Source organism: Desulfuromonas carbonis (assembly GCF_054658035.1).
This window is the reverse complement of sequence record NZ_BAAHXR010000001.1, coordinates 1-115343: the sequence shown is the minus strand read 5'-3', so window position 1 is coordinate 115343 and position 115343 is coordinate 1. Positions and strand designations below refer to the sequence as shown.

104 protein-coding genes, 1 tRNA gene and 6 pseudogenes (1 of these 111 running past the window's edge) are annotated in these 115343 nt (G+C 57.6%); 82 read left to right on the top strand and 29 right to left on the bottom strand.

From position 1 onward, the window contains the following. Nucleotides 1-1226, top strand: the 3' portion of a protein-coding gene (locus tag ACYQ8E_RS00555) for a TolC family protein (RefSeq protein WP_459859805.1). The gene continues 895 nt to the left of window position 1, outside the view; only the last 1226 of its 2121 coding nucleotides appear in the window; its start codon lies beyond the left edge, outside the window; the stop codon is at nt 1224-1226. Beyond that, nucleotides 1226-2047, top strand: a complete 822-nt coding sequence (locus tag ACYQ8E_RS00550) for a menaquinone biosynthetic enzyme MqnA/MqnD family protein (protein ID WP_066726340.1) — start codon at nt 1226-1228, stop codon at nt 2045-2047. The genes ACYQ8E_RS00555 and ACYQ8E_RS00550 overlap by 1 nt, the downstream gene beginning before the upstream one ends. A 1-nt stretch (nt 2048) precedes the next feature. Here the strand turns inward: ACYQ8E_RS00550 and ACYQ8E_RS00545 are convergent, their stop codons facing one another. After that, complete coding sequence (locus tag ACYQ8E_RS00545; protein ID WP_066726343.1) at nt 2049-2522, bottom strand: NUDIX domain-containing protein; 474 nt, start codon at nt 2520-2522, stop codon at nt 2049-2051. Between the two features lie 127 nt (nt 2523-2649). Between ACYQ8E_RS00545 and ACYQ8E_RS00540 the strand changes: the two genes are divergently transcribed. Together ACYQ8E_RS00540 and ACYQ8E_RS00535 are read left to right on the top strand one after the other, a co-directional pair. Further along, nucleotides 2650-2734 (top strand) — tRNA-Leu (locus tag ACYQ8E_RS00540). Nucleotides 2735-3158: 424 nt separating this feature from the next. Next, a complete protein-coding gene (locus tag ACYQ8E_RS00535) occupies nt 3159-3644 on the top strand; it encodes a GspH/FimT family pseudopilin (RefSeq protein ID WP_066726347.1) in 486 nt (161 codons plus the stop codon). Between the two features lie 501 nt (nt 3645-4145). On the opposite strand, the gene ACYQ8E_RS00530 is transcribed toward ACYQ8E_RS00535, so the two are convergent. From ACYQ8E_RS00530 to typA, 4 genes are all read right to left on the bottom strand, one after another. Next, complete coding sequence (locus tag ACYQ8E_RS00530) at nt 4146-5165, bottom strand: IS110 family RNA-guided transposase (protein ID WP_066722476.1); 1020 nt, start codon at nt 5163-5165, stop codon at nt 4146-4148. A gap of 88 nt (nt 5166-5253) precedes the next feature. Then, nucleotides 5254-5805 (bottom strand): AmmeMemoRadiSam system protein A, encoded by a 552-nt coding sequence (gene amrA, locus ACYQ8E_RS00525; RefSeq protein WP_157471821.1) that lies wholly within the window; start codon nt 5803-5805, stop codon nt 5254-5256. A 237-nt stretch (nt 5806-6042) separates the two neighbouring features. Continuing rightward, complete coding sequence (locus ACYQ8E_RS00520; protein WP_157471822.1) at nt 6043-6213, bottom strand: hypothetical protein; 171 nt, start codon at nt 6211-6213, stop codon at nt 6043-6045. Between the two features lie 389 nt (nt 6214-6602). After that, nucleotides 6603-8414: a translational GTPase TypA gene (gene typA / locus ACYQ8E_RS00515; RefSeq protein ID WP_066726351.1), complete on the bottom strand. Its 1812-nt coding sequence runs from the start codon at nt 8412-8414 to the stop codon at nt 6603-6605. 219 nt (nt 8415-8633) lie between these two features. Between typA and ACYQ8E_RS00510 the strand changes: the two genes are divergently transcribed. The 22 genes from ACYQ8E_RS00510 to ACYQ8E_RS00405 all read left to right on the top strand — a co-directional run bounded on the left by ACYQ8E_RS00510 (nt 8634) and on the right by ACYQ8E_RS00405 (nt 34699). Then, the gene (locus ACYQ8E_RS00510; RefSeq protein ID WP_066726354.1) at nt 8634-9932 is read left to right on the top strand and encodes a M48 family metallopeptidase; all 1299 of its coding nucleotides are present in this window, start codon (nt 8634-8636) and stop codon (nt 9930-9932) included. After that, nucleotides 9929-10459: a PH domain-containing protein gene (locus tag ACYQ8E_RS00505; protein ID WP_066726357.1), complete on the top strand. Its 531-nt coding sequence runs from the start codon at nt 9929-9931 to the stop codon at nt 10457-10459. The genes ACYQ8E_RS00510 and ACYQ8E_RS00505 overlap by 4 nt, the downstream gene beginning before the upstream one ends. 82 nt (nt 10460-10541) lie before the next feature. After that, complete coding sequence (gene miaB, locus ACYQ8E_RS00500) at nt 10542-11873, top strand: tRNA (N6-isopentenyl adenosine(37)-C2)-methylthiotransferase MiaB (protein WP_066729726.1); 1332 nt, start codon at nt 10542-10544, stop codon at nt 11871-11873. A gap of 58 nt (nt 11874-11931) precedes the next feature. Then, nucleotides 11932-13824 (top strand): response regulator, encoded by a 1893-nt coding sequence (locus ACYQ8E_RS00495; RefSeq protein WP_066726360.1) that lies wholly within the window; start codon nt 11932-11934, stop codon nt 13822-13824. After that, nucleotides 13824-15308, top strand: a complete 1485-nt coding sequence (locus ACYQ8E_RS00490; RefSeq protein ID WP_066726364.1) for a DUF4388 domain-containing protein — start codon at nt 13824-13826, stop codon at nt 15306-15308. Before ACYQ8E_RS00495 ends, ACYQ8E_RS00490 begins: the two co-directional genes overlap by 1 nt. Then, nucleotides 15305-15964, top strand: coding sequence for a histidinol phosphate phosphatase domain-containing protein (locus tag ACYQ8E_RS00485; RefSeq protein ID WP_066726367.1), 660 nt, complete (start codon nt 15305-15307; stop codon nt 15962-15964). The genes ACYQ8E_RS00490 and ACYQ8E_RS00485 overlap by 4 nt, the downstream gene beginning before the upstream one ends. A gap of 31 nt (nt 15965-15995) precedes the next feature. Further along, entirely contained in the window at nt 15996-17066 is a 1071-nt protein-coding gene (locus tag ACYQ8E_RS00480) for a M42 family metallopeptidase (protein WP_442856861.1), read from the top strand. A 92-nt stretch (nt 17067-17158) separates the two neighbouring features. Continuing rightward, nucleotides 17159-18631 (top strand): IMP dehydrogenase, encoded by a 1473-nt coding sequence (guaB, locus tag ACYQ8E_RS00475; RefSeq protein ID WP_066726376.1) that lies wholly within the window; start codon nt 17159-17161, stop codon nt 18629-18631. 101 nt (nt 18632-18732) lie between these two features. Beyond that, nucleotides 18733-20289: a glutamine-hydrolyzing GMP synthase gene (gene guaA / locus ACYQ8E_RS00470; protein WP_066726379.1), complete on the top strand. Its 1557-nt coding sequence runs from the start codon at nt 18733-18735 to the stop codon at nt 20287-20289. A 20-nt stretch (nt 20290-20309) separates the two neighbouring features. Then, a complete protein-coding gene (locus ACYQ8E_RS00465; protein ID WP_066726382.1) occupies nt 20310-21065 on the top strand; it encodes a phosphatase PAP2 family protein in 756 nt (251 codons plus the stop codon). Nucleotides 21066-21506: 441 nt separating this feature from the next. Beyond that, entirely contained in the window at nt 21507-24260 is a 2754-nt protein-coding gene (locus tag ACYQ8E_RS00460; RefSeq protein ID WP_459859801.1) for an SLBB domain-containing protein, read from the top strand. Between the two features lie 30 nt (nt 24261-24290). Further along, a complete protein-coding gene (locus ACYQ8E_RS00455; protein ID WP_066726388.1) occupies nt 24291-25247 on the top strand; it encodes a Wzz/FepE/Etk N-terminal domain-containing protein in 957 nt (318 codons plus the stop codon). Nucleotides 25248-25394: 147 nt separating this feature from the next. Then, on the top strand, nt 25395-26405 hold the full coding sequence (locus ACYQ8E_RS00450; protein WP_066726391.1) for an NAD-dependent 4,6-dehydratase LegB: 1011 nt from the start codon (nt 25395-25397) through the stop codon (nt 26403-26405). Beyond that, nucleotides 26402-27589 (top strand): LegC family aminotransferase, encoded by a 1188-nt coding sequence (locus tag ACYQ8E_RS00445; protein ID WP_066726398.1) that lies wholly within the window; start codon nt 26402-26404, stop codon nt 27587-27589. The genes ACYQ8E_RS00450 and ACYQ8E_RS00445 overlap by 4 nt, the downstream gene beginning before the upstream one ends. Further along, nucleotides 27582-28742: a UDP-N-acetylglucosamine 2-epimerase gene (gene neuC, locus ACYQ8E_RS00440; protein ID WP_459859799.1), complete on the top strand. Its 1161-nt coding sequence runs from the start codon at nt 27582-27584 to the stop codon at nt 28740-28742. The genes ACYQ8E_RS00445 and neuC overlap by 8 nt, the downstream gene beginning before the upstream one ends. Then, nucleotides 28739-29818, top strand: coding sequence for an N-acetylneuraminate synthase (gene neuB, locus ACYQ8E_RS00435; protein ID WP_066726404.1), 1080 nt, complete (start codon nt 28739-28741; stop codon nt 29816-29818). The genes neuC and neuB overlap by 4 nt, the downstream gene beginning before the upstream one ends. Next, the gene (locus ACYQ8E_RS00430) at nt 29815-30450 is read left to right on the top strand and encodes an acetyltransferase (protein WP_066726407.1); all 636 of its coding nucleotides are present in this window, start codon (nt 29815-29817) and stop codon (nt 30448-30450) included. The genes neuB and ACYQ8E_RS00430 overlap by 4 nt, the downstream gene beginning before the upstream one ends. Then, nucleotides 30447-31496: a nucleotidyltransferase family protein gene (locus ACYQ8E_RS00425; RefSeq protein ID WP_066726410.1), complete on the top strand. Its 1050-nt coding sequence runs from the start codon at nt 30447-30449 to the stop codon at nt 31494-31496. The genes ACYQ8E_RS00430 and ACYQ8E_RS00425 overlap by 4 nt, the downstream gene beginning before the upstream one ends. Next, entirely contained in the window at nt 31493-32188 is a 696-nt protein-coding gene (locus ACYQ8E_RS00420; protein WP_459859796.1) for an acylneuraminate cytidylyltransferase family protein, read from the top strand. Before ACYQ8E_RS00425 ends, ACYQ8E_RS00420 begins: the two co-directional genes overlap by 4 nt. Beyond that, nucleotides 32185-33174, top strand: coding sequence for a Gfo/Idh/MocA family oxidoreductase (locus ACYQ8E_RS00415; protein ID WP_459859794.1), 990 nt, complete (start codon nt 32185-32187; stop codon nt 33172-33174). The genes ACYQ8E_RS00420 and ACYQ8E_RS00415 overlap by 4 nt, the downstream gene beginning before the upstream one ends. Beyond that, the gene (locus ACYQ8E_RS00410) at nt 33171-34133 is read left to right on the top strand and encodes a Gfo/Idh/MocA family oxidoreductase (protein ID WP_459859792.1); all 963 of its coding nucleotides are present in this window, start codon (nt 33171-33173) and stop codon (nt 34131-34133) included. Before ACYQ8E_RS00415 ends, ACYQ8E_RS00410 begins: the two co-directional genes overlap by 4 nt. A gap of 32 nt (nt 34134-34165) precedes the next feature. Continuing rightward, entirely contained in the window at nt 34166-34699 is a 534-nt protein-coding gene (locus ACYQ8E_RS00405) for an acyltransferase (protein WP_066726420.1), read from the top strand. Nucleotides 34700-34725: 26 nt separating this feature from the next. On the opposite strand, the gene ACYQ8E_RS00400 is transcribed toward ACYQ8E_RS00405, so the two are convergent. Further along, complete coding sequence (locus ACYQ8E_RS00400; RefSeq protein ID WP_459859791.1) at nt 34726-35982, bottom strand: ISL3 family transposase; 1257 nt, start codon at nt 35980-35982, stop codon at nt 34726-34728. Between the two features lie 268 nt (nt 35983-36250). On the opposite strand from ACYQ8E_RS00400, the gene ACYQ8E_RS00395 reads away from it, so the two are divergent. Genes ACYQ8E_RS00395 through ACYQ8E_RS00385 form a run of 3 tightly spaced genes read left to right on the top strand, consistent with a single transcriptional unit; the run spans nt 36251 to nt 40138 of the window. Further along, nucleotides 36251-37507, top strand: coding sequence for a hypothetical protein (locus ACYQ8E_RS00395; RefSeq protein WP_157471825.1), 1257 nt, complete (start codon nt 36251-36253; stop codon nt 37505-37507). Beyond that, nucleotides 37504-38772, top strand: a complete 1269-nt coding sequence (locus ACYQ8E_RS00390) for a lipopolysaccharide biosynthesis protein (RefSeq protein WP_197463751.1) — start codon at nt 37504-37506, stop codon at nt 38770-38772. Before ACYQ8E_RS00395 ends, ACYQ8E_RS00390 begins: the two co-directional genes overlap by 4 nt. 28 nt (nt 38773-38800) lie before the next feature. Next, nucleotides 38801-40138 (top strand): UDP-glucose dehydrogenase family protein, encoded by a 1338-nt coding sequence (locus ACYQ8E_RS00385; RefSeq protein ID WP_459859790.1) that lies wholly within the window; start codon nt 38801-38803, stop codon nt 40136-40138. Between the two features lie 388 nt (nt 40139-40526). Here the strand turns inward: ACYQ8E_RS00385 and ACYQ8E_RS00380 are convergent, their stop codons facing one another. Next, nucleotides 40527-41870 carry an IS1380 family transposase gene (locus tag ACYQ8E_RS00380; RefSeq protein WP_066726426.1) on the bottom strand — a complete coding sequence of 448 codons (1344 nt, stop codon included), beginning with the start codon at nt 41868-41870 and terminating at the stop codon, nt 40527-40529. Between the two features lie 203 nt (nt 41871-42073). On the opposite strand from ACYQ8E_RS00380, the pseudogene ACYQ8E_RS00375 reads away from it, so the two are divergent. Together ACYQ8E_RS00375 and ACYQ8E_RS00370 are read left to right on the top strand one after the other, a co-directional pair. Further along, nucleotides 42074-42472 (top strand): annotated as a pseudogene (locus ACYQ8E_RS00375) (DUF4372 domain-containing protein); the annotation flags it as partial. A 2-nt stretch (nt 42473-42474) separates the two neighbouring features. Next, nucleotides 42475-43020: pseudogene (locus ACYQ8E_RS00370) on the top strand (IS3 family transposase); the annotation flags it as partial. A gap of 81 nt (nt 43021-43101) precedes the next feature. Here ACYQ8E_RS00370 and ACYQ8E_RS00365 read toward each other — a convergent pair. From ACYQ8E_RS00365 to ACYQ8E_RS00350, 4 genes and pseudogenes are all read right to left on the bottom strand, one after another. After that, nucleotides 43102-43329, bottom strand: a pseudogene (locus tag ACYQ8E_RS00365) (IS4 family transposase); the annotation flags it as partial. A gap of 78 nt (nt 43330-43407) precedes the next feature. Further along, nucleotides 43408-44277, bottom strand: coding sequence for an integrase core domain-containing protein (locus ACYQ8E_RS00360; RefSeq protein WP_066726432.1), 870 nt, complete (start codon nt 44275-44277; stop codon nt 43408-43410). Continuing rightward, entirely contained in the window at nt 44274-44615 is a 342-nt protein-coding gene (locus ACYQ8E_RS00355; RefSeq protein ID WP_066726434.1) for a hypothetical protein, read from the bottom strand. Before ACYQ8E_RS00355 ends, ACYQ8E_RS00360 begins: the two co-directional genes overlap by 4 nt. A gap of 141 nt (nt 44616-44756) precedes the next feature. Beyond that, a complete protein-coding gene (locus ACYQ8E_RS00350) occupies nt 44757-45383 on the bottom strand; it encodes a transposase (protein ID WP_157471831.1) in 627 nt (208 codons plus the stop codon). A gap of 135 nt (nt 45384-45518) precedes the next feature. Between ACYQ8E_RS00350 and tnpA the strand changes: the two genes are divergently transcribed. The 5 genes from tnpA (at nt 45519) to ACYQ8E_RS00325 (ending at nt 50961) form a co-directional block, all read left to right on the top strand. Further along, a complete protein-coding gene (gene tnpA, locus ACYQ8E_RS00345; RefSeq protein ID WP_082820217.1) occupies nt 45519-45974 on the top strand; it encodes an IS200/IS605 family transposase in 456 nt (151 codons plus the stop codon). 234 nt (nt 45975-46208) lie between these two features. Next, nucleotides 46209-47186, top strand: a complete 978-nt coding sequence (locus tag ACYQ8E_RS00340; protein ID WP_157471833.1) for a hypothetical protein — start codon at nt 46209-46211, stop codon at nt 47184-47186. Between the two features lie 80 nt (nt 47187-47266). Further along, nucleotides 47267-48442 (top strand): glycosyltransferase family 4 protein, encoded by a 1176-nt coding sequence (locus tag ACYQ8E_RS00335; RefSeq protein ID WP_082820472.1) that lies wholly within the window; start codon nt 47267-47269, stop codon nt 48440-48442. Between the two features lie 22 nt (nt 48443-48464). Next, the gene (locus ACYQ8E_RS00330; protein ID WP_066729728.1) at nt 48465-49490 is read left to right on the top strand and encodes a polysaccharide biosynthesis protein; all 1026 of its coding nucleotides are present in this window, start codon (nt 48465-48467) and stop codon (nt 49488-49490) included. 214 nt (nt 49491-49704) lie between these two features. Then, complete coding sequence (locus ACYQ8E_RS00325) at nt 49705-50961, top strand: ISL3 family transposase (RefSeq protein WP_066726437.1); 1257 nt, start codon at nt 49705-49707, stop codon at nt 50959-50961. A gap of 71 nt (nt 50962-51032) precedes the next feature. Here the strand turns inward: ACYQ8E_RS00325 and ACYQ8E_RS00320 are convergent, their stop codons facing one another. Then, nucleotides 51033-52247 carry an IS256 family transposase gene (locus tag ACYQ8E_RS00320; protein ID WP_459859787.1) on the bottom strand — a complete coding sequence of 405 codons (1215 nt, stop codon included), beginning with the start codon at nt 52245-52247 and terminating at the stop codon, nt 51033-51035. Between the two features lie 174 nt (nt 52248-52421). Between ACYQ8E_RS00320 and ACYQ8E_RS00315 the strand changes: the two genes are divergently transcribed. The 21 genes from ACYQ8E_RS00315 (at nt 52422) to ACYQ8E_RS00215 (ending at nt 72853) form a co-directional block, all read left to right on the top strand. Continuing rightward, nucleotides 52422-53534: a capsular polysaccharide biosynthesis protein CapF gene (locus ACYQ8E_RS00315; RefSeq protein ID WP_066726441.1), complete on the top strand. Its 1113-nt coding sequence runs from the start codon at nt 52422-52424 to the stop codon at nt 53532-53534. Nucleotides 53535-53633: 99 nt separating this feature from the next. Beyond that, complete coding sequence (locus ACYQ8E_RS00310) at nt 53634-53729, top strand: GxxExxY protein (RefSeq protein WP_082820473.1); 96 nt, start codon at nt 53634-53636, stop codon at nt 53727-53729. Nucleotides 53730-53821: 92 nt separating this feature from the next. Beyond that, entirely contained in the window at nt 53822-54778 is a 957-nt protein-coding gene (locus ACYQ8E_RS00305; RefSeq protein WP_066726446.1) for an IS1595-like element ISDesu2 family transposase, read from the top strand. A 15-nt stretch (nt 54779-54793) separates the two neighbouring features. Beyond that, nucleotides 54794-55003 (top strand): GxxExxY protein, encoded by a 210-nt coding sequence (locus ACYQ8E_RS00300; RefSeq protein WP_197463754.1) that lies wholly within the window; start codon nt 54794-54796, stop codon nt 55001-55003. 60 nt (nt 55004-55063) lie between these two features. Beyond that, nucleotides 55064-56194, top strand: a complete 1131-nt coding sequence (gene wecB, locus ACYQ8E_RS00295) for a non-hydrolyzing UDP-N-acetylglucosamine 2-epimerase (protein WP_066726452.1) — start codon at nt 55064-55066, stop codon at nt 56192-56194. A gap of 4 nt (nt 56195-56198) precedes the next feature. Beyond that, nucleotides 56199-57416: a glycosyltransferase family 4 protein gene (locus ACYQ8E_RS00290; protein WP_459859784.1), complete on the top strand. Its 1218-nt coding sequence runs from the start codon at nt 56199-56201 to the stop codon at nt 57414-57416. Nucleotides 57417-57430: 14 nt separating this feature from the next. Then, on the top strand, nt 57431-58039 hold the full coding sequence (locus ACYQ8E_RS00285) for a sugar transferase (RefSeq protein WP_459859782.1): 609 nt from the start codon (nt 57431-57433) through the stop codon (nt 58037-58039). Then, nucleotides 58036-58704, top strand: coding sequence for a NeuD/PglB/VioB family sugar acetyltransferase (locus tag ACYQ8E_RS00280; RefSeq protein WP_459859781.1), 669 nt, complete (start codon nt 58036-58038; stop codon nt 58702-58704). The genes ACYQ8E_RS00285 and ACYQ8E_RS00280 overlap by 4 nt, the downstream gene beginning before the upstream one ends. A 5-nt stretch (nt 58705-58709) precedes the next feature. Further along, nucleotides 58710-59138 (top strand): MaoC family dehydratase, encoded by a 429-nt coding sequence (locus tag ACYQ8E_RS00275; RefSeq protein WP_459859780.1) that lies wholly within the window; start codon nt 58710-58712, stop codon nt 59136-59138. Between the two features lie 8 nt (nt 59139-59146). After that, entirely contained in the window at nt 59147-60370 is a 1224-nt protein-coding gene (locus ACYQ8E_RS00270) for a DegT/DnrJ/EryC1/StrS family aminotransferase (RefSeq protein WP_459859778.1), read from the top strand. A 211-nt stretch (nt 60371-60581) separates the two neighbouring features. Beyond that, nucleotides 60582-62285: a polysaccharide biosynthesis protein gene (locus ACYQ8E_RS00265; protein WP_231875401.1), complete on the top strand. Its 1704-nt coding sequence runs from the start codon at nt 60582-60584 to the stop codon at nt 62283-62285. A gap of 109 nt (nt 62286-62394) precedes the next feature. After that, nucleotides 62395-62784: a nucleotide pyrophosphohydrolase gene (locus tag ACYQ8E_RS00260; RefSeq protein ID WP_066726472.1), complete on the top strand. Its 390-nt coding sequence runs from the start codon at nt 62395-62397 to the stop codon at nt 62782-62784. Between the two features lie 25 nt (nt 62785-62809). Further along, complete coding sequence (locus tag ACYQ8E_RS00255; protein ID WP_066726475.1) at nt 62810-63799, top strand: helix-turn-helix transcriptional regulator; 990 nt, start codon at nt 62810-62812, stop codon at nt 63797-63799. A gap of 110 nt (nt 63800-63909) precedes the next feature. Then, the gene (locus ACYQ8E_RS00250) at nt 63910-64350 is read left to right on the top strand and encodes a hypothetical protein (protein WP_066726477.1); all 441 of its coding nucleotides are present in this window, start codon (nt 63910-63912) and stop codon (nt 64348-64350) included. Nucleotides 64351-64428: 78 nt separating this feature from the next. Continuing rightward, nucleotides 64429-65010 (top strand): Maf family protein, encoded by a 582-nt coding sequence (locus ACYQ8E_RS00245; RefSeq protein ID WP_459859777.1) that lies wholly within the window; start codon nt 64429-64431, stop codon nt 65008-65010. A gap of 94 nt (nt 65011-65104) precedes the next feature. After that, the gene (gene dnaE / locus ACYQ8E_RS00240) at nt 65105-68578 is read left to right on the top strand and encodes a DNA polymerase III subunit alpha (protein WP_066726481.1); all 3474 of its coding nucleotides are present in this window, start codon (nt 65105-65107) and stop codon (nt 68576-68578) included. A gap of 95 nt (nt 68579-68673) precedes the next feature. Further along, a complete protein-coding gene (locus ACYQ8E_RS00235; RefSeq protein ID WP_066726483.1) occupies nt 68674-69627 on the top strand; it encodes an acetyl-CoA carboxylase carboxyltransferase subunit alpha in 954 nt (317 codons plus the stop codon). A gap of 243 nt (nt 69628-69870) precedes the next feature. Continuing rightward, nucleotides 69871-70782 carry a sugar kinase gene (locus ACYQ8E_RS00230; RefSeq protein WP_066726485.1) on the top strand — a complete coding sequence of 304 codons (912 nt, stop codon included), beginning with the start codon at nt 69871-69873 and terminating at the stop codon, nt 70780-70782. A gap of 15 nt (nt 70783-70797) precedes the next feature. After that, nucleotides 70798-71673, top strand: coding sequence for a hypothetical protein (locus ACYQ8E_RS00225; protein WP_066726489.1), 876 nt, complete (start codon nt 70798-70800; stop codon nt 71671-71673). Next, nucleotides 71670-72434, top strand: coding sequence for a septal ring lytic transglycosylase RlpA family protein (locus ACYQ8E_RS00220; RefSeq protein WP_066726493.1), 765 nt, complete (start codon nt 71670-71672; stop codon nt 72432-72434). Before ACYQ8E_RS00225 ends, ACYQ8E_RS00220 begins: the two co-directional genes overlap by 4 nt. Before the next feature lie 20 nt (nt 72435-72454). Next, nucleotides 72455-72853, top strand: a complete 399-nt coding sequence (locus tag ACYQ8E_RS00215) for a YkvA family protein (protein ID WP_231875402.1) — start codon at nt 72455-72457, stop codon at nt 72851-72853. A 290-nt stretch (nt 72854-73143) separates the two neighbouring features. Here ACYQ8E_RS00215 and istB read toward each other — a convergent pair whose 3' ends face one another. The 4 genes and pseudogenes from istB to ACYQ8E_RS00195 all read right to left on the bottom strand — a co-directional run bounded on the left by istB (nt 73144) and on the right by ACYQ8E_RS00195 (nt 78102). After that, nucleotides 73144-73899, bottom strand: coding sequence for an IS21-like element helper ATPase IstB (istB, locus tag ACYQ8E_RS00210; RefSeq protein WP_066723645.1), 756 nt, complete (start codon nt 73897-73899; stop codon nt 73144-73146). A 14-nt stretch (nt 73900-73913) separates the two neighbouring features. Beyond that, nucleotides 73914-75440, bottom strand: a complete 1527-nt coding sequence (istA, locus tag ACYQ8E_RS00205; RefSeq protein WP_066723643.1) for an IS21 family transposase — start codon at nt 75438-75440, stop codon at nt 73914-73916. A 400-nt stretch (nt 75441-75840) separates the two neighbouring features. Beyond that, a pseudogene (locus ACYQ8E_RS00200) lies at nt 75841-76848 on the bottom strand (IS256 family transposase); the annotation flags it as partial. A 39-nt stretch (nt 76849-76887) separates the two neighbouring features. Beyond that, nucleotides 76888-78102, bottom strand: coding sequence for an IS256 family transposase (locus tag ACYQ8E_RS00195; RefSeq protein WP_066722594.1), 1215 nt, complete (start codon nt 78100-78102; stop codon nt 76888-76890). A 258-nt stretch (nt 78103-78360) separates the two neighbouring features. Here ACYQ8E_RS00195 and ACYQ8E_RS00190 point away from each other — a divergent pair. Further along, a pseudogene (locus ACYQ8E_RS00190) lies at nt 78361-79461 on the top strand (IS4 family transposase); the annotation flags it as partial. Nucleotides 79462-79650: 189 nt separating this feature from the next. Next, entirely contained in the window at nt 79651-80055 is a 405-nt protein-coding gene (locus ACYQ8E_RS00185) for a hypothetical protein (RefSeq protein WP_066729732.1), read from the top strand. Nucleotides 80056-80575: 520 nt separating this feature from the next. Here the strand turns inward: ACYQ8E_RS00185 and ACYQ8E_RS00180 are convergent. Then, nucleotides 80576-81625: an IS110 family RNA-guided transposase gene (locus ACYQ8E_RS00180; protein ID WP_066723639.1), complete on the bottom strand. Its 1050-nt coding sequence runs from the start codon at nt 81623-81625 to the stop codon at nt 80576-80578. Nucleotides 81626-81755: 130 nt separating this feature from the next. Next, complete coding sequence (locus ACYQ8E_RS00175; RefSeq protein WP_066726432.1) at nt 81756-82625, bottom strand: integrase core domain-containing protein; 870 nt, start codon at nt 82623-82625, stop codon at nt 81756-81758. Between the two features lie 158 nt (nt 82626-82783). Between ACYQ8E_RS00175 and ACYQ8E_RS00170 the strand changes: the two genes are divergently transcribed. Further along, nucleotides 82784-83998, top strand: coding sequence for an IS256 family transposase (locus ACYQ8E_RS00170; RefSeq protein ID WP_066722594.1), 1215 nt, complete (start codon nt 82784-82786; stop codon nt 83996-83998). A gap of 41 nt (nt 83999-84039) precedes the next feature. On the opposite strand, the pseudogene ACYQ8E_RS00165 reads toward ACYQ8E_RS00170, so the two are convergent. Then, nucleotides 84040-84300, bottom strand: a pseudogene (locus ACYQ8E_RS00165) (hypothetical protein); the annotation flags it as partial. A 329-nt stretch (nt 84301-84629) separates the two neighbouring features. Between ACYQ8E_RS00165 and ACYQ8E_RS00160 the strand changes: the two are divergent. The 5 genes from ACYQ8E_RS00160 to ACYQ8E_RS00140 all read left to right on the top strand — a co-directional run bounded on the left by ACYQ8E_RS00160 (nt 84630) and on the right by ACYQ8E_RS00140 (nt 87474). Further along, entirely contained in the window at nt 84630-85148 is a 519-nt protein-coding gene (locus ACYQ8E_RS00160) for a cupin domain-containing protein (protein WP_066726497.1), read from the top strand. A gap of 43 nt (nt 85149-85191) precedes the next feature. Beyond that, nucleotides 85192-85707: a gamma-glutamylcyclotransferase family protein gene (locus ACYQ8E_RS00155; RefSeq protein WP_066726499.1), complete on the top strand. Its 516-nt coding sequence runs from the start codon at nt 85192-85194 to the stop codon at nt 85705-85707. Between the two features lie 85 nt (nt 85708-85792). Then, nucleotides 85793-86293 (top strand): cytochrome C, encoded by a 501-nt coding sequence (locus tag ACYQ8E_RS00150; RefSeq protein ID WP_066726501.1) that lies wholly within the window; start codon nt 85793-85795, stop codon nt 86291-86293. Nucleotides 86294-86698: 405 nt separating this feature from the next. Next, nucleotides 86699-87199, top strand: coding sequence for a hypothetical protein (locus ACYQ8E_RS00145; RefSeq protein WP_459859775.1), 501 nt, complete (start codon nt 86699-86701; stop codon nt 87197-87199). A 62-nt stretch (nt 87200-87261) separates the two neighbouring features. After that, nucleotides 87262-87474: a hypothetical protein gene (locus ACYQ8E_RS00140; protein ID WP_066726510.1), complete on the top strand. Its 213-nt coding sequence runs from the start codon at nt 87262-87264 to the stop codon at nt 87472-87474. A 495-nt stretch (nt 87475-87969) separates the two neighbouring features. On the opposite strand, the gene ACYQ8E_RS00135 is transcribed toward ACYQ8E_RS00140, so the two are convergent. From ACYQ8E_RS00135 to ACYQ8E_RS00095, 9 genes are all read right to left on the bottom strand, one after another. Then, complete coding sequence (locus ACYQ8E_RS00135) at nt 87970-88323, bottom strand: hypothetical protein (protein ID WP_459859774.1); 354 nt, start codon at nt 88321-88323, stop codon at nt 87970-87972. 114 nt (nt 88324-88437) lie between these two features. Continuing rightward, nucleotides 88438-88809: a hypothetical protein gene (locus ACYQ8E_RS00130; RefSeq protein ID WP_459859772.1), complete on the bottom strand. Its 372-nt coding sequence runs from the start codon at nt 88807-88809 to the stop codon at nt 88438-88440. Nucleotides 88810-89014: 205 nt separating this feature from the next. After that, a complete protein-coding gene (locus ACYQ8E_RS00125; RefSeq protein WP_459859770.1) occupies nt 89015-89515 on the bottom strand; it encodes a hypothetical protein in 501 nt (166 codons plus the stop codon). A 3-nt stretch (nt 89516-89518) separates the two neighbouring features. After that, nucleotides 89519-90454: a hypothetical protein gene (locus ACYQ8E_RS00120; RefSeq protein ID WP_459859769.1), complete on the bottom strand. Its 936-nt coding sequence runs from the start codon at nt 90452-90454 to the stop codon at nt 89519-89521. A 34-nt stretch (nt 90455-90488) separates the two neighbouring features. Beyond that, entirely contained in the window at nt 90489-91655 is a 1167-nt protein-coding gene (locus ACYQ8E_RS00115; RefSeq protein ID WP_459859768.1) for a restriction endonuclease subunit S, read from the bottom strand. Then, nucleotides 91652-93277: an HsdM family class I SAM-dependent methyltransferase gene (locus ACYQ8E_RS00110; protein ID WP_459859767.1), complete on the bottom strand. Its 1626-nt coding sequence runs from the start codon at nt 93275-93277 to the stop codon at nt 91652-91654. Before ACYQ8E_RS00110 ends, ACYQ8E_RS00115 begins: the two co-directional genes overlap by 4 nt. Nucleotides 93278-93289: 12 nt before the next feature. Continuing rightward, nucleotides 93290-95431 (bottom strand): DEAD/DEAH box helicase family protein, encoded by a 2142-nt coding sequence (locus tag ACYQ8E_RS00105; protein WP_459859766.1) that lies wholly within the window; start codon nt 95429-95431, stop codon nt 93290-93292. Nucleotides 95432-95640: 209 nt separating this feature from the next. Continuing rightward, nucleotides 95641-96174 (bottom strand): hypothetical protein, encoded by a 534-nt coding sequence (locus ACYQ8E_RS00100; protein ID WP_459859764.1) that lies wholly within the window; start codon nt 96172-96174, stop codon nt 95641-95643. Between the two features lie 69 nt (nt 96175-96243). Beyond that, nucleotides 96244-96498, bottom strand: a complete 255-nt coding sequence (locus tag ACYQ8E_RS00095) for a hypothetical protein (protein ID WP_459859763.1) — start codon at nt 96496-96498, stop codon at nt 96244-96246. A gap of 260 nt (nt 96499-96758) precedes the next feature. Between ACYQ8E_RS00095 and ACYQ8E_RS00090 the strand changes: the two genes are divergently transcribed. From ACYQ8E_RS00090 to ACYQ8E_RS00080, 3 genes are all read left to right on the top strand, one after another. Further along, nucleotides 96759-97049, top strand: coding sequence for a type II toxin-antitoxin system RelE/ParE family toxin (locus ACYQ8E_RS00090; protein ID WP_459859762.1), 291 nt, complete (start codon nt 96759-96761; stop codon nt 97047-97049). A 20-nt stretch (nt 97050-97069) separates the two neighbouring features. After that, the gene (locus tag ACYQ8E_RS00085) at nt 97070-97357 is read left to right on the top strand and encodes a HigA family addiction module antitoxin (RefSeq protein WP_066726512.1); all 288 of its coding nucleotides are present in this window, start codon (nt 97070-97072) and stop codon (nt 97355-97357) included. A 161-nt stretch (nt 97358-97518) separates the two neighbouring features. After that, nucleotides 97519-97728: a PspC domain-containing protein gene (locus ACYQ8E_RS00080; RefSeq protein WP_066726513.1), complete on the top strand. Its 210-nt coding sequence runs from the start codon at nt 97519-97521 to the stop codon at nt 97726-97728. 114 nt (nt 97729-97842) lie between these two features. Here ACYQ8E_RS00080 and ACYQ8E_RS00075 read toward each other — a convergent pair whose 3' ends face one another. Then, nucleotides 97843-98268: a hypothetical protein gene (locus ACYQ8E_RS00075; RefSeq protein ID WP_066726515.1), complete on the bottom strand. Its 426-nt coding sequence runs from the start codon at nt 98266-98268 to the stop codon at nt 97843-97845. A 192-nt stretch (nt 98269-98460) separates the two neighbouring features. Here ACYQ8E_RS00075 and ACYQ8E_RS00070 point away from each other — a divergent pair, with 192 nt between their 5' ends. The 14 genes from ACYQ8E_RS00070 to hypF all read left to right on the top strand — a co-directional run. Then, on the top strand, nt 98461-98901 hold the full coding sequence (locus ACYQ8E_RS00070) for a DUF4019 domain-containing protein (protein WP_066726517.1): 441 nt from the start codon (nt 98461-98463) through the stop codon (nt 98899-98901). Nucleotides 98902-98990: 89 nt separating this feature from the next. Then, on the top strand, nt 98991-100739 hold the full coding sequence (locus tag ACYQ8E_RS00065; RefSeq protein ID WP_066726519.1) for a sigma-54 interaction domain-containing protein: 1749 nt from the start codon (nt 98991-98993) through the stop codon (nt 100737-100739). A 334-nt stretch (nt 100740-101073) separates the two neighbouring features. Further along, nucleotides 101074-102390 (top strand): ABC transporter substrate-binding protein, encoded by a 1317-nt coding sequence (locus ACYQ8E_RS00060; RefSeq protein WP_066726522.1) that lies wholly within the window; start codon nt 101074-101076, stop codon nt 102388-102390. Nucleotides 102391-102456: 66 nt separating this feature from the next. Further along, nucleotides 102457-103353, top strand: a complete 897-nt coding sequence (locus ACYQ8E_RS00055; protein WP_066726526.1) for a branched-chain amino acid ABC transporter permease — start codon at nt 102457-102459, stop codon at nt 103351-103353. Next, complete coding sequence (locus ACYQ8E_RS00050) at nt 103353-104300, top strand: branched-chain amino acid ABC transporter permease (protein ID WP_066726527.1); 948 nt, start codon at nt 103353-103355, stop codon at nt 104298-104300. Before ACYQ8E_RS00055 ends, ACYQ8E_RS00050 begins: the two co-directional genes overlap by 1 nt. After that, entirely contained in the window at nt 104297-105079 is a 783-nt protein-coding gene (locus ACYQ8E_RS00045) for an ABC transporter ATP-binding protein (RefSeq protein ID WP_066726530.1), read from the top strand. Before ACYQ8E_RS00050 ends, ACYQ8E_RS00045 begins: the two co-directional genes overlap by 4 nt. Then, nucleotides 105072-105725, top strand: coding sequence for an ABC transporter ATP-binding protein (locus ACYQ8E_RS00040; RefSeq protein WP_066726532.1), 654 nt, complete (start codon nt 105072-105074; stop codon nt 105723-105725). Before ACYQ8E_RS00045 ends, ACYQ8E_RS00040 begins: the two co-directional genes overlap by 8 nt. Before the next feature lie 50 nt (nt 105726-105775). Further along, nucleotides 105776-106930 carry an iron-containing alcohol dehydrogenase gene (locus ACYQ8E_RS00035; RefSeq protein WP_459859760.1) on the top strand — a complete coding sequence of 385 codons (1155 nt, stop codon included), beginning with the start codon at nt 105776-105778 and terminating at the stop codon, nt 106928-106930. Nucleotides 106931-106994: 64 nt separating this feature from the next. Further along, nucleotides 106995-108467 (top strand): NADP-dependent succinate-semialdehyde dehydrogenase, encoded by a 1473-nt coding sequence (gene gabD, locus ACYQ8E_RS00030; protein WP_066726538.1) that lies wholly within the window; start codon nt 106995-106997, stop codon nt 108465-108467. A 158-nt stretch (nt 108468-108625) separates the two neighbouring features. Continuing rightward, complete coding sequence (locus ACYQ8E_RS00025) at nt 108626-108829, top strand: 2-hydroxymuconate tautomerase family protein (protein WP_066726540.1); 204 nt, start codon at nt 108626-108628, stop codon at nt 108827-108829. 36 nt (nt 108830-108865) lie between these two features. Beyond that, nucleotides 108866-109297 carry an acyl-CoA thioesterase gene (locus tag ACYQ8E_RS00020; protein WP_066726541.1) on the top strand — a complete coding sequence of 144 codons (432 nt, stop codon included), beginning with the start codon at nt 108866-108868 and terminating at the stop codon, nt 109295-109297. A gap of 244 nt (nt 109298-109541) precedes the next feature. After that, the gene (locus ACYQ8E_RS00015) at nt 109542-110927 is read left to right on the top strand and encodes a sigma-54-dependent transcriptional regulator (protein ID WP_066729734.1); all 1386 of its coding nucleotides are present in this window, start codon (nt 109542-109544) and stop codon (nt 110925-110927) included. Nucleotides 110928-111272: 345 nt separating this feature from the next. Then, on the top strand, nt 111273-113021 hold the full coding sequence (locus tag ACYQ8E_RS00010; protein WP_459859759.1) for an SLC13 family permease: 1749 nt from the start codon (nt 111273-111275) through the stop codon (nt 113019-113021). A 192-nt stretch (nt 113022-113213) separates the two neighbouring features. After that, on the top strand, nt 113214-115343 hold a 2130-nt coding region (gene hypF, locus ACYQ8E_RS00005; protein ID WP_459859757.1), incomplete at its 3' end, for a carbamoyltransferase HypF.

The window sequence follows — 115343 nt, the reverse complement described above, 5'->3', positions numbered from 1 at the left end:
ACCGCATCTACGACGCCGGGGTAAGCCAGCAGATTGTAACCGGCGGCAAGCTCGGTCTCGATTTCACCAACCAGCGCACCAGCTACGATTTTGCCCCCGGGGTCCTCTATAACCCCAATTACGCCAGCGAACTCAAACTCAGCCTGACCCAGCCACTGCTCAAAAACTTCGGCCGGACCGTCACCGAGCAGGCCATCCTCTTCGCCGTCAAGGACCGCCAGCGCTCCCTGGAAGACCTTCGCAACCAGGCCTTCACCGTTCTTGCCGGGGTACGCGATGCCTACTACGAGGTTCTGCGCAGTCGCGATGAACTCACCTACCGGCAGACCTCCCTGGAACTGGCGCAGCGGGTTTTGAAGGAGAATCGCGCCCGGGTCAACGCCGGAGTGATGGCGCCGATCGATATCCTCGAGGCTGAGGTTGGCGTCAAGCAGCGGGAGCGCGATCTCCTCGATGCACAACGGCAACAGCAGGACGCCCTCGATAACCTGGCGCTGCTGCTCAACAGCCAGGAGCCGGTCCGGGCCGGGGACGAACTGCTCGAAGTTCCCGAGCTTGCGACCGATCTCGAAACGGGCTTTCAAGCGGCCCTGGCGGGCCGGCCCGATATCCAGAAGCGGTTGCGGGATATGGAACGATTGCAGATCGAGCAGGAGGTCGCTGGCAACCAGCGGCTGCCGGGGCTCGATCTTTCGGCGGCCTATTCTCACAAGGGGCTGGGCCAGAGTTACAGTGACGATTGGGAGGATGTCAGCTCCGACCGCTTCCCCAACTGGCAGGTCGGCGTGACCCTCTCCTATCCGCTCGGTAATCGCGCGGCAGATAACGAGGTATTGCGTAACCGGGTGCGGCTCAAGAGTCTCCAGGCGCGCCTGGCCCAGCTGCACGAGGAGGTGCGGAACGAAATCCGGACCGCGATCCGTTCGCTTGACGTCAATCGCAAGAAGATAGAAGTCAGTGCCCGGGGCCGGGAGCTGGCCGAGGAGAAGCTGCGCACCCTGCTCAAGCGCAAGGAGGTCGGACTCGCCACCACCCGGGACGTTCTCCAGGGGGAAGATGATTTGGCGCTGGCCCGTACCTCCGAGATTACTGCGCGGGCCGACTACAACAAGGCGGTCACCCAATATCTGCGCGTGACCGGGGAGCTGCTGGAACATGAAGGGGTCTATTTTACCGGCAACCTCGATCCTAAGAGCGATGCCCGGTTGATGCAGATGCAGAACTGATGACCTTGCGGGTCGGTCACATTACTTATGCCAACTGTGCCCCCTTTTTCCACCATCTCGCCGCCAGCGGTTTTGACGGTGAGATCGTCCCCGGGGTGCCGGCGCAACTCAACGCGTTGCTGGCCGCGGGCGCCATCGACGTCAGCCCCTCCTCCTCCTTTGAATATGCCCGCAACTGGCAAGATTACCTGCTGCTGCCCGGGCAGTCGATCAGTTCCTTCGGCCCGGTGCGCAGTGTCCTCCTCTTCTCCTCGCGACGGCTCGAAGATCTTGATCACTCGACCATCTACCTGACCGGAGAGTCGGCAACTTCCATCAACCTGCTCAAGGTCTTGTTGCTGGAGTTTTTGCACCACCGCCACTGCCGGTTCCGGGTCCCGGAAGGGGAGGTCGAGACGCTGGCCGCCGGGGGGGAAACCGCCCTGCTCATCGGCGACCGGGCCCTGCGCCTGGGACGCTCCCCGCACTCCTGGCGCTACTGCTACGATCTCGGCGAGCTCTGGTACCGATTCACCGCTCTCCCCTTCGTCTTTGCCCTCTGGATTCTGCGCCGCGAGGCTGCCGAAGCCCATCCGGACCAGGTGCGGACACTTTTAAAACAGCTCGGAGCTGCACGCGAGAAGGCCTTTGCCGCCCTCGATCAACTCGCCGCGGCGAGCCCCGAACGCAGCTGGTATCCGGAACCGGAACTGGTCTCCTACTGGCAGACCATGAACTACGATCTGACCTCCGACCATCTCGCCGGGCTGAAGCACTTCTGGGCTCTCTGCCAGCGCCACGACCTGCTCGGGGGGATCCCCGAATTCCAGTTTTTCTCCTGATTCAGCAACTCTCCCCGGGAATTCCGGCGATGCGATCTGCTCCCAGGGACCGTTGGTAGTCGTTGAGTATCTGGGCGTGGTCGAAACAGAGTGGGGCAGGGAGGGCATCGAGGGGGAAGATTCGGGCGCCGGCTGCGTCATCGCCTGCAGCCAGCTGTCCCGTTCCGGTGGCGGTGAAGACGATGGAGATGTTGTGCTGGCGCGGATCACGCGCCGGGTCGGAGTAGGCCCGAAACTGGCGTAGTTCCGAAAGCTCCAGTCCGGTCTCCTCCCGGGCCTCCCGCAGGGCCGCCGCCTCAAGGCTCTCGCCATAGTCGACAAACCCGCCGGGCAGGGCCCAGCCCACAGGCTCATTGCGGCGTTCGATAAGGACGATCCCGCCCTTCTGGTGGATAATGATATCCACGGTCGGGATCGGGTTGCGGTAGGTCTGGACGGTGGCGCCACACTTGGGGCAGGGAATCGCCTGCTGCATAAATATCTCCTGGCCGGCTGGGAAATCGTGGTTGCTTGCGATTGACAGTTTATCTCTCCGGGCCAGGGATTTACAGCCTTTCCCGTTGACACCCCGTGAAGAAATCGTCTATTAATAGCCCCTGCTTGCCCGGGTGGCGGAACTGGCAGACGCAAGGGACTTAAAATCCCTCGGCTTTGGCCGTACGGGTTCGATTCCCGTCCCGGGCACCAAATTGTTCTCCCAACCGGTTCTTTATGGACCGGTTGTTTTTTGACATGTCTTTGTCGTGCAGGCACAAATCATTGTGCCGCGCTTGACAAGCCTGCTACTGCTTTGTATTTTTTAGCCGGCGCGGCGGGTTTCAGCCTGCTGTTCGAAAATGGAGGGGGGCTTCCATGTTCGTGACCGTTTCGGGCCGCCGTTTTCTTTGGTTCCGTTGCGGTCATCACTTTTTGCCGGGGTAAAAACTCCCGGTCTTTCCGTTCCGTCCTTTTGTTCCCCCTCTCTTCGTTTCTCCCAACCTGCTGACCTGGGCCGTTTTGCGTGGTTATTGTGCCCCGGGAGGTGGTCTTGAAGCTCATTGCGTCAATAAAAGGAGACAGTCGTCACAGCCATTGATTTCCCCGGGGGGGGAGGATGCAAAGGAGGAAACGCATGGTGCGTTCGGAGCGAGGGGTAACCTTGATGGAATTGCTGACTGTTGTCGGGGTCGTGGCAACGATGGCGCTGGTCGCCCTGCCCAGCTTTTCCCGATGGCGGGGGCAGGCCCAGTACCGGAAGGTGGCCTCGGAGATCGTCCAGTTGCTGCGTGAAGCGAGGACCCGGGCGATCAGTCGAAACCTGGAACAGCGCGTTGAATTTGAGCTGGCAAACCGCCGCTACCGCCTTACCGAGGGAAACCGCTCCTCCCGCAGTACCAGTTTTGCGACCGTCGTCGTCGATTGGATTGCCTTGCCGGAAGATGTTGCACTCATGAAAAACCTGGCGTGTAACAGCGAAGCGGACAGCAATCTCGAATTCAATCCCAACGGGACATCCCAGACCGGTTATGTCTGTGTCGTCGAGGCGGCGGCGCCCGCGAATTGCCACTTCAGGGTCGGAGTCTCCTCCTCGATTTGCGGCCGGCCGACGGTGCGCTGAAGGGGAGGGGAGAAATGAAAAACGGAGCCGATCCCCTGGGGGCGGCTCCGTGTGGTTTGAGTGATTTCTTTTTCGGCGTCACCCATTAAAAGGCGCCGGTCAATAGGGTAAAAAACTCCCGCGCAAGATTTTTGATTTTCTCGCCTTTACTCGTGGCCTTCGGCCACGAAGGTTGTCTGCTTCTCGACGTATGCCGGTATTTCGTTCCGTTTCCGTGTCAGCTCTTGGCTGCAACAGTCACCCATCAGGTTTAAGGCTCGATCGGCAGATGTTCCGTTCGCCGATGGCCCCTGCCGCTTTTCGCGGTCCAGAAAATTTTCGGTTCCATGCCGTGTCCAATGGATGTTGACAGGTCTTTTGGTTGTGAACCAGCCCCGTTGTGGCTCGCGGCATGGGCAGTCAAGATGCGGATAACCTTATCTGTCTGGGTGGGGCGGTTGACCAATCAGGCCTTTTGGTTGGGCCAACCCCATAGCTGGTTCCCCGCCCCAGCCAGTTCTATCAGGGAAACAGTTTTTCCGGCATAAACGGCACTTGGTCGCGCATAACGAAGAACGCCGCCCGGGTCAGCTTGTGGGCCAGGGCGCCGTGGGCCACCATGACCGGACACTTTGCGAGCTTGCGTTGATAGAACGCCCGCGCTTTCGGATCAAAACGACGGGCGAGTTCGGCCGCTTCGGAAAAGGCCCAGGCCAGGTATTTATTGCCGTTCTTTTCGTTGCCCCGTCCTTTGGCCTTGCCGTTGCTGGTCCAGCGACTGGAGACCTTGCGGCAATACGAGGCGTAATTTCCGACCTTGGCAAAGCGTTCGATGCACCCGGTTTCCAGCCGGATGGTCAAGCCCAGAATCTTGCCGACGCCGGGAAGGGACAGAAGATAGCGATAGGGGCCGTCGAGATCGATTTTACCTTCGACAACCGCCTCGATCTGCCGAATCTGCCGGGTAAGAAAGTCGATACTCTCCTTGCTGACCGCTCCGGCCAGGGCCAAATCCTCGTTTTCGGCGAGCAGGGGACCGATACGGTCACCTCGGAATCGTTTGATCTCGTTCGCCTTGAGTCGAACGCCGCAATTGCGGGTGACGATGTTCTGCAAGCTGATGATCAGCGAAGTCCGAAGGCGTATCAGATGTCCGCGTTTTCGCAACAGGTCGCGTACCGGACGCATTTCCTTCGGATAGATGTAGCCTTCCGGCAGAATGTTCAAGCGCAGCATCTCGGCCAACCAAAAAGAATCGTGGACATCGTCGACATGCTTCAACCCCTTGTAGGTTTGAATGGCCGCAGGATTGGCCAAATGAACTCGATATCCTTCGTCCATCAACAGATCCACCAGCCAGTACCAGTTGTAGGTCGATTCAACAACGGCGCCCATCAAGTCGGGCCGAAACGGCTGGAGGGTTTGTAAAATCTGCTTCGGGTCGTTGTCCAGCTTCTTTTTGAAAATCCTCTTTCCGTTCTGGTCAATGATTCCAAGATAGTTGTTATTTGAGTGCAGGTCGAAACCAGAGTAGAGTTTCATAAGGCACCTCCTAAAATAGGGAGTTGTTTGTTGTTCCTAGCGTACCAGGATCGGCCTGGTAGCGTAGGAGGTGCCTTTTAGAGGATTATCAGGCTTCACCAAAGACATCGGCGCTGAATATGTAGATTTCAGTGTCCTCCGACTTCCAGGCATCGGTCGGTAGCCCGGCCTTGACACAGGTCTGCTTGAGAAAGGTCTCCCGGTCCCAGCCGTGCTCGGTAGCGACCTGGGGGAGCAGAACACCCCGGTAAAAGCCTTTTTCGAGGTATATCCCGTGCTTGCCGACCTCGATTTCTCCGACGTCTTCAATTTTCTGCAGCGGCGATAGGACGGAGATCTCGAGACTGAAATTGCCGAGGTCCTCCTCCCGGATCGGGTAGAAGCGCGGATCCTTGCTCGCCGACGCTGCGGCAATCTCGGCCACTTCCCGAAACAGGGGGAGTTCGGACTGGAAATTCCCGATGCAACCCCGGAGTTCGCCGTTCTGCTTGATGGTGACAAAACAGCCACTTCGCTTGTTCAGGACTTTCTCTTCCCGGGGTTCGATGTAAACCGTTCCATTGCGAACCCAGGACTCGATCGATTTGCGCGCAATGGCCAGCAGGGTCGCCTGTTCCTTGTCGTTAAGCGCAGTTTTCACAAAACCTCCAGAAAATTCCATCCGTCAGGGATCCCCAGGTAATTGGCAGACAATATAGTAAGAATCGCGGTCATTTTCAAGGGATTTAGACGGTCCGGGGAAGGGCTGGGTGGGCCGGCCGGGAATACAAAAGGACGCCGCGCCGGCCGAAGGTTCTGCTTCGGTGGCGGCGGCGTCCATGGATAACGAGCTTGCGTGGCCAATCCCGGCTTATGGACCGAGACCCCGGCCGGGGATTCAGCTGTTGGCGGCGCAGGGGAGGGTGGAACCGTGAATCAGAACGTTCTTGCTATTCTCGATGGTCCACAGCGCGCCACAAAGACCGCATTCCTGGAGGTTTTCTGCGAATCCGTCGGAATGGGTGTCGATCTCGACGTGGTGGCTGTTTTTGCAGATGGGGCATTCCATGCCTGTTCTCCTTGGTTATGATGTATCTGGTTTTTATTCCCAAATTCTGTGTGAGGATAACTCCGTTCGCCCCGAAAATGCAAGGATAAAATCGAAAAAAATATTTAAATACAATAAGTTAGAGCACTTCTTGTTTTGTAGTGTATACCGTTTGTTGATTGTCAGACCTGTCGCCAGAGTGGGGCGCGAGGTACAGCCCGACAAGTGGTTGTAAATTTTACTAAAAATTTCAAATAAACCGGTTTTTGGCAAACTTCCATGGATTGGCCGACGAACCATTCGCCATTGGAGGACCAAATCGAGGTTCGTCGTCAAATCGACTTGGGTCGGCATAAAAAAAGGCCCCGTTGCCGGGGCCTGAAGGTAGTGACGAATCCATTTTGGAGGTCTTATTTGAACTGTTTTTCGCTGCGCTTGCGCTCATTGGCGTCGAGGTACTTCTTCCGCAGGCGGATCGATTTTGGCGTCGCCTCCACCAGCTCGTCCTCGGAGATATATTCGAGGGCCTGCTCCAGGGTGAGCAGCCGCGGCGGTATCAGGCGGACCGCCTCATCCGAACCGGAGGCGCGAACGTTGGTCAGTTTCTTTTCGCGGCAGGAGTTGACGACCAGGTCGTTCTCCTTGGCATGCTGGCCAATGATCATCCCCTCGTAGACCTCGGTGCCGGGGGCGACGAAGAGGGTGCCGCGATCCTGCAGGTTCCAGAGAGCGTAGGCGACGGTCTCCCCCGAGTCCATGGCGATCAATACTCCGTTTTTGCGTTGCGGGATCGGGCCGCGGTAGGGTGCATACTCGTGGAAGGTGTGGGTCATCACCCCGGTGCCGCGGGTGTCGGTGAGGAACTCGGTGCGAAAGCCGATCAGGCCGCGGGCCGGAATGACGAATTCGAGGCGGTTGATGCCGTCCATTGGATGCATGGAAACCATCTCTGCCTTGCGCTGGCCGAGCTTTTCGATGACCGTCCCCTGGTACTCCTCGGGGACGTCGATGACGAGGTACTCCATCGGCTCGCAGCGCACGCCGTCAACTTCGCGGTAGATCACCTCGGGTTTGGAGACGGCCAGTTCATACCCTTCGCGGCGCATATTCTCGATCAGGATCGACAGGTGCAACTCGCCGCGCCCGGAAACCTTGAAGGTGTCGGTATTGGCGGTGTCCTCGACCCGCAACGAGATGTTGGTGCGCAACTCGCGCATCAGCCGTTCGCGGATGTTGCGGCTGGTGACGTATTTTCCTTCCCGACCGGCAAAGGGAGAGGTGTTGACCATGAAGTTCATCGACAGGGTTGGCTCGTCGATGGCGACGTAGGGGAGCGCCACCGGGTTGTCGGCGGCGGCGATGGTTTCGCCGATGCCGACTTCATCGAAGCCGGCAATAGTGACGATATCGCCGGCCACCGCCTCGGTCATTTCGACCTGCTTAAGCCCCTCGTAGCCGAGGAGCTTGGAAACGCGGCCGCGCTTGATGGAACCGTCGCGGTTGATCAGGGCGACGGTCTCGCCGGCGCGGACCCTGCCGTTGGTAATCCGTCCGGTGGCGAGACGGCCGAGGTAGTCGTTGTAGGCGATGCTGGCGACGAGGAGCTGCAGGGAAGCATCCGGGTCGGCCACCGGCGGCGCCACCCGTTCGGCAATCATCGTGAAAAGGGGCTCGAGATTGGTCGATTCCTGGTCGAGTTCGCGCTTGGCAATCCCCTGCTTGGCGCTGGCATAGACGACCGGGAAGTCGAGCTGTTCCTCGTTGGCGTTGAGTTCGCAGAAGAGGTCGAAGACCTGGTCAAGGGCGTAAGCAGGCCGGGCACCGGGGCGATCGATCTTGTTGATGACGACGATCGGCTTGATGCCGAGATCGAGGGATTTTTTGAGAACGAAGCGGGTCTGCGGCATCGGCCCGTCGAAGGCATCGACGAGCAGCAGCACCGAGTCGACCATCTTCAGCACCCGTTCAACTTCGCCGCCGAAGTCGGCGTGCCCGGGGGTATCGACGATATTGATCTTGAGCCCGCCGTGGTGAATCGAGAGATTTTTGGAAAGGATGGTAATGCCCCGTTCTTTCTCCAGATCGTTGCTGTCCATCACCCGCTCGGTGATGACCTGGTTTTCGCGAAAGACCCCGGACTGTTTGAGCATGGCGTCGACCAGGGTGGTCTTGCCGTGGTCGACGTGGGCGATGATGGCGATGTTACGGATATTCTGCGGCATGATCCTGTGAACTCCTTGGCGGTGGCGCCGGTAACTGGCGGTTTCTGCAAAACCCATCAAATATAGAGAAGCGCGCCGGAAAAAGCCAGAAATAAATTTTCGCGCCGGGCGGACGTTCCAGCTACCGTCTTGCCAAAGGGGATAGAGGTCATTAAGATGATGCTAGCTGACCGCCGTCCCGCGCCGCTCTCATCTGTCCGCCTGTCGAGGAGGTTGCCCATGTCCAGAATATTTCTGTCCGGTCTTGCCGTTCTGCTGCTGCTGGCCGGCGGCTGCGCCGTCAACCCGGTGACCGGGCGTTCCGAACTCGCCCTGATGCAGGTCTCCGACCAGGAAGAGATCGCCCTGGGCGAGAAGGCTTTTCCCCAGGCCACCCAGACCATGGGGGGGGAGGTCAACGACCCGCAGCTGCAGGCCTATGTCAACCGGGTCGGCCTTTCCGTGGCGCGGGTCAGCCAGCGCCCCGGGCTACCCTACAGCTTTACCGTGGTCAATGACTCCTCGCCCAACGCCTTCGCTCTCCCCGGCGGCAAGATTGCCATCACCCGGGGGCTCTTGGTCAATATGGATAACGAGGCCCAGCTCGCCGCAATTCTTGGCCACGAGGTCGGGCATGTCAACGCCCGTGACTCGGTACAGGGGATGCAACGGGGGATGCTGCTCAATCTCGGTCTCGGCCTGTTGTCGGGTGCCACCGACCAGAGCGGTTACGGGCCGCTGGCGCAGCAGGCCGGATCTCTGGCCGCCGGGCTGCTCGACAAGTCCTACAGCCGCGACCAGGAACGCGCCGCCGACACCCTCGGCATCGATTACATGGTCAAGGCGGGCTACAACCCGGTCGGTGCGGTTCAGGTTCAGGACTTCTTCTATCGCAAGCTCGAGGGGGGGGGCGAGCCGCAATGGCTCTCCGGGCTCTTCCGCACCCATCCCTTCTCCAAGGAACGGCTCATCGCCAACCAGCAGTATATTGCCACCACCTATCCGACCCCGGGGCGTAACGCCCGAATCGCCAGCGAGTCCTTCCAGCAGGCGATTGCCGGTCTTAAAAAGAGCCAGGAGGGCTACGCCCTCTATGATCAGGCTCGGGAGCAGCAGGCGCAGGGGCAGACCGGCAAGGCGATCGCGACTTATCTTCAGGCTGCCGCCAAGGCTCCGGACGAGGCCTTGATCCTGACCGGTCTGGGGATGGCCTACCTCGACGCAGACGATCTCAACTCGGCGCGCATGAATCTCGCCAGGGCGGTGCGACTCGACGGCAACTATTACTATTCCCGTCTCGGCCTCGGTTACACCTATCTGCAGCTCAAGCAGGTATCCCAGGCGTTGCCGGAGCTGGAGCAGAGTCTGAAACTGATGCCATCCCTGCAGGGCGCCTATCTCCTCGCCGAGGGGTATGACCAGAGCGGCCAGGCGCAAAAGGCTCTCGCCCTCTACCAGGAGGTGGCCAAGGCCGACCCCCAGGGAAAACTCGGTCAGGCCGTCGCCACCCGGGTGACCGCCCTGCAGGGGAAACCGTGAACTGGGAGCAGCTGCTTAGTCCGGACGAGGTGCTGGTATGGGAAGGACGGCCGGCACCGCGGTGTTACACCTTTCGCAACTGGCGCCACGCCCTCTTCGGCGTGTTGCTCCTTTTTCTCAGCCTCTACTGGCTGACGATCGCGGTCCAGCTCGCCGCCGTTTACCATTGGCCCTGGCTGCCGCTCCTCCCCATCCCGTTTCTGCTCACCGGCCTCGCGCTCTCCCTGGGGCAACTGCTGCTGGCCCGCCTCGAATGGGAGCAGGTTTTTTATGCAGTAACCGACCGTCGCATCCTGGTGCGACGCGGGCTGCGCGGCCGGCGCCTCGAAGAGCTCCCGCTGGCGGAGCTCGGCTGGCTCCAGCTGCGCCCCCAGGGGAAGGAGCTCGGCACCCTGCGAATCCGCGACCGGGCGGATGAAAAACGCCTCACGCTCTGCTGCGTCGAGTATCCCCGTACGGTCGCCGACCTGCTCGAAGCGGCGCTGGTCCGCACTGCCGGCGAGTGCCTGCTGCGCAGCGGCGGCTGACCGGCTTTTAATTGACTTTACCCCTGCCGATTGGGTACCATTCCGGCACTTCCATCGTGCCGGAGAATTGCCCTTGCCCACCATGCAAAAACGCTTTTATCTCGAAACCTTCGGTTGCCAGATGAACGTCGTGGACTCGGAGCGGATCGTTGATCTGCTCCGGGACGCCGGCTATTCCCAGGTGGACGATCCCCCCGCGGCCGACCTCATCCTGCTCAACACCTGTTCGATTCGCGACAAGGCCGAACGCAAGGTCTACGGCCACCTCGGTCGCTTCAAGCCCCTCAAGCAGCAGAACCCGACCCTGATCCTCGGCGTCGGCGGCTGCGTCGCCCAGCAGGAAGGGGAACGGCTCCTTGAGAAGCTCCCCTTTCTCGACATCGTCTTCGGGACGCACAACGTGCACAAACTGCCGGAGATGGTGCAACGGGTGGAAGCGCAGCGGGTGCGCTACCAGGAGACCGAATTCCTCGACCGCGAAACCCGGCTGCAGCTCTTTCCGCAGCGGCGCGGCGGCGCGGCGATCTGCCGCTTTGTGACGGTGATGCAGGGGTGTGACAACTTCTGTTCCTACTGCATCGTCCCCCACGTCCGCGGGCGCGAGGTCAGCCGCCCCAGCGGCGAGATTCTCGCCGAGATCCGCGATCTCGCCGCCGGCGGCGTCCGCGAGGTGACCCTGATCGGGCAGAACGTCAACTCCTACGGCAATCGGGAAGCGGGCGAACTCTCCTTTAGCGAGCTTCTCGAAGCGGTGCATGGCATCGACGGTGTCGAGCGAATCCGCTTTACCACCTCTCATCCAAAAGACCTCTCCGATGAGCTGATTGCCGCCTTTGGCACCCTCCCCAAGCTCTGCAAGCATTTTCACCTGCCGGTACAGAGCGGCTCCGATCCGATCCTGCAGGCGATGAACCGGGGCTACGATCGCGGCGACTACCTCGACAAGGTCGCCCGGCTCAAGGCAAGCTGCCCGGAGATCCGCCTCACCTCCGATATCATCGTCGGTTTCCCCGGGGAGAGTGACGCCGACTTTGCCGCGACCCTCGACCTGGTGGAACAGGTGCGCTTTGCCGACCTCTATGCCTTTCTCTACTCGTCCCGCCCCGGAACCGCCGCCGCCGGGCTGAGCGACGATCTCCCGGCCGCGCGGCGGCAGGAACGCTTCGAGCGCCTGCTTGCCCTGCAGGCCGGTATCAGCAAGGCGACCTGGCAGCAGGACGTCGGCCGCATCCTGCCGGTCCTGGTGGAGGGAGAGAGTCGTCAGGGGGACGGCCAGCTCTTTGGCCGCACCAGCTGGAACCGCATCGTCAACTTCCCGGGGCCGGCCGAGCTAATCGGGCGCACCCTAGAGGTGCGGGTGACCCGCTCCTATAAAAACTCCCAGCTCGGCGAGCTGGCCGTAGCCCCGGCGTGACGCCGAAAGCCTGATTCCTGTATCCTGTGCTCTGAACCTCCAGCCCGACGGATTTTCCATGGCCAAGGGCCGCATCCTCGCCATCGATCACGAAGAGTTTTTTCGCACCCTCTACCGCGACCTGCTCAAGGGAGAGGGGTACTACGTCCGTCTCGCCGCCAGCGGCCGGGAGGCCCTCGACTGCCTGCGCAGCGAGGAATTCGACCTGGTGATCACCGACATGCACATGGAGGGGATGGACGGGCTGGTGATCACCGAGGCGATCCGTCGCTTCAACCCCGACCAGGAGATCATGGTGGTAACCGGCCAGCAGGAAGTGACGCTGGCAGTGGAGGCGATGAAGCGCGGCGTCTCCGAATACCTCCTCAAACCGATCCACCCCGAGGCTTTCCTCCTCGTCGTCAACAAGGTCCTCTTCCGCCAGAGCCAGGGGCTGGAGCACCGCAAACTCCTCGCCGAAAACCTCGAATTCCACGCCACCCTGACCTACTATCGGCGCTGCCTCGCCTTTCTCAAGATCCATGACCTCGATCGCCTCGGCGATGTGATCCTCGATACCCTGATGGAGCTGTTGCGGGCCGAAGGCGCCGCTCTCTGGCTGCGTGCCTACGGTGGCCAGCACTATCGTCTGCGCTGCCGGCGCGGCCTCGCCCGGGTGGCGGCCGAGGAAGAGACGCTGCAGCCCGATGCCGGGCAACGCCGACTCTTCGCCCTCGGCAACGCCAGCCTCGCCGATGAGGATCGTTCGCTCTGGGTCCCCCTCACCAGCGGCGTCGAACCGATCGGCCTGATCCGCGTCGAAGCGCCGGCCAGCCGTGACCAGTTCAATCGCCGTGACCTCAAGGTCGCTGACATGGTCGCCGAGTTTGCCGGCAGCGCTCTCTACAATGTGCTGCAGTACCGGCGCCTGGAGCAGGACAGCCTGCGGGTGCCGCGCGGCGAAGCCTACACCATGGCCTTTTTCCGCGATCACATCGCCAAGGAGCTGCACAAGGGGCGCCGTTACGGGCGGCGCCTGGCGCTGGTAAAACTGGTCGTTGCCAACTACCCCGAACTGCAGGAGCGCTTCCTCGACAAGGATCTGGGCGCGGCGCTGGAGGGGATGATCGCCACGGTCAATACCGCGCTGCGGGATGCCGATATCATGGCGCTGGCGGAGCCGGACGAGTATCTGATTATGCTCCCCGAGACCGACTACTGGGGTTCGCTGGTGACCCAGAAGCGGATTCGCAAGGCGCTGCGCGGCAAGCTGAACCTCAGCGACATGAAAAAGAGCCACCCGATCGAGGTTCTGATGCGCTCGGCCGCCTTTCCGGCTGACGGGGCGAGTTTCGAGGAGCTGCAGCATGTCGTCACCCGCCGCCTGGAACGGTTGCGGGGGAGCCTGTTCCAGCGTTCGCGCTGGCGGGAACAGCCGCTCTGGACGATTGTCGACCAGCTCCTCGGTCAGCCGGCCGACTACCGGGTCGGCAGGGAGGAGGGCGGACTGCAGGTCGGCAAGGCGCTGGCCGGGTTTGAGGACGGCCAGAGCAGCTGTTATTTCCGGATGCCGGAAGCGCGTCTTGAGGAGATCATGCTTGCCTTCTGCCAGGAGACGATCGAATCGAGCCGGACCCGCGGGGTCATCTACCGCAGTTGCAGCGACTTCGAGGTGATCCGGCGCAGTTTGCAGCATGCCGATCAACTCGAAAAGACGGCAACCAGTGTCTACCTGCTGGGCGGCCGGCGCCGGGTCGCCTGGGACAGCCAACGGCTGGTACCGATCTTCATCGAGGACGAGGCCTTCCGCAAGACGGTGGTGCTCCTCTACCTCAACGAGGATTACGCCTATGCCCTCTTCGCCCGCCGCCAGGGGAATGAGCTGATCGGTTTCCACAGCGCCGATTTCTATTTCGTCGAAAACATGCTGGCCAAACTTCAGGAGCAATACCAGCTCCAGGCGCAGATCTGATGCCGATGCCGATCGTGACCAAAACCGTTATTCTCGCCAGCGCGCGTGACGACCTGCAGGGGTTGGTCGAGTCCCTTCGCCAGCAGGGGTGCCAGGTGCATGCCTGCAACGACGGCGCCCGCGCCCTCGAACTCGCGCTGCGGCTCTTCCCGCAGCTGCTGGTCGTCGACAGCGATATTCCACTGCTGCCGGCGGCGCGGCTGGCCCAGATCCTGCGGGCCAACCCGCGCACGGAAGGGCTCTCCTTCTTCTTCGTCGGCCATGAGGGGGAGGAGATCGAGGGATTCCAGCGCCACCGCGACCAGTTTCTGCTGCGCCCCTTCAACCGCGAACAGCTGCTGCTGACCATCGCCACCTTCTTTGGCCGCCGCGAACGGACCGAACAGGTCAGCCGCCAGGAGAAGGAGGTTGCCGGCAGCCTCGACCAGATCTCCCTGGTCGACCTGCTGCAGGTGTTCGGGCTCAACCGCAAGGATGGAATCCTGCACCTCGCCCGCGGCGAGGAACGGGCCGCAGTCTTTATCCTGGAGGGGTGCGTGATCAATGCCCGGGTTGGCCGGGTCGGCGGGGAGAAAGCTTTCTTCCGGCTGTTGCGCTGGGAGAACGGCACCTTCTGGTTCGTCCCCGGACCGCCGGAGGTCGAGGCTCTCATCGCCACCCCCCTCGACCACCTGCTGATGGAGGGGATGCGCCAGAACGACGAGGAGAATGCCCAGCGCGATGCCCTGCCGCAGCCGGAGGCGATGCTCGGACTCAAGGTTCCCCGGGAGCGCCTGCCACATGGCCTGCGGCCGACGACCCAGGAAGTGCTGATGCTCCTCGAGTACTACCCGCGGGTGGAAGAGCTGCTCGATCATTGTCCGCGCCCCGACTTCGAGGTGCTGCAGGTTCTGAAGGTGCTGCTCGAAAAGGGGCTGGTCGAAGAGCTGCAGGCGGCGGCGGGGGAAGCACCGCTGCCGTTGCTGACCGCCGAGGAAGTGCTGGCGGCCAAGGATTTTTTCAATGACACCGAGCTGTTGCTCGAATCGGCATCGAGCAAACTGGTCTTGCTCGCGACCGCGCCGGAGCAGCTCCGGCAGTTTACCCAGGCGCTGCAGGGCCTCCCCGAGTTCGAACCGGAGAGCGCGTTTCTGCTCGGCGCCGACCGCCTCGGCCTCGGCGATATCGGGCGGCTTAACATCGGCGAGAGCTTCGCGCTGCGCCTCTTCTGCCTGCCGGCGACGGCAGCTACCGCGCCGCTTTGGACCGCCTTCGGGCGGCGCCTGTTCGGCGTGGCCGCCCTGGGTGACCCCGCCGGGATGGCGACGGCGATCGACTTTTTCGAAGCATCGCTGCACCTGCCGGTGGCGCGGGTCGTCTTTGCCCCGCCGTTGGCAGCAGGGACCTATCTGCTGCAACGCAACGACCGCCAGGGGGTGCGTCGCCTGCTGGCCTCTTTTGCCACCCGTTTCACCGGGGAACCCGTTCCCGAGGAGGTAGCATGATCGACCTGCACACCCATACCCTGTTCAGCGATGGCGAACTGATTCCAGCCGAATTGACCCGCCGTGCGGCGGTAGCCGGCTACCGGGCCCTGGCCATGACCGATCACGGCGACCTGTCGAACCTCGACCTGATTATCCCCCGCCTGGTCCGGGTCGCGGCCGACCTCGGCGCCGCCTGGGGGCTGACGGTTCTCCCTGGTATCGAGTTGACCCATATCCCCCCCGGGGAGATTGCAGCGGCCGCCCGCGAGGCGCGGCGTCTCGGCGCCCGGATCGTCATCTGCCACGGCGAGACGATCGTCGAGCCGGTCGCCGCCGGCACCAACGCGGCTGCCCTTGCCGCCGACATCGACATCCTCGCCCACCCCGGGCTGCTCAAGGCGGAGCTGGCGCAACTGGCGGCGGAGCGTGGCATCTGCCTCGAAATCACCACCCGCAAGGGGCACAGCCTCACCAACGGCCATGTCGCTCGGGCCGCCCTCGCCGCCGGCGCCAAGCTGGTCATCGACAACGACGCCCACGCCCCCGGCGATCTCCTCTCCCCGGGAATGATGCGCGCCGTCGGGCGCGGCGCCGGCCTGAGCGAGGAGCAGGTCGAGCAGTGCCTGCGCAACAGCGAGGAACTGGTGACCAAGGCCCTCGGTGATGGGCGATGAGTGATGAGTGATGAGTGGCAAAGGAGAAGTTGTGACTGACATGGATTTTGCCTTTTTTCAGGAATTTGTCGAAGCGCCGAGCCCGTCGGGCTTTGAACAGCCGGCGCAGCGGATCTGGCGCCGGGAACTGCAGGAAGTGGCGGACGTGGTCAGCGGTGACATGATGGGAAATGCCATCGCCCGCCTCGCCGGCAGCCAGTCCGGTGCCCCGCGGGTGATGCTCGCCGGCCACTGCGACGAGATCGGCTTCATGGTCAGCTACATCGACGACCAGGGCTTTCTCTACTTCGCCCCGATCGGCGGCGTCGACGCTCACCTTGTCCCCGGTCAGCGCGTGCTGGTACACGGGGCCGCCGGGCCGGTGCGCGGCGTCGTCGGCAAGAAGCCGATCCACCTGATGGAGGCCAAGGACCGGGAAAGCGTGGTCAAGTTCAAGAGCCAGTTTATCGACATCGGCTGCGCCAGTCGTGCCGAGACCGAAGGCCTGGTGGCGGTCGGCGATCCGCTGACCTTTGCCGTCGGCCTGGAGCGGCTGCAGGGGGAGCGCGTCACCTCGCGGGCCTTCGATGACAAGATGGGCGCCTTTATCGTCGCCCGGGTGCTGCAGGAAGTGAAGCGGCGCGGGCCGATTGCTGCCGAGCTCTTTGCCGTCTCCACGGTCCAGGAAGAGATCGGCCTGCGCGGCGGTACCACCAGCGCCTACGGCATCGACCCCGACATTGCCATCGTCGTCGAGGTCGGTTTCGCCACCGACCATCCCGAGGTCGACAAGAAGGAGATCGGCGACTTCCGCCTCGGCGGCGGGCCGATCCTGGCGCGCGGCGCCAACATCAACCCGGCCCTCTTCGAGCTGCTCCTTGCCAGCGCCAATGAGGAAGGGATCGCGGTGCAGATCATGGGCGCGCCGCGAGCTACCGGCACCGACGCCAACGTGATCCAGCTCTGCCGTGGCGGGGTGGCGACCGCCCTGGTCAAGGTGCCGCTGCGCTACATGCACTCGCCGGTGGAAGTCCTCGATCTGCGCGACCTGGAGGCAACGGTACAGCTCCTCGCCGCGGCGGTTCGGCGCATAAGCGACCGGGACCATTTTATCCCCCGCTGAACCCCGTATTTGCCCTTGACGGGATTCCGCCGGCGGGTATAGAGTCGGCGATTAAATATTTTACTCCTCCCGCCCGCTAAAGGAGATCATAGATGCTCGACTCCGAAATTCGCGAAGGGTTGACCTTCGACGACGTTCTGCTCCTCCCCGCCCACTCCACGGTCCTCCCCAAGGAGACCGACCTGACCACCCTGCTGACCCCCCAAATCCGCCTCAATATTCCGCTCCTCTCCGCGGCCATGGATACCGTCACCGAGGCCCGGACTGCGATCTGCATGGCGCGGGAAGGGGGGTTGGGGATCATCCACAAGAACCTCACCCCGGCCGAGCAGGCGCTGGAGGTCGACCAGGTGAAAAAATCGGAGAGCGGCATGATCGTCGATCCGATCACCATGGATCCCGACCAGAAGATCTTCGAGGCCCTGGCGCTGATGAAGAAGTACCGCATCTCCGGGGTGCCGATCACCAAGAACGGCAAGCTGGTCGGTATCCTCACCAACCGCGACCTCCGTTTTGAAACCCAGCTTCAGCAGCCGATCTCCAACGTCATGACCAAGAACAAGCTGGTCACGGTGCCGCCGGGGACGACCCTCGAAGAAGCCAAGTGGCACCTCCACCAGCACCGCATCGAGAAGCTGCTGGTGGTCGACGACAACTTCGCCCTCAAGGGGCTGATCACCATCAAGGACATCGAGAAGGTCCGCAAGTACCCCAACGCCTGCAAGGACGACATGGGCCGGCTGCGGGTCGGTGCGGCGGTCGGCGTCGGCGGGGACCGCGAGGAGCGCCTCGAAGCCCTGGTCCGCGCCGGGGTCGACGTGGTGATCATCGATACCGCCCACGGCCACTCCCAGGGGGTGATCGACACGGTGATCGACTGCCGCCGCCAGTACCCGGAGCTGCAACTGATCGCCGGCAATATTGCCACCGCCGAGGCCGCCCGGGCCCTGATCAAGGCCGGCGTCGACGCGGTCAAGGTCGGCATCGGTCCGGGCTCGATCTGCACCACCCGGGTCGTCGCCGGGGTCGGGGTGCCGCAGATCACCGCCATCGCCAGCGTCGCCGAGGTCACCGGCAAAGCCGGCATCCCGCTGATCGCCGACGGCGGCATCAAGTATTCGGGCGAACTCCCCAAGGCGGTCGCCGCCGGCGCCGATATTATCATGATCGGCTCCCTCTTCGCCGGCACCGAGGAATCACCCGGCGAAACGATCCTCTACCAGGGACGGACCTACAAGGCCTACCGCGGCATGGGCAGCCTCGGCGCCATGAAGGCCGGCAGCAAGGATCGCTACTTCCAGGGGGACGTGGAGAGCGATATCAAGCTGGTCCCGGAAGGGATCGAAGGACGCGTTCCCTACCGCGGTCCCCTCTCCGAGAATATCCACCAGCTTCTCGGCGGTCTGCGCGCCGGCATGGGCTACACCGGCTGCCGCACGATCAAGGAGTTGCAGCAGAAGGGGCAGTTCATGCGGATCACCAACGCCGGTCTGCGCGAGTCCCACGTCCACGACGTGGCGATCACCCACGAGGCCCCCAACTACCGGGTCGAGCGCAGCGGGTAGCAATTGGTTTTCATAGGTCCTGTTAGTCTTTATAGGACCTATGGGACGCATGGGACCTATGAAAAACCGCGACCTCGCCTTTCCCTTAACCAGGTAATTCAATGGACATCCACCAGGAAAAAATCCTGATCCTCGACTTCGGCTCCCAGTACACCCAGCTGATCGCCCGCCGGGTGCGCGAAGCCCACGTCTACTGCGAGCTCCACCCCTTCGACATGGAGCTGGCGGCGATCCAGGCCTTCGCTCCGGCAGGCATCATCCTCTCCGGCGGCCCGAAATCGGTCTACGAGGCGGGGGCGCCGGCGGTGGCCGAAGCGCTCTTCGAACTCGGGGTGCCGATCCTCGGCATCTGCTACGGCATGCAGCTCCTCTCCCGCCACTTCGGCGGCGAGGTGGTGCCGGCCGGCAAGCGGGAGTTCGGGCATGCCGACCTCTTCGCCAAGGGGCAGCCCGGGCCCCTCTTCGACGGCTTCTTCGTCGACGGCAAGAGCCCGGTCTGGATGAGCCACGGCGACCACGTTGCCACCGTCCCGGCCGGGTTCGAGGTGGTTGCCGGCAGCGGCAACGCGCCGGTCTGCGCCATCCAGGATGTGGCGCGCAATCTCTACGGCGTCCAGTTCCACCCCGAGGTCAACCACACCCCGCGCGGGGAACTGCTGATCGATACCTTCGTGCGCAAGATCTGCGCCTGCCACGGCCAGTGGACGCCGGGGCAGATCATCGCCGACGCGGTCGAACGCATCCGCGCCCAGGTCGGCGGCGACCGGGTCATCCTCGGCCTCTCCGGCGGCGTCGACAGCTCGGTGGCGGCGGCGCTGATTCACCGTGCCATCGGTGATCAGCTCACCTGCGTCTTCGTCGACAACGGCCTGCTGCGGCTCGGCGAAGGGGACCAGGTGATGGCGACCTTCGCCAAGAACCTCGGGGTCCGGGTGATCCGCGTCGATGCCGAGCGGCGTTTCCTGGACAAGCTCGCCGGCGTCACCGACCCGGAGCAGAAGCGCAAGATCATCGGCAATCTCTTTGTCGATATCTTCGAGGAGGAATCGAAGAAACTGACCGACGCCAACTGGCTCGCCCAGGGGACAATCTACCCCGATGTCATCGAGTCGGCCGGGGCCAAGACCGGCAAGGCCCACAACATCAAGAGCCACCACAACGTCGGCGGCCTCCCCGACTATATGAAGCTCCAGCTCCTCGAGCCGCTGCGCGAGCTCTTCAAGGACGAGGTGCGGGCGATCGGCGAGGAACTCGGCCTGCCGCACCAGATGGTCTGGCGCCACCCCTTCCCGGGTCCGGGGCTGGGGGTGCGCATCCTCGGCGAGGTGAAGAAGGAATACTGCGACATTTTGCGCCGCGCCGACGCCATCTACATCGAGGAACTCTACCGCAGCGGCCACTACGACAAGATCAGCCAGGCCTTCGCCGTCTTCCTGCCGGTGAAGAGCGTCGGCGTCATGGGGGACGGCCGCACCTACGAATATGTCGTCGCCCTGCGCGCCGTCGAAACCAAAGATTTCATGACCGCCGGCTGGTACCCGATGCCCTACGCGGACCTGGCGCGGATCAGTAACCGCATCATCAACGAGGTCAAGGGGATCAACCGGGTCGTCTACGACATCTCGAGCAAGCCGCCGGCCACCATCGAGTGGGAATAGGGCGTGACATGGGGGGGCTGATGCTGATGCGCTGGTTGCCGGCGTTTCTGCTGCTGAGCCTGGTGGCGGTGACCCCGCTGCGGGCCGAAGAAATCGCAGCGCCGGAGCGCCCAGCGCTCTGGAGCAGCGACGAGACCCTGCTGCTCCTCGGTGGTCTGGCCGGTGCCGGGGTGGTCTCCCTCTGGGACGAGAATCTCAGCCGCAAGGCCGAGAACAACCAGGCCGCTCCTTTTGAAGAGCTCGCCTCCGGCTTCAATCTGGTCGGCCATCCCGTCGCCTGTTTCGGGCTCGCCGGTGCCACCTGGGGTTACGGCCTCTGGACGGAGGATACTGAAATTGTGCAGACGGGCCGCCAGGCCACCGCGGCGGTCGTTGCCGCCGAGCTGGCCACTCTGGCCCTCAAGGCCGCGACGGGGCGGGAGCGACCTGACAATTCAGCCAGCTCCGGTGCCTTTCATCCCTTCTCCCTGGAGCGCGAAGCCGACTCCTTCCCCTCCGGGCACACCGCCGGCGCCTTTGCCCTGGCCGCCGTCTTTGCCCGTCACGCCCACACTCCCGCTGCATCCTGGGGCTATTACAGTCTTGCCGGCCTGGTCGGCCTCTCCCGCGTCTACGCCGGCGACCACTGGGCGTCGGATGTGGTCGCCGGAGCCGTCATCGGCGAGCTGGCGGGGCGCCTGGCGATAAAATGGCAGCAGCAACTGGGTGGTCCTTCCGCAGCCCTTTACCCTTGGGCCGGCCCCGGTCTCGGGGTGCAATGGGTTGCTCGGTTCTAATCTCGCCTCATTCCGGAAATTCCAGAGGAAAACAGCTCGCCCTACTTCCAATCCGAGGGGTCAAACCGGACCCGGGAAAACCAGCTTGCGATTGGAGTTTCTCCCTATTTCCCTTGGTTTTTCAGTAGTTTTTTGTTGATCTGGCCGGCGGGCTATGATAAAAATGCCGCTTCGAATGAAGCGCTCCAAATTTTAATCTGAAATGCAATACGCCCGGTCGGTAACGCCTTTACAGGGTTTGGATCCTTTGCGCCCTCTCCCCCAAAAAAAATCCGAGCCTGGGGTGGTCGTTGTCCTGATCTCCATCCGGTTTCGGCAACTACCCATGGGCGGCACGGAACTGGAATCTTCCATTCGGAAAGGATATTCACCTTGACCAGAGCTTGTTTTTTTTATCTTGGTAGCCTTTTGGCCCTCTGCCTGTGTTGGGGAGCAATTGGGGTGACAGTTGCCGGGGCGGCTGATTTAACCCCGCAGCAGATGCTGGAGCAGCTCTCTCCCGCGGAAAAGGAGGCCCTGGCCAAAAAGTATGGTGTGGAGCTGCCCGGTGAAAAGGGCGGGGCGGTGACCGTCAATAATCCACCCGTTGTCAAGGCGCGTCCCCTTGAAAACTCAGAAATTGAAGGAGAATTCAAGGCCCCGGCCGCCGCTGATGAAAAACTAACACTTGCCAAACCGGTCGCAGTGGACTCTCCGGTCACCAAGATTTCCGGGCAGGCGGCCGCCGAAGCCCTGGAATTGCGCCGCGGCTTCGCCGACTTTGTCGCAGAGTCGAAGGCGCTTAAGGTCGATACGAATTTGCGGCAGTTCGGCTATGAGCTATTTGCCGGGACGCCTTCCACCTTTGCGCCGGTTACGGACGTTCCCGTTCCCGCGGAATATGTCCTTGGCCCTGGCGATGAGTTGAAGGTGCAGCTGTTCGGAAAAACCAACCAGCAATTAGCGATGATCGTTGACCGGGAGGGAGTGATCGCCTTTCCGGAAATCGGCCCCTTGAATGTTGCCGGGATGAGCTTTGCACAGGCACGGGCCTATATTGCCGAGCAGGTCAAGGAAAAGACGATTGGAGTCTCCGTTAGCATAACCATGGGCGAGTTACGCTCGATTCGTGTCTTCGCTTTGGGGGAGGTTTCGCAACCCGGTTCTTATTTGGTCAGTGGCCTGGCCACCCTTTCGCAGGCGTTGTTCGTCTCTGGCGGGGTCAAGAAGATTGGCTCTCTTCGAAAGATCCAGCTCAAGCGGGATGGCCAACTGGTCACCACCATTGACCTGTATGATTTCCTGCTCAAGGGTGATACCAGTGCGGACGTGCGGCTGCTTCCCGGCGATGTTGTCTTTGTCCCGCCGGTCGGAGCCACGGTCGGGGTGGCCGGAGAGGTAATGCGCCCGGCGATTTACGAGCTGCGCACTGAAAAAAGCCTGGGTGATCTGTTAACTCTCGCCGGGGGGCTCCGGCCGACGGCCTTTCGTGAAAAAGCCCTGATTGAGCGGGTTGGCGAGAACGGGATCCGTTCCGTGCAGGAGGTCGCCTTGCAGGATGCAGGACTGCAGACCACACTGCGCAACCACGATCTGATAAAGATTTTCTCAATCCTCGACTACGAAAAAAATCCCGTATTTCTGGTGGGTAACGTCAAACGTCCCAGTAAATATGCCTGGAAGGAGGGGATGCGACTTTCAAGCCTGGTTTCCGGCCCCGATCAATTGATGCCGGAAACCTATCTTGATTACGCTTTGATTGAGCGGGAAGCTGCCGACAATCGTGAGCCTGAACTGGTACGGTTCAGTCTGGCTGATCTCCTGAACGGCAAAGCCGAAGCAGACCTGTTACTTCAACCGCGAGACAAGGTGTACATCTTCCATCGGTCCCATTTTCGTCAGGCGCCGATGGTGACCATTTCTGGTCAGGTGCAGAGTCCCGGCAGCTATGAGCTGAAACGCTCCATGCGGCTGGTTGATTTGCTGTTGTCGAGTGGTGGCCTTCGCAAAACTGCTGATCCCAGTGAGGCAGAACTGTACCGGACCGACCCGGTATCAAAGGAGGTAAGTTTATCCAGGTACTCTCTCGCGGCGGCCCTGGCGGGGGTGAATGATCAGAACCCATTGTTGCAGGACTCTGATCGGCTGGTCGTCCATTCCATCTGGGAGACCAAGCAGCGCTTTACGGTGAGAGCCCTCGGCGAGGTCAATAACCCGGGTTCCTACGAACTGGCCGCCGGGATGCGGGTTGCTGATCTGGTATTTGCTGCCGGTAATTTGACCCCCCGGGCCTATCTGAAACAGGCGGAAATCACCCACTTCGACATCGTCAACGGGGAAGAACGCGTCACCCGCCACGAATCTTTCGATCTGACAGCAGCGTTGCAGGGCGATGCTGAGGCCAACCAGCTGCTGGCCCCCTATGACGTGATTACGGTGCGGACCCTTTCCAACTGGCGGGGAGCGGAGAGTGTCACCCTGGCAGGTGAATTCAAATTTCCCGGGACCTACCCGATCGAAGAGGGGGAGCGGCTCTCCTCCGTCATTAAACGCGCCGGAGGGTTTCTGCCGGAGGCCTATCTGGATGCGGCATTTTTTACGCGCGAATCGATTCGACAAGATCAGCAGCAGCAGATTGACGAAATGGTACGGCGGCTGGAGAGAGAAATCAACCTGACCCAGGCATCTATCGGGAGGGAAAACCCGCAATCTCTCGCATTGCAACGTAACCAAACCGAGTTGGTTGCAGCGCAGAAGATTTTGGAGGCCGCCAAGCGGGTCAAGGCGACCGGCCGTCTGGTGATCCAGCTCTCTGATGTCAAAGCCTTGGCCAATTCTGAATTCGACCTGGCATTACGGGACGGCGACGTGCTGCGTGTCCCGAAACGCCCCGAGGAAGTTCATATCATCGGGCAGGTTTACAATTCCTCGTCACAGCTCTACCGGCCAGGGGATGATCGTGACGATTACATCCAGCGTTCCGGTGGATTAACCAATTTTGCCGACAAGGGGAGCATTTACGTGGTGCGCGCCAATGGGGAAGTCGATCCTCAGAAAGGCTGGTGGCGGTCCCGGGAAATTCATCCTGGTGATGTCATTGTTGTTCCCGAAAAACTTGACCGGTTTTATGCCATTGAAAGCGCCCTCGATTGGAGCAAGGTGTTGATGCAGGTTGGGGTTGGTGTCGCTTCAATGAAGACCCTGGGAATTTTATAAAAGCCGGCCCGAATATTCAGAAAGTCGTAAATGATGAGTAACCATACCGAACAGGCCGCCGAGCTACGCCCGCCGATTAATCAGGATTTGGGCCGGTCGCCAGCTCCTGCTGACGATGAAATTGATCTTCTTGAACTTTGTCAGGTAATTTGGGCCGGTCGCAAATATGTTTTTGCAATCACCTTTTGTGCGGCTCTTCTGGCGGTAATCATTTCCTTATTGCTGCCCAATATCTATAAAGCCGAAGTGCTTTTGGCCCCGGTCGGCAGCGAGGAAGTGAAAGGGGGCGGGCTGGCGTCCGCTCTCGGCAACCTCGGCGGTTTTGCTGCAATGGCCGGGATCGCTCTTCCCGGCGGCGGCGCGATTGAAACCAACCTCGCAGTTCTCAAGTCCCGGGAGTTTATTAATCAATTCATTAAAGACAAGGAGCTCATGCCGGTTCTCTTTGCCGATGACTGGGATCGGAAAAAGAGCCAGTGGAAAGAGAGTGATCCGGAAAAGCGGCCCAATTCCTGGGATGGCTACCGGTTATTTACCAAAGAGATCATGAAAGTTTCCCTCGATGACAAGACCTCCCTGGTGACAGTCTCTGTTGCCTGGACCGATCCGGTATTGGCCGCGGAATGGGCCAATGAACTGGTGTCGCGACTGAATGATTTTTTGCGCCGACAGGCTATTCTGCGGAGCGAAAATAATCTTAAATATCTCAACCGGGCCCTTGAAAGCACCAGTGTTGCCGATATGCGGCAAACCCTCTTTACCCTGATTGCCAGTGAACAGAAAAAGGCAATGCTAGCAAATACGCAAGAGGAGTTCGCCCTCCGGGTCCTGGACAAGGCCGCTGCACCAGATAAGAAGTTCAAACCGAAACGGGCGATCATCTGTATCCTGGCGACGGTTGCAGGCGGAATGTTCTCGGTACTTTTTGTTCTGGTATTGAATTGGTATCGCCGCAATACCGAGATTCCTCCAATAGGGGTGGATTAGTACCCTTTACGGTACTTTCCTCTAATTTTCAGGAGGGTCCAATTTCCCGAAGCTTGCCTCGCAATCGGCAAGCACTACTGCCCCGTTGAAAGTTGAAAAATTATGAGACAGTAGTGCAGCTGAAAATTTTCCTCTGGGAGAGATCTTTTGAAATTTTCAAACAAAAAAATTCTGGTAACCGGCGCCGATGGTTTTATCGGTTCTCACTTGACCGAAGAACTGGTAAAGCGCGGGCATGATGTGCGTGCTTTCGTACTTTATAACTCGTTTAACTCTTGGGGCTGGCTCGACGAGTCTGCACCGGAGATCAGGAAGTCGCTTGATGTATTTGCGGGGGACATCCGTGACCCCCATGGTGTGAGAACTGCCATGCAGGGATGCGACATAGTCCTTCATCTGGCTGCCTTGATTGCGATCCCTTATTCCTATCACTCTCCGGATACTTATGTAGATACCAATATTAAGGGTACTCTCAATGTTGTACAGGCTGCCCGTGAACTGGAGGTCGCAAAGGTTGTTCATACTTCTACCAGCGAGGTCTATGGAACGGCACGCTTTGTCCCGATCACCGAGGAACATCCATTACAGGGGCAGTCTCCCTATTCGGCATCCAAGATCGGTGCTGACCAGATCGCCATGTCCTTTTATTCTTCGTTCGGAACACCAGTTGCTACCATAAGACCATTCAATACCTATGGCCCCCGGCAATCCGCGCGTGCCGTCATCCCTACCATTATCACCCAGATCGCCACCGGAATCCGCAAGATTAAGCTTGGCGCGCTGTATCCCACCAGAGATTTCAATTATGTGGCTGATACGGTTGCCGGTTTCATTGCCGTTGCGGAATCAGAGCGCACTGTGGGAGAAGTATTGAACATCGGCAGCAACTATGAAATTTCCATTGGTGAAACAGTTGCGATGATTGCCGATATCATGGATGTCAAGGTCGAGATTGAAACCGATGATGTCCGACTGCGCCCTGACAAGAGTGAAGTAGAACGCCTCTGGGCCGCCAATCAGAAAGCGTTGGACTTGACCGAATGGCAACCGAAGTATGCCGGTAAGGAAGGTTTGCAGCGCGGATTGGCCGAGACTATCGCTTGGTTTGCCAAACCTGAAAACCTGTCCTGCTATAAGGCCGACCGTTACAATATATGACAGCAAACTTTAGCACAAGGGTCGTTCTCAGCGCTTTGCAATCAGTCCTGCCTTCTGGTAGCGGATTCATTTCGTTACATGAGCCGCGCTTTGCAGGTGAAGAGTGGATTTATGTCAAGGAATGCCTAGATACCGGCTGGGTCTCGTCTGTAGGCAAATTTGTTGATCGTTTTGAAGAGGATCTGGCTGCTTATACCGGTGTCAAACGCGCGGTTGCCGTTGTCAATGGGACTGCTGCATTGCACATCTGTCTGCTGCTTGCCGGGGTTGAGGCTGGGGATGAAGTTCTCATGCCTGCCTTGACTTTTATCGCCACGGCCAACGCGGTCTCCTATTGCGCCGCAGTGCCCCATTTCATTGATAGTGAGGAAGCGACTCTCGGCGTTGATCCAATGAAACTTGCAGAATATCTGGCTGCGGTTACGGAGAAGCGCTCTGATGGATGCTTCAACCGGCTGACCGGTCGCCGGATCAGGGCAATTGTGCCGATGCACACCTTTGGACATCCGGTCGATCTTGAGCCGCTTTTGGAGGTCTGTCAGGTTTTCAACATAACCTTGATCGAAGATGCGGCAGAATCACTCGGCTCGTTTTACAAAGACCGTCATACGGGGCAGTGGGGTTTGCTCTCGGCTCTAAGCTTTAACGGGAACAAGACTATTACTACCGGTGGCGGCGGAGCAATCCTGACCAACGATGAAGAGTTGGGTCGACTGGCAAAGCATATCACGACAACTGCAAAAGTTCCCCATCGCTGGGAGTTCAATCACGACATGATCGCCTACAATTATCGTATGCCCAATATTAATGCAGCTCTTGGCTGTGCCCAGCTAGAGCAGCTTCCCGGTTTTCTGAAGATCAAACGTGAACTGGCAGAACACTATCGGCAAGCCTTCAGGGATATTCACGGCATACGCTTTTTCACTGAACCAGCTAACAGTCAGAGCAACTACTGGCTCAATACCCTGCTGCTTGATGAGCGGTATGCCGACCGGCGGGATGCCCTGTTGAAAATCACCAATGACGCCGGCATTATGACCCGACCTGCCTGGACTCTTATGAACAAACTACCCATGTTTTCTGCCTGCCCCAAAATGAATTTGCAGGTTGCGGAAAGCCTGGTACGCCGTCTGGTAAATATACCGAGCAGCGTCTTGCTAGGTAAGGGATCGGTCAATGCGTAAGATCTGCATAGTCACCGGCACCAGAGCCGAATATGGGCTGCTCTATTGGCTGATGAAAGAAATTCAGGCTGACGACGAGCTTCAACTTCAGCTTATTGTCACTGGCATGCACCTTTCGCCTGAGTTCGGCCTCACCTACAGGACGATTGAAGAGGATGGCTTTACCATCGATGCCAAGGTCGAGATGCTACTCTCCAGTGACACCCCGGTGGGGATTGCAAAATCAATCGGCCTCGGGGTAATTGGCTTTGCCGATGCATTGAACCGTTTGAGGCCGGACATAATGGTGGTTCTGGGAGACCGCTATGAGATTCTGGCAGCTGTTCAGGCCGCTCTGGTAGCAAGGATTCCCGTAGCTCACATTCATGGCGGCGAAACAACCGAGGGTGCAATTGACGAAAGCATCCGCCATGCCATCACGAAGATGTCCCATCTGCATTTTGTGGCTGCCGAACCTTATCGTAAACGGGTGATCCAGCTGGGTGAGCATCCAGATACGGTATTTGATGTCGGAGCACTTGGAATTGAAAATATCAGGCGATTGCAACTGCTTGATAAGGCCGCGCTTGAACAGAGCATAAACTTTGAACTGGGCACCAGCTTTTTTCTGGGTACCTACCACCCCGCGACACTCGGCGCACTAACTCCTCAGGCTGCCATGCAGGCGCTTCTTGATGCCCTGGACAAGTTCCCGCAAGCCAGAATAATTTTTACCAAGCCCAACTCCGACACTGATGGCAGAATATTGGGCCGGATGATTGATGACTATGCACAACAGCATCACGAGCGGGTCGCTGTGTTTACCTCCATGGGGCAGGTCCGTTATCTGAGTGCGCTGAAGCTGGCAGCTGCCGTAATAGGTAACTCGTCAAGTGGCATTATTGAGGCTCCTGCCTGCCATATTCCGACTGTCAACATAGGGGACCGACAGAGTGGGCGACTCAAAGCCGACTCGATTATTGACTGTCTGGAAACGAAGGAATCCATAGCAGCTGCGATCAATAAAGCTCTTTCACCCCGTTTTCGGGATGAAATCAAGCATGGCGTTTCACCCTATGGTTATGGAGAAACTGCTTCACAGATCAGGGACTGCCTGAAGAGCGCAACTCTGAGCTGTGCAAAACCTTTTTACGATCTTCGAGAGGCACGATGAAAGCTCGCCACACCTACATAATCGCCGAGGCCGGCGTAAATCACAACGGCTCACTGGAGATGGCAAAAAAACTGGTGGAAGTTGCTGCCGATGCCGGCGCCGATGCTGTAAAATTCCAGACCTTCAAGGCGAACAAGCTGGTGAGCTCTCTGGCGCCCAAGGCAGAATATCAGACCAGGACAACCGGTAGCGACGAATCCCAGTTTGAGATGATCCGCAAGCTGGAACTGGATGATCATGCTCATGAAGCACTGATTGCGCATTGCAAGATTTGCAACATAGAGTTTCTTTCAACACCATTTGATCTTGAAAGTGTTGACCTTCTGGCCGGGCGATTCGATCTCCCTTGCATCAAGATCCCCTCCGGAGAGATAACCAACGCCCCTTTACTGCTCAAGATCGCCCGGACCGGAAAACCGGTGATTCTTTCAACCGGCATGTCTACCCTGGGTGAAGTTGAAGATGCGCTTGGTGTTCTGGCCTTTGGCTTTCTGAGCAAGAGCGGGCCTTCAATAGCAGCCTTTCGTGCTGCTTACTGTTCTGCCCAGGGGCAGGCGCTCCTGCTTGACAAGGTGACGCTTCTGCACTGCACAACCGAATATCCGGCCCCGCTTGAAGATGTGAATTTGCAGGTGATGGACACCTTGAAAAGCGCCTTTGGCCTGCCGGTAGGCTATTCCGATCACACCGAAGGAATTGCCGTGCCGATTGCGGCTGTTGACCGCGGCGCTGTTGTCATTGAAAAGCATTTCACCCTTGACCGCAGCTTGCCGGGTCCGGATCACAAGGCGTCGCTCGAACCGGCTGAACTGAGGCAGATGGTGCGTTCGATCCGGGATGTCGAGCAGGCTCTCGGCACCGGCACAAAGCATCCGACACCAAGTGAACTGAAGAACATGGCCGTAGCCAGAAAAAGTCTGGTGGCTGCCTGTACTATCAGGTCCGGCGAGCCATTCACAGCTGAAAACCTGGCAGTAAAAAGGCCCGGCAATGGGTTGTCACCGATGCACCAATGGGAGCTGTTGGGCCGAAAGGCCGGAAAGGACTTTGCCGTTGATGAGGCAATAGAACTATGAGTCTGCCGGTTATCATATTGGGTGCGGGTGGCCATGCGAAGGTGTTGATCGGGGCGATGCTGGCAACTTCTGCCGTTATCAAGGGGGTAGTTGATTCAAATACGGCACTGGTCGGTAGCCGTATCCTCGGCGTTCCTGTGTTGGGTGGAGATGATGTTGTTGCTGAATTCAACCCCTCACAAATCCGGCTGGTAAATGGAGTCGGCTCGATAGGTCTTCCGGTTTTACGTCAACGACTGTACGAAAGGTTCAAGATTTTGGGTTATGACTTTGCCACGGTTGTTCATCCGTCGGCAGTTGTTGCTTCTGACGTCGTCATTGGCGAAGGAGCCCAGGTTATGGCCGGTACGGTCATCCAACCCGGCAGTCAGATCGGATGCAACACAATCATCAACACTCGTGCGTCAGTGGATCACGATTGTATTATTAGCGATCATGTCCATATTTCACCCGGTGTTACCTTTTCCGGGGGGGTGGATGTTGGAGCGGGGAGCCATATCGGTACAGGCGCCACTCTGATTCAGGGGGTTTCAATCGGTAGAGGTTGCCTAGTTTCAGCCGGGGCAGTTGTCGTTAAGGATATCAGTGCTGGCATAAAGGTGCGCGGTGTGCCGGCACGGGAGTTCGTATGAATCGTTGGAAAGATGTGCTGATAAGCCCGGATACAACTATTATGAACGCGATCAAGATCATTGATGAGGGCTCTCTTCAGATTGCCCTTGTGGTCGATGCTTCAAATAAACTTGTCGGGACCGTCAGCGACGGCGACATCCGGCGTGCAATTTTGAAGGGGGTTTTGTTTGACAGGCCCGTAAGTGAAATAATGTTTACCGAGCCAACCGTTGCAAGTTGTCATGAAAGCCGCGAAGCTATCATGGAGACGATGAAAACAAAGAGACTGCGGCAGATCCCAATTGTCGATCTGGCTGGCAGTGTAGTTGGTTTGGATAGTTGGGAAGAATTACTTAGCATTCAGGAACGGAACAATATTGTCGTGCTTATGGCGGGAGGTCTTGGAACACGACTTGGCGATCTTACGAAAGACTGTCCCAAGCCACTACTGCGAGTTGGCAAAAAGCCGGTTCTGGAAACAATTCTTGAAAACTGCAAGGAGTACGCGTTCAAACGTTTCTTTATTTCAATAAACTATAAAGCTGAAATGGTTAAGGAATATTTTGGAGACGGGTCGCGCTGGGGTGTGGAAATCCATTATCTTGAGGAAAAGACTAGGCTCGGCACTGCAGGAGCTCTCGGTCTGCTCCCTGAAATCCCGAGGCTGCCTATTCTGGTAATGAACGCAGATGTCCTTACAAAAATCAATTTCAAGCATCTGATGGACTTTCATGATGAGCACAAGTCAGTAGCCACCATGTGTGTCCGTGAATATGAATTCCAGGTGCCATTCGGCGTCGTGCAGCTTGATAGCCATCGCCTTAAGAATATTCTGGAAAAGCCGATTCATCAATTTTTCGTGAATGCAGGTATTTACGTGCTTAATCCGGAAGCAGTTTCCATGGTTCCTAAAAACGAATATTTTGACATGCCAACACTTTTTGACAAGTTATTTAATAAGCAGTCGGAAACGGCGGCATTTCCGATTCGGGAGTATTGGCTGGATATAGGACGAAAAGCCGATTTCGAACAGGCAAATGGTGATTATGATGAGGTGTTTTCATGATCGCGAACAAAACTGTCCTAGCCATAATTCCGGCGCGTGGCGGTTCCAAGGGGGTACCTCGCAAAAATATTCGTGAGGTAGCCGGCAAGCCTCTGATCGCCTGGACAATTGAAGAGGCAAAAAAGTCCAAATACATCGACAGGTTGATATTGTCTTCAGATGATGACGAGATTATTGCTGTTGCACGTGAGTGGGGCTGTGACGTTCCTTTCGTGCGTCCGGCAGGATTATCGCAAGATGATACCAAGGGGATAGAACCGGTCATTCATGCCATTAATGAGCTGCCCGGATATGATTATGTTGTTTTGTTACAGCCCACTTCTCCGCTGCGCACGGCTGATGACATCGATAAATCCATCGAGATATGTCTGGACAAACATGCAACTACATGCGTATCGGTAACAGAACCTGACAAGAGCCCGTTCTGGATGTTTACTGTAGATGCTTATGGAAAGATGCGCAAGTTGCTGGAAAGTGAAACATCTATTGCACGCAGACAGGACCTTCCCCCGGTATATGCGTTGAATGGCGCGGTCTATGTGGCTGATACAAGGACTATTGTAGAAACGCGATCATTTGTAACTGAAACCACGGTGCCTTACATAATGTCAAAGAATAACAGCATTGACATTGATACGGAAGATGACCTGGTTGTTGCCGAGTTTTTTTTGAAAAGGATCAATAAGATATGACCGATTCCATCCACAACATACTTTTGATTGGCGCCGGCCAGCTTGGCAGTCGGCATCTTCAAGGTTTGGCTCACATCAATATTCCGGTGTCAATCGAAGTGATTGATCCGAGCGAGGCGTCCCTTAAGACTGCTCGGGAAAGATTCTCCGAAATCGCGAAGAATCCTCATATTCGGGAGATCAGGTTTAACACCACCGGCAATGGAGAGAGCGGCTCAGTTGACCTGGCTGTAATCGCAACCGGTGCAGACGTAAGGGCAGATGTTGTAACTGCTCTGATTGCTGACAAGCCGGTGCGAAATATTATCCTGGAAAAGTTCCTTTTTCAGAAAGAATCCGATTTCGTAAGAGTAGGAGCGCTGATGCACGAGCGGCAGGTGAACGCAGTTGTCAACTGTCCACGGCGAGTCTATCCGTTTTACCACCAGTTGAAAAACGTTCTTTCAGGCGATGGGCCGATCACATTTCGCGTGGACGGAAGCCACTGGGGTTTGGGGTGTAATGGTGTACATTTTCTTGATCTGTTTGCGTTCCTGACGGATGAATACTCATCCATCCGAATTGATGAGGTATTGCTGGACAACACGATTCTGGAAAGCAAGCGGCCAGGCTTTGTCGAGTTTACCGGCAGCGTCAGGGGGGCGAATGCCCGCGGTGACAGGTTTGAAATATCATCCAGCATAGAACAGGGAACGCCTTTACGTATTTCTATAGGAACAGGAACCCGACAGATCGAGATTCAGGAATCGACCGGGAGTGCATTGTTTTTTGATAATTCGAGCGGAACAAACTATCAGGAGTCGTTCGCAGTGTCTTACCAAAGTCAGATTACCGGAACGGTAGCGCAGGAAATGCTTATGAACGGTGCCTGCTCTCTTACCCATTACAAGGAATCTGTGCATCTCCATCTTCAGCTGCTTAAAACATTACTGACGCATCTCAATAACGTGAGCGGAAAGCAGTACGAGTACTGCCCGATTACATGAAAGAGGCTATTATGGAAAAGGAAGGTATATGGCTTGTCGGTTGCGGCCAGATGGCAATTGACTACATAAAGGTGCTTGATGCGCTGAAGCAGCCGTTCAAGGTTATCGGTCGCGGGGAAAAAGCTGCTGCCCTCTGCGAAGAAAAAACCGGAAAGGCTGTAATAAGGGGCGGATTAGGCTCTTTTCTCGATGCCAATCCGTTGCCATGCAAATGCGCCATTGTAGCTGTCAATGTCGATGCGCTTGCGGAGACAACAATTCAATTAATTAACAGTGGTGTCAAGAACATACTGGTTGAAAAGCCCGCGGGATTGAATCCTTATGAAATTATGGCAGTACGAGACGCTGCAATTTCAAAAGATGCGGATATTTATGTGGCTTACAATCGTCGTTTTTATGCAGCTACTTTGCATGCAAAGAGGATGATAGAGGAAGACGGCGGGTTGTTGTCGTGTAACTTTGAATTTACCGAATGGGGTCATGTTATTGAAGGGTTGACAAAAGACCCCGGTGTCAAAGAAAAATGGTTTCTCAGCAACTCCACGCACGTTGTGGATCTGGCCCTGTATCTCGCAGGCAAACCACAACAGCTAAGCTGCTATACTGCGGGTTCACTGCCATGGCATCCCGCGTCTTCAGTTTTTGCAGGGGCCGGAATCACAGATAAGGGAGTTCTGTTCTCCTATCAGGCTAATTGGCTGGCCCCCGGGCGATGGGGGGTGGAAGTATTGACGGCTCATCACCGGTTGATCTTCCGCCCGATGGAGACATTACAGGTAATGCACAAAGGCTCAGTCAGGATAGATCCGCTGGAAATTGATGATTCACTGGACAAGACCTTCAAGCCTGGCCTCTATGAGCAGGTGAGTCGCTTTCTTGCTGGTCGAATCGAGGGGTTTTGTACCCTGGCTGAACAGATTGATCACTGGGGTTATTATTGCCGTATGGCAGGGTATTAAATATAAATTGTTGGCGCAAAAGGAGCTCTGGAATGAAAGTATTGAAGGTTATATTGAAAAAACCATTTAATTTGATTTTAAAAATTAAGAAGTTTTTTTGGAAAGCAAAAGTCAGGATTCAGGCGCAACACTGTGGGAAAAGACTTTATATAGGAAGCGCAAGCAGTGTAAATTCAAAAACAGTCTTCGGTGATTACTCAAGTACCAATGGAATTACGGTAAAAGGGTATGGGAAGGTATTGATCGGTGATTATCTTCATACTGGTGTAGACTTGCTCATACTTACAACCAACCATAATTATAAAAACTCTACGTTGCTACCGTATGATTTGGATGAAGAAGTTAAAGACGTTGTTATCAAGCGTGCCGTGTGGATTGGGGACAGGGTTATTATAATGGGTGGCGTAACTATTGGTGAGGGTGCGATTATTCAAGCGGGTAGTGTTGTAGTATCAGATATTCCTGATTATGCAATTGCTGGTGGAAGTCCAGCCAAAGTTTTCAAATATCGGGATATCGATCATTATAAAAAACTTGCAGAGAGAGATATGTTTTACCGCTACTGATTTTTGGTATTATAAAAATTGGCTCGTCAGCAGAATCTGTGGGTGCCTTCCGGTTCGGGTAGGCAGCCAAGTGTATGATACAAGGCGATTTTTAGGACCTCGTAACTGCGAAAACCGTACGCTTTTCTACAGGTCACTTTCGCTTTGTTGTTAAGACCCTCGACAGCTCCCAGGGCGATCTGCTCCCGGGCGCGAAACCAGTTGAGCAGCAATTCCCGATGAGACCGCAGCATCTTCGCCACCTGCTTCATCGGTTGAATGCGGGAACGCATGGTGCGCCGGCACCACTCGTCGAGGAATCGGGCGGCCCAAGCGGCCCGCTGGTACTGCCAGAACCGTTGGAAGTCCTCCTTGAGCAGGTAGGCCCGGATCGTCTTGAGGTTGCAGGCCAGCAGTTCCTTCAGCTTGACGCCCTGCTTGTCGGTCAAGTTCTCCGGGCGTTTGAGGATGCACCAGCGGCTGCGAGTGAGTACCGGCTGCTCTCCCTTGGCCCTCAGCTCCCGGGTCTCCTGGGCGCGAACTTTATCGAGAGCCTTGTTCATCTGGCTCATGATGTGAAAACGGTCCAGGATGTGAAGCGCTTTTTCGGCCGCCGCCGCCACGATTTGCAAATACGGCTTCCACATGTCGCTGCAGACGAACCGGAGCCGGGCGGTACGCTCAGCGCCGAATTCCTTGAAGAACTGCCGCAGGGTCCTCTGGGTCCGCTCTTTGCCGATCCACAGCAAGCGACGGCAGCCGGCGTCGATCTGGTAGACCACGGTCAGGTAGCTGTTGTGCCCCTTCTTGTAGGCGATCTCGTCGATGCCGATGGCGGTGACGTTCTCCAAGTCGCGGTGGGCCAAGCCCCAGGCGACGGCCATCTTGACCGAGCGAAAGACGTTGTCCCAGGAGGTTTGGAAGACGTCGCCGACCTCCTTCCAGGACAACCGTCGCGCCCAACGGGCCAGGAACCAGGCATAGGTGGTGGTGAGGTGATTCTTCCCTTCGGCCCAAGGGACCTTTTCCACCTTGACGCCACAGCGCGGGCAGTCAACCCGGCGCATGGAATAGACGAAGAAGACGGCGATGCCCCACAGCGGGACGAACTCAAAGCGCCGAACCGGCAACGTGTCGTAGCCTGGGGCGCTGCGCCCGCAGCCCGAGCAGATCGGACGGCTACCGTCTCGGGGACGGATATCGATATCAAGGACCGTGGCTTTTCCCTGTTCCCGCCAGCGAGAGGAGCCGTAGACAAAACCACTATGCTTCTGGACCCGATTCAGGATAGACTTGACCAGCATCCCGGTTTCCTCCGCCTGGTTATGGGGTAGTCTTGGTCGACGTCCATAATGCCAGACTTGGAATCGGGATGCGCTTTTTTCAGCAACCGGTAGGCTGCTCAGCCCCCATCCCGGGGTTGCTGTTTACCCACAAATTCTGCGGAAGAACCTAAAAATTTTTGAAACAATGAACTACCCCGCAGCAAGCTACGGGGTATCAACAGCCTACACCCTTAGTAAAAATCGCGCAGCAAGCTGCGGGGAATTGAACCCAACTTTTGATTAAAATATGAATGTTACCAAAGCAACCAACTCAATTTATGGTCTCTACCTGTCATTTTTAACAATTGCCTGGATGTTTCTCAATTTCGGTGGCTCAGGGGCGGATCCCTATACTGGCCAGGGTCTGCGGTGGGTCTTGATAACAGTGCCATTGCTTTTTATCATATTTATATTCACATTAGTTCGGCTTATGCAGTTTTCTTTTGACAATAATTTAACACAAATTTTTTTGCTTTTATATATTTTGTGTATTATCCCAGGTTCTGCGATTCATTCAGACCTGAAACATCTTTCAGAGGTGCTTCGCTGGGCTCTACCACTGTATTTTATAATTCATTTCAGGATTTCCGTTTCATATAAATTGCTGAATTTTTTATATATATTGTCAGTCATTGTCGTTGTATTAAATTACAATAGCGGTGTATCCGACTATGGATATCTTCCGGGTCAAACTACTGTTAATCTTCATCAGGGCATGTGGTGGCGAGTCTCTCTTTGGTTGTACAAGACACCACCTTATTCTGCAGCGTTCTCAATAGCCATATTGTTGGTAAATTTTTTTTATAATAAAAAAAATTCTAGGTATTTTTTTTATATATTAAGTACATATTTCATAATTTTAAGTGGAAGCAGAACTTCGTACCTTATATTGATTTTTACAGTAATATTTTTATTTTTAAAAGCAAGGGTAAGGTTTGGATGTCGGCCGACGTATTTGATTTTTCCAATTATTGTATTTTCTACTATATTCTTACTTCAAGTTTATTCAGAAAATATCGGTTTTTCAACAGGAAGTGAATTTATAAATAGCGCCATCACCCGAAGTGTTGATGGTAGCGCCAATTTAACTCTCAATTCTAGACTGCTTATCATTGCAGAACATTATAGATTGCTGCTTGATTCAGATGTTTTTCCCTTTTTAGGGATTGGATCAAAGGTGAATGACTCGCCCAACTGGACTGTTAACGGTGGGTTTTTTGGCGGTACGGCAGATTCATTTATTTCGCATCTTATGGTCAGGGACGGAATTGCATTTATATTTTTATGGTTAGGTTTTTGTTTTTTCTTGGTCAGTCTTTTAAAAGAAAAAAATGTTTTTGGTTATATGGTTGCCGTCATATTAATGATATTTTTAGTAGCTTATGGGGCATGGTTGAATTTTTCAAATCCTGTTTTTCTTATGTATTGTGGGATGTTTTTTATTCGCCAAGATTTTTCTCGTGATTACAGTGCAAATTGTATAAAGAGGAGGGCGCACTATTGAAGGGTTTTTCTTTAACCGCCTTTATTGCGATCACGGGATCTGCTTTTCCCTTTTTATTGCTCCCGATTTTAACTCGAGCATTGACCAAGGAACAGTATGGTGAACTTGTTGTTATTGAACTTTGTCTCGCGATTCTTACCACTTTAATTCATTTTTCAATTTCAGGAAGTACTGTTGAGTATTATAAAATGGATGAAGAATCGCTCAAAAATTATCTTTCCATGTCGCTCTACCTCTCATTTTTTTCCTTCATTATACTTCAAGTTTTTGTTTTAACTTTTGGCGATATAATTTATAAAAATTTCCAGGTTAGTAAGATGTGGTTGGCTGTCATCCCTTTGATGGCATTCATGAATGTTTCAACAAAATTACAAAATATTCTTCATGTTTGTAAAAGGAACCATTTGTCTTATGCAATTTTTTTATTAGCACCTAATGCCTTAATTTTTATAAGTACAATTATTTTTCTTTATATTTTTGGTTTAGGTTACGAGGCTAAGCTTTATTCAATTCTTATATCGTTTTTTTTATTTGGAATAAGTTCATTTTTTTTACTTTTTAAAGCGGGTTTTATTTCGTTTGACTTCAAAAAAAAATATCTACCAATAAATCTCAGTTTTACCATTCCCCTATTAATTCACAGTCTGGTTGCTAGTTTGTATTTCAGTGCTGATCGGCTTTTTTTATCAAAAATGATTGGAAATAATGCTGTTGCTATATACGCTGCAGGTTTTCAAGTTGCGGCCGTGATGTCTGTCTTGCAACACGCATTTTCCACGCCGTGGCACCCCTTGGTAATGGAATTGCTCAGTGAAAAAAGTGTTGAAAAATATGGGAAAAAACATGTCTTTACCAAACTGATTAAAAATACGATTTTATCTAGCATGATAATGGTTTTTATAGCGGTATTTCTAATTATAGTTGTTTACTATTTCATTAACATAATACTTCCCCATAGTTATGAGGAATCAAAAGGTGTTTCTATAATTATTATTATTTCATATTGTATTTTAGGGTTTTATAAAATTGTTTCGCCTATTTTATGGTATTACAATCGTACATCTACCTTATCAAGGATAACAATTTTTGTATTTTTTGTTAATATGTTATTTAATTATATTTTGATATCAAAATATAACGTAATGGGTGCATGCTATGCCACATTAATAAGTGTATCAATTCAGTTTATACTAACAACGATTATTTCTTGTAATATTTTATATAATGACTTCGTCCTTTTTGAAAAAAATAAATCCATGAAATAGTTCATTAACGAATCACGGAGTCCCAATTATGTATCTTACCGTTATCGGAATCGGCTACGTCGGCCTGGTTACCGGCACCTGTTTTGCCGAAATGGGCAACTTCGTCACCTGCGTCGATGTCGATGTTCGCAAGGTCGAGCGTCTCCAGCAGGGAGAGATCCCGATCTACGAACCGGGGTTGGAGCCGCTGGTCCGCTCCAACGTCGAGGCGGGGCGGCTGCAGTTCACCACCAGCCTCGCCGCGGCGATGGCCGAAGCCAACGTCTACTTTATCGCCGTTGGCACGCCGCCCGGCGAGGACGGCTCGGCCGACCTCCAGTACGTGCTGGCGGTGGCCCGGGAGATCGGGCGGAACCTCGCGGGTTATGCGGTGATCGTCGACAAGTCGACGGTGCCGGTCGGGACCGCTGACAAGGTTCGCGCAGCGATCCGCGAGGAGCTGGAACGGCGCGGCGTCGCTATCGACTTCGATGTCGTCAGCAACCCCGAGTTCCTCAAGGAAGGGGCGGCGGTAGAGGACTTCATGCGTCCCGATCGCATCGTTGTCGGCACCGACTCGAAGGCGGCGCGGGAGATCATGCACACCCTCTACGCCGACTTCTCCCGCAACCACGACCGCATCCTCTTCATGGGGGTGCGCGACGCCGAAATGACCAAGTATGCCGCCAACGCCATGCTCGCCACCAAGATCTCCTTCATGAACGAGGTCGCTGCCCTCTGCGATCGCTACGAGGTCGACGTCGAGCAGGTGCGCCTCGGCATCGGCTCGGACAGCCGCATCGGCTACTCCTTCATCTATCCCGGCTGCGGCTATGGCGGCTCCTGTTTTCCCAAGGACGTCAAGGCGCTGATCCACATGGCGGAAGCCTCGGCCCTCGAACCGATGGTTCTCGGCGCTGTCCACCGCCGCAACGAGGCGCAGAAGGATGTCCTTTTCGCCAAGATCAGTGACCGCTGCGGCAGCGACCTCTCCGGTCTCAACTTCGGGCTCTGGGGCCTCGCCTTCAAGCCGGGGACCGATGACATGCGCGAGGCGCCGGCGGTGGTCCTCCTCCACCAGCTGATCGGTGCCGGCGCCAAGGTGCGCGCCTACGATCCCGAGGCCCGCGAAGTCGCCCGCGAGGAGCTCCCCGCGGCCTGGTTCGAGAGTGGGGCGCTGACCCTGGCGGAACACCAGTACGACGCTCTTACGGGATGTGATGCGATGATTCTGGTGACCGAGTGGAAGCCCTTCCGCCACCCCGACTTCGCTGCGATCAAGCGCCTGCTGAAGAACCCGCTGATCTTTGACGGGCGCAATCAGTATGACCCGAAGAAGCTGAAAGAGGAAGGGTTTGAGTATTTTGGGATCGGAAGGAGAAGTTAAAAAATAAGGAACGGAGCTTGAAATTGCTTCTTTATTTTTTTATGATTAACCAAGGTACCAAAAACCTAAATATTCACTCAGTAGTGTCCCAACGTTGTCTTGAGTGAATTTCTCAACTATTGGTTTTCAATTAGTTTTTTATACAAAATCCTGAATCAGTGAGGTGGCAGCTCGCACCTCTGATTTTTACCTCGCGAGGTCATTTTCGCGAGTGATTTTGAGTCTCACACCGTCCGTCCGGGTTGTTTTCCCGGATCGGCGGAGCTGTTCTTTGACAATTCAGCTGATTTTTACAGGGAGCGGCCTCTCTGTGCCTGTTTCAGGGCGAGCGATGGCGACCCCAACCTGATGGTGGGGTTGTTCCGTGCCCTGATTGTCTCGGTTTCGGTCAGCCATAAGCGAACCGTCGGTAGGTTCTGCTGAAAGCGTCATACTGATCATGCGCATGCCGACTGAAGCGCAACGTCAGGGCGTGTGCGTGGCAGATGAAGCGCCCGGCGAAGTAGACCAGGTCCTGAATCACCGTCTTGAGCCGGCGGCGTTGTTTGGCCCGCCGACGCTGCTTGCCGGTCATCAGGCCGACCTGGCCCACAGCCCGCAGAATGTTGTAGGCCAGCCCGGCACAGTGCATGACCAGGGTGTTGGTGGCGAACTTGCCTGACGGCAGACGTTCCAGATCCATATCGCTTTTAAGCTCGGAGTGATACTGCTCGCACAGGGCGTGTCCCTTGTACAGTTCGATCACCTTGTCCTTGGCGCTTGAGAGGCTGGTCCACCAGCCCTCGATTTCAATGTCCGGGACCAGCAGCGGGGTGCCGTCTTTTTCGAAATAGCGTTCCGTGGCCCGCAGCACACGGCGGACCTTGAGAGTCTGGTACTTGCCATCCTCATCCTTGAAGGCGCGCTCGACCGTTTCCGTCATGATGGCGATGCGGCCTTTTTTGTCCTGCTTGATCATCTTGCCGTGGGCAAAGACCTCGCTGGCTCTGGCCGGCACGTCGGTCCCTCGGGGATTCCACTTGACGATGAAGTCGACCTTCTCTTCCTTGAGAGCCACCAGAGTCGCAATGGCATCGTGGGCGCTGTCCAGTCGCACCAGCAGGGGAGCTTCGGTCAACTGCCGGCTTTTGTGAATCGCCCGCAGCAAAAAGGGGACAAAGCCCTCCTGGGCATGCTGGGACCCGGGACGGTGCTCGATCTCCAGACACCACCCCTCCAGCCCCAACCAGGCGGCGATCGGGGCGAAGCCGTGGAACTTGCGGTAGGTCCAGGAGGCCCCCTCTTTCTTGGTGTTGGAGTTGTCCTGGGTGAAGACGTCCAGATCCAGCGGCATGTGCCCGGTCTCAAGCGTCGAGAACTCGGCCTTGGCTTTTTTGAGAAACTCAACCGTACAGAAGTCGACAATGCGCATCGTCGCCTCGGCGACGGCATCCATTCGCTGACGCAGGGTCTCCGGTGACGGGACCTTGTTGACGCCGAGGGCCGCAGCGAAAAACTCGTCATCCTCGAAAAAAGGCCGGATCGCCTCGAAGTCGCTCTTGCCCTGGCAGAGCAGGCCGAGATAGCAACGCAGCACATCGGCCGTGGCAATGCCCTTGCAGGGGGCCGCCTTGGCGACCCGCGCGTTCAACGACGTGAACCTGTTGACCGCCAGGCCGACCAGGGCCACGCCGGACTGGGAGGTGTAGAATTCGCTGTCGGACTGCTCGATGTTGAACCGCGGAAACGTCACGAAAAAATCTCCTTGGGTGAAGTTTGAGGCGGCTCTATAATAGCAGAAAAGATCAACAAAATCAGCTAATTGTCAAAGATAAAACAAGAAATTACGATTGTAAGCTCACTGATTCAGGAAAATGCCTATTGTCGACTTGAAACTTCTTTTGGCTTGGCGCCATCCTACCTGCGGGTTCAGCACCTTATCGCAGAAGCGGCTTCATGTACTCAGGCAAACTGGTTTTCTCCCAAGTCATTGACCACCTTCCCCTGCACACCTTTCGGCAATGCGTGAAGCGCTACCGGGGGAACCACAAGGTCAAGCAGTTCACCTGTCTCGACCAGTTTCTTTGCATGGCCTTTGCGCAACTGACCTACCGCGAGAGTCTGTGAGATATCGAAGCCTGCCTGCGTGCGCAGAGCAACAAGCTCTATCACATGGGCATTCGCAGCCAGATTGCACGGGATACGTTGGCCAATGCCAACAGCGTCCGCGACTGGAGTATCTACGCCGACTTGGCTCAGAGTCTTATCCCGGTAGCACGCAAACTGTACTTGGACGAGGACTTCGGCTTGGAACTCGACCAGACTGTTTATACTCTGGATGCCACGACCATCGACAACCCCGGCATCCTGTCTATCCCTATCTGCTGCGGGGAATGACCATCGATCGCCCCAACCAGGTCTGGGCGACGGACATCACCTACATCCCCATGGCACGCGGCCACCTATTCCTGGTTGCCATCATGGACTGGGCGACCCGCAAGGTGCTGTCCTGGCGGCTGTCCAATACCCTCGGCACCCATTTTTGTGTCGAGGCGCTCAAAGAAGCACTGCTCAAATACGGCGCCCCTGAAATCTTCAATTCTGACCAGGGCGGCCAATTCACCAGCGAAGCCTTCACCTCGGTCCTGAAGGCCTGGAACATTAGGATCAGCATGGACGGCAAGGGCCGGTTCAAGGACAACATCTTTATCGAGCGCCTCTGGCGCACCCTGAAGTGCGAAAGAATCTACCTCAAAGCTTACGAAGCCGGCGCCGAACTCTCCCGGGATCTGGCGGTCTGGTTCAACTTCTACAATGAGAAGCGCAAGCATTCCGCGCTTGACAAGCAGACCCCCAATGAGGCTTATGAACAGGGACTGCAACAACTCAACCCGGCCGCCTGAGGCTGGAAATTCCACAGCTTTTGGGGCATTGCTTATTTCACCCCTCAGGCTGTCTCACGATTCAGGACCACCTCAGTTGACATCGGTGGACAGCAGCGCCAGCCACTTTCTGGTACTGCGATTTCGGACGATGACGATCTTGGCCATGACAGGGTTCCCCTTATCGTCCGTGCCCAGTTCAACGAGAGTCGAGGCAAGAATCTTCGCCCGCCCGCTGCGTTTGCGGACGCTCTTGTACAGTTCGTTGAGGGTGAGTTCGAACCCCTTGTAGCCGTAGGTGATGGTCTTCATCCCCTTAAGCATGCAGACCACCTGCTGCTTTTGTTTGAGCAGCCCGATAATCGTTGCCGGATGTAGCGGAACCGGTTCCTTGGACACAAGTTTAGATTATGCCGCCTGACGGATTTCGTCGGGCGACCGGAAGCCATTTTTCTCGACTCGCCATTCGCTGTTGTAGAGTTCGACGAAGGTTTTCACGGCCTCGCGAACATCATCGATGGTACGGAATATTCGGCCATAGATGGCTTGCTCTTTCAAGGTGCGGTTGAATCGTTCAGCAACTCCGTTGGTCTGTGGTTCGGCAACGAAGGCAAAGCTGGGGGTGATTCCCCAGAACTTGATCTGGTTCAGAAAATGGTCTGAGAGGTACTGGGTGCCGTGATCCATACGCAGAGACAACCCTCGGGCAATATCTTTCTCTACGCCCCCATAGATGTTGTCTAACGCCATGGAAAGTGGTTGAAGAGCAGCATAACGGTCGCCGGTCTTGCAAACATGCCAGCCGACACATTCGGCGTTCCAGTGCTCGACGGCGCTAAAGATCCAGACCCAGCCTTCGTCGAGAGTGAATACGCGGGTGCCATCGGTGCCCCACATTAGATTCGGAGCCATGGTGATGATTTTACCATCATGCGCCTTGGCTGCTTTGGGCCAACCCCGGTGAGGTGACAACAGATGATTCTCGCGCATCAACCGCAGAACCCGCTTGCGTGCGATGCGCACGCCGTCACAAATCCGCAGCCTGGCCCAGACCTTGCGGTGTCCTTCGCCGGTGAACGGGGACGTGGCCAGATCGTGACGGATCATGGCGAGAAGATCCTCATCACTGATTGACGGACGTGGGCCACGACGCTTGGGAGTTGATTGCGGAATCTGGCGCGAGGCATGGTAGAACGAGGAGCGAGCCTGCTCCCAAACATTGCAAACCCGCTGGACGCCGTAGGCCTTTTCAGCGCCTGGGGAGATCGTTTGGCTCATTTCGACGACCTCCGTTTGGCTAAAGGGCCGGGTTTTTTAACCCGTTCCCAAAGTAGTTCGTTTTCCATGGTCAATTCGCCGATCCGGCGCATGGCCTGGTTGAGTTCCGCTTGAGTCGGATCGTTCTGACGTTGTTTCAACGACTCATCGATTCCGGTCAGCGCTTTCTCTCGCCACTGCTCCAGGCGGTAGATTTCGATGCTCAACTCGCGGGACAGAGCATCAACCGATTCGCCCCGCAGCAAGCGCAGAACCACTTCACGCTTGCGGGCAGCGCTCCAACGTTGCCCTTCGGCCAAAGGCCCAGTGACTGTTTCGTTCTTGTTGTTTGTTGTCATTATTAATCTCCTTGGACATCGGGATTCTATCCCAAATCAGTGTCCAAGAAAACTGGTGCCGCTATATAATCGTTGCCGGAAAAGCGAACCAACTGTCGAAGAGCAAGTAATCGGCGGTGATGCCGCTACGGCGGGCTTGTATCACCAGATCCTTGAGCACCTCAGGGGCTTTGAGCAGACTCTCGGCCCGGCGCTTGAACCCGTTGGTCCGTTTGTCGATTTCGGCCATCGGCAACAGACGGTTTTTCTGCTTGGGGAACTGAGCAGGCCAAACGAAACCGGCACACAGGTTGAACCATCGGACCAGCCCAGAGTCAGCAACCGAAAACCGCGGTAATAGCGATTCTCGTTATGGTCGTGGACCCGCGCCAAAAGCTCCACTTTTTTGCTGCGGTTGCGATTGTAGAGCGAGTCATCGACGATGAAAACCTTGGGGGTCTGCTCCGAGGTCAGCGGTAGAATCTGTTTCCGAATGATCGCAGCACTCAGCAGATGCAGGAACTTGTGCCAGTTGGCATTGACCGAATTGAGAAATCGGTACACGGTGTCTTTGCCGATTTCCTCCCCGGAGGCATCGGCTTGCAAATAGCGGAACAAATTCTTGCCGGTGAAAACCAGGCTGAAGATAAACCGCATCACCGCGACGGGTGCAATGCCGCACTGTTTGACCATGTTGCTTTGCTTCAAGAGTAAAGCGATACGCTGATTGTCAAAGTACGAATTAATTTGGTTTTGACATGAAACAGTTTCTGCTACAATCTGATCCAAAGCGTCATCTCCTGTTGTTTTGGTTGTTTGACGATAACCTATCCTAACACAGTTGAAGGCGTTTTTTGTTTAATCTCAGGGGGGTCCAATTCCCCGAAGCTTGCTTCGCTATCGCCAATATGAAATATTGGCGACATGAGCGAATATGTACACAAAAGTCATAATGTTTCTGTGCTGTTATACCATCTTGTTTGCCCAGCAAAATACCGCCGGGTTGTTTTCACCCCAGAGGTTGATGGCTGTCTCAAAGAGGTCTGCCTTGAGATCGCCAAAAGATACGAGATTCAGTTCGTAGAAATTGGGACCGACAAAGACCATGTTCACTTTTTGGTGCAGTCGGTTCCAATGTACAGCCCAACGCAGATTGCACGAGTCATCAAAAGCATTACGGCCAGAGAAATATTCAAACGAGTCCCATCGGTTAAAAAGCAACTATGGGGTGGCGAATTTTGGACAAAGGGCTATTTTGTGAACACTGTAGGCCAAAAGGGTAATGAGAAAACCATTGCGACCTATGTTAGAAATCAAGGCCGAGAAAAAGAGTATCAGCAATTGCACCGCGAGCAGTTAACGCTTTTTGATACCCCGTAGCTTGCTGCGGGGTAGTTCATCTATTACAGCAACTTATCTATTTTTTACAGCTACGAAAGTTGAGTTTTTAAAGAAATGGGGAGGCTCAGACTGCTTCTGCAACTACTACAAATTTTCGTCATTGTCTCTGTGGTGACTGCTTGAGAAGGTAGCGTCGTATCAGACCTCAACCTTTACGCCATCTGTAGAGACGAGTTCGTATTTTTAAGGGACGGCTTACTTACGAGGTAATAATTGATCAAAAGAAAAAAAAGACTTTTTATAGTAATACAATCACTCCAGTATTTACAGGCTGAAGAGATTTTTGATGATGAGGATGAAAATATCTTAGTTGTTTTGTGGGCAGATGAATTCAGTCAGTTGCATAGTTTGGTTTCATCAAAAATTTGGGATAAAATATTTTGGATTCAGTTGCGAGGGACATTTTATGAAGTAGTTAAACATAGAAGATATATTAACAAAATTATCGATGATATTGGGATAATTGATGAAGTAATAGTTAGCTCATATTACAATAATTTAATGAATATTTTTATGAATCATTACAAGAATTCTAATAAGATTTTACTTGAAGATGGAAACGCCACCTTAACACTAGATACAAATAGTTATTATAGTGGTAAAAAAACGAAATTAAAAAATTTTATATTATATTTATTTGGTTTTGATGTATCACCTATTCAGAAGATAGATATTTTTACAACGTATAAATGTGTACTTGAATACCCCCCGAAGATTGCCAAGAATTTAATTTATAATGAATTCTCAAGGATTAAGAAAAAAATTAAAAACCTTCCTGATGGGAAAGATGTTTATTTTATAAACAGTAACTACATTCAGTTGAAAATGATTGATAAGAAAGTTTATATTGATTTTCTTAAAAAATCTATCGACAGGTTTCGAGGTAATAATATTAAGGTAATATTGCATAGATTTGATCAGGTTGATGACTATAATGAAATAATTGGTTATCGTGGTACCGAAGTAATCAAGCTTAAAGAATGTGTTGAAATTTATTTTAGTAAAATTCATGAAAAACCTTATTTTATTTTAACCGCAGGTTCTGGCGCGACAAAAACTCTTTATGATATTTACAGATTCAATGTAAAAGTCTTCATGCCAAAGATAGAATTGTTTCAACCAAAATTCAGAAAAGATATTAAAACTATTGTTGATAAGCTCGGGGAAAAATTTAATGTCGAGTTTTTGTAAAAGCAAAAAATGGAATAAAATTAATTCTAAATTTTATTATGAGCCATGGCTTATTTGCTTTTGTGTTGAGGGTTAATTTAATGAAAATTAAAATAATTACGTTTATTTCTTACTTCTTGCCTGGATATAAAGCCGGTGGGCCCCTGCGGAGTATCGTTAATCTTGTTAATCATCTAAATGACGAATTTGAGTTTTGGATTGTAACCCGAGATCGGGACCTAGGTGACTCGTCACCCTATAATGGTGTTTTGCAAAATCAATGGCAATCTGTTGCTGGTGCAATGGTTTACTATCTGCCGCCAGAAGATGTTACTATTAAAAATATGGCAAAAATTATCAATAGTACACCTCATGACATTTTATATTTGAACAGTTTTTTCGCCTTTGATTTTACGATAAAACCCCTGTTGGCCCGTCGGCTTAAATTACTACTAAACAAACCCGTTATTTTAGCGCCTCGGGGTGAATTTTCATCCGGCGCAATAAAAATTAAAAAATTTAAAAAAACATTCTTTATCCGATTTTCAAAGATTCTAAAATTATATAGTGGCGTTGTTTGGCAAGCATCTAGTGAACACGAAGCCCAGGATCTTATTAATATTTTAAAAGTTTCTCGCTCGTCCATATTTATTTCTCTTAACTTACCTGCCCGAATGAAAATTTCTAATTTAGAAAGGGTTTATGCCAGATCAACACCATTAAGTTCAAACTTGAGAATTGTCTTTCTTTCACGGATTTCACCTAAGAAAAATCTTGATTACGCTTTAATGGTTTTAAGGAAGGTTCGTGTAAATGTGGTTTTCGATATTTACGGTCCTTCTGAAGATGAAGAATATTTTGCCATCTGCAAAAATTTGATAAAACAGCTTCCTGTCAATATAGTGGTGAACATTTTTGGAAGTGCACATCCCGACCAAGTTTTGTCAATTTTCAATAATTATGATTTATTTTTTTTCCCGACAAGGGGCGAAAACTATGGTCACGTAATTGCCGAGGCACTTTCTGTTGGAACTCCCGTATTGTTGAGCGATCAAACTCCTTGGAGAAACCTGAAAGATGATGGTTTAGGGTGGGACTTACCACTTTATGAAGAGGCGAAATTTGTTGAGGTTATTGAAGAATACTCGCGCGTTGATAAAAATGAAAAAGAACATAAACGAAAGAATATAAAAGAAAAAATTTTTTATCGTTTATCAGATTCGCAGGTATTGGAGGATAATCGAAACTTATTTAAATCCGTCACTCTAAATTCGTAACACTGGAGATCATGTATTGCTTATGTTTAACAATAAAATTCTATTAATTACTGGTGGTACTGGTTCCTTTGGTAACGCGGTTCTGCGTCGTTTTTTGCATACTGACATTGAAGAAATTCGTATCTTTAGCCGGGACGAAAAGAAGCAGGAGGATATGCGCATCAGTCTCGCTAATCCAAAGGTCAAATTTTGCATTGGCGATGTGCGCTCCTATGAAAGTCTCCTTTCGGCAATGGAAGGAGTCGACTACGTCTTTCAGGCTGCTGCATTGAAGCAGGTCCCTTCCTGCGAATTTTATCCAATGGAAGCTGTCAGAACAAACATTCTTGGTACTGAAAATGTTCTCAACGCTGCGATTGCCAAAGGTGTGGAGCGTGTTATTGCTCTCAGTACCGACAAGGCTGTTTACCCGATCAATGCCATGGGCATCTCCAAGGCTATGATGGAGAAAATTGTTGTAGCAAAATCGCGCTTTACTGATCCAGCGAAGACGATTTTTAACTGTACGCGTTACGGTAATGTTATGGCATCGCGTGGATCGGTGATCCCCTTATTTATAAAATTAATCAAGGAAGGGAAGCCGTTAACCGTAACCGATCCGGCTATGACTCGTTTTCTCATGTCGCTGGATGATGCCGTCGATCTCGTTCTTTATACTTATGAACATGGTCAACAGGGCGATACTTTTGTGCAAAAAGCTCCGGCATCGACCATTGGTGATCTGGCTGTAGCGATTAAAGAGTTGTTCCGGGCGGACAACGAAATAAAGGTCATTGGCACCCGCCATGGGGAAAAGCTGTACGAATCGCTTATGACACGAGAGGAAATGGCTCACGCCAAAGACCTGGGCGGCTATTATAGGATCCCGGCCGACAATCGCGATCTTAATTATGGCTCTTTTTTTGTGGAAGGAGAGCAACGGGTGACCGAGGCTCAGGACTATCACTCCCACAATACCCATCGCCTCGACATCGCCGGGATCAAGGAGAAGCTGCTTTCCCTGGAACTGGTGCGCAATGAACTGGCGGAATGGCAAAAGTCCCGTTAACAGGGACGTGCTCACAGGAATTAAGGGGATGGATAGAGCCATTAAGGTTTAACTCTTCAAATTTTGGTTCTTCCGCAGAATTTGTGGGTAAACAGCAACCCCGGGATGGGGGCTGAGCAGCCTACCGGTTGCTGAAAAAAGCGCATCCCGATTCCAAGTCTGGCATTATGGACGTCGACCAAGACTACCCCATAACCAGGCGGAGGAAACCGGGATGCTGGTCAAGTCTATCCTGAATCGGGTCCAGAAGCATAGTGGTTTTGTCTACGGCTCCTCTCGCTGGCGGGAACAGGGAAAAGCCACGGTCCTTGATATCGATATCCGTCCCCGAGACGGTAGCCGTCCGATCTGCTCGGGCTGCGGGCGCAGCGCCCCAGGCTACGACACGTTGCCGGTTCGGCGCTTTGAGTTCGTCCCGCTGTGGGGCATCGCCGTCTTCTTCGTCTATTCCATGCGCCGGGTTGACTGCCCGCGCTGTGGCGTCAAGGTGGAAAAGGTCCCTTGGGCCGAAGGGAAGAATCACCTCACCACCACCTATGCCTGGTTCCTGGCCCGTTGGGCGCGACGGTTGTCCTGGAAGGAGGTCGGCGACGTCTTCCAAACCTCCTGGGACAACGTCTTTCGCTCGGTCAAGATGGCCGTCGCATGGGGCTTGGCCCACCGCGACTTGGAGAACGTCACCGCCATCGGCATCGACGAGATCGCCTACAAGAAGGGGCACAACAGCTACCTGACCGTGGTCTACCAGATCGACGCCGGCTGCCGTCGCTTGCTGTGGATCGGCAAAGAGCGGACCCAGAGGACCCTGCGGCAGTTCTTCAAGGAATTCGGCGCTGAGCGTACCGCCCGGCTCCGGTTCGTCTGCAGCGACATGTGGAAGCCGTATTTGCAAATCGTGGCGGCGGCGGCCGGAAAAGCGCTTCACATCCTGGACCGTTTTCACATCATGAGCCAGATGAACAAGGCTCTCGATAAAGTTCGCGCCCAGGAGACCCGGGAGCTGAGGGCCAAGGGAGAGCAGCCGGTACTCACTCGCAGCCGCTGGTGCATCCTCAAACGCCCGGAGAACTTGACCGACAAGCAGGGCGTCAAGCTGAAGGAACTGCTGGCCTGCAACCTCAAGACGATCCGGGCCTACCTGCTCAAGGAGGACTTCCAACGGTTCTGGCAGTACCAGCGGGCCGCTTGGGCCGCCCGATTCCTCGACGAGTGGTGCCGGCGCACCATGCGTTCCCGCATTCAACCGATGAAGCAGGTGGCGAAGATGCTGCGGTCTCATCGGGAATTGCTGCTCAACTGGTTTCGCGCCCGGGAGCAGATCGCCCTGGGAGCTGTCGAGGGTCTTAACAACAAAGCGAAAGTGACCTGTAGAAAAGCGTACGGTTTTCGCAGTTACGAGGTCCTAAAAATCGCCTTGTATCATACACTTGGCTGCCTACCCGAACCGGAAGGCACCCACAGATTCTGCTGACGAGCCCAAATTTTTTGTTGGATTTTTTGGCGGTGTAAATCAGTTTGTGTAAATGGCTTGGGTTTTTGTCGTCAGTAAACCGGCAACCTGCCTTCGAACAAGATGGAGAACCGGTTGAGGGCGGCCTTCCAGTCCCGAATCGGCAGGGTCCATTTCTTGGCGATATTATTCAGCGCCAGGTAGAGCAGTTTGAACATGGCTGCATCGTTGGGGAATGAGCCCCGGTTCTTGGTGACCTTGCGCAGCGACATGTTCAGCGATTCGATCGCATTGGTGGTGTAGATCACCTTGCGAATCTCCGCCGGGTAGGCGAAAAAAGGGGTGATTCTCTCCCAGTTCCGCCGCCAGGACTGGCCGATGGAAGGGTGGGTTTTATCCCACTTCGCTTCGAACTCCGTCAGGTTCATTTCGGCCTGCTCGGCCGTCGCGGCCTGGTAAATGGTCTTCAGATCGGCCGCCACTTCCTTGCGCTGTTTCCAGGAGACGTAGCGGAGAGAATGGCGCACCATGTGAACGAGGCAGAGCTGGACCTGGGTGCGAGGAAAGACCGCTTCGATGGCCTCGGGGAAACCTTTGAGCCCGTCCACGCAGGCGATGAAGATGTCTTCGACACCCCGGTTTTTCAACTCGGTCACCACCTGTAACCAGAACTTGGCGCCCTCGTTCTCGGCCACCCACATACCCAGGACCTCCTTGATGCCGTCCAGGGTGACGCCCAGGGCCAGGTAGACCGCTTTATTGCTGACGTGGCCGTTGTCCCGCACCTTAACCCGGACCGCGTCCATATAGACGATGGGATAGAGGGCGTCGAGCGGTCGGTTCTGCCAGATCTTGACCTCGTCCGCGACGGCATCGGTCACGCTGGAAATGAGGGCGGGAGAGACCTCGACGCCATAAATCTCTTCCAGATGCCCTTGGATCTCCCGGGTCGTCATCCCCCGGGCGTAGAGGGAGATGATCTTGCCGTCGAAGCCGGCGAAGCGGGTCTGGCCCTTGGGAATGATGAGCGGCTCGAAGCTGCTGTCCCGGTCACGCGGAACCTCGATCGGCAGTTTGCCGAATTCGCCCTTGATGGTTTTGGCCGACTTGCCATTGCGGGCATTGCCGCCTTTCGTGGCCACGGGAGCATGCTTCTCGTGCCCCAGGTGTTGGGTCAATTCCGCTTCCAAAGCTCGTTCCAGAAGGGCCTTGGTGAGCTGTTTAAGCAAGCCGGTTTCGCCGATCAGGTCTTCGGGCTTCTTGTAGTCGGCAAGCAGGCGGTCCAGCAGATCTTTTTCGATGGCCATGGGGGCTCCTTAGAGGGTGGGGTCCCGGTGTACCCCTGAATGGCCATTTACACAATCTTTTTTACACCCTCGATTTTTTTGCTTGCAGAAAGCAACCTTTTTTGCTGTTTCTGTGATCCAATTTATCCCCTGCATCCCTGTAAATAAGTTTTTCAATGTTTGTCAGGATTTGTAATGAAAAACATTCTGGTTACCGGCTCCGCTGGTTTTGTTGGGAAGAACTTGGTCGAAACCTTGCGTCTGCGCAAGGACATTGAGCTGACCACCTTCGATATCGAGGATGACCCAGCCGTTCTCACCAAGGTACTGCCGCAGGCCGATTTCATCTTTCACCTCGCCGGCGTCAATCGTCCCAGGAATGAAGAAGAATTTCGCACCGGCAACACGGGCTTGACCGAGGAGATTGTCGGCGGTCTTCACCAGGCGGGAAGAGTGGTGCCGGTTGTGCTGTGTTCCTCGACCCAGGCGGCGCAGGAGAATCCTTATGGTGTGAGCAAACGCGCCGCCGAAGCGGTCATCTTCGCCTACGGGCAGGCGACTGGTGCGGGGGTCTTTGTCTTCCGCCTGCCCAACCTTTTCGGTAAGTGGTGCCGGCCCAACTACAACAGCGCCATTGCCACCTTTTGCCACAATATTGCCCACGACCTGCCGATCCAGGTCAACGACCCCAATTTCACCCTGACATTGGCCTACATCGATGATGTGGTGGCCGCCTTCATCGCGGCGCTCGACGGCCAGGCGACGATCCGTGATGGTTACGCCGTGGTCGAACCGGTACATACCATCAAACTCGGTGCCGTTGCCGACCTGATCCGCAGCTTTAAAGGAAGCAGGACCGATCTCAGCCTCCCCGACCTCGCCGATCCTCTGGCAAAAAAACTCTACAGCACCTATCTCAGCTACCTGCCCACCAATCAGTTCAGTTACCCGCTGAAGATGAACGTCGACGAGCGTGGGTCCTTCACTGAGTTCCTCCGCACCCCAGACCGTGGTCAGGTCTCTGTCAACATCTCCAGACCGGGGATCACCAAGGGAAACCACTGGCACCACACCAAGAACGAGAAGTTCTTGGTGGTGAAAGGGCAGGGGGTAGTCCGCTTTCGAAAAATCGGCAGCGAGGAGGTCATCGAGTACCCGGTCTCCGGTGAGAAGCTAGAGGTTGTCGATATTCCAACCGGGTATACCCATAACATCAGCAACACCGGCGAGGGGGACCTAGTGACGGTGATGTGGGTCAATGAACCGTTTGACCCTGAACGGCCGGATACCTTTTTCGAACCGGTCTAAAAGCCAGCCACGAATGTCACGAATAGACACGAATCAAGGGCTAATACATCAGGAACTTGCTTATGCTGTTATGGGCGCAGTTTTGAGGTCCATAATGTCCTGGGCGGTGGGTTTCTTGAAAAGGTTTACGAGAACGCCCTGATCGAGGAACTCCGTCTTCGGGGGATCGAGGCGGAGGGGCAAAAAGAATCCTGATTAGCCCTAATTCTCAGCTATGACACATTCTGTCGCACAGGAAGCATAGAGTTTGGCCATGGAACCCATGAAAAACAAGGAGGTTAGCACCCATGGCCATCAATCGTATCCAGTTTCAACCGGGGCTGAGCTTGGCTGATTTTCTCAAAGACTACGGTACGGAAACCCAATGCGAGGCGATCCTTGAGCACTCGCGCTGGCCCCAAGGATTTGTCTGCCCAGCATGCAGTGCAAGCCGCGCGGTCCAGTTCCGGCGAGGACAGTCGAAAATCTTCCAGTGCAGTCGCTGTCGAAAACAGATCTCTCTGATTTCCGGAACGATTTTTCATGGGAGCAATCTACCGCTGACCCAGTGGTTTCTTGCCCTCTACTTTATGACACAAGGCAAGTCCGGCCTGTCGATGCTGGAGATGAGACGTATGCTGGGCTTGAGCTACAAGGCGGCTTGGCGACTCAAGCACAAGCTCATGCAGGCGATGTTCGAACGCGAAGAGACAACGGTTCTGGGTCAGCGAGTCGAGATCGACGATGCCTACTTGGGCGGAGAACGCTCCGGCGGGAAAGTCGGTCGCGGTTCGGAGAACAAAGTTCCCTTCATTGCGGCGGTGGAAACGAGTCATGACGGCCATCCGCTGCGAGCGGTTTTTAGCCGGGTGACGACCTTCAGCAGCCATGACGTTGATCAATGGGCCAAGAATCATTTGGCACCGACGGCGCTGGTCGTTTCTGATGGCCTGAATTGCTTCCGCGCGGTCACCAAGACTGGGTGCTACCATCAGCGAGAGGTGGTTGGTGATCAACGCAGAAGTACCGACATGGGCTGCTTCCACTGGATCAACACCATCCTGGGCAATCTTAAGACGGCCATGGCCGGAACGTATCATGCGTTTGACTTCGACAAATATGCGCATCGCTATCTGGCCGAGTTTCAGTACCGGTTCAACCGGCGGTTTGACCTACGCAGCATGCTGTCAAAGCTGCTATTCGCCTGTGTCTCAATCGGCAAGCGGCCCGAGGCCTGGCTTCGCCGAGCTGAGAATTGGACCTAATCAGGAAAAGAATTGGTGGTTTGGTTCAAGGGGAAACAGGTCGGCAGATACGTTGCCGACATTGTCGTCCAAAACCAGATTCTCCTTGAACTTAAAGCGGTTGATGTTCTGACCAGAGTACATGAAGCGCAAATGCTTAATTACCTGGGGGCCACCGGCCTTCGACTGGGGTTGCTTCTTAACTTTGGCAAGGAGCGGGTTGAGAGCAAGCGCATGGTTCTCTAGGTTACTAACAACCCAAGAGACTTGTGGTCATTCGTGCCATTTGTGGCTAAAGGGGTAGCTGTGAAAAAACTGAAAGTAATAACCGTCGTCGGTACCCGCCCTGAGATCATCCGCCTCTCCCGGGTGATGGCGGCGCTCGACCGCTACGTGGATCACATCCTGGTGCACACTGGACAGAACTACGATTACGAACTTAACGAAGTCTTCTTCTCCGACCTTGATATCCGCAAACCAGACTACTTCTTGAGCGCCGCCGGCGCCAACGCGGCTGAGACGATCGGAAACACCATCATCAAGCTTGACCCGATCCTGGCCGAGGTGAAGCCGGAGGCGCTCTTGGTGCTGGGTGACACCAACAGCTGCTTGGCGGCGATCCCAGCCAAGCGGCGGCAGATCCCGATCTTCCACATGGAGGCCGGTAACCGCTGCTTCGACCAGCGGGTTCCCGAGGAGACCAACCGCCGGATCGTCGACCACACCGCCGACATCAACCTGACCTATTCGGACATCGCCCGCGAGTATCTTTTGCGTGAAGGTCTGCCGCCAGACCGGGTGATCAAGACCGGGAGCCCGATGTTCGAAGTGTTGAACCATTACGCCGACAGGATCGATGCCTCCGACGTCCTCTCCCGCCTGAATCTTGCGCCCCTCGACTACTTCGTGGTTAGCGCTCACCGTGAGGAGAACATCGAGTCGGACCGCAACTTCTGCAACCTAGTGAAGATTCTCAACGGCCTTGCCGAGAGGTACGGCAAGCGGGTAATCGTCTCGACCCATCCCCGCACCCGCAACCGGGTCAACCGGCAGGAGATCGTCTTTCACGACAAGGTGGAGCTGCTCAAGCCGCTCGGTTTCTGTGATTACGTCCATCTGCAGAAACATGCCATCGCCGTTCTGTCGGATAGCGGCACCATCAACGAGGAGTCATCCATCCTCAACTTCCCGGCTCTCAATATCCGCGAAGCTCACGAGCGGCCGGAGGGGATGGAAGAGGCGGCGGTGATGATGACCGGGCTGAGTGTCGAGCGGGTCTTTCAGGGGCTGGCGGTACTCGAAGGGCAGGGGAGGGGGGAGGACCGGCTGCTGCGCAGGGTTGCCGACTACTCGATGCCGAATGTTTCCGACAAAGTGGTACGGATCATCCTCAGTTACACGGATTACGTCAATCGTGTGGTGTGGAAGAATTTCTGAGGCCATGCGTATTCTAATACTCTCTCAGTTGTTTGATCCGGAACCAACCTTCAAAGGTCTGGCCTTCGCTCGGGAATTGACCCGTCAGGGCCACGAGGTCGAGGTCCTGACAGGATTTCCTAACTACCCCGGGGGGAAGGTGTATCCGGGGTATCGTGTCAAGTTGGTGCAGCGGGAAACCGTTGACGGTATCTCCGTTATCCGGGTACCCCTTTACCCAAGTCATGATGGCTCCAGCATCCGACGTATCCTGAATTACCTCAGTTTTGCCTTCGCTGCTGCTCTGCTGGGTCCACTGCTGGTCAAACCAGCCGATATCGTCTATGTCTACCACCCGCCGGCCACGGTGGCTCTACCCGCCATCATGCTGAAACTTTTGCGGCGCATGCCTTTTGTGTATGATATCCAGGACCTTTGGCCCGATACCCTGGCGACAACCGGGATGCTGAACAATTCCACCCTGCTGAAGTGTGTTGAACTCTGGTGCCGTTTAATCTACCGTATGGCCGACCACTTGATTGTGCTTTCGCCGGGGTTCAAAAAACGGTTGCAGGAGCGAGGTGTCCCAGCCGGGAAGATTTCCGTCATTTATAATTGGTGTGATGAATCTCAGATCACGACGATGGCACGCGTAGAAGCTGCTGGGCGTGAGCCGGCAATGGTCGGTCGATTCAATGTAGTATTTGCCGGAACCATGGGGAAGGCCCAAGCACTGGACGCTGTGCTGGAAGCCGCCGATCTGGTTGGAGCAAAAAATTCTCACGTTCAATTCGTTTTCATTGGCGGTGGCATCGAAGTTGACCGCCTTAAACGGCGAGCCGAGTCGATGAGCCTGACCAACGTCGTATTCCTGCCCCGTCGCCCCATGTCTGAAATCGGTTCCGCTTTGTCCATGGCCGATGCGCTGCTGGTTCACCTAAAGGACGACCCCCTCTTCGAGATCACTCTGCCATCAAAAACCCAAGCTTACCTGGCAGTTGGCCGTCCTATTATTATGGCGGTCCGTGGAGACGCCGTCGATCTGGTGGAAGCGGCAGGAGCGGGAATATGTTGTACCCCGGAAAATGCTCAGAGCATCGCCGAGGCCATTGGAAACCTGGTAGCCATGCACGAGGACGTTCGGGAGGAGATGGGAAGGAAGGGTGCGGACTTCTATCGGCAGGAACTGGCTCTGACTGCCGGGGTGCAGAGGTTTGAACAGATCTTCCAGACCATAATCTGAATGATCAGGCTCTGATGACAAAACGACTCTTCGATTTTATCGCTACCGCAATTGGCATTTCCCTGACCGGAATTGTGTTACTTCTCCTGAGCCTGTTGGTCCGCGTGAAGCATGGTAGCCCTGTGCTGTTCCGGCAGACCCGCCCTGGTTTGCGCGGAAGGCCCTTTGAAATGTACAAGTTCCGCACCATGACTAATGACCGCGACTTCGCCGGTAACTTGTTGCCGGACGATCAACGTCTGACCCCCTTCGGCAAGTTCCTGCGCTCTACCAGCCTTGATGAACTCCCCGAGTTGATCAATGTTCTCAAGGGCGATATGAGCCTCGTAGGACCTCGCCCCCTGCTGATGGAATACCTCGACCGCTATACCCCTGAACAGGCCCGCCGCCACGAAGTGCGCCCCGGTATCACTGGCTGGGCACAAGTTAACGGGCGCAACGCCATTAGCTGGGAGGAAAAATTCAAACTCGATGTCTGGTACGTGGACAACCGTTCCCTTTGGCTCGACATCAAGATTCTCTGGATGACCTTCGCCAAGGTCTTCAAGCGGGAGGGGATCAGCCAGGAGGGGCAGGCGACGATGGAGAAATTTATGGGGACTTCAAAGGAGGGTGACAAATGAGCGGAAGATTGATCGGCGTCTATGGAGCCAGCGGTTTTGGTCGGGAAGTACTCCCGTTGGTTCGCATGGCAGTTGAAAACTCCTCTGGGGAGTTTGAGATCGTTTTCATCGATGACAATGCAGACTCATGCGAGATAAATTCCACTCGGATTATTACATATGAAAAGTTTTTCGCAGAACCGGCTTCATCAAAATCTGTTACGGTGGCTATAGCCAACAGCCGGGTGCGCCAAAATATTTTCGGTAAACTTGCTGAGGACGGCATCGGTCTGCTGGATGTTAAGGCATCCAATGTTGTGGTGATGGATCAGGTCACCCTGGGCAATGGCGCCATTCTCAGCCCATTTGTCACCTTGACCTCAAACATCCGTATTGGTACTGGATTTCAGGCAAATATATATAGTTATGTAGGGCATGACTGCGTTATCGGCGACTTTGTGACTTTTGCACCCAGTGTCAAATGTAATGGAAATATCGAAATTGGCGATCACGCCTATATTGGCACCGGTGCGATAATTAAGCAGGGTCGCCCGGATAAGCCCATGAAAATTGGCGCCGGAGCCATCGTTGGTATGGGGGCCGTCGTCACAAAAAACGTTCCTCCCGGCGAAACGGTCGTTGGCAATCCGGCGAGACCTTTGTCGAGAAGTGCGCTAAAGGGGTAAGGCAGATGAGCTTGGACATATATTTTTCTCAGGCCGATATTGAGAAGTTGGAAATCGGTATGTCAGCTTCCTATTCTCAGACCATAACAGAGGCGGATATCGCCCTCTTTGCCGGGGTATCCGGTGATAAAAACCCGGCTCATGTCAATGACGAGTACGCTCAAGCTTCCCGCTTCAAAAGACGGATTGCGCATGGGTTGATTTCGGCATCCTTTTTTTCGGGGCTTCTCGGAACAAGATTGCCGGGACCTGGGTGTGTCTACACCTCCCAGACCTTGAACTTCAAAAGGCCGGTTTATATCAATGAGACGGTTACCGCTACCATTACTGTGACTGAGATCGACTTGAAATCGCGCCGAGTCAAACTCTCTACTATTTGCAAGGTTAAGAAAAAGACCGTAATCGAGGGTGAGGCAGAAGTTTACATCCCTTAAAATTCATCATGCTTTCTCTATCTCTCCCTGGTGACTTCATGCTCAATACCTCCTTCGCCCCTTGGCCCTCCTTCACCCACGAGGAGGCCGAAGCCGTCCATCGCGTCCTCCTCTCCAACCGTGTCAACTACTGGACCGGAACCGAAGGTCGCGAGTTCGAGAAGGAGTTCGCCGCCTTCAGCGACTGCCGGCATGCCATCGCCCTCGCCAACGGCACCGTCGCCCTCGAATTGATCCTCGCCGGCTACGGCATCGGCCCCGGCGACGAGGTGATCACCACCGCCCGCACCTTCATCGCCTCGGCGAGCTGCATCGTCATGCGCGGCGCGACGCCGATCATCGCCGATGTCGACCCGGTGAGCCAGAACCTGACCGCCGAGACGGTCCGGCCGCTGATCACCCTGCGGACGAAGGCGATCATCGCCGTCCACCTCGCCGGCTGGCCCTGCGACATGGATCCATTGCTGGAGTTGGCCAGGGAGCATGGCATCAAGGTCATCGAGGACTGCGCCCAGGCCCACGGCGCCCGCTACAAGGGGAAACCGGTCGGCTCCCTCGGCGATGCGGCGGCTTTTTCCTTCTGCCAGGACAAGATCATGACCACCGGCGGGGAAGGGGGGATGCTGACTACCAATGACAGCGCCCTCTGGGAAAGGTGCTGGGCCTTCAAGGACCACGGCAAGAGCTTTGATGCGGTTTACAATCGGGAGCATCCGGCAGGTTTTCGCTGGCTCCATGAATCATTTGGGACGAACATGCGCATGACCGAGATGCAGGCGGCGATCGGGCGTATTCAGCTGCGGCGGTTGCCCGAATGGGTCGCCACCCGGCGCCGGTATGCCGCGCTGCTGGACGAAGGCTTCTCCCGGTTGCCGGAGCTGCGCGTGACCCTGCCCCCCGAGGATATTTTTCACGCCTATTACAAGTATTACGTTTTTCTCCGCCCGGATCTGGTTTATACTGCCACCCCGACCCCGGGACGTGACCTGCGCGACCGGCTGATCGATGCCATTAACGCTGCAGGTGTCCCATGCTATTCCGGAAGTTGCAGTGAAATCTATCGCGAGCAGGCTTTCAGGGAGGCCGGCCTGGGGCCCCGGGCTCCGTTGCCCATTGCCCGGGCCTTGGGGGAGACCAGCTTGATGTTTCTTGTTCATCCGACCCTGGACGAGGGGGCTATGCTGACTACGGTCGCGGCCGTCGACACGGCCGTGGCTGCCCTGCCGGCATAAAAAACGTACAGTTTTCGTTAAATATGGATTTTTGGGGGAATCTGTGAAGGAACTGATCAGAGAATACAGGTTTTGGGTTATTCTTGTCTTTAAGATACTCATTCTCGTATCCGCACTGCTGCTCTCCTATCTCCTGCGGTTTGATTTTCGTATCCCTCCCAACCACTTGCGTTCCATCCCCGCCCTCCTGCCGATTCTGGTCGTTGTGAAAATGGCGGTTTTCTGGGGCGTGGGAACCTTTCGCGGCTGGTGGCGCTACGCCTCGATGGCGGACATTCTGCTGCTCGCCCGGGCCAACCTTTTCGCCTCCGTTGCCCTTATTCTCGTCCTTTTCTTTTCCCATCGCCTCGGCAATATCCCCCGCTCGATCCTGGTCCTCGACTGGATAATCTGCTTCTGTATGTTAGCCGGTACCCGCTTTTTAACCCGTGCGTTGCGGGAGAACTATCTCCCGTTTTTGGGGAAGAATGGCAACGGCGGTAGGCGCATCCTGATCGTAGGCGCCGGCAGCGCTGGCCAGATGATCGCCAAGGAGATCCGGCAGAACCCGGCGCTGAACAAGACCATCGTCGGTTACGTCGATGACGATGCCGACAAGCTGCGGCGGACCTTTGCCGGCTTTGAAGTCCTCGGCACTCAGAAAGACCTCCCCGCCATCTGCCGGCAGCACCAGGTTCAGGAAATCATCGTCGCCATCCCCTCGGCGACCGGCAAGCAGATGCGGACAATTGTCGATCACTGCCAGACTCTCGGCGTCGCCTTCAAGACCCTCCCCGGCATCAGCGACCTCATCGACGGCCGGGTTTCGATCCAGCAGGTGCGGGATGTCGACCTGAATGATCTCCTCGGCCGTGAACCGGCGCACCTCGACCTTGAGCTGATCCGCTCCTTTCTGGAAGGGAAGCGGATCTTCATCACCGGTGCCGCCGGCAGCATCGGCAGCGAGATCTGCCGCCAGGTCTGCCGTTTCCGTCCCGCCCGCATCATCCTCTTCGACCACGCCGAGTCACCCCTCTTCTCCATTCACAACGAGCTGGCCCGGGAACATCCGGAGCTGCGCCACACTGCCATTGTCGGTGATGTTCGGGACCGGGCGCGGATCCAGGCCCTCTTTGACGAGTGCCAGCCCCAAGTGGTTTTTCATGCCGCCGCCTACAAGCACGTGCCGCTGATGGAGCACAACCCGGCCGAGGCGGCCAACAACAACGTGCGCGGCTCGCGGGTCATGGCCGATGCCGCTGATGCCTGCCACTGCGAGGCTTTCGTCATGGTCTCCACCGACAAGGCGGTCAATCCGACCAACGTCATGGGGGCGACCAAACGGGCGGCGGAGCTTTACGTCCAGGCCCTGGCCCGGACCAGCCGCACCCGCTTCGTCACCGTCCGCTTCGGCAATGTCCTCGGCAGCGCCGGCAGCGTGGTGCCGATCTTCAAGAAACAGATCGCCGCAGGAGGGCCGGTGACCGTCACCCATCGGGATGTGACGCGCTTTTTCATGACGATACCGGAAGCGACTCAGCTGGTGCTGCAGGCCGGGAGCATGGGACAGGGGGGGGAGATCTTCCTCCTCGATATGGGCGAGCCGGTGAAGATCGTCACCCTTGCCGAGGAACTGATCCGGCTTTCCGGCTTCACTCCCTATGAGGATATCGAGATCCGCTTTAGCGGATTACGCCCCGGGGAGAAGCTCTTCGAGGAACTCCTAATTGCTGGCGAAGGGGTCAAGCCGACCAGTCATGAGAAGATCATGGTCGCCGAATCGACCCCTGTCAATCGCGCCCACCTGGAGCAGCAGCTCGAAGAGCTCTACCAGATCCAGCGCGCTCTCGACCAGGCCGGGGTGGTGGCGAAGCTGCGGGAGATCGTGCCGGAATATTGCCCGGAGAAGGCTGGCGCCCAGCGCCACGCATCCTGAAAGGATGGCGGGATGTCGAAAGCTGGTGGTTGCACAATGAGTACCCGGGGGGAGCTGCTAGCCGGCCGGTTCGGCGAGAGGATATTTTCCCCCTGCGCAGGAGGCAACCATGGGTGACGGGCAGACGACCCTGCAGCAGCTGAAGGAAAAGATGGCGGATTTCGTCCGCGAGCGGGATTGGGAGCAGTTCCACACGCCGAAGAATCTCTCCATGTCGATCGCCATCGAGGCCGCCGAGCTGATGGAGCATTTCCAGTGGCTGACCGTCGAGGCGTCAAAGAACCTTCCTGCGGAGGCGTTGGCCGACATCGGCGAGGAGCTTGCCGACATCGTCATCTATTCCCTCTCCCTGGCCAATACGCTGCAACTCGATCTCGCCGATACCGTCCTCGCCAAAATGGCCAAGAACATCCGCAAGTATCCCTCCGACCAGGTCCGCGGCAAATCCCACAAGTACACCCATTATCAAAAGCAGCTGCCGGAAGATCCGGAAGCCTGAGGTCCCCCGCCACCCGAAGGCGTCCATGAAACCGGCGAAAAAATACAGCCAGGCGGCGCGGCTCCACGACGTCATCCGCATCCTCGAGGCCCGCTACGGGGCGACCATCGACGAACTCGCCGAGGAGTGCCGGGTGACGCGGCGTACCATCTTCCGCGACCTGCAGGCGATCCGCGACGCCGGCTACCCGCTCGTTTCGGAGCGCGAGAGTGACGGCCGCGTCCTCTACCGCTTCATCACCGGCTTCAAGAAGATCCCGCCGATCACCTTCTCCCTGCAGGAGCTGATGACCCTCTACCTCGGCCGCGGACAGCTCGCCTTTCTCGCCGGGACCCCGTTCCAGGACGATCTCGAGGCGATCTTCGCCAAGATCCGCTCCAGCCTGCCGCCGCGCAGCGTCGCCCATCTCGAACGCCTCGCCGCCGCGGCGGCGCCCCGCTTCCAGGGGCTGCGCGACTATTCGGGCAAGCGGCAGATCCTGGAACAGCTGCGCGACGCGCTCCTCTTCCAGCAGCGCTGCCGCCTGCACTACGCTCCCCCGCATCGGGAGGTCGAAGAGTACCTCTTCGACCCCTACACCCTCCTTTTTTTCAGCAACTCCCTCTACCTCGGTGGTTATGCCCACAATCGCCAGGCGCTGCGCCTCTTTCTGGTCGATCGTCTGCAGGGGGTTGAGGTGAGCCGGGAACGCTTCGAGGTCCCCGAGGATTTTGCCATCGCCGACCTGACCGGCAGCGCCTTCGGCCTGATCGACGAGGCGCCACAGCAGATCCGGGTCCGTTTCGCCGAACCGATCGCCCACCTGATCCGCGAACGCACCTGGCACCCCAGCCAGGTGATCGAGGAACACGCCGACGGCAGCCTGACCCTGACCTTTCACGCCGGCGGCGAGAAGGAACTCCTCGCCTGGCTCTACTCCTACCTCCCCCATGTCCAGGTCCTTGAACCTCCGTCGTTGCGAAGCGCTTTCCTGCGCGGACTGCAGCAGGGGCTCAGCTTGCAGGGACCCCCGTGACCCCCGTGACCCCCGTCGCTCATCGCTGAAGCATAGTGACGCATTCTGTCACACCTCCTCGCTAGGGTAGCATCAACAGCACAGCCAAACTCAGCGACAGGAGGTGTCCCATGCTCTATCTGGCAACCGGCAACCTGGAGAACGACCCCCTCTATTTCGACATCCAGGCGATCGAGGAGCGACGCTACCGCGGTCATCCCTTTTTTGCCGTCAGTGGTATCTGTGGCGACGGGCGCATGGAAGGGGAGGTGCTGATCGAAGTCGGCGCCGAGACGACCGTTACCTTTGTCGACGACTATCTCGCTCCCCTGCGATTGCGGGAATTTTTTCAGCGCCATGACCGCGGGCGGGTGACGGCGGCTTTGTGCCAGGCGCTCGCCGACCTGCAGGTCTGCCTGCAGGGAATCCCCGGGGAAACGAAGTCCCGGGTCCTTGGCTGCTCGGCCCAGGGGCGCTGGCTGCCGCAGCGGGCCCGGACCTGGGGCGAACAGCTGGAACTGCCGCTGGTGATCGGGGAGGAACGGGTGACCTGGGGGCGGCAGGCGGCCTAGCGTTGCTGCTTTCCGCCATTGCTTTTCATGGCGTGCTGGGGTAAAAAAGGGGCTGCCCTTTCGTCCCGAGGATACGCCATGCGTCAGCTCGTGCTCGCCTCCACCAGCCCTTACCGCAAGCAACTGCTGCAACAGCTCGGGCTCCCCTTCATCACCGCCTCGCCCCTCTACTTCGAGGAGCTCGACCAGACGGTGGCGCCGGAGCTGCTGGTCAAGCATCTCGCCCTGCACAAGGCCGAGAGTCTGGCGAAACATTTTCCCGAGGCGCTGATCATCGGCGCCGACCAGGTCTTCGTCGATGCCCGGCGCCGCATCGTCGGCAAGCCGGGGAGCCCGGAGAGGGCGGTGGAGCAGCTCAAGGGGATGGCCGGGCGCAGCCACACTTTTTATACCGGGATCGCCCTCTTCGACGCGGCGGCCCAAACGGTGGCCACCGATTTCGATACCTTCACCGTCACCCTGCGCCAGCTGACGGAGACCCAAATCCGCAGCTATGTCGAGCGGGAAAACCCGGTCGACTGCGCCGGTTCCTTCAAGATCGAGGGGCTCGGCATCGCCCTGATGGACCACCTCGACGGGCGCGATTACACCACCCTGATCGGGCTGCCACTGATCAAGCTCACGCAGATGCTCGAACAGTTCGGAGTCCACATCCTGTAAAATCAAAAGCGCGGCGAGCAGCAAAGCGATTCCGGAGCCTGGTCCCGGAACCGTCCTCCTCTGCCGCTCCCCCGTTTCTCTTGCCCGGGTTTTTATGAAACACGCCGATTTTGTTCACTTGCACCTGCACAGCCAGTACAGCCTCCTCGACGGCGCCATCAAGATCGGCGACCTGATCGAGCGGGCCAAGGAATTCCGCATGCCGGCGTTGGCGGTCACCGATCACGGCAACATGTTCGGCGCCATCGAGTTCTACGAGAAGGCGATGGCCGCCGGTATCAAGCCGATCATCGGCTGCGAGATCTATGTCGCCACCGGTTCCCGCTTCGAAAAGGGGAACGCGCGCAGCTCCTCCGACGCCTCCGGTCACCTCGTCCTCCTCTGCCAGAACCTCACCGGCTACCGCAACCTCTGCGCCCTCGTCTCCTCGGCCTACCGCGAGGGGTTCTACTACAAGCCGCGGGTCGACTGGGAGCTGCTCCAGGAGCGCAACGCCGGCCTGATTGCCCTGAGTGCCTGCCTTGGCGGCGAGCTGCCGACCCTGATCGGCAATGGCCGGATGGCGGACGCCAAACGGCGCGCCGGCGAGATCGCCGCCATCTTCGACGACAACCGCTTCTACCTCGAACTGCAGGAGAATTTCCTCCCCGAGCAGGAAACCGTCAACCAGGGGCTGATCGAGATCGGCCGCGAGCTCGGCCTGCCGCTGGTGGCGACCAACGACTGCCACTACCTCGGCCGCGAACAGGCCTTCGCCCACGAGGTGCTCCTCTGTATCCAGACCGGCAAGACCATGGACGACCCCTCGCGGATGCGTTTTTCCAACGAGGAGTTCTACGTCAAGAGTCCGGCGGAGATGGCCGAGCTCTTCAAGCATGTCCCCGAGGCGCTGCGCAGCACGGTGGAGATCGCCGAGCGCTGCAACCTCGAACTCGATTTCAAGACCTACCACTTCCCCCAGTACGAGGTGCCGGCCGGCAAGAGCCTCGACGATATCCTTGAGGAGCAGTCCCGTCACGGGCTCGACGAACGCCTCACCAACATCCGCAAGCTGCGCCCCGACTTTTCCGCCGAAGAGGAGCAGGGGTACCGGGAGCGGCTCGAACGGGAACTCGCCTGCATCAAGCAGATGGGTTTTCCCGGCTACTTCCTGATCGTCGCCGATTTCATCAACTGGGCCAAGGACCACGACATCCCGGTCGGCCCGGGGCGTGGCTCGGCCGCCGGGTCGCTGGTCGCCTACGCCATCCGCATCACCGACATCGACCCGATGCCCTACCATCTCCTCTTCGAGCGTTTCCTCAACCCGGAGCGGGTCTCGATGCCCGATATCGACGTCGACTTCTGCATCTACGGCCGCGAGCGGGTCATCGATTACGTCCGCCAGAAGTACGGCAGCGAAAACGTCGCCCAGATCATCACTTTTGGCACCATGCTCGCCAAGGGGGTGATTCGCGACGTCGGCCGGGCGCTCAACATGCCCTACGGCGAGGTCGACAAGGTCGCCAAGCTGGTCCCCGGCACCCTCGGCATCACCCTCAAGGAAGCCCTCGCCCAGGAGCCGAAGCTGCGCGAGCTGGTGGAGAAGGACCCGAAGATTAAGCAGCTCTGGCCGATCGCTCTGGCCCTTGAGGGGCTGACCCGCCACGCTTCGACCCACGCCGCCGGCGTCGTTGTCACGCCGCGGCCGCTCACCGAATACCTGCCGCTCTACACCGATCCCAAGTCGGGGGCCCAGGTCACCCAGTACGCGATGAAATTCGTCGAGAAGTGCGGGCTGGTCAAGTTCGACTTCCTCGGCCTGAAGACCCTCACCGTCATCGACAACGCGGTCAAGCTGATCCGTGGCGCTAAGGATCCCGCCTTCGACATCACGCTGCTGCGCGACGACGACGAGCTCTCCTACCAGCTCCTCCAGGCCGGCAACACCACCGGCGTCTTCCAGCTCGAATCGAGCGGCATGAAGGAGCTGCTGATCAAGCTCAAGCCCTCCTGCTTCGAGGATATCATCGCCGTCTGCGCCCTCTATCGTCCCGGCCCCCTCGGGAGCGGCATGGTCGACGATTTCATCCAGCGCAAGCACGGCCGCAAGGCGATCACTTACGATCTGCCGCAGCTCGAGCCGATCCTCAAGGACACCTACGGCGTCATCGTCTACCAGGAACAGGTCATGCAGATCTCGCGGACCCTGGCCGGCTACTCCCTCGGCCGTGCCGACCTGCTGCGCCGGGCGATGGGGAAGAAGGACCCGGCGGTCATGGCCAAGGAGAAGGAACCCTTCCTCGCCGGCGCCAAGGCGCAGGGGATCGACGCCAAGAAGGCGGAAGGGGTCTTCGACCTGATGGCCAAGTTCGCCGAGTACGGCTTCAACAAGTCGCACTCGGCCGCCTACGCCCTGATCGCCTACCACACCGCCTATCTCAAGGCCCATTTCCCGGTCGAGTTCATGGCGGCGCTCTTGACCGAGGACATGGAGAACACCGACAAGGTGATCAAGAACATCTCCGAGGTGCGCGCGATGGGGATCGAGGTCCTCCCCCCCGACATCAACGCCTCGGAGCGCTCCTTTACCGTCCACGACAAGTCGATCCGCTTCGGCCTCGGCGCCGTCAAGGGGGTCGGCAGCACCGCCCTCGAGTCGATCGTCGAGGCGCGCCAGGAGCAACCTTACCTCTCGCTGCACGACTTCTGTGAGCGGGTCAACCTGCAGAAGGTCAACAAGAAGGTGGTCGAGGCGCTGGTCAAGTGCGGCGCCCTCGACTCTCTCGGCGGCAAGCGCTCCCAGTACATGGCGGTCCTCGAAGAGGCGATGGAGATCGGCCAGAAGGTCCAGCGCGAGAAGGCGATGGGGCAGGAGTCGCTCTTCGGTACCGAGGAGATCATCTCCGCCGGCGGCAACGGCTACGGCCAGCTGCCGGCGCTGGAAGAGTGGGCCGAGAACATCCTGCTCGGCTTCGAGAAGGAGGCCCTCGGCTTCTACATCACCGGCCACCCCCTCGCCCGCCACGCCGCCTCGATCAAGCGCTTCGCCACCTGCAGCACCGCCGAGCTGGCCGAGCGCACCGACAAGGAGGAGGTCAAGGTCTGCGGCATCGTCGCCGGGCTTAAGGAGCTGGTGACCAAGAAGGGGGACCGGATGGCCTTTGTCACCCTCGAGGATCTGACCGGCTTTGTCGAGATGGTGGTCTTCCCCGAGACCTATCTGGCGGCGATGGAACTGCTCAAGAGCGAGGAGCCGCTGCTGGTCTCCGGCACTCTCGATATCGGCGAGGAGAGCGTCAAGCTGATGGCGAGCGAAGTCCTTGCCCTGCGCGAGGTCAAGGAGCGTCTCACCAGCAAGGTTCACTTCCGCCTCACCACCCCCGGCCTCGACGAGGCCCAGCTGCGGGCGCTGCGCGATATCATGGCGCGCCACCGCGGCAGCTGCGCGGCGCTGATTCACCTGGTGATCCCCAACCGCAGCGAAACCCTGCTCAAACTCCCCGAGAACCTGGCGGTGGCGGCGAGCGATGAAATAATGGATGCTACGGAAAAGCTTTTTGGCTATAATGTCGTCACTTTTGAGTAGCGCAGGCCGCGGCCGCGGGCTAGCGGCCGGCGGCAGGAGGCCGAAGGGGCGACCCTTTGGCCTTTCGCCGTGTGCCGAATAAACAAGGAGTTCCTATGCAGTTTTACCTCGAATTCGAAAAACCCCTCGTCGAGCTGGAGCAGAAGATCCGCGAGCTGCGCGAGTATTCGACCGACAAGGTCGATTTCTCCGGCGAGATCAGGAAACTGGAGAAAAAAGCCGAAAAGCTGCGCGAGGAGATCTTCTCCAACCTCAGCCGCTGGCAGCGCACCCAGCTCGCCCGCCACGTCAACCGCCCCTTCACCCTCGACTACGTCCAGCACATCTTCACCGACTGGTTCGAGGTCCACGGTGACCGCAATTTCCGCGACGACCCGGCCATTGTTGCCGGCTTTGCCCGCTTCGACGGCCAGCCCTGCTGCGTCATCGGCCACCAGAAGGGGCGCGACACCAAGGAGAAGGTTTACCGCAACTTCGGAATGCCCAATCCCGAAGGCTACCGCAAAGCGCTGCGGGTAATGCAGATGGCCGAGCAGTTCAAGCTGCCGATCTTCACCTTCGTCGATACCCCCGGCGCTTTTCCCGGCATCGGCGCCGAGGAGCGCGGCCAGGCTGAGGCGATCGCCCGCAACCTGCGGGAGATGGCGGCGCTGACGGTGCCGGTCATCACCACCATCACCGGCGAGGGGGGCTCCGGCGGAGCGCTCGGCATCGCCGTCGGCAACCGCGTCATGATGATGGAATATTCGGTCTACGCGGTCATCTCGCCGGAAGGGTGCGCGGCCATCCTCTGGAGCGACGGCACCATGGGACCCCAGGCCGCCGAGGCCCTCAAACTCACCGCCACCGACATCCAGGAGCTCGGCTGCGTCATCGACGATGTCATCCCCGAGCCGATCGGCGGGGCCCACAACGACCACGCCCTGGCTGCCGCCAACGTCAAGTCGTTCCTCAAGAAACACTACCTCGAGCTCAAGGAGCTCACCCCCGAGGAGCTGGTCGAACAGCGCTACCAGAAGTTCCGCGCCATGAGCCAGGTGCAGGAGTAAGGGCGAGCAACGGGCAACGGGTAAAGAGCAACGAGCAACGAGCAACGAGTCACGAGTCACGAGTCACGAGTCACGAGTCACGAGTCACGAGTCACGAGTCACGAGTCACGAGTCACGAGTCACGAGTCACGAGTCACGAATCACGAATCACGAATACTTAAACCACAGGGATGGACGGGATGACCAGGACGAAATTTGCTCCTCCGACACCGTATCATCCCTGTTTTTATGCCGGGGCGGGTCATGGCTGAAATTGCCGTCGTCGGCCTCGGCCAGTCCTCCCTCGACCTGATCGGCCGCCTCGAAAGCTACCCGGCGGTCGACGAAAAAGCCGAGCTCGACCAGTTCCTGATCCAGGGGGGCGGACCGGTCGCCACCGCCCTCGTCACCCTCGCCCGGCTCGGGGTCGGCACCGCGCTGGTCGGCCGCTGCGGCGACGACGAGCACGGCCGGCGCATGCGGCGGGAGCTGGAGCAGGAGGGGGTCGACTGTCGCTGGCTCGACGCCGAGCGCGGCGCCAGCAGCCAGCTCGCCTTTATCGCCGTCGACGGCGGCGCCCGGCGCACCATCTTCTGGCACCGCGGCAGCGCTCGGCCGCTCCATGCCGCCGAACTCTCGCCGCAGCTGCTGGCCGGGGTGCGGGTGCTCCATCTCGACGGCCTCCAGGCCGAGGCCTCCCTTGCCGCCGCCCATCGCGCCCGGGCCGCCGAGGTGACCACGGTCCTCGATGGCGGCACCTGGCGCGCGGGGACGCGGGAGCTTCTCCCCTATATCGACCACCTCGTCGTCAGCGAGCGCTTTGCCCGCCAGGTCACCGCCGGCGGCCCGGTCGAAGCGGCCCTCGAGCCACTCCTCGAGTACGGCGCCCGCGCCGTCACCGTCACCCGCGGCGCCCGCGGCAGCATCACCCGCACCCAGCGCGGCGGCGAGTTCCATCAGCCGGCCTTTGCCGTCACCGCCGTCGATACCACCGGCTGCGGCGACGTCTTTCACGGCGGTTATATCTACGGTCTGCTGCAGGAGTGGCCGCTGCCGCAGACGGTCCGCTTCGCCGCTGCCTGCGCCGCGCTGAAGTGCCGCGCCCTCGGCGGGCGCACGGCGATCCCGCGGCGGGACGAGGTGGAAGAGCTGTTGCAGGCCCAGCCTGCCATCTGATCGCGGAGGGATAACATGAGACGCTACCTGCCATTGCTTGCCCTGGCGCTGCTGCTCCTTGCCGGCTGCGCCGCCGTTCCCTACCAGTACACTCACAACGTCGAGGCGCCGGATACGGTCAACCTGAGAGCGGGGGAGCCGCAGATCGAGCGCGGCCGGCCGGTCGCCTTCCTCGATGGCATCGGCCACTACTTCTTCTCCCTGCCGAGCAAGCTGATCCTCTGGAACTGGAGCGTTGACAACCACGATATTTCGCCGGAGACCGAAGAAGCGCTCAGCAGCTACCTGGCCGCCAACGACCTCCCCAGCGTCAAGGTGCGTCTCAACCAGTACGCGCCCGGCGGCGAATGGCGGCGGCTGGTGAAGAACCGCTCGGTCAACGGCTTCTGGCGCTACACCATCGGCGCCATCACCACCACCTTCTACACCATCCTGCCGGGACGGGTTTTTGGCGGCGACAACTACAACCCCTTCACCAACACCATCAATATCTACTCCGACCACACCGCCATCGTCGTTCACGAAGGGGGGCACGCCAAAGACTTCGCCCAGCGTGAATACAAGGGGGTCTACGCTGCCGCCCGCATGATCCCGCTCTTCCCCCTCTATCAGGAGGCGATCGCCACCGGCGACGCTATCGGCTACGACCGTGCCGAGGAGCAGCCTGCGGAGGAGAAGAAGGCTTACAAAGTCCTCTATCCGGCCTACGGCACCTATATCATCGGCGAGGGGTTGGGGATCGCCTCCTGGTTCACGCCGATCTCCTACCCGGTGCAGCTCGGCATCCAGCTCGCCGCCGCGATTCCCGGCCACATCGTCGGCCGCATCAAGGCCGCCAACGTCGAGGAGCCACAGCCCCCCCTGGCGCCCGCCGTCGCCGGAGTCCAATGATGCGTCGTTCCCTGCCCGGCCTCTTTTTCGCGCTTTTGCTGCTCCTCCTCGCCGCTTGCGGCGGGCCGACCTACACCACCCGCGTCATCGACACCCCGGAAGGGCGCGAGCTCAAGGGACACCAGAAACCCTACACCGTCAACGGCCAGCGCTACGACCCGCTGCGCAGCCACGAGGGGTTTGTCCAGGAGGGGACGGCGAGCTGGTACGGCGCCGATTTTCACGGCAAGAAGACGAGTAACGGCGAAACCTACAACATGTACGCCATGACCGCCGCCCACAAGACCCTCCCGCTCGGCGTCTTCGTCCGCGTCACCAACACCGCCACCGGCAAGCAGGCGACAGTGCGCGTCAACGATCGCGGCCCCTTCGTCAAGGGACGCATCATCGATCTCTCCTTCGCCGCTGCCAAGGCCCTCGACGTCGTCGGCCCCGGCACGGCGCCGGTGCGGGTCGAGGCCCTCGGCTACCAGGAGAGTGATACCCCGGGCCAGGTCGTCTACCGCCAGCCGGTCAGCTACGACATCGGCCACTTCGCCGTCCAGGTCGGCGCCTTTACCGTCGCCGACAACGCCAATCGCCTCGCCGCCCAGCTGCGCGACCGTTACGGCGCCGCCAGCGTCCAGCAGGGGTACGTCGGCGGCCAGCTCTTCTACCGGGTCCGCGCCGGCAACTACACCTCCCTCGAAGCGGCCGAAACCGCCCGCGCCCAGTACGAACGCGCCGGTTATCCGAGCAGCTTCGTGGTGGCGATGGAGTAGGGGAGGGCGGTCACCTCTTCATGGGCAGATCGATGCAGGCGCTGGGAAAATTAAGGGCGGCAGCGAAGCGCCTCGGCCATGACGGCCTGACCGTCTGGTTCATCGCCCGCGACCCGCGTACGCCGCTCCCCCTGCGCTTCCTCGCCCTTGCCGTCGGCGCCTACGCCCTCAGCCCCATCGACCTGATCCCTGACTTCATCCCCCTGCTCGGCCACCTCGACGACCTGATCCTCCTTCCGCTGCTGATCCTGCTGATCCTCAGGCTGACCCCGGTCGACGTCCTCGAAGCGAGCCGCGCCCGCGCCAGCACAGTGACCGCCCGTTTCAGCAATAAAGTCGCCGCGGTGGTGATCGTGCTGCTCTGGCTTGCCCTGGCGGCCGTTCTCGGCTGGTGGCTGCTGGAGGAGGCCGGCTGGTAATCGTCTCTCTCGCTTCACGGCAAACTATCAAAATGATTGACAGCCGTCAGCGAAGAAGGTATTCAAAAAGGGTCTTTTTCGGTTCACTGGAGGGGTGACATGAAAAAAGCAAGGAAGGAAATTCAACAGCCCGCACCGGCCCAGCGCCGGGCGGGCTGTTTTTGCTTGGAGAAAAAGGCGGCAAACTGCGGATTCCGATGAAAGTTGCCAGCCGTTCCAGCGCAAAGTTGCCACTCGTTCCAAGGCAAAGTTGCCAGTGATCGGAGCGTAGCGACGCTGGAGTTTTTGTCTTACGCCAAGTTGCCGATCGGGTCAAGCTGGGATCGCCGTTTGCGCATCGATTCTCCTTTCAAGGTGAGCCGGTAGGCGTTGTGGATGAGGCGGTCGAGGATGGCGTCGGCGACCGTCGGATCCCCGAGGTAGTCGTGCCAGGCTTCGACCGGAAGCTGGCTGGTGATCAGGGTCGAACGCAGATTGTGGCGGTCCTCGAGGATTTCGAGCAGATCGCGGCAACCGGCGGCGGTCATGGGGGCGAGCCCCCAATCGTCGAGGACGAGCAGTTGAGTCTTGGCGACTCTATCCATCATCTTGGGGTAGCGGCCGTCGGCCCGCGCGAGGGCCAGTTCCTCCAGGAAGCGGGGCAGGCGCAGGTAGAGGGTCTTGCAGCCGAGGCGGCAGGCCTTGTGAGCCAAGGCGCAGGCGAGGTAGCTCTTGCCGACGCCGGTGGGGCCGGTGATGAGAATGTTGTGGCCCTTGGCGAGGTAGCGACCGCCGGCCAGCGCCAGCACGAGGTCGCGGTCGAGTCCCCGGGGTGCCCTCCAGTCGAGGTCCTCGATGCAGGCGCTCTGACGCAGCCGGGCCGTGCGCAGGCGAGTGGTGAGCCGGCGGCTGTCGCGCTCGGTCTGCTCGCGGTCGACCAGCAGGCCGAGGCGCTCCTCGAAGCTCAAGGCATCGGCGGTCTCGCTAAGGCGCTGTTCCTGAAGGGCCTTGAGCATGCCGGTCAGCTTGAGGGCGCGCAGTTTGTCGTCGGTGGGGTGGCTGAGCATGGTGGTCTCCTTGGTCAGTGGTAGTAGCCGGCGCCGCGGATGTTGTCGTGACTCGGCAGCAATGAGAGTTGGGATTCGGTGGACTCGGGGAGCGACTGGCGGTCCAGTCCGGTTTTGAGGATCGAGGCGACGCTCTTGAGGCGACAGGCGTTTGTTGCCAGGGCCCGCTGGCAGGCCGCTTCCAGGCGCTCGGGCGTGTAGGTCTTGGCCAGCCGGATCAGCCCCAGGACGCTGCGGTAGCCCTGCTGGGGATGGGCCCGTGAGGCCAGGATCTTCTCTGCCAAGGCGGCGGTGTGCGGTCCGGTTTTGGCCGCCCAGGAAACCAGGCGCTGCGGCGTCCATTCGGCATACTCCCTGTGGCTTTTGGGCATGTGCTCGCCGAGAGTGGTGTGGCGACCGCGCTCAGAGGAGCGGACATGGGAGGCCACCCGTTGCCCTTTGTGCAGAAATTCGACGGTGGTCGCCGTCAGGCGCACGTCGAGCTGCTGCTTCACCAGCACATACGGGACCGAGTAGTAGTGGTGGTCGACTTCGGCATGGTAATCGATGTTGACCCGCGCATGGCGCCATTCGGCGAACGTATAGGGGGTCGCCGGCAGAGGATTCAGAGCCGGACGTTCCAGGGTGTCGAAGAGCTGCTGGCGGCAGCCGGGAAGCTTCTTGAAGGGGCGCCGGTTGAGGTGCTCCACCAGCTCCCGAATGGCGGCGTTGGCCTCGGCCAGACTGAAGAAGGTACGGTTGCGCAGCCGCGCCAGGATGAAGCGCTCGGCGACCAGAACCGCCGCCTCGACCTTGGCCTTGTCTTTGGGTTTGCGCACCCGCGCCGGAATCACCGCGCAGCCATAGTGAGCGGCCAGCTCCGCATAGGTGGGGTTGATGTCCGGTTCGTAGCGGCAGGGTTTGGAGACGGCGCTTTTCAGGTTGTCCGGAACAACGATCTCGGGCACTCCGCCGTAGAAGGAGAAGGCCCGGACATGCGAGCCGATCCAGTCCGGCAGCCCTTGGGTCCAGGTGGCTTCGGCAAACGTCTGGGAACTCGCCCCCAGGGCCGCGACGAACAGTTGCGCTTCGCGGATCTCGCCGGTGCGGCGGTCGACGATCGGCAGGGTCTGGCCGGTGTAGTCGACAAACAGCTTCTCGCCGGCTTTGTGCACCTGACGCATCGACAGACGCAGTTTGCCGGACCACTCACGGTACAGATCGCAGAAACGGCTGTAGCGATACCCCTCGGGATGGCTGTTCTGGTATTCCTCCCAGAGCAGCCCCAGGGTGACGCCCTTGCGCTTGAGTTCCTGATGGATGGTCGCCCAGTCGGGCATGGGGCGCTGGTCGGCGGGAATGACTGGCGCTGGCGGAAAGAGCAACTGTTCAAGTCGGGTTTCGTCCAGATTCTCTGGCAGCGGCCAAGACAACCCGGCGTGAGCGGCGCGTCTCAGAAATTCGCCCACCGTGGTGTGTGACGTGCCGACGGAGCGGGCGATGGCCCGCTGTGTCAGGCCGGCTTCGTAATGCAGACGCAGAACGTCCTTGATCTTGCGCATGGATAACCTCGTGTGTGCCAATGGGACCACCTCCTGGAAAAAGTCCAGAAGGTTGTACCCCGCGGTTACCCAGCGTCGCGAGAACTTTGATCAGTCTGACAGATTCACCGACCTCTTCCGCTCAAACTGGAAAGTTTGGATCGGAACGGGTGGAAACCTTGCGTCGGAATGACTGGCAAGTTTGGATCGGAATCAGTGGCAAGTTTGCATCGGAATCGGTGGAAAGTTTGGCTCGGAATACGCAGCAAACAAACAACCAGGAACATCTCGCTTGTCATATGGACGGAGTAAACCTGCTAACCCATTCGGGTGTTATATACGGATCCGTATATAACACCGCCATATGCCGGGAATGTAGGCGGTGTAAATCAGTTTGTGTAAATGGCTTGGGTTTTTGTCGTCAGTAAACCGGCAACCTGCCTTCGAACAAGATGGAGAACCGGTTGAGGGCGGCCTTCCAGTCCCGAATCGGCAGGGTCCATTTCTTGGCGATATTATTCAGCGCCAGGTAGAGCAGTTTGAACATGGCTGCATCGTTGGGGAATGAGCCCCGGTTCTTGGTGACCTTGCGCAGCGACATGTTCAGCGATTCGATCGCATTGGTGGTGTAGATCACCTTGCGAATCTCCGCCGGGTAGGCGAAAAAAGGGGTGATTCTCTCCCAGTTCCGCCGCCAGGACTGGCCGATGGAAGGGTGGGTTTTATCCCACTTCGCTTCGAACTCCGTCAGGTTCATTTCGGCCTGCTCGGCCGTCGCGGCCTGGTAAATGGTCTTCAGATCGGCCGCCACTTCCTTGCGCTGTTTCCAGGAGACGTATTTGAGAGAATGACGCACCATGTGAACGAGGCAGAGCTGGACCTGGGTGCGAGGAAAGACCGCTTCGATGGCCTCGGGGAAACCTTTGAGCCCGTCCACGCAGGCGATGAAGATGTCTTCGACACCCCGGTTTTTCAACTCGGTCACCACCTGTAACCAGAACTTGGCGCCCTCGTTCTCGGCCACCCACATACCCAGGACCTCCTTGATGCCGTCCAGGGTGACGCCCAGGGCCAGGTAGACCGCTTTATTGCTGACGTGGCCGTTGTCCCGCACCTTAACCCGGACCGCGTCCATATAGACGATGGGATAGAGGGCGTCGAGCGGTCGGTTCTGCCAGATCTTGACCTCGTCCGCGACGGCATCGGTCACGCTGGAAATGAGGGCGGGAGAGACCTCGACGCCATAAATCTCTTCCAGATGCCCTTGGATCTCCCGGGTCGTCATCCCCCGGGCGTAGAGGGAGATGATCTTGCCGTCGAAGCCGGCGAAGCGGGTCTGGCCCTTGGGAATGATGAGCGGCTCGAAGCTGCTGTCCCGGTCACGCGGAACCTCGATCGGCAGTTTGCCGAATTCGCCCTTGATGGGGCGGTGTAAATCAGTTTGTGTAAATGGCTTGGGTTTTTGTCGTCAGTAAACCGGCAACCTGCCTTCGAACAAGATAGAGAACTGGTTGAGGGCGGCCTTCCAGTCCCGAATCGGCAGGGTCCATTTCTTGGCGATATTGTTTAGCGCCAGGTAGAGCAGTTTGAACATGGCTGCGTCGTTGGGGAATGAGCCCCGGTTCTTGGTGACCTTGCGCAGCGACATGTTTAGCGATTCGATCGCATTGGTGGTGTAGATCACCTTGCGAATCTCCGCCGGGTAGGCGAAAAACGGGGTGATTCTCTCCCAGTTGCGCCGCCAGGACTGGCCGATGGAGGGGTGGGTTTTATCCCACTTCGCTTCGAACTCCGTCAGGTTCATTTCGGCCTGCTCGGCCGTCGCGGCCTGGTAAATGGACTTCAGATCGGCCGCCACTTCCTTGCGCTGTTTCCAGGAGACGTAGCGGAGAGAATGGCGCACCATGTGAACGAGGCAGAGCTGGACCTGGGTGCGAGGAAAGACTGCTTCGATGGCCTCGGGGAAACCTTTGAGCCCGTCCACGCAGGCGATGAAGATGTCTTCGACACCCCGGTTTTTCAACTCGGTCACCACCTGTAGCCAGAACTTGGCGCCCTCGTTCTCGGCCACCCACATGCCCAGGACCTCCTTGATGCCGTCCAGGGTGACGCCCAGGGCCAGGTAGACCGCTTTATTGCTGACGTGGCCGTTGTCTCGCACCTTGACCCGGACCGCGTCCATATAGACGATGGGATAGAGGGCGTCGAGCGGTCGGTTCTGCCAGATCTTGACCTCGTCCGCGACGGCATCGGTCACGCTGGAAATGAGGGCGGGAGAGACCTCGACGCCATAAATCTCTTCCAGATGCCCCTGGATCTCCCGGGTCGTCATCCCCCGGGCGTAGAGGGAGATGATCTTGCCGTCGAAGCCGGCGAAGCGGGTCTGGCCCTTGGGAATGATGAGCGGCTCGAAGCTGCTGTCCCGGTCACGCGGAACCTCGATCGGCAGTTTGCCGAATTCGCCCTTGATGGTTTTGGCCGACTTGCCATTGCGGGCATTGCCGCCTTTCGTGGCCACGGGAGCATGCTTCTCGTGCCCCAGGTGTTGGGTCAATTCCGCTTCCAAAGCTCGTTCCAGAAGGGCCTTGGTGAGCTGTTTAAGCAAGCCGGTTTCGCCGATCAGGTCTTCGGGCTTCTTGTAGTCGGCAAGCAGACGGTCCAGCAGATCTTTTTCGATGGCCATGGGGGCTCCTTAGAGGGTGGGGTCCCGGTGTACCCCTGAATGGCCATTTACACAATCTTTTTTACACCCTCGGAATGTACAAAAATACTGTAATTATAGGGAATTATCAGTAGTGTCCGGTTAGCAAATTGCATTCACCCAAAGTTGCAGATAATTGTAAATATTTTCACAAGTTAGCGTATTTTTTGCTTGACAAATCGTCGTGAAGTCGGCGCGGTGATTTTCGTAAATACCTATTTTATATGAGGATTTACGAAAATGTCATTACTTGTTCGCTGCCACCGTACCCGGCTTAGCAGGCGCTCCATTGTCCGACTTTTTACCCCGTTCAAGGGCGCTCTCGAACATGCCCCGGTTCTTGAGGCCCGAGGCAACAGGCCACTGCAGATGACGTTTGAAGATCAGTTGAAAATCCTGACCTACTATCACCTCGAAGAGCATTCTTCGGGGCGTCATCTGCTTCAGGTTCTGACGCAGGAAGATTTTGCCGCGACTCATATTGCACCGCCCGGCGGTATCCGGAAAAGCGCCTTCTTTGAGGCGATCAATACCCGAGGGCTGGAGCAGATGATTCATGTTTACGAAGACCTGCAGAAACAGGTCTCACAAAAGATTCCTGTCGCCAAAGACATCTCCGATCTCGGCGATCTGATCGCCGTCGATGGTTCGCTGATTGACGCTACGCTGTCCATGCTCTGGGCGGACTATCGAGACGGAGCCAAAAAGGCCAAGGTTCACCTGGGGTTCGATATCGGTCGTGGTGTCCCCCAGAAAGTCACATTAACCGACGGCAAGGGCGACGAGCGTCCTCAGGCGGAACGGCTCGTGGCTCCCGGTCAGACAGGTGTCTATGACCGCTATTACCAGTGTTACAAAAACTTTGACGACTGGCAGGATCAGGGGCGCCACTTTGTCTGCCGCATCAAAGCCAGTTCTCGTAAGACGGAGTTGAGCGCCAATCCTGTTGTCCCCGGCAGTCATGTTTTCTATGACGCCAGGGTGTTGCTCGGCACCAAAGATGTCAACCAGACCGAACGAGAAGTGCGTGTGGTCGGCTACAAGGTTGACCAAAAATCCTATTGGGTCGCCACCGACCGCTTCGATCTGACCGCCGAGCAGATTGCCTTGATCTACAAGCTACGCTGGACGATCGAGTCCTTCTTCGCCTGGTGGAAGCGCCACCTCAAGGTGTATCACCTGATTGCCCGCAGTCCCTACGGCCTGCTGGTGCAGATCCTCGCAGGGTTGATTACTTATTTGCTGCTGGCCATCTACTGCCACGAAGAGCATGGCGAACGTGTCAGCATCAACAGGGTGCGTGAGCTTCGCAACAATATTCGCAACGAGGCCGCCGAGGATGCGGCCGCAGGCTTAGGGCCTCCCGATATCATTGACTTGGACTTCGGAGCCTATGCAACTTCTTAACCGGACACTACTGGGGAATTATAAAATTCAATAAATTGGCTTTCCGGGGTTTCAAACGGCATCGGGCCGAAAATCAGGAGATTATACGGATCCGTATATATGCTGTTTGGCAGATTACCGATCATGACTATCTCAAGCATCGCGAAATACCTTGCCGCGTGGTTCGTCATGTTGCTCGTTTCCATCGCAAATGGCGCCGTTCGGGACTTCACCTATGGCAAGCTAATGAGCGAACTTTCTGCTCATCAACTGTCAACTCTCACGAGCGTTCTGCTGCTGGGCGCGATTATCTTCGCCTTTGTCCACTTCTTCCCGCCCTCTTCTGACCTGGAAGCCGTTTGCATTGGTCTGCTTTGGATGTCACTTACCATCGCGTTCGAGTTTCTCTTTTTCCATTTTGTCGGCGGCCACTCCTGGGCGAAATTGCTGGCCAATTACAACATTCTGGAAGGGCGCGTCTGGGTTGTCGTTCTGGCCTGGGTAGCGGTTGCTCCATACGTTTTCTTCCGACTCCGCCGACCGACCTAACACTTATCAGGCCCCCGGCCGTCAAGGGTAAAAAAGTCCGATAACGAAAAAGGTTTTCCCTCCCGTTCTTTGACATGCGACTGATCACTTAAGAGCCAACCGGGTTCCGGCTTGGGATTCTCTTCTGGCTGCAGACGAATTCTGCTCCAAACACTTATCGAGGCTCTTGATGCAGGGGCCGGTCTTTGTCGACCTGGTTCTCCCTGCCGCCTGGAATCACGCTCGTGCCCTCATGCCGTCCCAATCAAAATAGCGAGGTCCATCTTGGTGCCGATGGCCGCAGTTAGGTGCGGGATCGGGGAAGGGGCAGAATCCGGCGCGGGCCCTTTGGACCATCGCGCAAGCTGTTGGAGCGGGGCGGACCTCCAATCAAAACAAACCGGCTGGCGGAAGTTGGCGGATGATGCGGCCCAAGTCGGGCTGTTGGCCCAGAAGTCTGCGCTTGCTTATGGCCGCCGAGCTTATCTCGCCGCTGTGGTTGCCTCCAGTTAGACGGTCTGGCTGATCCGCCCCCTCCGCGTCAGGCGGCCTTGCGCAGGAACCTGTCCTGGTCGAAGGGCACCTGATTTTTGAGCATGTAATAGACGGCACGACCGAGACGATGGGCCAGGATGGCCAGGGCTTTCCCCTTGCCGTGCTTGCTGGCCAGGCGTTGCAGCATGGTTTGAGCCGGCTTGTTCCCTTTGAGCATCAGCACCACGGCCTCGCCAAAAGCCCAGCGCAGATGGGCGTTGCCGATCTTCTTGCCCGAATGGCCATAATGCTTGCCGTTCGATTCCTTGCCCGGCTTGACCAGCCGGCAATAGGAGGCAAAGTCCTGCTCGCGGGGGAAGCGGGCGATGTCCTCGATCTCGTAGAGCATCACCATGCCGAGGATCTTGCCGACCCCGGGAATCGATTTGAGCAGCGCCAGGTTGATCGGATCATGACCGGTGGCGATGCGCTCCAGTTCCCGCTCCAGTCGATCCAGCAGCTGTTCGTAATGTTCGATGGTGAGCAGGTCGACCTCGACCATGCGACGTACCACCGAATCGGGAAACTTTTTGAGCAGATCACCGCGCTCGCTCGGTTTGGCGATACGTCCCAGCGGCTCGGGGAGGTTGTACTGGGTGGCGGTGTTCTGGATGTGGGCGAAGAGTTCGCCCCGTTTGCGGGCGAGATGATTGCGGCGGCGCAGCAAGTCCCTCGTCGCCCGCATCGGCTTGGGGTAGGTATAGGCCAGCGGAAAAGAACCGCCGCGCAGCAGTACGGCGATCTTGTGGGAATCGATGCGATCGTTCTTGGCCTTGCCGCCGTGAATTGCCTTCATGTAGAGGGCATGACCGAGGACGAAGTCAATCTCCTGCTCGGTGCACAGATCGGCCAGCCAGTACCAGGTAAACATGCACTCGCAGCCGACCACGATGCCGGAGCGGTAGGGTTTGATCAGTCGCAGGAAGTTTTTCGGTTTGGTCGGGATGTTCTGATGAACCACCACCTCGCCGGTCGCATCAAGGATGCAGACGTACATGGCGTCTGCATGCAGATCGACGCCGCAATAGAATTGGTGCTGTTTCGTGTAGAATTTCATGGTGCAGGCTCCTTTCTTTGAGAGGGTTTCTTGTTTCTCAAAGGATACCGGATGGTCCGGTATCTATGGAGGGGGCCTGCACTAGTATCAAATCGTGTAGCGGAACCGGTTCCTTGGACACAAGTTTAGATTATGCCGCCTGACGGATTTCGTCGGGCGACCGGAAGCCATTTTTCTCGACTCGCCATTCGCTGTTGTAGAGTTCGACGAAGGTTTTCACGGCCTCGCGAACATCATCGATGGTACGGAATATTCGGCCATAGATGGCTTGCTCTTTCAAGGTGCGGTTGAATCGTTCAGCAACTCCGTTGGTCTGTGGTTCGGCAACGAAGGCAAAGCTGGGGGTGATTCCCCAGAACTTGATCTGGTTCAGAAAATGGTCTGAGAGGTACTGGGTGCCGTGATCCATACGCAGAGACAACCCTCGGGCAATATCTTTCTCTACGCCCCCATAGATGTTGTCTAACGCCATGGAAAGTGGTTGAAGAGCAGCATAACGGTCGCCGGTCTTGCAAACATGCCAGCCGACACATTCGGCGTTCCAGTGCTCGACGGCGCTAAAGATCCAGACCCAGCCTTCGTCGAGAGTGAATACGCGGGTGCCATCGGTGCCCCACATTAGATTCGGAGCCATGGTGATGATTTTACCATCATGCGCCTTGGCTGCTTTGGGCCAACCCCGGTGAGGTGACAACAGATGATTCTCGCGCATCAACCGCAGAACCCGCTTGCGTGCGATGCGCACGCCGTCACAAATCCGCAGCCTGGCCCAGACCTTGCGGTGTCCTTCGCCGGTGAACGGGGACGTGGCCAGATCGTGACGGATCATGGCGAGAAGATCCTCATCACTGATTGACGGACGTGGGCCACGACGCTTGGGAGTTGATTGCGGAATCTGGCGCGAGGCATGGTAGAACGAGGAGCGAGCCTGCTCCCAAACATTGCAAACCCGCTGGACGCCGTAGGCCTTTTCAGCGCCTGGGGAGATCGTTTGGCTCATTTCGACGACCTCCGTTTGGCTAAAGGGCCGGGTTTTTTAACCCGTTCCCAAAGTAGTTCGTTTTCCATGGTCAATTCGCCGATCCGGGAGGGTGTAAAAAAGATTGTGTAAATGGCCATTCAGGGGTACACCGGGACCCCACCCTCTAAGGAGCCCCCATGGCCATCGAAAAAGATCTGCTGGACCGTCTGCTTGCCGACTACAAGAAGCCCGAAGACCTGATCGGCGAAACCGGCTTGCTTAAACAGCTCACCAAGGCCCTTCTGGAACGAGCTTTGGAAGCGGAATTGACCCAACACCTGGGGCACGAGAAGCATGCTCCCGTGGCCACGAAAGGCGGCAATGCCCGCAATGGCAAGTCGGCCAAAACCATCAAGGGCGAATTCGGCAAACTGCCGATCGAGGTTCCGCGTGACCGGGACAGCAGCTTCGAGCCGCTCATCATTCCCAAGGGCCAGACCCGCTTCGCCGGCTTCGACGGCAAGATCATCTCCCTCTACGCCCGGGGGATGACGACCCGGGAGATCCAGGGGCATCTGGAAGAGATTTATGGCGTCGAGGTCTCTCCCGCCCTCATTTCCAGCGTGACCGATGCCGTCGCGGACGAGGTCAAGATCTGGCAGAACCGACCGCTCGACGCCCTCTATCCCATCGTCTATATGGACGCGGTCCGGGTCAAGGTGCGAGACAACGGCCACGTCAGCAATAAAGCGGTCTACCTGGCCCTGGGCGTCACCCTGGACGGCATCAAGGAGGTCCTGGGCATGTGGGTGGCCGAGAACGAGGGCGCCAAGTTCTGGCTACAGGTGGTGACCGAGTTGAAAAACCGGGGTGTCGAAGACATCTTCATCGCCTGCGTGGACGGGCTCAAAGGTTTCCCCGAGGCCATCGAAGCAGTCTTTCCTCGCACCCAGGTCCAGCTCTGCCTCGTTCACATGGTGCGCCATTCTCTCCGCTACGTCTCCTGGAAACAGCGCAAGGAAGTGGCGGCCGATCTGAAGTCCATTTACCAGGCCGCGACGGCCGAGCAGGCCGAAATGAACCTGACGGAGTTCGAAGCGAAGTGGGATAAAACCCACCCCTCCATCGGCCAGTCCTGGCGGCGGAACTGGGAGAGAATCACCCCGTTTTTCGCCTACCCGGCGGAGATTCGCAAGGTGATCTACACCACCAATGCGATCGAATCGCTGAACATGTCGCTGCGCAAGGTCACCAAGAACCGGGGCTCATTCCCCAACGACGCAGCCATGTTCAAACTGCTCTACCTGGCGCTGAACAATATCGCCAAGAAATGGACCCTGCCGATTCGGGACTGGAAGGCCGCTCTCAACCAGTTCTCTATCTTGTTCGAAGGCAGGTTGCCGGTTTACTGACGACAAAAACCCAAGCCATTTACACAAACTGATTTACACCGCCCGATCCGGCGCATGGCCTGGTTGAGTTCCGCTTGAGTCGGATCGTTCTGACGTTGTTTCAACGACTCATCGATTCCGGTCAGCGCTTTCTCTCGCCACTGCTCCAGGCGGTAGATTTCGATGCTCAACTCGCGGGACAGAGCATCAACCGATTCGCCCCGCAGCAAGCGCAGAACCACTTCACGCTTGCGGGCAGCGCTCCAACGTTGCCCTTCGGCCAAAGGCCCAGTGACTGTTTCGTTCTTGTTGTTTGTTGTCATTATTAATCTCCTTGGACATCGGGATTCTATCCCAAATCAGTGTCCAAGAAAACTGGTGCCGCTATAGACCTAACAAATCGCAAAAAAGCGAACACGGATACAGGGGTTATTTGCCGCTCTGGCTTGCTCGCCACAACAAAGAGGTCTTTGGCGGGCTCTACGTTGCTGGTATTGTCTACACAATTTGGGTGTCGGTTTACGCCGCTACCTATACAATTCACTGCAGGCGGCACAACCCTGACAGGCCGTGGCCTGAACTCAAGCGTCAGACGCCACAACCCATTCCTCCTGTCACCAATTTTTACCAACTCCGCAACCTGGAGACACCCATGCCAAAGCCAATCATTAACATTGCCGATGTCGAGCTTGGGCCGCGCCCTCCCGGCTTCGCCCCTTCCGGATCCGCGGCAGAGAGATTCGACGCCCGGATGGGATTTATTGGCCCGCGCGTTGGCGCACAAAAACTCGTTTACAACATCACCGCTGTGCCGCCGGGGAAACGCGCATTCCCTTTTCACAACCACCGCGTCAACGAAGAGATGGTTTTTGTCCTGCAGGGGACCGGCGAAGTCCGGATCGGCGAGAGCGTCTACCCAATCCGCCCCGGTGACGTAATCGCTCTTCCTACCGGCGGAAAAGAGAGCGCCCACCAGATCACCAACACGGGGGCCGAAGAATTGCGCTATCTCGCCGTGAGTACCAAGCTCTCGCCCGAGATCGCCGAATACCCCGACTCGGGAAAATTTGGCGTCCTGGCCGAGTTCGGTGCAGACTCCGAGGGCAAGGCGCAGCGCTTTGTCTTCGTTGGTCGCGCCGACGCATCCCTCGACTACTGGGAGGGGGAGTGACTCTTACGGCAGCAGACTGCTGCCTCCCGAACCCCTGACCCTCATGCCGACGCTCCATTACCTCGCCTATGGCTCCAACATGCACCCGCTGCGGTTACGCGAACGATGTCCAAGTGCGCTTCCCCTGGGGGTCGTGGAGCTGCCGGGCATGGTGGTGCGCGATGCAAAACGCAGCGAGGACGGTTCGGGGAAGTGCACCTTTATCAACCAGCCGGGGCATCTCGCCTTTGGCGTCCTCTATGCGATGGATGCATTGGAACAACCTCTCCTGGATCGGGCCGAAGGGCTGGGCCAGGGGTATGATGTTCGACCGTTCCGGGTTTCGCTGGCGGGAGTGGTCTATTCCCCCATCGCCTATGTGGTCCGGCCCTCCCACTTCGATTTGTCGCTGCGCCCCTACGACTGGTACCAGGCGATGGTCGTAGGCGGGGCGCGCCATATGGGTATGCCGGAAGAGTACATCGCCGAGTTGGACGCGGTTGAGGCCATTATTGACTTGGACGCAGTACGGCGAGAAAATGAACGGGCACGGCTGCGAAGGATGGGATGCCTGCGATAGCCGAAGTCCTTATCCGCCCAGGACGTGGTGCAACAGCCAGGGCTAAAGCCCAATATCTCTTTAACCTCCAGGTATGGTGACGACGATGTTCACGCTACGGAAAGTGTTGGTCGGGATTTTGTTGCTTGCTGTTTCCCCGGTAACAAGCTCATTCGCGCAACCCGCGGCAGAGGCCGATGCCGAGTCCCTGAACCGCGGCAGGTATCTGGCCAGGATCGCCGGCTGTAACGACTGCCATACGGCCGGGTACGCCCAATCCGGCGGAAATATCCCGGAAGCACAATGGTTGATGGGCGACCAACTCGGCTGGCGTGGCCCCTGGGGTACGACCTATTCCAGCAACCTGCGACTCTACATGCAGAACTTTTCCGAGGACCAATGGGTCCAGATCGCCAGGACAGCCCAATTCCGGCCGCCGATGCCTTGGTTTGCCCTCCGTGACATGACTGAGGGCGACCTGCGCGCCATCTACCGCTTCGTCCGGCAGCTTGGCGACGCTGGCGCGCCGGCACCTTCCTTCGTCCCTCCCGGGCAGGAACCGAAGGGGCCATTCGTGTTGTTTCCAGCGCCGCCATCGGCAAAATGAGGCCGGAATCAACGGCTATACCATCTCTCGCGGCATCGCAGTGGGAGTGCAACGTGCGAATCTTCGGTCTGGTTGTTAGAGGAGGGCATTCGTGCCAGGCCTGCAAACATGGAAATAGGTGGAATATTTGAAGAGGGCAATCGTGTCAGGCCTGCAAACATGGAAATAGCCGAAATTGCACGATTGCAGGCCTGACACGAAAGCTTTGCAAGTACATTGATTTGGGAATTTTTTGCCAAGCACGTGCTGCCATGACAGAAAAGTCGGCGCTGGCGGGACGGCAAGAATATGCCGTGACAGGGAAAATCAGATGCCCGACCTGTCAGCCCACACGGGCGCTGCGCGATAAAGCCACATAGGCCGGTTACTTCTACGTTAGTGAAATGACCCCCAGGATAATTGTGCATGGACGCCAACCGATATCGATATGAATCCCCTGCCGCCCCCGTGGTCTCGGCCATCGCGTTGGCTGCCGGGGCTGGGCTGACCGGGCTGGCGCTGAGACTGGAGGATGCCCCGCTCCTGGTCGAAATCCTCCTCTGGTGTTTCGCCGTTCTGATGGCCCTCGTGCTGCTCGGCACCCTGCTGCGGACTTCAGTGACCGTCAACGGGGAAGGACATTTTCGCATGACCAAAACGTTGGCGGGATTCCCGCTCGGCAAGGTTTGCCTGCACAACGGCGAGGTTCGGGCCGTAGAACTGCACCGCACCCTGACGCCGGGTCTGGAGCACGCCAACACGTTGAGCAGCAGCCCCGACAAGCCGCGCTATCGTCTGGAGATAGTTCACGGCCGGGGGAAACATCTCGTCGCGGCCTCCGCCGGCAAGGGCCTCCAGAGCGAGGCGATCCGGCTGGCCAAGGCGCTCGATTGCCCCCTGGAGAAAACGGGGGACTGGGCACGCTAGGGGAATCTCCGGAATTGCTTTTTGCGGAACCAAATTCCTCACGGTGCCAAGGGGAACCAAACATGCGATATTTCGCTCTACTGTTCGGGATTTTGCTCCTTTTCGGCCTGGGGGGCTGCTCGTCACGGCAGCTCTACGAGTCCGGCCAGAGCTGGCAACGCAACCAGTGCAACCAGATCTTCGATGCGCTGGAACGCAGCCGCTGCCTGGAGAGTACCAGCTCCTCCTTCGAAGAGTACCGCCGGGAATCCGAAGCGGTGAGGAACGCCAGGTAGGAAGCGGTGGCAATCCTCCCTCTTTGAAGAGGCAATCGTGTCAGGCCTGCAAATATGGAAATAGCTGAAATTGCACGATTGCAGGCCTGACAAGAAAACTCTGCCCTGGTTGCTGGATTTGCCGAGGAAGAGGCAATCGTGTCAGGCCTGCAAATATGGAAATAGCTGAAATTGCACGATTGCAGGCCTGACAAGAAAACTCTGCCCTGGTTGCTGGATTTGCCGAGGGGACGGCGGCGGACTGTGGTCTGTGTGTGGTCAGGGGGGGGCGGTTTGGCGTCACGGGTCTGGATTTTCCCGGCCGCGCGGCAAATGTCCTCCAATGGGATGTTCTTTGCCCCTTTGCCGCCGAAGGAAGCTGAAAAGACTAGGAAAAACAAAAAGGCCCGCCAAAGTGGCGGGCCCCTCCATGTGATTCGTCCTGAGGTGCTACTTTACTTTTTTCCCGCTAAAACTGGGTGGCATCGAAGCGTGAAGGTTTTTCCTGCCTAGATTCTAGACATCGCCAGACTCCTCCATCGCCATGCCGTCGAGCACTTCCCGCAGCCGGGCATCCAGCCAAGGCGCGTCAGGGATAATCAAAGCCAGCACGGCATCACCGGCCAGCGGCATGACCGCCTCGAAGATCCCCGAGGCGCGGAATACGTACTCGAACGGCGGGGCCTGGTAGTCGAAGTCCGGCAGGAGCTGTTCGATCGTGTCACCCTCCTCCAGGACGACGATGTGACCGTGCGCCTCGGGATCGTACGCGCCGTCGTCCCCCTCGAACGCCACCATCCGCTGAACAGCTACCGCAGGCAGCATGCTCGCAAGTTCCCGAGCTCGGGCAGCTGACTTCAATTCGATCATCAATCTTCTCCTTCCTCGCGGCCATGAAGTGACAGATGGCGCAGGTTGCGACCTTCTCGACGATGTAAGTTGCGCACCACCAGATCGGGTGCGCCGGCTTGGGCAGGCGAGCGATCACGTCGTCCTCCCTTCGTCGGCAAGAGCGTTCAGCAGGTGCTGGCGCAGGGTTGGATCAGCATCGGGGGGAACGACGACGGTCAGGCCGAACTGGTTGTTGCGTAGCAGCACGCCGACCAGCATGTCGCCGTCGCGGTAGCCTCCCTCCCACGGCAGGCGTTCGGGGGGATGGCCGAGCACGGTGTCGATGGTCTCGGGTGAGTCGCTGGCCTCGACTAGCACGACGTAGCCGTCGTCCTCGGGGGTGTAGTGGTGGGTACCAGTGGTGTGGGCAGAAAACAGGGTGGCGACGGCCCGCTCGACGGCGGTGCGAACCGGGGGTGGCAGGTCGGCCGACGTCACGTCGACCGGCGAAAGAAAGGTGCGCATCGATTCCTCCTTGGCGTAGGCGGCCTGATTGCCAAGGAGGTAGTACGAGCTTTAAAAGTCGGTTGAACTCAGTAAAAAGCCCCGAGCCGTTGGCTCGGGGCTGTGTCGTTGTTCTCTGTTTTTTCGGTGGGGTCGGTGGAGTTGTGGGGTAGGGCTACCTACCGCAAGGGTTTTCCCGTGGTTCCCGGTGTTCCCGCTGCCGCTCTCAGGGCTGAGGCTTCTGCCCCGGCATCTTCGACTTGGTGATCTCGTCGTGCTTGGCAAGCTGGATCTTCATCAACGTCGCCGGCAAACCAAGCGACAAGATGAACGCTGAGATGGCCGTCCCCAAATACACTCGCTCCATCCAGACCGCAACATCGGGAAGCACTTTTCCGACAAGGCTCGCAGCAAGAACGAGCCCCAAGGTCGCAAGGTAGAGGATGAACATCCACTTCTGGCGGACAAGCTGGTTGAAAATTTTCTTGCGGCCTTTTTCGTTGGCGCGCCAACTATGCCCGGCAAAAGCACTTGGGTCTCCCATCATCGTCATGATCGCAACGAGAAAACCAGCCAGGACAGAAAACACCGTGACGATGACATTGATCGCTAAGTCGTTATCATGAATCAGGGGCTGTCCATAGATTGCCCCAGCTGCGCCGGCAAGGATTGAAACACTGAAAAAGATGATACGCGGCCAAGCAATTTGCTCTCTGTCTGTAGCCATACGCTATTGCTCCAGCAATCCGCCATCTCGCAATTCGTAGTAGTACTGCTCCAAGGCCCGCCATGCATCACCGCAGAAAACAGACTTCCCATGTTTAGGGAGGGAGACCGTCTTTCTCAGTGTGATGTCAGCGCCATTGATTTTCTCCCCACCAAGAGTCTCGATGGTAAAGCCGTCGTCGCCATCTTCAATCATCTGACTAGCCAATGACTCAATGCTCTGCCTACCAATAGTGCTGTCTTTTCTGCGACTGTCATATTTCAGTATGACATGTGCGCTGAGGTTTTCCGCCTCTTCGAGCTCTGCGGCATCATGGTCCTCCAAAATCAGGGCCTTGATTTCGTCCATCAGCCTTCCGCCGATCTTTTTCCTTACGGTCGTTCTCTCAAGATGATCCAGAGTTGCGTCAAATAATGTCGCATTCAGGTTGATCGACCGAACCCCTTGGCTCTGGATCAGGCGGACTTTGTCAACATCGGCTTTCTTGCAAAGGCCGAATTTGGAGGCATTGGCGTCGATCTTCGCGGCCTCGATGACCTCCACCATGTAGCGCTCCGCCTTCTTCTCGTGAAGATTGGACGAACAAAGCAGCACATGATTGCCCGCGACCAAGGCCATGATATCTCCATCCATGAACTCGCACTGGTCGGGAGGAGGTGTGGTGGTGACATCAGCCGGTTGTGTGCCGGCGGTCATGGGAACAACAGAAGCATGCTCTCCAGGCGAGTACGCCGCGATGTGGAGAAAAACGCCAAGCGAAGCTTGGTTCTGATGCTTTCTGCATTCCAGAACAGGATGCCCAGGCATTACCACGCGGCGCTGTGCAACGTCAGGCAACTTGGTGTGCGCCTCTGCAAGGTACTGTTCAAGAGTCTTTGCTGTCGGAGCAAAAAACTCAGCCTTGCGGTAGCCCAATGTTTTTTTCTTTTCGTCGGACACGATAACCCCCTGTAGTTTTGTAAAACATCCAAGCTTAGGTAAAAAATTCGGACATCAAGGATTGCATCAATTCTGCTGTCCTTTTCTCGTGTTCAACATGCTGAGAACCAATCGAATGAATGGCTGAGGCTTTTTGCGCAAAGGTCTGCTGCTGGGTAAGCGGGGGAATTGGCAAGCACAATTCCTGCAAGATATCCATGTCAATTTTTTTGGTGCCGTGAGCTGACGAAGATACTTTGGACAGCAAATAACCGTGCTGGCATTGCAACGCCCACCGCAGGTACTTGCCTACGAGTTGGCTCTTCGGAACCATCGCCTTCATGTCTTGATTGATCGTAACCATTGACACATTAGAATAAATCGGCACCGTATGTGCCAGAATCATCCCTCGAACAACGATCAGGACGCTTTCAGGAGGAATTTCCTTCAGAGTGGTTTCCTCCAATGCTTTCTGCGAAATATGATCAATTGCATCGCAAATGTTGTCTGATTTCATGTCCTTGGGAGACACCCACGGGATAAGGCCATCCCAAAATTCAGGACGCTGCTTCGAAGGGGTGCCACCACTCCTGAATTCGACTACATCTCCAAGGGGCTGAGTCTCCCACCCCTTCGGATTGGTCGCCGGGTCGCCGAACATGTCGACGAACAGGGCCGGGATCAACTCCCGCGTCGTTTCCAGGGCCTGCTTCCGCAACCGCCGGATGCTGTCCGCCCGCTTCAGGATGTTTACAATGCGGCGTTGTTCGTCGAGAGGAGGCAGGGGGATACGAAACTTCTTGAGAGCACCTTTGCTAATTTCTTTGAACGTAGTACCACCGGCTTCCCGTAGCATCAGGTCTTTTTGTGTTGGGAGCCAGTAGGCCAAGAATTCCGGGAGAACCCGGTCGCCACAAATGAAGTTCGCAAATCCCTGATTGGTAGAGATTGGCTTTGTTGCAATCGCCGTAAAGCCAATTGTTGCCCTACTCGTAAGAAGAACGGAACACTCCGGCAAAAGCCTTGCACTACTCTTTTGCAAACCAAGTGGGGTTACCGTTTCCTTAGTCTGCGAAATATACAGGCCCTCAAGTGCGGTAACATCTGTGGGCGTCGCCCATAAAACATCGCCACCGAAAAATTCTGGATTTGTCCTTGTTGGCGTCCCTCCACCAACAATCTGGCAAACTTCACCCAGAAGAGCTGTCGGCCATTGACTCACGCCCGCCCCTCCTGAAGAGCATCCCGCAAACCTTCAACCTCCTCCAAAATCTCCCGCTCAATGGCGGCCATTACGTCCAACAACTCCAGCGGACTACGGTGCTCGACCTGCGCCTGCGACAGCGGCCGGTAACGGCTGGCCGACAGGTTAAAGTCGTTGGCGCGGATCGTGTCGGCAGTAGCGAACCACCATTGGTTCGCCCATACCGCCCCTTCGTCCCGGCCCTGCCACTCCTGCCAATTCAGCTCCCGCTGTTGGTAGGCCGTCACCAGCCCCGGCAGGTCGTCCTGCTCGATCGGCGCGGTGTGCTGGGCGTCGAGCTTGTAGCCGTCGTTGTCGGCGTGCAGGAACAACACCCGCCCGGTCTTGCCCCCCTTGCGGAAGACCAGCACCGACGTCTTGACCCCAGAGTAAGGCTGAAATACTCCGCCCGGAAGAGACATAACCGCCTCGACGGTGTTGTTTTCCAGCAGTTGGCGGCGCAGCTCCTTGTGCGCCCCAGTGGAACCGAACAGCACCCCCTCGGGGACAACCACGGCGCAGCGACCGTCGGCCTTGAGGCTGTCGACCATGTAGCGCAGGAATAGCAGCTCCGTAGCCGTGGTGGTGCCAACCTTGACGTCATCGACGATACGGTCCTTGTCGACCCGGCCGGAGAACGGTGGATTCGCAAGGACCACCTTGTAGCCGTCCAGGGGTAGGCCGCGCTCCTGCTTCTGCTGGGCGTCGAGGGTGGTGGTGAGCACGTTGCGACGGCGGATGTAGACCTGCGGCAAGCCGCGCAGGGTCAGGTTCATAGTGGCAAGGCGGACCATCTTCGGGTCGACGTCGTTGCCATAGAAGGTGTTGTGTGCCAGCACCTCCCACTTGGCGGCAGAGAGCATGTCCCCGGGGCCGCGCTGCACCAGCTTGCCGTCGACCTCGACCTGCTCAATGGCACCTGCCGAACTGTTCTGCAATCTCATGTGGCCGTAGGCGGCAACGAGGAAACCGGCGGTACCGGCCGCCGGGTCGTAGACCGTCTCCCCGACCTGCGGGTCAAGAATGCGGACCATGGCGCGGATGACATGACGGGGAGTGCGGAACTGGCCCAACTCGCCAGCCTGACTGATCTGCTTGAGGACATGCTCGAACAGGTCGCCCTTGGTGTCGGCGTCGGCCTGGTCAAGGCGCAGTTCATCGACCAGCCCGACCACCTGAGTCAGCACCGTCGGTTCGTCGATACCAAGTCGCGCCCCCTCCATGAAGTTGTAGGCGGAACGGTTCGCCATCTCGGCGTAGAAGGCAAAGACCTCGTCACGGACGAAGCGCACCAGCCCCTCGCCGGTCATCCCCTTGGCCCAGATCGACCAACGCAGCCGGTCGGCGGGGATGGTCTTCTGCCCCTCGACCGGGGCGTTGAGCGGATTGCGCAGAGTCCAGTTGCCAGCAAAGACGCTGGCGTACTCTTGCTTGGAGATGCGAGCCCGGGCGGCGTTGTCGCGGTCCTGCCCTTCGGAAAGATAGAAATAGAACAGGAACGCCAGCTGCTCGGCGTTGGACATGGGGTCGGGATAGCCACCGCCGTAAAGGTAGTTGCGGATCTGGTCTACCTTCTGACGAAGTTCGGGGGTCAAAGCCATGCTGGAAAACTCCTAGCGGGATTGCTGATCGTGGATGGTTTTCTCGTCGCCGTCAACATCGGCAAAGACGGCTCGGTTGAGACCATCGAGAAGGACGGCCAAGCGCTCTTTGTTGCCAAAGGTAGCCACGGCGCGTTGCAGCCCGCCGATGTGGCTGAAGGGAGGCACCATGAAGTGGTCGGCGGTGAAAACATCGAGCCGGCCGGCGTTGGCCTTCAGGTACTCGCCAACGGTGCGCAGGAAACGCAGCTGTTCCGAGTGGAACCCTCCTTGCTCTGCCAACCATGCCTCGAAACGGGCGGCAACCTGGGCCTGCGCCTGCGCGTCGGCATCGACAAAGATGAAGTTGCCGTTCTCGTCGATCGTCACCCATTCGCGGGTGTTCGGGTCAATATGGTCGTCGATGTCCAGGGTCAGCAGGTTGCGAGGGTTCGACTTGTACTTGGGTCGCCCCTCCTTGACAAGGCCCCCTTCTGCCGTCGTCTCGTCATCGTCGTGGTAGTCGGTGACACCGACAAAGTCAAACATGGTGAAGCGGCTTTTGCCGGGAGCCTTGCGCGTACCCCGACCGCGCATCTGCCGGTAGAGCACCACCGACCGGGTGAAACGGGCCATGACCAGACTGACCACCTCGGGAGCATCGAAACCGGTATCGAGCATGTTGACCGAGACCAGGATTTTCGGGAACGCCTCGCGTTTGAAACGGCGGATCTTGGTTGCGGCATCGAGAGTATCGTCCTTGCCGAAACCGGAGACCACGAAGTCGGCGTAGCGGACCTCGGGGGAAGGTTTCTCGTGGGCGAACGCCTCGTCGAACATCAACGCCAGGGTCTCGGCGTGGCGCTTGGTGACGGCAAAGACGATGGTCTTGCCCGGAACGGGGTAGCGCATCACCCCCTTTTTGTCCTGGTAGCCGTTGGCCAGCACGTCAAGAAACTCGCGGACGATGGCCCGGTTCCGCTCGGGAATGGTAAAGCGCCTCTCCAGAGCGTTAGGGTCGACCTTGACCGTATCGCCATTGGCGAACAGTTCCTCGAATTCGGCGCAGTCCTTCTTCGACATGGCTGACCAGTCAAGCTCGGACTTCTTGACCTCAATGCCGTCAGTGGCGGCAGTCCTGACCGTCTTCGCCTTGTAGATCTGGTAAGGTGCCAGATACCCCTCGTCGACCGCCTGCTTGAGGGTGTAGCGGAAGGTCGGCTTGTCGACCTCGAAGAACCGCAAGGTGTCGCGCACAAACAGGTGGTCCTCGTCGTCCCCGGTCTCGATCTCGCTGGTGAAGGGGGTGGCGGTCAGGCCGACCTGCACGCCGTCGAAGTACTTGAGGATGCCGCCCCACTTGCCGTAGATGCTGCGGTGGCACTCGTCGGTGACGATCAGGTCGAAGTAACCGGCCGAGTAGTCGCGGTAGATGTTGGTCATCGACTGCAGGGTGGTGACGGTGATCAGCTTCTCGTCCTGGAAACGCCTCCCAGTGCGCAGGACATAGCAGGGATAATCCGGGAGGTGCTCGGCGAAGGCGTCTTCGGTCTGCTTGGCGAGGGTGATCCGGTCGACCAGAAACAGCACTCGGGTAACGGCGTTGGCTTCGAAGAGGCGCTTCATGAAAGCGGCAGCGGTGCGGGTCTTGCCGGTCCCGGTGGCCATCTCGACCAGCAGTTTGCGCCGGCCGGTCGCCATCTCCTTACAGAGGGTGTCGATGCAATCCCTCTGGTAGTCGCGTTCGACGATCCTGGTGTCAATCGATTTGGTCAGGGGATCGACCCGCAGCTTGCGGCGGGCAAGGCGGCGTTCGAGGTCAACCTGGCTGAAGAAGCTGGAAACGGGGCGGGGGAAGGCTTCGGTCTCATAGTCCCAGAACAGGATTTGCTCGCCATCGGCTAGAAAGGCATAGGGCACATTGTCGAGCTGAGCGGCGTAGTTTTTAGCCTGCTTGGCTGCTGCCTGCAAAGTCTGACCGGGGCGCTTGGCCTCTATAACGGCCGCCGAGCGGCCATTGCGGTCACATAGCACGTAGTCGGCAAAGGTGCTGTCCGGCAGCTGGTACTCGTAGCGGACGCTGACGCCATCGGTCAGCTTCCAGCCGACCTCCTTGAGCTGCGCGTCAATTTCGACCCGCGCGAAGGCTTCCTTCTTTTTCCCCGGTCCCGCCATAGAATGCCCCCCAAAAGGCCCAGTAAAAACATGGAATTCCGCCCGACAAAGTAGCATTTTTTGTTGCCATAAAGAAGGGAAAAACAGGCCCCTACCCATAACGGGTAGGGGCCTGTTGGTCTTGTCTCGCATTTTTGATGGGGTCGATGGTGTGGTGGGGTAGGCCGAGAAGGTGCAAGGCTTTTCCCGCGTTCCCGACCTTCCCGCTACTATTCCTGCCGGCGCTTCAGCGTCAGGTTTGACGGGATTCGATTGCAGGGAGGCTGTTCAAACTCTTTGTCGGCCACCGGCTTGCGCTTTTCCCGTGCCAATTGGGCCTCGCGGGTGCGCTGGACCAGCATCCTCGGCGCGGGACCTGAGGAGGTGGGGCCTTGGCACGATTCCTGGTCTTTGGGCAGGTTGCAGAATTGCACCCCCCAACCAAATCGATCATGGAGAAACAACCGCCCGCCGCAGCTGTAATTCACTCCGTTGGCAAAACGCAGATCGAGGTGGATCCTGTCGCGCTTTAGAAGCTGGATCATCTCCTCCGGCATGATCTCCGGCTTCCCGGCTTTGCTCAGCTTATCCCGACGAACGATGAAGCCACATTTCTGGTGATTATGGCAGAAATAATTACCGCCAGCGGTAACGACATCACCCTCGCAGACGGGGCATTTTCCGAGCACCATTTTGAGCAGGTTCTCCCTTTCGGTTCTCCGACGGCGCAGAAATTCATTCAGCGCCTGGTGTTTGTCTTTCACAGGTTTTTCCTCCTTGTTCTGGTGAAATGCAGGCGGCCCCGGAGAATTCCGGGGCCGCCGCCGTTGATGTTAGTCGTCGAGACCGAGAGGATCACCGGCTTTAACCATCTGGCCATCCATCTCGCTGTCTTCCGCCTCCCCCAGAATCGACGTGCGGACGGTGAAGAACCGGACCCATTTGCCATCCAGCCAGGCCAGCCGCTGTTTCGCCTGCAGCCGGCTAGGCTCGTGACAGATGAGCAGACCTCGATCACGCAACTCGCGCGCGACCTCCTCGGGGTTGGCATTGCCGGTTGCGGCGATAAGCTGCTCGCGGTCGAACAAATACGCGCCGACGCGAGGATTGAAGAAGCCGCGCGCGCCACTGACATAGAAGAGGCAATCGTGTCAGGCCTGCAAATATGGAAATAGCTGAAATTGCACGTTTGCAGGCCTGACACGAAAACTCTGCCGACACGGAAACTCTGTCTAGTCTCGGCAACTCACGGCTCAAAGAATTGCGCAGCTAACCATTCTCTCAATTTGACTTAACTGTTGCACGGTATCCGTGTAAGCGTTAAAATCTATGCGGAGGGTTCGACAGGGTGATTGCATCATTTGGCGACAAGCTGACGGAAGCGCTGTATCACGGCACCAGCGACAAAGACCTTCGTCGGCTGCCGTTGGAAATCGTCAACCGCACCCTTCGCAAACTCGACATGCTCAATGCCGCCCACGATGTTCTGGATCTGCGCTCTCCCCCGGGTAATCGCCTTGAAGTGTTGCAGGGAGACCTTGCGGGACTGTTCAGTATCCGGGTCAACGACCAATGGCGGATCGTGTTTCGCTGGAAGGGCGGTAACGCCTACGAAGTGCGCCTGACCGATTATCACTAGAGGCGCCAAGGAGAGAAACCATGATCCCTGAAAACCGCATCCCGTCCCATCCCGGGAAAATCCTCAAGGAAGAGTTCCTCGACGAACTCGGCGTCAGCCAAGTTGCGTTCGCCGCGCACATCAAGGTTCCGGTTCAACGCGTCAACGAGATCGTCCGGGGCAAGCGCGGCATCACCTCGGATACCGCCTGGCTACTGGCGCAGGCTCTCGATACCACCCCCGAGTTCTGGCTCAACCTACAGGGGACTTACGACCTGGCACTGAACCGTCCGGAAAGGAGAATCGAGAAACTGCGCATGGCCAGCTGACTTTTCGGGAGAAACAAGAGGGGCAGGGTCAGGTCTCAACCTTTGACACATTCAGCTTCTTTGATAGAGGTCATTAGTGAACGAGCGGCTGGAGGCAAACCTGAGGAGTGTCAAAAGTTGAGATCTGAGACCCCTATGTGCTGATTCGGGCGGAGGATGGCATGGACAGGAATCTGGAAAAACGCAAACTGGCGCGGTCCCGAAGCGACAAGATGATCGGCGGGGTCTGCGGCGGGATTGCGGAATATTTTGGCTGGACCCCGTGGGTGGTGCGCTTCGTCTACGTCCTGGTGAGTATCCTCAGCGCCGCCTTTCCGGGCATCCTCATCTATCTGCTGCTCTGGGTGCTGATGCCGAAAGCCGAGGAGTAGCGGCGCCAGGGGAGGGGGGGCAGAATCAAGAGGCCGCCGGTCCGGAATGCTCCGGGCGGGCGGCCTGTTTCGTTCTTGGGGGGAAGGAAACGGGGCGCTGCTGGGCGGGCAGGGCTAGCGGCGGCTCCCTTTCTGCTTTTTCAGTTTGCGCTCCTCGGTGGCCGGTTCCTGCCGGCGCCCGGCCAGGGTTTTGATCGCGTACCAGTTGAGCCAGAGGACGCCGGCGACACCGAGGGCGCCGACATACTCGAGGTTGCTCTTGACGCCGGTCTGGAACAGGTCGAGGAGAAAGACGCCGTAGAAGCAGAGGGCGATCAGCTTGTTGGCCCACAGCGCCCAGCCGCCGCTCAGGCGCCAGACCGCGCTGAGGATGTAGATGTTGCCGAGGCCGTAGCCGATGGCGACGTAGCCGAAGACCCGGTCCCACTGGGGCACGCCGCTGGCGTTGAGCAGGCCGAGGGCATAGTAGACGAAGATGAAGGAGGTGACGGCGCTGAAGAGGGCCAGCCCCTTTTCGAAGGTCGTATTCGCTTTGCTCATCAGTTGGCCTCGGTCTCGGGTCAGGGCGTGGCGCCCGGGGATCGGACGGTGCCACAGTTTAGCAACCCGGTTGCCGTCGGTTCAAGCCGAATCATCCATTTATCTGCCCTTCTTCCCCCTTGCCTGATGCGGCGATCCCTTTTATAGTAGGCATTCCTATCCCTTATCCTCTCTCGCTCCCGGAGGTTGCTCGTGCTTTCCAGCAAGTATCGTATCCATGCCATGCTGATCCTGGTCGCCCTGGTGATCATCTTTTTTCCACAGTTCAGCGAGCGCCCCCCCAAGGAAAAGGCGGCGGCAGCGCGGACGGCGGCAGCGGCCTTCCTGCAGCAGGTCGACCAGGACGCCTTCGCCGCGAGCTGGCAGAACGCCGCCAGCCTGCTGAAAGAGAAGGTCACCGAGGCAGAGTGGGTCGACAAGCTCAACAAGATCCGCTCGATCGCCGGCCCGATGGTGACGCGGACCGAGGACTCGATCTCCTACAGCACCACGGCCAAGGAGAGCCCGGACGGGGAATATATCCTCCTCACCTACGACACCACCTACAAAGCCCGGGGGAAGGCCAGCGAGATCGTCACCGTGATGCTCGACAAGGACGGAACCTGGCGGGTTGCCGGCTACTTCGTCAAGTAAAGCGCTAAACCGGTTTATTCGCCTTCCGTAACGCTGAGTATAGAGTTTCCGGCACCCTCCAGGTTTTTACGGTCGAATCAAGGATACCGATGGCAGCCAGTGAACTGCAATTTCTGATGGACCTGCAGGGGCCGATGGCCGCGATCATCAATGCCAGTCACAATGGCATTATGATCCTGGACGACCGGGGCATCGTCACTTGCTATAACTTGGCTGCGTCCCGGATTTTCAACGAACCGACGGAGACGATTGTCGGCCAGCATTTTTCCCGGGTTCGACCCGAGGCCTGGCCCGACCTGAAACGCGTATTGGAGACGGGCGAGCCCCAGTTGGGCCGCAAAATCACTCTTCCCCAGGCGACGATCATCGTCAATCGCAGTCCAATCGTCCTTGCTGGAAAGATTGTTGGTGCGTTGTCGATCTTCCAGGATATCTCCGCATACGAATCCATCATCTCCAAGTTACAGGGGTATCAAACCCTGCACCGCGAGTTGGAAGCCATTTTCGAGTCTTCCGAGGATGGTCTCTATATCGCCGATGGCAAGGCGGTTACTATCCGCGTCAACAGCGCTTACGAACGAATCACCGGCCTTTCCCGGGCCAATCTGCTTGGTAGAAACATGCAAACCCTGGTCTCCGAGCAGGTCTTTGACTGTTCGGCGACGCTCGAAGTTCTGGCGAAACGCCGCCAGGTCAATATGCTCCAGCATATCCGCGGGGGCAAACAGGTGATGGTGACCGGGACACCGATCTTCAACGATGACGACGACATCGTCCTGATTGTGACCAACGTTCGGGACATCACCGAGCTGAATCATCTGCGGGCCGAACTCGATGACAGCCGGCTGCTCAGCAACCGCTACTACCAGTCGATTTTGGAACAGGAAGAGCTTGGGCAGATGCTCAAGGATATGGTGGTCAAGAGCAAGTCGATGGTTCAGGTGGTTCACCGGGCAGTTAAGGTAGCAGCTTCTGACATCTCGGTCCTCCTCAGTGGTGAATCGGGTACCGGGAAGACCATGCTGGCCAAGGCGATTCACCAGATGAGCCGGCGCAAGGATCGCCCCTTCGTGAAGATCAACTGCGGAACCATCCCGGAATCACTGATCGAAAGCGAGCTTTTCGGCTATGAGAAAGGGGCATTTACCGGGGCCCGTGGCGAGGGGAAGGCCGGCTTAATCGAGGCTGCCCATAGCGGAACCCTCTTCCTCGATGAAATTGGCGAACTTAAGCCGGATCTGCAGGTCAAGTTGCTGGAGGTGATCGAGGAGCGGACGTTTACCCGCGTCGGCGGCACCAAGCCGGTGACAGTTGATGTCAGGATCATTGCCGCGACGCACCGCGACCTTCCGGAGATGATGAAGAATCACCAGTTTCGGGAAGATCTTTTCTACCGACTCAATGTGGTTCCCATCGAGATTCCGCCGCTGCGTGCCCGGCGGGAGGATGTCCCCCCGCTGGTCCAGAAGTTTCTCGAAGAATTCAATAAGAAAAACGCCACCAACAAACGCTTGACACCGACCGTTCTCAACACCCTGCAGAGCTTCTCCTACCCGGGGAATGTCCGCCAGTTGCTCAACATTCTCGAGCAGATGGCGGTCATGTCCGAGAATGAAACGATTGGAGCGGAAGACCTGCCGCTCGAACTCGACTCCGGAATTTCGACCGACGCAGGCGGCGGTTTGCCCTTGAGTCTGAAGGATGCCCTGGACCGGCTGGAAAAGCAAATGATCCAGGAAGCCCTGAAGAATGCTCCCACTGAAATGGCAGCGGCCCGGGCTCTCGATATTCATACCACCACCCTGTGGCGCAAGGCGAGTAAGCACGGCTTGAAGTAGCATTGCATATTTGCAATGACCTTTTCATTCCCGCAATAATCCCTCCCTAGCATCCCGATAAATAAGGCCAAATCCCCACCGACACTCCCGCCTTATTCTGTGGGCTATTGCATGTTTGCAATAGTCATTTTCGCGTCAGTCAAAAAAAATATAGTTTTATATGTAAAAACAAGATGTTGCAATATTTCGAATTGGTGGCACGCTCATTGCTAAAACATTGATTGATTATTTTCAGGGGGCTCTCACCAAGGATTCGCCCCTGGCATTGTGCGAGGACCGATGCCGGCAATTTCGCCACCAACGGCCGCGCGCCCCAGTTCTCATGGAGGAAAACATGGTACAGCGAACTCACAGTGGTAAACGTCTCCTGTCTCGTTTGGCAAGCTTGCTTCTGCTTCCTGTCCTGTTCATCGGCCTTCCCGCCGCAGCGGATGCAGAAGAGGGGAGCTTCAATCTCGGGCTGGTCACCTTCCTTTCCGGCGGAGCCGCAGGGCCCTTTGGAGTGCCGGCGCGCAATGCCGCTGAACTGGTGATCGAGGCGATCAACAATGGCACTCTGCCAGCTCCCTACAACAGCAAAGGAGTCGCTGGCCTGCCGATCGACCCGACCATCATCGACGAGGCCGGTGGTGGTACCAAGCAGGTCGGAGAGTTCCGCAACCTGGTGCAGCGCAAGAATGTCGATGCGGTCATTGGTTACATCTCCAGCGGCGATTGCCTGGCGATCGCGCCAGTTGCCGAGGAACTCGGCGCCTTAACCATCTTTTTTGATTGTGGTACCCCGCGGGTTTTCGAAGAGAACGCCTACAAGTATGTCTTCCGTACCGGTCCCACCTCGACGATGGACAATGTGGCTGCCGCCCGTTACGTTCTCGATCTCAAACCCGATCTCAAGTCGGTGGCTGGTATTAACCAGAATTACGCCTGGGGCCAGGACTCCTGGAATGACTTCAAGGGCGCGCTGGAGGTTCTGAAGCTGGGCGTTGAAATCAAGACCGAGCAATTCCCGAAGATCTATGCCGGGCAGTACGGTTCGGAAATTTCCGCCCTGATGGTCAGCCATCCCCAATTCATCCATTCAAGTTTCTGGGGCGGTGATATGGAAGGGCTGGTTTTGCAGGGTGCCGCTCGTGGCCTGTTTGAAGATCACACTGGAGTCTTTACCTGTGGAGAAACGGCAATGTATCGTCTCTCTGACCAGATTGCCGAAGGGACAGTACTCGGCGGGCGTGGACCGTTCGGGGTTTTCGCTCCGAGCAATGCCCTTAATGACTGGTTTCGTACCAACTACATCGCCCGCTTCGGTACCCCACCAACCTATCCCTCCTACAAGATGGCCCAGGCCTTACTTGGGTTGAAAACCGCTGCCGACAAGGCATCTGCCGGCAAACCAGGCAAGCCGAACAAGGACCAGATTGCCGCCGCCCTGACCAATCTCGAATTCGAGGCACCGAGCGGAACGGTACGCATGGCGCTTGGCAACGGGCATCAGGCGGTTCAGGAGATGGTCTATGGCCAGTACACCAAGAAGAGTGGCAAGCCCGAAGTCTACAACGTCAAGCGGTACCCGGCCGAATGTGTCAACCCGCCTGAAGGGGTGACCAGTGCTGAATGGATTAAAACTTCGCTGAAAGCGACTCCCTGCAAATAACCCGCAGTCACCTGGAGGCGGGGGGCCGCCCGCCTCCAGGATCAAACTTCCGAGCGAGTCTTATCCATGGACACACTGCTAGTCATACTCATTGACGGTCTGGTCTACTCCTCCTGGCTTTTTATTGTCGCTGCCGGCCTGACCCTGGTTTACGGGGTCATGAAGATTTTAAACATGGCTCATGGCAGCCTCTACGCCATTGGTGCCTATACGGCAGCCTCGCTGGTCGGCTGGTACTTCAATGGCGGCCATCCCCCCTGGGGGAGCTTCGCCCTCTTTATCGGTGGCGCGGTTCTCGCCGGGATGCTGACCGGTCTGGTCGTCGAACGGGGGCTGCTGCGCTGGATGTACGGGCGCGACGAGGTCGTGATGATCCTGGTGACCTATGGTGTGCTGCTGATCCTCGAGGATGTCACCAAACTTTTCTGGGGAGTGGATGCCTATTTTGCCTATCAGCCCTACAGCCTGCTTGGCAGAATCCGCCTCAGCGGGATCTCTTTCGCTACCTATGACTTGATCCTGATCCTGGTCGCCGGTCTGGTCGGTCTGGCCCTCTGGTTCTCGCTCAACCGGACCCGGCAGGGGAAACTGTTACGGGCCGTCATTCACGATCGGGAGATCAGTCAGGCGATGGGCATCAATGTCAACCGGGTCTTCATTGTTACCTTTGTTATCGGTAGCGGTTTGGGAGCCCTCGCTGGGGGATTGACTGCGCCGGCTCTCTCGGTAGCGCCTGGAATCGGCATTGAAATCATTATTCTGGCCTTTGCGGTGGTTGTTATCGGTGGTCTTGGCAGTGTCGGCGGCGCAGCAATCGGCGCCCTGTTGGTCGGGCTTTGCCGAGCCCTGGCCGTGCATACTTTTCCACAATTCGAGTTGTTCGTTATCTACGGGGTTATGGCTGCGGTACTGGCCGTCCGCCCGCAGGGACTCTTTGTTGTTGCTGCTGCAAGGAAAATCTGATGCTGATTCCTGACAAGACCTCACGCAATCTATGGATCGCCCTGGCGGTCCTGCTGGTTCTGGCTGCCGTATTTCCCAACTGGCTCGGATTCATTACCACCGTTGCTCTGGCAAAGGGACTGGTCGTGCTCGGCCTGGTGCTTTTGATGCGCACCGGGCTGGTCTCCTTTGGCCAGGGCCTTTACTTCTGTCTCGGCGGCTATGTGGTCGGTATCGCCGGCAGCCGCTGGGCGATTACCGACGTCGCACTGCTGCTCGTTATTTCCGTGCTGGTGGCATTGTTGGTGAGCGCCTTGCTCGGATTGCTCCTCAGTCGCTATCGGGACATTTTTTTCGCCATGCTGACCATGGCTTTTTCGATGATTCTCTATGGAGTCCTGGTGAAAAGCGTAGCCCTCGGCAGCACCGATGGTTTCAATATCGAGCAGGCCAGCCTGTTCGGGTGGCACCCGGCGACCGAGAGTCTTGGCACCTGGGTCTATTTGCTGACGGTAATGCTGGCAATAGTCCTTCTGCAGATTATGCATCGCTATGTCCGCTCCCCCCTCGGTTACGCCGGGGAGGCGATCCGGGAGAATGAAATACGGGTTGAATATCTCGGCATGTCCCCCCGGCAGATCATCTATCTGAAATATGTAATTGCGGCGGTCCTGGCTGCCGTCGGCGGCGCCTTGACGGCCCTGGCCGCCGGGCATGTCGATCCGGAAATGGCTTTCTGGACAACTTCTGGCGAATTCGTCTTTATTGCCCTTCTTGGCGGCACCGCGCACGTGGCGGCACCGTTGATAGGGGCATTCATTTTTGAAATCATCCGTACCTTTGCTTTCGATCTTGCCCCCTATAGTTGGCAGATGATCCTTGGCGGGGTGTTGCTGATGATTATTTTCTTTCTGCCGAAGGGGCTCTGGTCGCTGCTGCCGGCACAAAAGTCGGGTAACCAATCATGACGGCGATTCTGGAAACCAGGGGATTGACAAAAAGCTTTGGTGCGGTGACCGCTGCCGCAAACATCAATGTGGTCATTCATGAGAGCGAAGTAGTAGGCGTCATTGGTTCGAACGGTGCGGGCAAGACGACTTTTATCAATATGGTGACTGGCTATCTGAAGCCGAGCGAAGGGGAGATTCTCTTTCGGGGTAAACGCATCAACGGCTGCTCCCCCAGGCAGGTGACGCGGACCGGGATCTGCCGGTCCTTTCAGGTTGCCCAGCTCTTCCCGGAGCTGACTGTGCTGGAAAATATGCTGATTGCCTGCCGGATGCTTTCTGGGAAACGGCTCGGCGGTTTTGCGCCGCTGAAAACGGAGGCCTCCCTGCAGTCCGCCCGGGCGGCCCTTGTCGATTATGGTATCGAGGAATACGCCGAGGCGGTTGTTGCAACCCTCCCCCAAGGGGTCCGGAAACTTCTCGATATCGCCATGGCGATGGTCGGTCGGCCGGCGCTGCTGCTGCTGGACGAACCGACCAGCGGGGTCGCCATTGATGAAAAATTCGGGCTCATGGACACCGTCATGAACGCCGTCGGCCGTTCCGGAGCGGCCAGCCTTTTTGTCGAGCATGATATGGAAATCATCAGCCGCTATGCGACCCGGGTGATTGCCTTTTATGACGGTCATGTGATTGCCGATGCGCCTACCGCTGAGGCGTTGGAGCATCCCGATGTCCGGGAATACATCATCGGTGCCGAACTTCATCGACAACCGGCGGAGAACCACCATCATGCTTAAAATCGACAAACTTAATGTCAATATCCAGAAAACCCCGATCCTTCGAGATGTGACCCTTCACCTCGGCGAGGGGAAACTGGCCGGGCTGATTGGTCGCAATGGGGCCGGCAAGACCACCCTGTTGCGCACCGCCATGGGACTGATGTCACCAGTCTCTGGTTCGATCTTCTGCGGTGGGCAAGACATGGCAAAAGTGCCGGCATACGTTCGGGTGAAAATGCACGTCGGGTACATGCCGGAAGACAGGCGGCTGATCCCGGAGTTGAGCGTTCAGGAGAACATTCTGGTTCCTGCCTGGTCAGGACGTTTGCCCGACAGCGCTGCACGACTCTCCTGGATTTACGAACTGATGCCCGAGGTCGCGGGATTCCGTTCCCGCAGGGCACTGCAATTGAGTGGCGGTCAGCAGAAACTGGTCGCCCTGGCCCGGGCGCTGATGTGTGGCACCCGACTGCTGCTCCTTGACGAGCCCTTTGAGGGGGTCGCTCCGGCCCTCTCGCGGCGCCTGGCTGAGGTTCTTCATACTCTCAAGACGGAAGGGTTGTCGGTTCTGCTGTCCGAGTCGGATTATTCGCACTCTGCCGGCCTGATCGACAAGCTCTATGTCATTGAACGGGGCCAGGTTGTCGAAAAAAAACTTTCCTGAATTTCTGCTGGCTGTCGGTTCGCGACTGCGACTGATCTGGAGATGACGCCATGAACAATTTCATTTTTCAAACTACCGCCACCATCATCAATGAGCCCGGGGTCACTTCCCGATTGGGGGAAATTGCCGCCAGCCTTGGCATGCACCGGGTACTGCTGGTCAGCGATCCCGGAATTGCCAAAATTGGGCTGCTGGAACTGGCGGAATCCGGGTTGCGCACCGGCGGTATGGAGGTAAGCGTGTTTGCCGAAGTACTGGCCGACCCCCCGGTCGATAACATCATGGCCGCCTTGAACCAGGCCAGGGAATTTAATGCCGACGGTGTAATCGGGTTCGGCGGCGGCAGCTCGATGGATGTCGCGAAGCTGATTGCTTTTTTGAGCAACTCGGAACAGGGTCTGGCCGAGATTTACGGGGTCGGAATCGCCCGGGGGAAACGGTTGCCACTGATCCTGGTGACAACGACCGCGGGGACTGGTTCGGAAGTGACGCCGATTGCCATTGTCACGACTGGAGAGAACGAAAAAAAAGGGGTGGTCTCTCCGCTTCTGCTCCCCGATATTGCCATCCTTGACGCTGAGCTGACCGTCGGACTTCCACCACGGGTCACTGCCATGACCGGAATCGATGCCATGGTACATGCCATCGAGGCCTATACGACCAGGGTTAAGAAGAACCCGATCTCGGATACCTTGGCGCGGCAGGGGCTCAAGCTGCTCTTCGAAAACATCCGGGCGGCAATCGCCAATGGGCATGACCTTGGGGCGCGCTCCAAGATGCTGGTCGGCGCCCTGCTTGCCGGGCAGGCCTTTGCCAATGCTCCGGTCGGCGCGGTTCACGCCCTTGCCTACCCGATTGGCGGGCAGTATCATGTCGCGCATGGGTTAAGCAATTCCCTGGTTCTGCCGCACGTGATGCGGTTTAACCTGCCGGTCGCCAGCAGGGAGTACGCGGAGCTGGCCCGGGAGCTGTTCAGTGATCTCGGCACCACCAGCGATCTGGCCGCAGGTGCCAGATTAATTGGTGCACTGGAGCAGTTGATGGTCGACGTCCAGTTGGAAACCCGGTTGAATCAGGTGGGAATTGGCAAAGAAGCACTGCCAGTGCTGGCCGAGGCCGCCATGCTGCAGACTCGACTTCTGGTCAATAACCCGCGAGACGTTGGATACGAGGATGCCCTGCAGATTTACCGGGATGCCTGGTAAGGAAGCGACCACTGGTCCGCAGTGGCAGGACGCTGGTACTCAGAATCTCTCACAAGGATGCGGTATGACATCGATTACGCTCAAAGAACAGGGGTTGTTCCGTCAGCAATGCTATATCGACGGCGAGTGGTTGGATGCAGACAATGGTGTCACGCTGGAGGTGACCAACCCGGCGACCAATGCCATTCTCGGCACCATCCCGAAAATGGGCGCCACCGAGACGCGGCGTGCTATTGAGGCGGCCCACCGTGCTCTCCCCGCTTGGCGGGCCAAGACCGCCCAGGAACGATCGAATATCCTGCGCAAATGGTATGAGTTGTTATTGCAGCACCAGGACGACCTGGCAGTGCTGATGACCGCCGAGCAGGGGAAGCCGCTGGCCGAATCAAGGGGCGAGATTGCTTACGCGGCCTCCTTTATCGAGTGGTTCGCCGAAGAAGGGAAGCGTGTCTACGGCGATGTCATCCCGCCGCACCAGGCCGACAAACGGATTGTAGTGCTGAAAGAACCGATCGGTGTCTGCGCCGCCATAACCCCCTGGAACTTTCCCTCGGCGATGATTACCCGCAAGGCTGGCCCGGCCCTGGCTGCCGGCTGTACCATGGTGGTCAAACCTGCTACCGCCACCCCCTACTCAGCGTTGGCCCTGGCTGAACTCGCCCGGCAGGCCGGTGTCCCGCGGGGGGTCTTCAGCGTGGTCACTGGCTCCTCGGCCGAAATCGGCGGCGAACTGACCGCCAATCCAATAGTGCGCAAGCTGACCTTCACCGGTTCCACCGAGGTTGGCAAACAGCTGATTGCGGCCTGCGCCGGTACGGTAAAGAAGGTCTCCATGGAACTGGGGGGCAACGCCCCCTTTATCGTCTTTGACGATGCCGATCTTGATGCCGCGGTGGAAGGTGCAATGGTGTCAAAATACCGCAACACAGGACAGACCTGCGTCTGCACCAACCGCTTCCTGGTTCAGGAGGGGGTCTACGACGCCTTTGCCGAAAAATTGGCGGCGGCGGTGCGGAGGATGACGGTTGGGGACGGGCTCAAAGGGGAAACCCAGCAGGGACCGCTGATCGATATGGGGGCACTGGAGACGGTAGAGAAGCACGTCGCTGATGCCGTCGCCAAGGGTGCCCGGGTGGTGACCGGCGGCAAGCGCCATGCCCTGGGTGGTAGTTTCTACGAGCCGACCGTGCTCGCCGAAGCCACCCCGGGGATGTTGATCGCCAAAGAGGAGACCTTCGGGCCGGTGGCGCCACTCTTTCGTTTTCAGACCGAAGAGGAAGCGATCCATATGGCGAATGACACCGAGTTTGGTCTTGCTTCGTATTTCTACAGCCGGGATATCGGGCGCATCTGGCGCGTTGCCGAAGCAGTTGAATACGGCATCGTCGGTGTCAACACCGGACTCATCTCTACCACCGTCGCTCCCTTTGGCGGGGTAAAGGAGTCGGGGACTGGCCGTGAGGGGTCAAAATATGGCATTGAGGATTTCCTCGAGATCAAGTACCTGTGCATGGGTGGAATCGGCAAGGTGAATTAGACGTAAGGCTTCTCTCTGCTAAAAGTGCTGGCCGGGGGATTTCCTTTGCTGCCGGCCAGGGCTCGCACTTTTGGCAAATTAACTCTAACCGGTCTGCCAAGAAGGTTGACTGCTATTCAGAATTGGCACATTAACCACGAAAAGTGGAGGACTTGCCGATGCCCTTCGTAAATATCAAAATCACCCAGGATGGTGCGACGGCTGAGCAGAAGGCCGAATTGATCCAAGGGGTTACGAAGCTCCTAGTCGATATTCTCGGAAAAAATCCTGCAACCACTGTCGTCGTTATCGAAGAGATTGCGACCGACAACTGGGGAATCGCCGGGGAGACTGTTACCGCAAGACGCTTGAAATGCCCCTAGTTCGCTTGGGCATACCCCCCCCCGGAGGACTCCAGCATGACCACAAAAAGCCCACAGCGCTCCGAATACAAAGCGTTTTTTCCCATTGCCACGCGCTGGATGGATAATGACCTGTTCGGGCATGTCAACAATGTCGTCTATTATTCGTACTTCGATACTGTGGTGAACCGATACCTGATTGAAAACGCAGGGTTCGATATTCACTCGGCCCAGGTCGTCGGTTATGTCGTCAATTCCGGGTGCAATTACCTTTCACCAGTGGGATACCCGGACGCTCTGGTTGCCGGGCTTCGTGTTGACCGGCTAGGAAACAGCTCGGTTCATTACGGGCTTGCCATATTTCGAGAGGATGAGGTGGCAGCCTCAGCCTATGGTCATTTTGTTCATGTCTTTGTCGATAGGCAAGTGAACCGTCCGGTTCCGTTGCCACCTGCCATCAGAGCAGCCCTCGAAAAAATTTCTATATGAGCGTTTGCACGGGGGGGCTGGTGGGAGATCTCTCCCACCGGCCGGCCTCGCCTCTCCCTCACAGCTTTGGTTTTCCCTTTTCGTTTCCCTCCATCCGTTCCACTCCCTGAATCTCACAGTATCTCCAAGGATGGTATTGTTGTGGCGGAGGTTCGCCATTTTCTCTCTTGTCGGGGTGAAGCGAGGCCCTGTATACTTCGATTTCTGCCGGTTTTCCGCCGGGGAAAAGTTTCTTGGAGCTTTTATGGAAAAAATTCTGATTGTCGACGACGAAGCCTTTATCCGCGAAAACCTGGAGCGGATCCTCGCCGAGGACGGCTACCGCCCGATCTCCACCGAGAGTGGCGAAGAGGCCCTGAAGCAGGTCGGCGAGGAGGAGATCGACCTGGTCCTGCTCGACCTCAACCTCGGCAGCAAGAGCGGGCTCGACGTCCTCAAGGCGCTGCGGGAGGTCGACCCGGAGGTGCTGGTGATCATCATCACCGGGTACGGCACCGTGGAGAGCGCCGTCGAGGCGCTGAAAATGGGGGCCTACGATTACATCAAGAAGCCCTTTAAGGCCGACGCCATCCGCCTCATCGTGCGTCTGGCGCTGGAGACCCAGAACCTGCGCCGCGAGGTGCGCCACTTAAAGCGGGGCGGACAGGAGAAAGGGCTCCCCGGGGCCGACATGGTCGGCGCCAGCGAGGCGCTGCTGCAGGTCTACCGCCAGGTGCGCGAGGTGGCCAAGCACGAGACGGCGACCGTCCTGATCAGCGGTGAGTCGGGGACCGGCAAGGAGCTCGTCGCCCGCGGCATCCACAACCTTTCGCCGCGCAAGGACCGCCCCTTCATCGAGATCAACTGTGGTTCGCTCCCTTTCAACCTGCTCGAGACCGAGCTCTTCGGCCACGAACGGGGGGCCTTTACCGACGCCAAGAGTCGCAAGCTCGGGCTTTTTGAAGAGGCGAACGGTGGGACCATCTTCCTCGACGAGATCGGCGAGATGGACATGAACCTGCAGGTCAAGCTGCTGCGGGTACTCGAGGATCGCAAGATCCGGCGCCTGGGCGGGGCGCGCAGTATCGATATCGACGTGCGGGTGGTCGCCGCCACCAACCGCAACCTGAAGAGAGCGATCGAGGAGAAGACCTTCCGCGAAGACCTCTACTACCGCCTCAATGTCTTCCCAATCCATGTCCCGCCGCTGCGGGAGCGGCGCGACGACATCCCGCCACTCCTCGACTATTTCCTCAAGCGTTTCAGCCGCGACTTCAACAAGCGCATCCGCGAGGTCTCCCGCGACGCCCTCGACCTGCTGCTGCGCTACCACTGGCCCGGCAACGTGCGCGAGTTGCGCAACGTGGTGGAGCGCATCTGCATCATGACCAACGAGGAGGTGATCCGCCCCGAGCTTCTGCCGGGGGAGATCTTCGGCAGCACCCCACAGAAAAGCTCGCCCTTTGCCTACGAGATTCCGCCGGAAGGGATTCTCCTCGAGGAGATGATCGGCGAGATCGAAAAGGAGCTGATCGGCAAGGCGCTGAAGATCACCGGCGGCAATATCGCCAAGACCGCACGCCTGCTCAACGTGCCCCGCGGGACGCTACGCTACAAGGTGGAAAAGTACGGCCTGGAGGGGAATAATTAGCATTCAACCCCTTCGTTGCTACACCGGTGGCGGTCCATTCCTGGCGGGGTGGGCCGCCATCGGTGTTTGCGGTAAAAGCATGATCCTCCGCCGGAATCGGCCGAAATTGGCCAGTCGACCCTCGGGCTGAGTGCATTCAAAGGGATGGATCGTGACCGAATTGGTCGATAACGGGATTTTGAATTTCCCGGATAACCGTTCGATAATGCGCCGCTGTCTGTCGCACTCGGATCACGGCGGATAATTTTCGTTGGCGGTTGGCACCGCCGTTGCTATTTCCGGAATGCGGTTTTAAAACTCTCCGACGGGTCTTCCCGCCGGGCAACCGGGAGGAGTGCAACGACGATGTTGATGACGATGTGGAACCGTCTCTGGTACTGGCACGACGAAACCAGGGGGCTGCTCCTCTTCAGCCCCCTGGCCCTGCTGAAGGGGATCGGGCGCAGGAATCTCCAGTTCAAGTCCCGGCAGGAAGGGCACGAAGAGGAGATCGACCAGGCCGACGAAATGGACGAAGCACCGGCGGAGCACATCCAGCGGATCAGTACCGGTCCCGGCGGGGTCCAGGAGGAAGAGCCGCGCGCCTACACCGGCCGCCAGAAAATCGGCCTCTGGCTTGGTCCGCTCCTCTTCCTGGCCATGCTGCTGCTGCCGACCCCGGCCGGAATGACTGTCGAGGGGCAACGCATGGCAGCGGTCGCCCTGCTGATGGCGACCTGGTGGATGTGCGAGTCGATGCCGATTCCGGCGACCAGCCTGCTGCCGATCGCGCTCTTCCAGCTGCTCGGCATCACCAGCACCCAGCAGGCGACCGCCCCCTACGCCAATCACCTGATCTTCCTCTTCATGGGCGGCTTCATTATTGCCCTGGCGATGCAGCGCTGGGAACTGCACCGGCGCATCGCCATGAATATCGTCAAGGTAGTCGGCTTTTCGCCGGGGCGGCTGATCTTCGGCTTCATGGCGGCGACCGCGGTCCTCTCCGCCTTCGTCTCCAACACCGCCACCGCGGTGATGATGATGCCGATCGGCCTGGCGATCATCAACCATGTCATCGAGGAGGGGAAGAAGGAAGGGCTCGACCGCGAGATCGATTTTTCGCCCGAGAAGTTCGCTTTTGGCCTCAACCTGATGCTCGGCATTGCCTACGCCGCCTCCATCGGCGGCGTCGCGACCCTGATCGGCACTCCCCCCAACACCGTTCTCGCCGGTTACCTGCAGAAGACCTACGGCTACGAGATCACCTTCGCCCGCTGGCTGCTGGTCGGTGTCCCGCTGGTGCTGATTCTCCTCCCGCTCTGCTGGTTGTGGCTGACCCGGGTCGCCAACCCGATGAAGCTGAAGAAGGTTCCCGGCGGCCGCGAGCTGATTGCTGCCGAGCTCAAGGCGATGGGAAGGATGGGCCCGGGTGAGCGCTGGACCGCCCTAATTTTTGGTCTGACCGCGCTGGCCTGGATTTTCCGCGGTCAGCTCAGCTTCCTCTTCCCCAATCCGAAGCTCGTTACCGACGCCGCCATTGGCATGACTGGTGCCCTGCTCCTCTTTTTGATCCCGGTGAACCTGAAAAAGAACCAGTTCGTCATGGACTGGCACTGGGCGGCAAAAATGCCCTGGGGGGTACTGATCCTCTTCGGGGGCGGCCTGGCGCTGGCCGGCGGCTTCAAGGAGACCCGGCTGGCGGAATGGATCGGCGGCCAGGTCAGCCTGTTGGAACATGCGCCGGTGCTGGTGCTGGTGATCGCGGTGACCACCCTGATCATCTTTCTCACCGAGCTGACCTCCAACACCGCCACCGCGGCGATGGTGATGCCGATCCTCTCGGCGGTCGCCATCGGCCTCGGCCAGAACCCGCTGCTGCTGGTCGTCCCGGCGGCGATTGCCGCCTCCTGCGCCTTCATGCTGCCGGTGGCGACGCCCCCCAACGCCATCGTCTTCGGCTCCGGCTACGTCACCATCCCGCAGATGGTCAAGAGCGGTTTCGGCCTGAATATCATCGGCGTCATCCTCACCGTGGCCCTGACCTATGCCCTGGTGATCCCGGTTTTTGACGTCGTCCTCGACTTACTGCCGGCCTGGGCGACCCTTCCCCGCTAGCCGGCGCCCGATTCCTCCTAGCGCCTGCTTCCCCGGCAGGCTTTTCGCCCCGTTCCGGCCTCCCCGGGAACGGGGCATTTTTTTCGTGGTTTTTTACCGGGAATCATTCTTCGCTGCCATCCTGTCCGCCGGTTACTGTCAACGTTGCCTTTTGCCGGCGGGAGGTGGTAAAAGAGGTGACCTGGAGGTGCCATGGAACGAGCAATGCAACGGCAGCGGATCACCATCGAGGGGATCGTCCAGGGGGTGGGGTTCCGCCCCTTTGTCTTTCAGATCGCCCGCAAGTGGGGGATCAGCGGCTGGGTCCGCAATGACAGCCGCGGCGTGACGGTAGAGGCGGAAGGCCCCCTGCCCAAGCTCGCCGGGTTTCTCTGGAGCCTGCGTTCGGATATTCCTCCTCTTGCCGCGATCAGCCGCTTCGAACTGGCGGAGATTCCCGCCACCGGGGAGCGCGGTTTCGCCATTCTCGCCAGCGCCGCTGGTGCCGACCTGGGGGCCCAGATTGCGCCGGACAGTACGGTCTGTCCCGACTGCCTCGCCGAGCTGCTCGACCCCGCCGACCGCCGCTACCGCTATCCCTTTATCAACTGCACCAACTGCGGACCGCGCTACAGCATCGTCACCGGCGTCCCCTACGATCGTCCCCGCACTACCATGGCCGCCTTCACCATGTGTCGCGACTGCCGCGCTGAGTACGACGATCCGGCCTCGCGGCGCTTCCACGCCCAGCCCAACGCCTGCCCGGAGTGCGGCCCCCGGCTGCAACTGCTCGATACTTCCGGGAACCGGCTGACGGGCGACCCGCTGGCGATGACGGTGGAGCTGCTGCGTGCCGGGCGGATCGTCGCTATCAAGGGGCTCGGCGGCTACCATCTCGCCGTCGATGCCGGTAACGACGGGGCGGTGGCCGCACTGCGCCGCCGCAAGGCGCGGGACGAAAAGCCCTTCGCCCTGATGTCGGCCAGCAGCAGCGCGGTGCTGGATTATGCCGAAGCGGACGATGCCGAGCTGCGGCTCCTCGCTGGACCGGAGCGGCCGATCGTCCTGCTGCGCCAGAAGCCGGGGCATGATATTGCCCCGCAGGTGGCGCCGCACAACCGCTACTTCGGGGTCATGCTCGCCTACACCCCGCTCCACCACCTGCTCCTCGCATCCTTCCCGGCGCTGGTGATGACGAGCGCCAACCGCAGCGACGAGCCGATCGTCTATCGTGACGGTGAAGCTGGCGAACGGCTCGAAACGATCGCCGATGCCATCCTCGGCCACGATCGGGAGATCGAGACCCGCTGCGATGATTCGATCGCCCGCATCATGGCCGGGCAGGCGGTGCTGCTGCGCCGCTCCCGGGGCTACGTGCCGCGCAGCATCTTTCTCCCACGGTCGCAGCCCCCTCTGCTCGCTCTCGGCGCCGAGCTGAAGAGTACGATCTGTCTCACCCAGGAGGATCGCGCCTTTCTCAGCCAGCATATCGGTGACCTGCAGCATGAGGAGGTGCAGGATTCCTTTGCCGCCACCATCGATCACCTGCAGCAGATGCTCGGGGTCACGCCGCAGCTCGTCGCCCACGACCTCCACCCGGACTACTGGTCGACGCGCTTCGCCGAGGCGCAACCGCTGCCGCGGCTGGCGGTGCAGCACCATCATGCCCATCTCGTCAGCTGCCTGGCCGAACATGGGGTCGAAGAGGAGACGATCGGGGTGATCTTTGACGGCATCGGTTACGGCAGCGATGGCCGTATCTGGGGCGGGGAGTTTCTGGTTGGCAATGCGGAGGGATTCCGCCGCGTCGGGCACTTTCGCGAGCTGGCGATGCCCGGCGGCGATGCGGCCACCCGCGAGCCGCTGCGGATGGCTCTCAGCCTCCTCTATCAGGCCTACGGCCGAGAACTGCCGGACCTGCCGCTGCTGAAGCGGATTCCTGCGGCTGAGTTACCCCTGTATCTGCAGATGATCGAGCAGGGACTCAACGCGCCGCTGACCTCGAGCTGCGGCCGCCTCTTCGATGGCGTCGCGGCGCTCGCCGGGATTCGCGACCGGGTCAGCTACGAGGGGCAGGCGGCGCTGGAACTGGAGATGGCTGCCGTTCCCGGCGCGGTCGAGGGGTATCCCTATGACGTGCGGGAAGAGGAGGGGAGGCTGATCTTCGATCCGGCTGCTCTGACCCGGGGGATCGTCGCCGATCTGCAGGCCGGGGTCGCGGCCGGAGTTATCAGCAGCCGCTTTCACACCACCCTCGCCTGGATGGTGGCGGAAGTCTGCGCCCTGCTCCGCAATGCCAGCGGCCTGGAACGGGTCGCCCTCTCCGGCGGGGTGTTCCAGAAC

What these genes read in the sequence shown, in the direction of transcription:
- ACYQ8E_RS00550 (WP_066726340.1), top strand. Translation starts at nt 1,226, where the DNA reads ATGACCTTGCGGGTCGGTCACATTACTTATGCCAACTGTGCCCCCTTT.
- ACYQ8E_RS00545 (WP_066726343.1), bottom strand. Translation starts at nt 2,522, where the DNA reads ATGCAGCAGGCGATTCCCTGCCCCAAGTGTGGCGCCACCGTCCAGACC.
- ACYQ8E_RS00535 (WP_066726347.1), top strand. Translation starts at nt 3,159, where the DNA reads ATGGTGCGTTCGGAGCGAGGGGTAACCTTGATGGAATTGCTGACTGTT.
- ACYQ8E_RS00530 (WP_066722476.1), bottom strand. Translation starts at nt 5,165, where the DNA reads ATGAAACTCTACTCTGGTTTCGACCTGCACTCAAATAACAACTATCTT.
- ACYQ8E_RS00520 (WP_157471822.1), bottom strand. Translation starts at nt 6,213, where the DNA reads ATGGAATGCCCCATCTGCAAAAACAGCCACCACGTCGAGATCGACACC.
- typA (WP_066726351.1), bottom strand. Translation starts at nt 8,414, where the DNA reads ATGCCGCAGAATATCCGTAACATCGCCATCATCGCCCACGTCGACCAC.
- ACYQ8E_RS00510 (WP_066726354.1), top strand. Translation starts at nt 8,634, where the DNA reads ATGTCCAGAATATTTCTGTCCGGTCTTGCCGTTCTGCTGCTGCTGGCC.
- miaB (WP_066729726.1), top strand. Translation starts at nt 10,542, where the DNA reads ATGCAAAAACGCTTTTATCTCGAAACCTTCGGTTGCCAGATGAACGTC.
- ACYQ8E_RS00495 (WP_066726360.1), top strand. Translation starts at nt 11,932, where the DNA reads ATGGCCAAGGGCCGCATCCTCGCCATCGATCACGAAGAGTTTTTTCGC.
- ACYQ8E_RS00490 (WP_066726364.1), top strand. Translation starts at nt 13,824, where the DNA reads ATGCCGATGCCGATCGTGACCAAAACCGTTATTCTCGCCAGCGCGCGT.
- ACYQ8E_RS00485 (WP_066726367.1), top strand. Translation starts at nt 15,305, where the DNA reads ATGATCGACCTGCACACCCATACCCTGTTCAGCGATGGCGAACTGATT.
- guaB (WP_066726376.1), top strand. Translation starts at nt 17,159, where the DNA reads ATGCTCGACTCCGAAATTCGCGAAGGGTTGACCTTCGACGACGTTCTG.
- guaA (WP_066726379.1), top strand. Translation starts at nt 18,733, where the DNA reads ATGGACATCCACCAGGAAAAAATCCTGATCCTCGACTTCGGCTCCCAG.
- ACYQ8E_RS00465 (WP_066726382.1), top strand. Translation starts at nt 20,310, where the DNA reads ATGCTGATGCGCTGGTTGCCGGCGTTTCTGCTGCTGAGCCTGGTGGCG.
- ACYQ8E_RS00455 (WP_066726388.1), top strand. Translation starts at nt 24,291, where the DNA reads ATGATGAGTAACCATACCGAACAGGCCGCCGAGCTACGCCCGCCGATT.
- ACYQ8E_RS00445 (WP_066726398.1), top strand. Translation starts at nt 26,402, where the DNA reads ATGACAGCAAACTTTAGCACAAGGGTCGTTCTCAGCGCTTTGCAATCA.
- neuC (WP_459859799.1), top strand. Translation starts at nt 27,582, where the DNA reads ATGCGTAAGATCTGCATAGTCACCGGCACCAGAGCCGAATATGGGCTG.
- neuB (WP_066726404.1), top strand. Translation starts at nt 28,739, where the DNA reads ATGAAAGCTCGCCACACCTACATAATCGCCGAGGCCGGCGTAAATCAC.
- ACYQ8E_RS00430 (WP_066726407.1), top strand. Translation starts at nt 29,815, where the DNA reads ATGAGTCTGCCGGTTATCATATTGGGTGCGGGTGGCCATGCGAAGGTG.
- ACYQ8E_RS00425 (WP_066726410.1), top strand. Translation starts at nt 30,447, where the DNA reads ATGAATCGTTGGAAAGATGTGCTGATAAGCCCGGATACAACTATTATG.
- ACYQ8E_RS00420 (WP_459859796.1), top strand. Translation starts at nt 31,493, where the DNA reads ATGATCGCGAACAAAACTGTCCTAGCCATAATTCCGGCGCGTGGCGGT.
- ACYQ8E_RS00415 (WP_459859794.1), top strand. Translation starts at nt 32,185, where the DNA reads ATGACCGATTCCATCCACAACATACTTTTGATTGGCGCCGGCCAGCTT.
- ACYQ8E_RS00410 (WP_459859792.1), top strand. Translation starts at nt 33,171, where the DNA reads ATGAAAGAGGCTATTATGGAAAAGGAAGGTATATGGCTTGTCGGTTGC.
- ACYQ8E_RS00405 (WP_066726420.1), top strand. Translation starts at nt 34,166, where the DNA reads ATGAAAGTATTGAAGGTTATATTGAAAAAACCATTTAATTTGATTTTA.
- ACYQ8E_RS00400 (WP_459859791.1), bottom strand. Translation starts at nt 35,982, where the DNA reads ATGCTGGTCAAGTCTATCCTGAATCGGGTCCAGAAGCATAGTGGTTTT.
- ACYQ8E_RS00395 (WP_157471825.1), top strand. Translation starts at nt 36,251, where the DNA reads ATGAATGTTACCAAAGCAACCAACTCAATTTATGGTCTCTACCTGTCA.
- ACYQ8E_RS00385 (WP_459859790.1), top strand. Translation starts at nt 38,801, where the DNA reads ATGTATCTTACCGTTATCGGAATCGGCTACGTCGGCCTGGTTACCGGC.
- ACYQ8E_RS00360 (WP_066726432.1), bottom strand. Translation starts at nt 44,277, where the DNA reads ATGAGCCAAACGATCTCCCCAGGCGCTGAAAAGGCCTACGGCGTCCAG.
- ACYQ8E_RS00355 (WP_066726434.1), bottom strand. Translation starts at nt 44,615, where the DNA reads ATGACAACAAACAACAAGAACGAAACAGTCACTGGGCCTTTGGCCGAA.
- tnpA (WP_082820217.1), top strand. Translation starts at nt 45,519, where the DNA reads ATGAGCGAATATGTACACAAAAGTCATAATGTTTCTGTGCTGTTATAC.
- ACYQ8E_RS00335 (WP_082820472.1), top strand. Translation starts at nt 47,267, where the DNA reads ATGAAAATTAAAATAATTACGTTTATTTCTTACTTCTTGCCTGGATAT.
- ACYQ8E_RS00330 (WP_066729728.1), top strand. Translation starts at nt 48,465, where the DNA reads ATGTTTAACAATAAAATTCTATTAATTACTGGTGGTACTGGTTCCTTT.
- ACYQ8E_RS00325 (WP_066726437.1), top strand. Translation starts at nt 49,705, where the DNA reads ATGCTGGTCAAGTCTATCCTGAATCGGGTCCAGAAGCATAGTGGTTTT.
- ACYQ8E_RS00320 (WP_459859787.1), bottom strand. Translation starts at nt 52,247, where the DNA reads ATGGCCATCGAAAAAGATCTGCTGGACCGCCTGCTTGCCGACTACAAG.
- ACYQ8E_RS00315 (WP_066726441.1), top strand. Translation starts at nt 52,422, where the DNA reads ATGAAAAACATTCTGGTTACCGGCTCCGCTGGTTTTGTTGGGAAGAAC.
- ACYQ8E_RS00305 (WP_066726446.1), top strand. Translation starts at nt 53,822, where the DNA reads ATGGCCATCAATCGTATCCAGTTTCAACCGGGGCTGAGCTTGGCTGAT.
- ACYQ8E_RS00290 (WP_459859784.1), top strand. Translation starts at nt 56,199, where the DNA reads ATGCGTATTCTAATACTCTCTCAGTTGTTTGATCCGGAACCAACCTTC.
- ACYQ8E_RS00285 (WP_459859782.1), top strand. Translation starts at nt 57,431, where the DNA reads ATGACAAAACGACTCTTCGATTTTATCGCTACCGCAATTGGCATTTCC.
- ACYQ8E_RS00280 (WP_459859781.1), top strand. Translation starts at nt 58,036, where the DNA reads ATGAGCGGAAGATTGATCGGCGTCTATGGAGCCAGCGGTTTTGGTCGG.
- ACYQ8E_RS00275 (WP_459859780.1), top strand. Translation starts at nt 58,710, where the DNA reads ATGAGCTTGGACATATATTTTTCTCAGGCCGATATTGAGAAGTTGGAA.
- ACYQ8E_RS00270 (WP_459859778.1), top strand. Translation starts at nt 59,147, where the DNA reads ATGCTTTCTCTATCTCTCCCTGGTGACTTCATGCTCAATACCTCCTTC.
- ACYQ8E_RS00265 (WP_231875401.1), top strand. Translation starts at nt 60,582, where the DNA reads ATGGCGGTTTTCTGGGGCGTGGGAACCTTTCGCGGCTGGTGGCGCTAC.
- ACYQ8E_RS00260 (WP_066726472.1), top strand. Translation starts at nt 62,395, where the DNA reads ATGGGTGACGGGCAGACGACCCTGCAGCAGCTGAAGGAAAAGATGGCG.
- ACYQ8E_RS00255 (WP_066726475.1), top strand. Translation starts at nt 62,810, where the DNA reads ATGAAACCGGCGAAAAAATACAGCCAGGCGGCGCGGCTCCACGACGTC.
- ACYQ8E_RS00250 (WP_066726477.1), top strand. Translation starts at nt 63,910, where the DNA reads ATGCTCTATCTGGCAACCGGCAACCTGGAGAACGACCCCCTCTATTTC.
- ACYQ8E_RS00245 (WP_459859777.1), top strand. Translation starts at nt 64,429, where the DNA reads ATGCGTCAGCTCGTGCTCGCCTCCACCAGCCCTTACCGCAAGCAACTG.
- dnaE (WP_066726481.1), top strand. Translation starts at nt 65,105, where the DNA reads ATGAAACACGCCGATTTTGTTCACTTGCACCTGCACAGCCAGTACAGC.
- ACYQ8E_RS00235 (WP_066726483.1), top strand. Translation starts at nt 68,674, where the DNA reads ATGCAGTTTTACCTCGAATTCGAAAAACCCCTCGTCGAGCTGGAGCAG.
- ACYQ8E_RS00230 (WP_066726485.1), top strand. Translation starts at nt 69,871, where the DNA reads ATGGCTGAAATTGCCGTCGTCGGCCTCGGCCAGTCCTCCCTCGACCTG.
- ACYQ8E_RS00225 (WP_066726489.1), top strand. Translation starts at nt 70,798, where the DNA reads ATGAGACGCTACCTGCCATTGCTTGCCCTGGCGCTGCTGCTCCTTGCC.
- ACYQ8E_RS00220 (WP_066726493.1), top strand. Translation starts at nt 71,670, where the DNA reads ATGATGCGTCGTTCCCTGCCCGGCCTCTTTTTCGCGCTTTTGCTGCTC.
- ACYQ8E_RS00215 (WP_231875402.1), top strand. Translation starts at nt 72,455, where the DNA reads ATGGGCAGATCGATGCAGGCGCTGGGAAAATTAAGGGCGGCAGCGAAG.
- istB (WP_066723645.1), bottom strand. Translation starts at nt 73,899, where the DNA reads ATGCTCAGCCACCCCACCGACGACAAACTGCGCGCCCTCAAGCTGACC.
- istA (WP_066723643.1), bottom strand. Translation starts at nt 75,440, where the DNA reads ATGCGCAAGATCAAGGACGTTCTGCGTCTGCATTACGAAGCCGGCCTG.
- ACYQ8E_RS00195 (WP_066722594.1), bottom strand. Translation starts at nt 78,102, where the DNA reads ATGGCCATCGAAAAAGATCTGCTGGACCGTCTGCTTGCCGACTACAAG.
- ACYQ8E_RS00185 (WP_066729732.1), top strand. Translation starts at nt 79,651, where the DNA reads ATGACTATCTCAAGCATCGCGAAATACCTTGCCGCGTGGTTCGTCATG.
- ACYQ8E_RS00180 (WP_066723639.1), bottom strand. Translation starts at nt 81,625, where the DNA reads ATGAAATTCTACACGAAACAGCACCAATTCTATTGCGGCGTCGATCTG.
- ACYQ8E_RS00175 (WP_066726432.1), bottom strand. Translation starts at nt 82,625, where the DNA reads ATGAGCCAAACGATCTCCCCAGGCGCTGAAAAGGCCTACGGCGTCCAG.
- ACYQ8E_RS00170 (WP_066722594.1), top strand. Translation starts at nt 82,784, where the DNA reads ATGGCCATCGAAAAAGATCTGCTGGACCGTCTGCTTGCCGACTACAAG.
- ACYQ8E_RS00160 (WP_066726497.1), top strand. Translation starts at nt 84,630, where the DNA reads ATGCCAAAGCCAATCATTAACATTGCCGATGTCGAGCTTGGGCCGCGC.
- ACYQ8E_RS00155 (WP_066726499.1), top strand. Translation starts at nt 85,192, where the DNA reads ATGCCGACGCTCCATTACCTCGCCTATGGCTCCAACATGCACCCGCTG.
- ACYQ8E_RS00150 (WP_066726501.1), top strand. Translation starts at nt 85,793, where the DNA reads ATGTTCACGCTACGGAAAGTGTTGGTCGGGATTTTGTTGCTTGCTGTT.
- ACYQ8E_RS00145 (WP_459859775.1), top strand. Translation starts at nt 86,699, where the DNA reads ATGGACGCCAACCGATATCGATATGAATCCCCTGCCGCCCCCGTGGTC.
- ACYQ8E_RS00140 (WP_066726510.1), top strand. Translation starts at nt 87,262, where the DNA reads ATGCGATATTTCGCTCTACTGTTCGGGATTTTGCTCCTTTTCGGCCTG.
- ACYQ8E_RS00135 (WP_459859774.1), bottom strand. Translation starts at nt 88,323, where the DNA reads ATGATCGAATTGAAGTCAGCTGCCCGAGCTCGGGAACTTGCGAGCATG.
- ACYQ8E_RS00130 (WP_459859772.1), bottom strand. Translation starts at nt 88,809, where the DNA reads ATGCGCACCTTTCTTTCGCCGGTCGACGTGACGTCGGCCGACCTGCCA.
- ACYQ8E_RS00125 (WP_459859770.1), bottom strand. Translation starts at nt 89,515, where the DNA reads ATGGCTACAGACAGAGAGCAAATTGCTTGGCCGCGTATCATCTTTTTC.
- ACYQ8E_RS00110 (WP_459859767.1), bottom strand. Translation starts at nt 93,277, where the DNA reads ATGGCTTTGACCCCCGAACTTCGTCAGAAGGTAGACCAGATCCGCAAC.
- ACYQ8E_RS00105 (WP_459859766.1), bottom strand. Translation starts at nt 95,431, where the DNA reads ATGGCGGGACCGGGGAAAAAGAAGGAAGCCTTCGCGCGGGTCGAAATT.
- ACYQ8E_RS00085 (WP_066726512.1), top strand. Translation starts at nt 97,070, where the DNA reads ATGATCCCTGAAAACCGCATCCCGTCCCATCCCGGGAAAATCCTCAAG.
- ACYQ8E_RS00080 (WP_066726513.1), top strand. Translation starts at nt 97,519, where the DNA reads ATGGACAGGAATCTGGAAAAACGCAAACTGGCGCGGTCCCGAAGCGAC.
- ACYQ8E_RS00075 (WP_066726515.1), bottom strand. Translation starts at nt 98,268, where the DNA reads ATGAGCAAAGCGAATACGACCTTCGAAAAGGGGCTGGCCCTCTTCAGC.
- ACYQ8E_RS00065 (WP_066726519.1), top strand. Translation starts at nt 98,991, where the DNA reads ATGGCAGCCAGTGAACTGCAATTTCTGATGGACCTGCAGGGGCCGATG.
- ACYQ8E_RS00060 (WP_066726522.1), top strand. Translation starts at nt 101,074, where the DNA reads ATGGTACAGCGAACTCACAGTGGTAAACGTCTCCTGTCTCGTTTGGCA.
- ACYQ8E_RS00055 (WP_066726526.1), top strand. Translation starts at nt 102,457, where the DNA reads ATGGACACACTGCTAGTCATACTCATTGACGGTCTGGTCTACTCCTCC.
- ACYQ8E_RS00050 (WP_066726527.1), top strand. Translation starts at nt 103,353, where the DNA reads ATGCTGATTCCTGACAAGACCTCACGCAATCTATGGATCGCCCTGGCG.
- ACYQ8E_RS00045 (WP_066726530.1), top strand. Translation starts at nt 104,297, where the DNA reads ATGACGGCGATTCTGGAAACCAGGGGATTGACAAAAAGCTTTGGTGCG.
- ACYQ8E_RS00040 (WP_066726532.1), top strand. Translation starts at nt 105,072, where the DNA reads ATGCTTAAAATCGACAAACTTAATGTCAATATCCAGAAAACCCCGATC.
- ACYQ8E_RS00035 (WP_459859760.1), top strand. Translation starts at nt 105,776, where the DNA reads ATGAACAATTTCATTTTTCAAACTACCGCCACCATCATCAATGAGCCC.
- gabD (WP_066726538.1), top strand. Translation starts at nt 106,995, where the DNA reads ATGACATCGATTACGCTCAAAGAACAGGGGTTGTTCCGTCAGCAATGC.
- ACYQ8E_RS00025 (WP_066726540.1), top strand. Translation starts at nt 108,626, where the DNA reads ATGCCCTTCGTAAATATCAAAATCACCCAGGATGGTGCGACGGCTGAG.
- ACYQ8E_RS00020 (WP_066726541.1), top strand. Translation starts at nt 108,866, where the DNA reads ATGACCACAAAAAGCCCACAGCGCTCCGAATACAAAGCGTTTTTTCCC.
- ACYQ8E_RS00015 (WP_066729734.1), top strand. Translation starts at nt 109,542, where the DNA reads ATGGAAAAAATTCTGATTGTCGACGACGAAGCCTTTATCCGCGAAAAC.
- ACYQ8E_RS00010 (WP_459859759.1), top strand. Translation starts at nt 111,273, where the DNA reads ATGTTGATGACGATGTGGAACCGTCTCTGGTACTGGCACGACGAAACC.